The 115,343-nt window shown below is 55.7% G+C and carries 103 protein-coding genes, 1 tRNA gene and 2 pseudogenes (2 of these 106 running past the window's edge); 60 read left to right on the top strand and 46 right to left on the bottom strand.

The window, feature by feature from the left end; translation table 11 throughout:
* Nucleotides 1-1,979, top strand: partial view of a hypothetical protein gene (locus ACL2XJ_RS19745; RefSeq protein ID WP_413724221.1) — the 3' portion only. It extends 1,825 nt beyond the left edge of the window; the window shows 1,979 of its 3,804 coding nt (coding positions 1,826-3,804); its start codon lies beyond the left edge, outside the window; it ends in the stop codon at nt 1,977-1,979.
* A 112-nt stretch (nt 1,980-2,091) separates the two neighbouring features.
* Nucleotides 2,092-2,667, top strand: coding sequence for a hypothetical protein (locus ACL2XJ_RS19740; RefSeq protein WP_413724220.1), 576 nt, complete (start codon nt 2,092-2,094; stop codon nt 2,665-2,667).
* Nucleotides 2,668-2,857: 190 nt separating this feature from the next.
* On the opposite strand, the gene nirB is transcribed toward ACL2XJ_RS19740, so the two are convergent.
* Nucleotides 2,858-5,788, bottom strand: a complete 2,931-nt coding sequence (gene nirB / locus ACL2XJ_RS19735) for a nitrite reductase large subunit NirB (protein ID WP_413724219.1) — start codon at nt 5,786-5,788, stop codon at nt 2,858-2,860.
* A 229-nt stretch (nt 5,789-6,017) separates the two neighbouring features.
* Complete coding sequence (locus ACL2XJ_RS19730) at nt 6,018-7,301, bottom strand: nitrate- and nitrite sensing domain-containing protein (protein ID WP_413724218.1); 1,284 nt, start codon at nt 7,299-7,301, stop codon at nt 6,018-6,020.
* A 262-nt stretch (nt 7,302-7,563) separates the two neighbouring features.
* On the opposite strand from ACL2XJ_RS19730, the gene ACL2XJ_RS19725 reads away from it, so the two are divergent.
* From ACL2XJ_RS19725 to ACL2XJ_RS19645, 17 genes are all read left to right on the top strand, one after another.
* Nucleotides 7,564-8,946, top strand: a complete 1,383-nt coding sequence (locus ACL2XJ_RS19725) for a D-arabinono-1,4-lactone oxidase (RefSeq protein ID WP_413726928.1) — start codon at nt 7,564-7,566, stop codon at nt 8,944-8,946.
* A 60-nt stretch (nt 8,947-9,006) separates the two neighbouring features.
* A complete protein-coding gene (locus ACL2XJ_RS19720; protein ID WP_413724217.1) occupies nt 9,007-9,840 on the top strand; it encodes a glycosyltransferase family 8 protein in 834 nt (277 codons plus the stop codon).
* A 311-nt stretch (nt 9,841-10,151) separates the two neighbouring features.
* Nucleotides 10,152-10,883 carry a GntR family transcriptional regulator gene (locus tag ACL2XJ_RS19715; RefSeq protein WP_132921937.1) on the top strand — a complete coding sequence of 244 codons (732 nt, stop codon included), beginning with the start codon at nt 10,152-10,154 and terminating at the stop codon, nt 10,881-10,883.
* Complete coding sequence (locus ACL2XJ_RS19710) at nt 10,880-11,647, top strand: ABC transporter ATP-binding protein (protein WP_203521737.1); 768 nt, start codon at nt 10,880-10,882, stop codon at nt 11,645-11,647. The genes ACL2XJ_RS19715 and ACL2XJ_RS19710 overlap by 4 nt, the downstream gene beginning before the upstream one ends.
* A 1-nt stretch (nt 11,648) precedes the next feature.
* Nucleotides 11,649-12,422, top strand: coding sequence for an ABC transporter permease (locus ACL2XJ_RS19705; protein WP_413724216.1), 774 nt, complete (start codon nt 11,649-11,651; stop codon nt 12,420-12,422).
* Nucleotides 12,423-12,427: 5 nt separating this feature from the next.
* Nucleotides 12,428-13,408: an ABC transporter substrate-binding protein gene (locus ACL2XJ_RS19700; protein WP_413724215.1), complete on the top strand. Its 981-nt coding sequence runs from the start codon at nt 12,428-12,430 to the stop codon at nt 13,406-13,408.
* A gap of 9 nt (nt 13,409-13,417) precedes the next feature.
* Nucleotides 13,418-14,434 carry a quinone oxidoreductase family protein gene (locus tag ACL2XJ_RS19695; protein ID WP_132921941.1) on the top strand — a complete coding sequence of 339 codons (1,017 nt, stop codon included), beginning with the start codon at nt 13,418-13,420 and terminating at the stop codon, nt 14,432-14,434.
* 325 nt (nt 14,435-14,759) lie between these two features.
* Nucleotides 14,760-15,176 carry a PaaI family thioesterase gene (locus ACL2XJ_RS19690; RefSeq protein WP_132921943.1) on the top strand — a complete coding sequence of 139 codons (417 nt, stop codon included), beginning with the start codon at nt 14,760-14,762 and terminating at the stop codon, nt 15,174-15,176.
* A gap of 9 nt (nt 15,177-15,185) precedes the next feature.
* A complete protein-coding gene (locus ACL2XJ_RS19685; RefSeq protein ID WP_132921944.1) occupies nt 15,186-15,974 on the top strand; it encodes a VOC family protein in 789 nt (262 codons plus the stop codon).
* Entirely contained in the window at nt 15,971-17,497 is a 1,527-nt protein-coding gene (locus ACL2XJ_RS19680) for a class I adenylate-forming enzyme family protein (protein ID WP_132921945.1), read from the top strand. Before ACL2XJ_RS19685 ends, ACL2XJ_RS19680 begins: the two co-directional genes overlap by 4 nt.
* Before the next feature lie 11 nt (nt 17,498-17,508).
* Nucleotides 17,509-19,131 carry a gamma-glutamyltransferase family protein gene (locus tag ACL2XJ_RS19675; RefSeq protein WP_413724214.1) on the top strand — a complete coding sequence of 541 codons (1,623 nt, stop codon included), beginning with the start codon at nt 17,509-17,511 and terminating at the stop codon, nt 19,129-19,131.
* Nucleotides 19,132-19,294: 163 nt separating this feature from the next.
* Complete coding sequence (locus ACL2XJ_RS19670; RefSeq protein ID WP_413724213.1) at nt 19,295-19,783, top strand: RrF2 family transcriptional regulator; 489 nt, start codon at nt 19,295-19,297, stop codon at nt 19,781-19,783.
* A 279-nt stretch (nt 19,784-20,062) separates the two neighbouring features.
* On the top strand, nt 20,063-21,250 hold the full coding sequence (locus ACL2XJ_RS19665; protein ID WP_413724212.1) for an efflux RND transporter periplasmic adaptor subunit: 1,188 nt from the start codon (nt 20,063-20,065) through the stop codon (nt 21,248-21,250).
* Nucleotides 21,251-21,271: 21 nt separating this feature from the next.
* Nucleotides 21,272-24,424: an efflux RND transporter permease subunit gene (locus ACL2XJ_RS19660; RefSeq protein ID WP_132921949.1), complete on the top strand. Its 3,153-nt coding sequence runs from the start codon at nt 21,272-21,274 to the stop codon at nt 24,422-24,424.
* Between the two features lie 163 nt (nt 24,425-24,587).
* On the top strand, nt 24,588-25,313 hold the full coding sequence (gene folM / locus ACL2XJ_RS19655) for a dihydromonapterin reductase (protein WP_413724211.1): 726 nt from the start codon (nt 24,588-24,590) through the stop codon (nt 25,311-25,313).
* A complete protein-coding gene (locus ACL2XJ_RS19650) occupies nt 25,264-26,433 on the top strand; it encodes a glycosyltransferase family 9 protein (RefSeq protein ID WP_413724210.1) in 1,170 nt (389 codons plus the stop codon). The genes folM and ACL2XJ_RS19650 overlap by 50 nt, the downstream gene beginning before the upstream one ends.
* A gap of 27 nt (nt 26,434-26,460) precedes the next feature.
* Nucleotides 26,461-27,081, top strand: coding sequence for a TetR/AcrR family transcriptional regulator (locus ACL2XJ_RS19645; RefSeq protein ID WP_413724209.1), 621 nt, complete (start codon nt 26,461-26,463; stop codon nt 27,079-27,081).
* A 254-nt stretch (nt 27,082-27,335) separates the two neighbouring features.
* Here ACL2XJ_RS19645 and ACL2XJ_RS19640 read toward each other — a convergent pair whose 3' ends face one another.
* The 3 genes from ACL2XJ_RS19640 to ACL2XJ_RS19630 form a co-directional block, all read right to left on the bottom strand.
* Nucleotides 27,336-27,935: a hypothetical protein gene (locus tag ACL2XJ_RS19640; RefSeq protein WP_203521751.1), complete on the bottom strand. Its 600-nt coding sequence runs from the start codon at nt 27,933-27,935 to the stop codon at nt 27,336-27,338.
* Nucleotides 27,936-28,045: 110 nt separating this feature from the next.
* Nucleotides 28,046-29,608 (bottom strand): hydantoinase/oxoprolinase N-terminal domain-containing protein, encoded by a 1,563-nt coding sequence (locus ACL2XJ_RS19635; RefSeq protein ID WP_413724208.1) that lies wholly within the window; start codon nt 29,606-29,608, stop codon nt 28,046-28,048.
* Nucleotides 29,592-30,704 (bottom strand): DUF917 domain-containing protein, encoded by a 1,113-nt coding sequence (locus tag ACL2XJ_RS19630; RefSeq protein ID WP_413724207.1) that lies wholly within the window; start codon nt 30,702-30,704, stop codon nt 29,592-29,594. Before ACL2XJ_RS19630 ends, ACL2XJ_RS19635 begins: the two co-directional genes overlap by 17 nt.
* Before the next feature lie 391 nt (nt 30,705-31,095).
* Here ACL2XJ_RS19630 and ACL2XJ_RS19625 point away from each other — a divergent pair, with 391 nt between their 5' ends.
* Nucleotides 31,096-31,830, top strand: coding sequence for a helix-turn-helix transcriptional regulator (locus ACL2XJ_RS19625; protein WP_413724206.1), 735 nt, complete (start codon nt 31,096-31,098; stop codon nt 31,828-31,830).
* Nucleotides 31,831-31,861: 31 nt separating this feature from the next.
* Here the strand turns inward: ACL2XJ_RS19625 and sodC are convergent, their stop codons facing one another.
* Nucleotides 31,862-32,386: a superoxide dismutase[Cu-Zn] gene (gene sodC / locus ACL2XJ_RS19620; RefSeq protein WP_413724205.1), complete on the bottom strand. Its 525-nt coding sequence runs from the start codon at nt 32,384-32,386 to the stop codon at nt 31,862-31,864.
* Nucleotides 32,387-32,558: 172 nt separating this feature from the next.
* Between sodC and ACL2XJ_RS19615 the strand changes: the two genes are divergently transcribed.
* Nucleotides 32,559-34,196 carry an ABC transporter substrate-binding protein gene (locus tag ACL2XJ_RS19615; RefSeq protein WP_413724204.1) on the top strand — a complete coding sequence of 546 codons (1,638 nt, stop codon included), beginning with the start codon at nt 32,559-32,561 and terminating at the stop codon, nt 34,194-34,196.
* A gap of 12 nt (nt 34,197-34,208) precedes the next feature.
* Here ACL2XJ_RS19615 and ACL2XJ_RS19610 read toward each other — a convergent pair whose 3' ends face one another.
* Nucleotides 34,209-34,361 (bottom strand): DUF3309 family protein, encoded by a 153-nt coding sequence (locus ACL2XJ_RS19610; protein ID WP_203523086.1) that lies wholly within the window; start codon nt 34,359-34,361, stop codon nt 34,209-34,211.
* A gap of 274 nt (nt 34,362-34,635) precedes the next feature.
* Nucleotides 34,636-36,771, bottom strand: a complete 2,136-nt coding sequence (pta, locus tag ACL2XJ_RS19605) for a phosphate acetyltransferase (protein ID WP_413724203.1) — start codon at nt 36,769-36,771, stop codon at nt 34,636-34,638.
* Nucleotides 36,772-37,027: 256 nt separating this feature from the next.
* Between pta and ACL2XJ_RS19600 the strand changes: the two genes are divergently transcribed.
* The 4 genes from ACL2XJ_RS19600 to ACL2XJ_RS19585 all read left to right on the top strand — a co-directional run bounded on the left by ACL2XJ_RS19600 (nt 37,028) and on the right by ACL2XJ_RS19585 (nt 40,561).
* Nucleotides 37,028-37,336 carry a PTS sugar transporter subunit IIB gene (locus ACL2XJ_RS19600; RefSeq protein ID WP_132921961.1) on the top strand — a complete coding sequence of 103 codons (309 nt, stop codon included), beginning with the start codon at nt 37,028-37,030 and terminating at the stop codon, nt 37,334-37,336.
* Between the two features lie 9 nt (nt 37,337-37,345).
* Nucleotides 37,346-38,659, top strand: a complete 1,314-nt coding sequence (locus ACL2XJ_RS19595) for a PTS sugar transporter subunit IIC (RefSeq protein ID WP_132921962.1) — start codon at nt 37,346-37,348, stop codon at nt 38,657-38,659.
* Nucleotides 38,660-38,679: 20 nt separating this feature from the next.
* Nucleotides 38,680-39,024 carry a PTS lactose/cellobiose transporter subunit IIA gene (locus ACL2XJ_RS19590; protein WP_132927768.1) on the top strand — a complete coding sequence of 115 codons (345 nt, stop codon included), beginning with the start codon at nt 38,680-38,682 and terminating at the stop codon, nt 39,022-39,024.
* 100 nt (nt 39,025-39,124) lie between these two features.
* On the top strand, nt 39,125-40,561 hold the full coding sequence (locus ACL2XJ_RS19585; protein WP_132921963.1) for a glycoside hydrolase family 1 protein: 1,437 nt from the start codon (nt 39,125-39,127) through the stop codon (nt 40,559-40,561).
* A 20-nt stretch (nt 40,562-40,581) separates the two neighbouring features.
* Here the strand turns inward: ACL2XJ_RS19585 and ACL2XJ_RS19580 are convergent, their stop codons facing one another.
* The 13 genes from ACL2XJ_RS19580 to ACL2XJ_RS19520 all read right to left on the bottom strand — a co-directional run bounded on the left by ACL2XJ_RS19580 (nt 40,582) and on the right by ACL2XJ_RS19520 (nt 53,738).
* On the bottom strand, nt 40,582-41,634 hold the full coding sequence (locus ACL2XJ_RS19580; RefSeq protein ID WP_132921964.1) for a LacI family DNA-binding transcriptional regulator: 1,053 nt from the start codon (nt 41,632-41,634) through the stop codon (nt 40,582-40,584).
* 204 nt (nt 41,635-41,838) lie between these two features.
* Complete coding sequence (locus ACL2XJ_RS19575) at nt 41,839-42,381, bottom strand: glutathione peroxidase (RefSeq protein WP_132921965.1); 543 nt, start codon at nt 42,379-42,381, stop codon at nt 41,839-41,841.
* A gap of 123 nt (nt 42,382-42,504) precedes the next feature.
* Nucleotides 42,505-44,373 carry a low affinity potassium transporter Kup gene (kup, locus tag ACL2XJ_RS19570; protein ID WP_413724202.1) on the bottom strand — a complete coding sequence of 623 codons (1,869 nt, stop codon included), beginning with the start codon at nt 44,371-44,373 and terminating at the stop codon, nt 42,505-42,507.
* A gap of 128 nt (nt 44,374-44,501) precedes the next feature.
* Entirely contained in the window at nt 44,502-45,308 is an 807-nt protein-coding gene (gene ppk2, locus ACL2XJ_RS19565; protein WP_132921967.1) for a polyphosphate kinase 2, read from the bottom strand.
* Nucleotides 45,309-45,434: 126 nt separating this feature from the next.
* The gene (locus tag ACL2XJ_RS19560) at nt 45,435-46,058 is read right to left on the bottom strand and encodes an RBBP9/YdeN family alpha/beta hydrolase (protein ID WP_413724201.1); all 624 of its coding nucleotides are present in this window, start codon (nt 46,056-46,058) and stop codon (nt 45,435-45,437) included.
* Complete coding sequence (gene citG, locus ACL2XJ_RS19555; protein WP_132927769.1) at nt 46,055-46,870, bottom strand: triphosphoribosyl-dephospho-CoA synthase CitG; 816 nt, start codon at nt 46,868-46,870, stop codon at nt 46,055-46,057. The genes ACL2XJ_RS19560 and citG overlap by 4 nt, the downstream gene beginning before the upstream one ends.
* 79 nt (nt 46,871-46,949) lie before the next feature.
* Nucleotides 46,950-47,495, bottom strand: a complete 546-nt coding sequence (citX, locus tag ACL2XJ_RS19550) for a citrate lyase holo-[acyl-carrier protein] synthase (protein WP_132921969.1) — start codon at nt 47,493-47,495, stop codon at nt 46,950-46,952.
* Nucleotides 47,496-49,022, bottom strand: a complete 1,527-nt coding sequence (citF, locus tag ACL2XJ_RS19545; protein WP_203521763.1) for a citrate lyase subunit alpha — start codon at nt 49,020-49,022, stop codon at nt 47,496-47,498.
* Nucleotides 49,023-49,053: 31 nt separating this feature from the next.
* On the bottom strand, nt 49,054-49,929 hold the full coding sequence (citE, locus tag ACL2XJ_RS19540; protein ID WP_132927770.1) for a citrate (pro-3S)-lyase subunit beta: 876 nt from the start codon (nt 49,927-49,929) through the stop codon (nt 49,054-49,056).
* A complete protein-coding gene (gene citD / locus ACL2XJ_RS19535) occupies nt 49,926-50,219 on the bottom strand; it encodes a citrate lyase acyl carrier protein (protein WP_132921971.1) in 294 nt (97 codons plus the stop codon). The genes citE and citD overlap by 4 nt, the downstream gene beginning before the upstream one ends.
* Nucleotides 50,220-50,247: 28 nt before the next feature.
* Complete coding sequence (citC, locus tag ACL2XJ_RS19530; RefSeq protein WP_413724200.1) at nt 50,248-51,327, bottom strand: [citrate (pro-3S)-lyase] ligase; 1,080 nt, start codon at nt 51,325-51,327, stop codon at nt 50,248-50,250.
* A 58-nt stretch (nt 51,328-51,385) separates the two neighbouring features.
* The gene (locus ACL2XJ_RS19525; RefSeq protein WP_413724199.1) at nt 51,386-52,261 is read right to left on the bottom strand and encodes a fumarylacetoacetate hydrolase family protein; all 876 of its coding nucleotides are present in this window, start codon (nt 52,259-52,261) and stop codon (nt 51,386-51,388) included.
* Between the two features lie 106 nt (nt 52,262-52,367).
* On the bottom strand, nt 52,368-53,738 hold the full coding sequence (locus ACL2XJ_RS19520; protein WP_413724198.1) for a 2-hydroxycarboxylate transporter family protein: 1,371 nt from the start codon (nt 53,736-53,738) through the stop codon (nt 52,368-52,370).
* Nucleotides 53,739-54,202: 464 nt separating this feature from the next.
* Between ACL2XJ_RS19520 and ACL2XJ_RS19515 the strand changes: the two genes are divergently transcribed.
* The 7 genes from ACL2XJ_RS19515 to ACL2XJ_RS19485 all read left to right on the top strand — a co-directional run bounded on the left by ACL2XJ_RS19515 (nt 54,203) and on the right by ACL2XJ_RS19485 (nt 62,492).
* A complete protein-coding gene (locus tag ACL2XJ_RS19515; protein ID WP_413724197.1) occupies nt 54,203-55,849 on the top strand; it encodes an ATP-binding protein in 1,647 nt (548 codons plus the stop codon).
* Nucleotides 55,836-56,534, top strand: a complete 699-nt coding sequence (locus ACL2XJ_RS19510) for a response regulator (protein ID WP_132921975.1) — start codon at nt 55,836-55,838, stop codon at nt 56,532-56,534. Before ACL2XJ_RS19515 ends, ACL2XJ_RS19510 begins: the two co-directional genes overlap by 14 nt.
* 637 nt (nt 56,535-57,171) lie before the next feature.
* Nucleotides 57,172-58,392 (top strand): arginine deiminase, encoded by a 1,221-nt coding sequence (arcA, locus tag ACL2XJ_RS19505; RefSeq protein WP_413724196.1) that lies wholly within the window; start codon nt 57,172-57,174, stop codon nt 58,390-58,392.
* 25 nt (nt 58,393-58,417) lie between these two features.
* Entirely contained in the window at nt 58,418-59,326 is a 909-nt protein-coding gene (gene arcC, locus ACL2XJ_RS19500; protein ID WP_413726927.1) for a carbamate kinase, read from the top strand.
* 51 nt (nt 59,327-59,377) lie between these two features.
* Nucleotides 59,378-60,400 (top strand): ornithine carbamoyltransferase, encoded by a 1,023-nt coding sequence (argF, locus tag ACL2XJ_RS19495; protein WP_132921978.1) that lies wholly within the window; start codon nt 59,378-59,380, stop codon nt 60,398-60,400.
* Nucleotides 60,393-61,877, top strand: a complete 1,485-nt coding sequence (locus ACL2XJ_RS19490) for a basic amino acid/polyamine antiporter (protein WP_132921979.1) — start codon at nt 60,393-60,395, stop codon at nt 61,875-61,877. The genes argF and ACL2XJ_RS19490 overlap by 8 nt, the downstream gene beginning before the upstream one ends.
* A gap of 120 nt (nt 61,878-61,997) precedes the next feature.
* Nucleotides 61,998-62,492, top strand: a complete 495-nt coding sequence (locus ACL2XJ_RS19485; protein WP_413724195.1) for an arginine repressor — start codon at nt 61,998-62,000, stop codon at nt 62,490-62,492.
* A gap of 147 nt (nt 62,493-62,639) precedes the next feature.
* Here ACL2XJ_RS19485 and ACL2XJ_RS19480 read toward each other — a convergent pair whose 3' ends face one another.
* Together ACL2XJ_RS19480 and maeB are read right to left on the bottom strand one after the other, a co-directional pair.
* On the bottom strand, nt 62,640-64,091 hold the full coding sequence (locus tag ACL2XJ_RS19480) for an amidohydrolase family protein (RefSeq protein ID WP_413724194.1): 1,452 nt from the start codon (nt 64,089-64,091) through the stop codon (nt 62,640-62,642).
* 603 nt (nt 64,092-64,694) lie between these two features.
* Nucleotides 64,695-66,974, bottom strand: coding sequence for an NADP-dependent oxaloacetate-decarboxylating malate dehydrogenase (gene maeB / locus ACL2XJ_RS19475; protein WP_132921980.1), 2,280 nt, complete (start codon nt 66,972-66,974; stop codon nt 64,695-64,697).
* Nucleotides 66,975-67,209: 235 nt separating this feature from the next.
* Between maeB and ACL2XJ_RS19470 the strand changes: the two genes are divergently transcribed.
* Nucleotides 67,210-68,019 (top strand): substrate-binding domain-containing protein, encoded by an 810-nt coding sequence (locus ACL2XJ_RS19470; protein ID WP_413724193.1) that lies wholly within the window; start codon nt 67,210-67,212, stop codon nt 68,017-68,019.
* Here ACL2XJ_RS19470 and ACL2XJ_RS19465 read toward each other — a convergent pair.
* The 5 genes from ACL2XJ_RS19465 to ACL2XJ_RS19445 all read right to left on the bottom strand — a co-directional run bounded on the left by ACL2XJ_RS19465 (nt 67,958) and on the right by ACL2XJ_RS19445 (nt 72,767).
* Nucleotides 67,958-68,719 (bottom strand): ABC transporter ATP-binding protein, encoded by a 762-nt coding sequence (locus ACL2XJ_RS19465; protein ID WP_413724192.1) that lies wholly within the window; start codon nt 68,717-68,719, stop codon nt 67,958-67,960. The two genes, ACL2XJ_RS19470 and ACL2XJ_RS19465, sit on opposite strands and share 62 nt — an antisense overlap.
* Nucleotides 68,716-69,723: a FecCD family ABC transporter permease gene (locus ACL2XJ_RS19460; protein ID WP_132921983.1), complete on the bottom strand. Its 1,008-nt coding sequence runs from the start codon at nt 69,721-69,723 to the stop codon at nt 68,716-68,718. The genes ACL2XJ_RS19465 and ACL2XJ_RS19460 overlap by 4 nt, the downstream gene beginning before the upstream one ends.
* Nucleotides 69,710-70,798 carry an ABC transporter substrate-binding protein gene (locus ACL2XJ_RS19455; RefSeq protein ID WP_413724191.1) on the bottom strand — a complete coding sequence of 363 codons (1,089 nt, stop codon included), beginning with the start codon at nt 70,796-70,798 and terminating at the stop codon, nt 69,710-69,712. Before ACL2XJ_RS19455 ends, ACL2XJ_RS19460 begins: the two co-directional genes overlap by 14 nt.
* A gap of 165 nt (nt 70,799-70,963) precedes the next feature.
* Nucleotides 70,964-72,235 (bottom strand): beta-ketoacyl-ACP synthase II, encoded by a 1,272-nt coding sequence (gene fabF / locus ACL2XJ_RS19450; RefSeq protein WP_132921985.1) that lies wholly within the window; start codon nt 72,233-72,235, stop codon nt 70,964-70,966.
* Nucleotides 72,228-72,767: a winged helix-turn-helix transcriptional regulator gene (locus tag ACL2XJ_RS19445; RefSeq protein ID WP_413724190.1), complete on the bottom strand. Its 540-nt coding sequence runs from the start codon at nt 72,765-72,767 to the stop codon at nt 72,228-72,230. The genes fabF and ACL2XJ_RS19445 overlap by 8 nt, the downstream gene beginning before the upstream one ends.
* A 383-nt stretch (nt 72,768-73,150) precedes the next feature.
* On the opposite strand from ACL2XJ_RS19445, the gene ACL2XJ_RS19440 reads away from it, so the two are divergent.
* The 3 genes from ACL2XJ_RS19440 to ACL2XJ_RS19430 all read left to right on the top strand — a co-directional run bounded on the left by ACL2XJ_RS19440 (nt 73,151) and on the right by ACL2XJ_RS19430 (nt 76,132).
* Nucleotides 73,151-73,969, top strand: coding sequence for a winged helix-turn-helix domain-containing protein (locus ACL2XJ_RS19440; RefSeq protein ID WP_413724189.1), 819 nt, complete (start codon nt 73,151-73,153; stop codon nt 73,967-73,969).
* Nucleotides 73,966-74,433, top strand: a complete 468-nt coding sequence (locus tag ACL2XJ_RS19435) for a FidL-like protein (RefSeq protein ID WP_413724188.1) — start codon at nt 73,966-73,968, stop codon at nt 74,431-74,433. The genes ACL2XJ_RS19440 and ACL2XJ_RS19435 overlap by 4 nt, the downstream gene beginning before the upstream one ends.
* Before the next feature lie 127 nt (nt 74,434-74,560).
* Complete coding sequence (locus tag ACL2XJ_RS19430) at nt 74,561-76,132, top strand: diguanylate cyclase (RefSeq protein WP_413724187.1); 1,572 nt, start codon at nt 74,561-74,563, stop codon at nt 76,130-76,132.
* Between the two features lie 47 nt (nt 76,133-76,179).
* Here the strand turns inward: ACL2XJ_RS19430 and ACL2XJ_RS19425 are convergent, their stop codons facing one another.
* The 3 genes from ACL2XJ_RS19425 to ACL2XJ_RS19415 form a co-directional block, all read right to left on the bottom strand.
* Complete coding sequence (locus tag ACL2XJ_RS19425; RefSeq protein ID WP_413724186.1) at nt 76,180-76,941, bottom strand: molybdopterin-dependent oxidoreductase; 762 nt, start codon at nt 76,939-76,941, stop codon at nt 76,180-76,182.
* A complete protein-coding gene (locus ACL2XJ_RS19420) occupies nt 76,928-77,539 on the bottom strand; it encodes a cytochrome b/b6 domain-containing protein (protein ID WP_413726926.1) in 612 nt (203 codons plus the stop codon). The genes ACL2XJ_RS19425 and ACL2XJ_RS19420 overlap by 14 nt, the downstream gene beginning before the upstream one ends.
* A gap of 105 nt (nt 77,540-77,644) precedes the next feature.
* A complete protein-coding gene (locus tag ACL2XJ_RS19415) occupies nt 77,645-78,271 on the bottom strand; it encodes a hypothetical protein (RefSeq protein WP_413724185.1) in 627 nt (208 codons plus the stop codon).
* A 202-nt stretch (nt 78,272-78,473) separates the two neighbouring features.
* On the opposite strand from ACL2XJ_RS19415, the gene ACL2XJ_RS19410 reads away from it, so the two are divergent.
* Together ACL2XJ_RS19410 and ACL2XJ_RS19405 are read left to right on the top strand one after the other, a co-directional pair.
* Nucleotides 78,474-79,142: a heavy metal response regulator transcription factor gene (locus tag ACL2XJ_RS19410; protein ID WP_132921992.1), complete on the top strand. Its 669-nt coding sequence runs from the start codon at nt 78,474-78,476 to the stop codon at nt 79,140-79,142.
* Nucleotides 79,142-80,569 (top strand): heavy metal sensor histidine kinase, encoded by a 1,428-nt coding sequence (locus ACL2XJ_RS19405; RefSeq protein ID WP_413724184.1) that lies wholly within the window; start codon nt 79,142-79,144, stop codon nt 80,567-80,569. The genes ACL2XJ_RS19410 and ACL2XJ_RS19405 overlap by 1 nt, the downstream gene beginning before the upstream one ends.
* A gap of 136 nt (nt 80,570-80,705) precedes the next feature.
* Here the strand turns inward: ACL2XJ_RS19405 and ACL2XJ_RS19400 are convergent, their stop codons facing one another.
* The 13 genes from ACL2XJ_RS19400 to ACL2XJ_RS19340 all read right to left on the bottom strand — a co-directional run bounded on the left by ACL2XJ_RS19400 (nt 80,706) and on the right by ACL2XJ_RS19340 (nt 95,300).
* Complete coding sequence (locus tag ACL2XJ_RS19400) at nt 80,706-81,839, bottom strand: glutathione-independent formaldehyde dehydrogenase (protein WP_203521783.1); 1,134 nt, start codon at nt 81,837-81,839, stop codon at nt 80,706-80,708.
* A 230-nt stretch (nt 81,840-82,069) separates the two neighbouring features.
* Nucleotides 82,070-83,800 carry an ABC transporter ATP-binding protein gene (locus ACL2XJ_RS19395; protein WP_413724183.1) on the bottom strand — a complete coding sequence of 577 codons (1,731 nt, stop codon included), beginning with the start codon at nt 83,798-83,800 and terminating at the stop codon, nt 82,070-82,072.
* A 9-nt stretch (nt 83,801-83,809) separates the two neighbouring features.
* Nucleotides 83,810-84,757, bottom strand: coding sequence for an acetamidase/formamidase family protein (locus ACL2XJ_RS19390; RefSeq protein WP_413724182.1), 948 nt, complete (start codon nt 84,755-84,757; stop codon nt 83,810-83,812).
* A 177-nt stretch (nt 84,758-84,934) separates the two neighbouring features.
* On the bottom strand, nt 84,935-86,542 hold the full coding sequence (locus ACL2XJ_RS19385; RefSeq protein WP_413724181.1) for an ABC transporter substrate-binding protein: 1,608 nt from the start codon (nt 86,540-86,542) through the stop codon (nt 84,935-84,937).
* Between the two features lie 13 nt (nt 86,543-86,555).
* On the bottom strand, nt 86,556-87,482 hold the full coding sequence (locus tag ACL2XJ_RS19380) for an ABC transporter permease (RefSeq protein WP_203523092.1): 927 nt from the start codon (nt 87,480-87,482) through the stop codon (nt 86,556-86,558).
* A 2-nt stretch (nt 87,483-87,484) separates the two neighbouring features.
* Entirely contained in the window at nt 87,485-88,333 is an 849-nt protein-coding gene (locus ACL2XJ_RS19375; RefSeq protein ID WP_413724180.1) for an ABC transporter permease, read from the bottom strand.
* Nucleotides 88,330-88,923 (bottom strand): ANTAR domain-containing response regulator, encoded by a 594-nt coding sequence (locus ACL2XJ_RS19370; RefSeq protein WP_132921998.1) that lies wholly within the window; start codon nt 88,921-88,923, stop codon nt 88,330-88,332. The genes ACL2XJ_RS19375 and ACL2XJ_RS19370 overlap by 4 nt, the downstream gene beginning before the upstream one ends.
* Nucleotides 88,920-90,059 (bottom strand): transporter substrate-binding protein, encoded by a 1,140-nt coding sequence (locus ACL2XJ_RS19365; protein ID WP_413724179.1) that lies wholly within the window; start codon nt 90,057-90,059, stop codon nt 88,920-88,922. The genes ACL2XJ_RS19370 and ACL2XJ_RS19365 overlap by 4 nt, the downstream gene beginning before the upstream one ends.
* Nucleotides 90,060-90,299: 240 nt before the next feature.
* On the bottom strand, nt 90,300-91,283 hold the full coding sequence (locus ACL2XJ_RS19360) for an MDR family oxidoreductase (protein WP_132922000.1): 984 nt from the start codon (nt 91,281-91,283) through the stop codon (nt 90,300-90,302).
* Nucleotides 91,284-91,333: 50 nt separating this feature from the next.
* On the bottom strand, nt 91,334-91,957 hold the full coding sequence (locus tag ACL2XJ_RS19355) for a TetR/AcrR family transcriptional regulator (RefSeq protein ID WP_413724178.1): 624 nt from the start codon (nt 91,955-91,957) through the stop codon (nt 91,334-91,336).
* Nucleotides 91,958-92,099: 142 nt separating this feature from the next.
* The gene (locus ACL2XJ_RS19350; protein WP_413724177.1) at nt 92,100-93,710 is read right to left on the bottom strand and encodes a DHA2 family efflux MFS transporter permease subunit; all 1,611 of its coding nucleotides are present in this window, start codon (nt 93,708-93,710) and stop codon (nt 92,100-92,102) included.
* On the bottom strand, nt 93,697-94,833 hold the full coding sequence (locus tag ACL2XJ_RS19345) for an HlyD family secretion protein (protein ID WP_413724176.1): 1,137 nt from the start codon (nt 94,831-94,833) through the stop codon (nt 93,697-93,699). The genes ACL2XJ_RS19350 and ACL2XJ_RS19345 overlap by 14 nt, the downstream gene beginning before the upstream one ends.
* Nucleotides 94,830-95,300 (bottom strand): MarR family winged helix-turn-helix transcriptional regulator, encoded by a 471-nt coding sequence (locus ACL2XJ_RS19340; RefSeq protein WP_413724175.1) that lies wholly within the window; start codon nt 95,298-95,300, stop codon nt 94,830-94,832. Before ACL2XJ_RS19340 ends, ACL2XJ_RS19345 begins: the two co-directional genes overlap by 4 nt.
* A gap of 354 nt (nt 95,301-95,654) precedes the next feature.
* On the opposite strand from ACL2XJ_RS19340, the gene ACL2XJ_RS19335 reads away from it, so the two are divergent.
* The 5 genes and pseudogenes from ACL2XJ_RS19335 to ACL2XJ_RS19315 all read left to right on the top strand — a co-directional run.
* Nucleotides 95,655-96,410 carry a hypothetical protein gene (locus tag ACL2XJ_RS19335; RefSeq protein ID WP_413724174.1) on the top strand — a complete coding sequence of 252 codons (756 nt, stop codon included), beginning with the start codon at nt 95,655-95,657 and terminating at the stop codon, nt 96,408-96,410.
* 245 nt (nt 96,411-96,655) lie between these two features.
* Nucleotides 96,656-97,996, top strand: a complete 1,341-nt coding sequence (locus ACL2XJ_RS19330) for an anaerobic C4-dicarboxylate transporter (RefSeq protein WP_132922006.1) — start codon at nt 96,656-96,658, stop codon at nt 97,994-97,996.
* Nucleotides 97,997-98,180: 184 nt separating this feature from the next.
* A tRNA-Asn gene (locus ACL2XJ_RS19325) sits at nt 98,181-98,256 on the top strand.
* A 161-nt stretch (nt 98,257-98,417) separates the two neighbouring features.
* Nucleotides 98,418-99,677 (top strand): tyrosine-type recombinase/integrase, encoded by a 1,260-nt coding sequence (locus ACL2XJ_RS19320; protein WP_413724173.1) that lies wholly within the window; start codon nt 98,418-98,420, stop codon nt 99,675-99,677.
* A 310-nt stretch (nt 99,678-99,987) separates the two neighbouring features.
* A pseudogene (locus tag ACL2XJ_RS19315) lies at nt 99,988-100,225 on the top strand (Arm DNA-binding domain-containing protein); the annotation flags it as partial.
* A gap of 259 nt (nt 100,226-100,484) precedes the next feature.
* On the opposite strand, the gene ACL2XJ_RS19310 reads toward ACL2XJ_RS19315, so the two are convergent.
* Nucleotides 100,485-101,843, bottom strand: coding sequence for an MFS transporter (locus tag ACL2XJ_RS19310; protein ID WP_413724172.1), 1,359 nt, complete (start codon nt 101,841-101,843; stop codon nt 100,485-100,487).
* Between the two features lie 102 nt (nt 101,844-101,945).
* On the opposite strand from ACL2XJ_RS19310, the gene ACL2XJ_RS19305 reads away from it, so the two are divergent.
* The 9 genes and pseudogenes from ACL2XJ_RS19305 (at nt 101,946) to ACL2XJ_RS19265 (ending at nt 109,424) form a co-directional block, all read left to right on the top strand.
* Entirely contained in the window at nt 101,946-102,818 is an 873-nt protein-coding gene (locus ACL2XJ_RS19305; RefSeq protein ID WP_413724171.1) for a LysR family transcriptional regulator, read from the top strand.
* Nucleotides 102,819-103,008: 190 nt separating this feature from the next.
* Nucleotides 103,009-103,249, top strand: a pseudogene (locus tag ACL2XJ_RS19300) (integrase core domain-containing protein); the annotation flags it as partial.
* Nucleotides 103,250-103,552: 303 nt separating this feature from the next.
* A complete protein-coding gene (locus tag ACL2XJ_RS19295) occupies nt 103,553-104,446 on the top strand; it encodes an AfsA-related hotdog domain-containing protein (RefSeq protein ID WP_413724170.1) in 894 nt (297 codons plus the stop codon).
* On the top strand, nt 104,439-104,678 hold the full coding sequence (locus ACL2XJ_RS19290) for an acyl carrier protein (protein WP_142879735.1): 240 nt from the start codon (nt 104,439-104,441) through the stop codon (nt 104,676-104,678). The genes ACL2XJ_RS19295 and ACL2XJ_RS19290 overlap by 8 nt, the downstream gene beginning before the upstream one ends.
* Before the next feature lie 2 nt (nt 104,679-104,680).
* Nucleotides 104,681-105,904, top strand: a complete 1,224-nt coding sequence (locus ACL2XJ_RS19285) for a beta-ketoacyl-[acyl-carrier-protein] synthase family protein (protein WP_185964004.1) — start codon at nt 104,681-104,683, stop codon at nt 105,902-105,904.
* A 5-nt stretch (nt 105,905-105,909) separates the two neighbouring features.
* Nucleotides 105,910-106,605, top strand: a complete 696-nt coding sequence (locus ACL2XJ_RS19280) for an HAD family hydrolase (protein ID WP_413724169.1) — start codon at nt 105,910-105,912, stop codon at nt 106,603-106,605.
* A gap of 13 nt (nt 106,606-106,618) precedes the next feature.
* Entirely contained in the window at nt 106,619-107,779 is a 1,161-nt protein-coding gene (locus tag ACL2XJ_RS19275; RefSeq protein ID WP_413724168.1) for an MFS transporter, read from the top strand.
* Nucleotides 107,766-108,485 carry a transketolase gene (locus tag ACL2XJ_RS19270; RefSeq protein WP_142879739.1) on the top strand — a complete coding sequence of 240 codons (720 nt, stop codon included), beginning with the start codon at nt 107,766-107,768 and terminating at the stop codon, nt 108,483-108,485. The genes ACL2XJ_RS19275 and ACL2XJ_RS19270 overlap by 14 nt, the downstream gene beginning before the upstream one ends.
* 9 nt (nt 108,486-108,494) lie before the next feature.
* Nucleotides 108,495-109,424 (top strand): transketolase family protein, encoded by a 930-nt coding sequence (locus ACL2XJ_RS19265; RefSeq protein WP_413724167.1) that lies wholly within the window; start codon nt 108,495-108,497, stop codon nt 109,422-109,424.
* 27 nt (nt 109,425-109,451) lie between these two features.
* Here the strand turns inward: ACL2XJ_RS19265 and ACL2XJ_RS19260 are convergent, their stop codons facing one another.
* On the bottom strand, nt 109,452-110,072 hold the full coding sequence (locus ACL2XJ_RS19260) for a helix-turn-helix transcriptional regulator (RefSeq protein ID WP_142879741.1): 621 nt from the start codon (nt 110,070-110,072) through the stop codon (nt 109,452-109,454).
* 455 nt (nt 110,073-110,527) lie between these two features.
* On the opposite strand from ACL2XJ_RS19260, the gene ACL2XJ_RS19255 reads away from it, so the two are divergent.
* From ACL2XJ_RS19255 to ACL2XJ_RS19220, 8 genes are all read left to right on the top strand, one after another.
* Nucleotides 110,528-111,454 carry a hypothetical protein gene (locus tag ACL2XJ_RS19255; protein WP_413724166.1) on the top strand — a complete coding sequence of 309 codons (927 nt, stop codon included), beginning with the start codon at nt 110,528-110,530 and terminating at the stop codon, nt 111,452-111,454.
* Between the two features lie 145 nt (nt 111,455-111,599).
* A complete protein-coding gene (locus ACL2XJ_RS19250; RefSeq protein WP_413724165.1) occupies nt 111,600-111,794 on the top strand; it encodes an AlpA family transcriptional regulator in 195 nt (64 codons plus the stop codon).
* A gap of 64 nt (nt 111,795-111,858) precedes the next feature.
* Nucleotides 111,859-112,446 (top strand): DUF2857 domain-containing protein, encoded by a 588-nt coding sequence (locus ACL2XJ_RS19245; protein ID WP_142879789.1) that lies wholly within the window; start codon nt 111,859-111,861, stop codon nt 112,444-112,446.
* Nucleotides 112,436-112,645: a TraR/DksA family transcriptional regulator gene (locus ACL2XJ_RS19240; protein WP_047740676.1), complete on the top strand. Its 210-nt coding sequence runs from the start codon at nt 112,436-112,438 to the stop codon at nt 112,643-112,645. Before ACL2XJ_RS19245 ends, ACL2XJ_RS19240 begins: the two co-directional genes overlap by 11 nt.
* Before the next feature lie 395 nt (nt 112,646-113,040).
* Nucleotides 113,041-113,262, top strand: coding sequence for a hypothetical protein (locus tag ACL2XJ_RS19235; protein WP_142879790.1), 222 nt, complete (start codon nt 113,041-113,043; stop codon nt 113,260-113,262).
* Nucleotides 113,263-113,334: 72 nt separating this feature from the next.
* Nucleotides 113,335-113,979, top strand: coding sequence for a lytic transglycosylase domain-containing protein (locus ACL2XJ_RS19230; protein ID WP_413724164.1), 645 nt, complete (start codon nt 113,335-113,337; stop codon nt 113,977-113,979).
* Nucleotides 113,976-114,254 (top strand): TrbC/VirB2 family protein, encoded by a 279-nt coding sequence (locus ACL2XJ_RS19225; RefSeq protein ID WP_073554396.1) that lies wholly within the window; start codon nt 113,976-113,978, stop codon nt 114,252-114,254. Before ACL2XJ_RS19230 ends, ACL2XJ_RS19225 begins: the two co-directional genes overlap by 4 nt.
* Nucleotides 114,255-114,265: 11 nt before the next feature.
* A protein-coding gene (locus ACL2XJ_RS19220; RefSeq protein ID WP_413724163.1) for a VirB3 family type IV secretion system protein crosses the window boundary here: on the top strand, nt 114,266-115,343 show its start. 1,670 nt of this gene lie beyond the right edge of the window; only the first 1,078 of its 2,748 coding nucleotides appear in the window; the start codon lies at nt 114,266-114,268; its stop codon lies off the right edge, out of view.

Below are 115,343 nucleotides of genomic sequence, written 5' to 3'. Positions count from 1 at the left end.
CTGAGAGCCACGTGCCGTTAGCCAAACCTGGGGAAAAGGCGCCTGAGAGCCACGTGCCGTTAGCCGGCCGCAAACAAACTGTTGCCGGCGCGAGGGAACAATCGCCGCTTAACAGCCCTGCGCGTGGTGAGGCGGTGATCGCTCCCCTGCCCGTCGCACGCGCGGCGGCAGGCCATGCCCAAGAAGCCGTCCGATTTACGGGGGCCGGCGCCGGTTTGAGCGCCCGTGCGTGGCCTGACGCGCCGGCGCGCTCGATAGAAAATATCATTGACCAATGCAAAATCAAGCTCGCCGCCAACGAAGAAGGGGTACTAAAGCCGTACGTTGATTCTGACTATTATGGACAGGCGCCTATTTATGAATTGGTGACCAAAGACGCCGCCTTTTCGCAACCGGTTTACCGGCATTATATCGAGATATACGGCGAAAAGGCCGCCGTCAAACTGACGAGCACCAAGGCGCATGGTATCAAGTATGCCATGATCGACGAAAGCAAACCGGACATTCAGTATGCCCTGTCGTTCAATGACGATGGCTGGCGATTGCAAACGCCTACCGCGGAAGAAATCGATCCGTCCTTGTTGGATGCTATCAGATCCGACATGATTGACCCTCATTGCACGGAACACATGTTATCCGCTCCGGATGAGCGGGGCTTACAGTGGACTAAAGACCAAAAAAGTTATTTGCGCATCAAGGAGAGGTTTGTAGGCGTTTCACCGTCGAAAGACTATATCAATTGTTACGAAATCAGATCCCAGGATCGCCTGCATGTATTGTCCTTGCACTATAAGGATGGGCTCTTTAGACAGCTAAGCGTTCAACCTCAAGAGCTGGTAAAATATGGCCAGCAAAACACGTTTCTTAAACAGAAGATTAAGATAAAAAAATTACTTGATAAGGCCAAACAGGATATAGCGAACAATCGGATATTGAAAAGCGCTCACCATATAAATAAAGCTTTCCAGGAACACAGGCAATACGAAGCGGGTTCGATACGCCAGTTAAAGCAGCTCGCCATTGATTTTATAAAGAAATGCGTGTTCAGGGATGAAAAGGTTAATCTTGCAACAGCAGAAATAACAACTATCCAAGAGGCATGGGTAAAAAATATCAGGCTGCCGTTGAAAACCAATTCTAAAGTTGATGTGGATGATATTGATGAATTGTTTGTGGAAACCCCTATATTTTGTAAAAAAATCATCAATTATCTTCACCCATCGGAATCAAAAAATATTTTTAAAAAATTCGCGTCTGCCTTGGATGAATTATCCACCACACCCATGCCGCATTATGGTGAGAATACAAAAACTTTACATTATAATCTCGTCCTGCAGGGGACAAGAACCGCGACAAAAATCGCCATCTCGGGCAATGAATTTTTTATTTCTTTGGTCACAAATGTATTGAACGGCATCAAACAGACCCCGCTGGGACAAAAAATATTACTGGCTTTGCGAGAAAAAGCCTTCACCATTCATCCCCCGACCATGAGCGCCATAGAGCGTGTCAAGGACGGTATATTTTACGCCAAAAACAGTGCTGGCGGCGCCATCGCGTTTGATCCTGGAAACTTTATCATCGGCGACGGCACAACACTCAAGGCGGAGCCCTGGCGTAATCGAGATCCCGCCATTGCTCTTTACCATGAATTATTGCATATTTATTATGATAACTATCCTGCCAAGTTTAAACCGGTGGCTGACGAAACAGTCAAAATTATTCGAGGTGGCCCTAAAGAACTTGAAGAGGCCATGATCACTGGAGTCAGTTTTAATGATGCGAAAACCAATAAATTATATAATTTTATCGATGATAATTACATAAAGGAAAACGGCCAAGAGCTTATTTCCGAAAATCAATTCAGAAAAGAGTTTGCCCGAATGAAAGGACAAGACCTATATTTTATAAGGCCTTACTACGTTAAGCCGGATAAACTGACGCCAAAACAAATCATGTTCCGTTTAGCCTACAACTGAAAATGATAGACCACAGTTATTATGATAAAATAGGACAATCAGTGCATGGGTGAGCGTCCCTCTGTTTCGTGCCCTCATTTATACCCATTAAAGATTTAGGAGAAAATTAATTATGCGTCTAGCGGAATATTTCACCTGTTGTCCCCAGCAAGATTTTTCAGATGGTAATGCCCGGATAAGAAACTGGGACTGGGTTCCCAATTATGACGGAAACTGGGAAGGTTGGGCCAAAGAAGCTTGGTTTGAAGAAAAAAGAAACCGACAAGAAGCTTTGAAGAGAATACACAATTGTTATGACAATCGGCATGAAGAGCTGGATTTATCTCATCTCGGCCTGAGCTGCCTGCCGATATTACCTTTATTTGTGAAAATTCTTAATGCCAGCCACAATAAGTTAACCGGATTGCCTCTTCCCTACCCCGATCAGATGCTTAAAATCGATCTGAGCTATAATAAAATTGAAAAATTACCCCGGAAGTTACTCATTCAGGTGCAGGAATTAAATTTGATCGGGAATCCTCTTAGCATAAAGTTTAAGAAATCATTGCATTTCGATTTTATGGACAACGTGAATTTTGAGGATAACACTACGGTACCCCATTACCCTTCCCATTCAATTTCTACGGCAAATAAAGGTTGGGCAAGCTTGCAGGTAAGTCAATTATGTTCAAGAATGGCTAAAAAATAACCAAACAGGCGACTCATCCTGCACTCAGCCAAACTTTCAGCGTCGATCCCGCCACGCCGTCATAGTATCCCGTGAGGCAACGCGGTGGCGGGGTTCGCTAACAAAAGGTGGCGTGGGCGCGAGCCGGCAAGCGATCTTTCCCCCGAATTATTCAGGACATCAAAGCGGGCCGGATGTACAGCCCGCCGCCTTAGCAGGCAATCTCCCCGTCCGGGATGTCCGCCGCGGCCAGGGGCTGGCTTCCCACCCAGATTCGGCCCTGTTCCACTTTCACCGGCCAGGCGTTTACCCGCAGGCCGCTATCGTCGGGGCTGACGCCGTCACGCAGGCGAAAGCGTTTTTTATACAGCGGAGAGATGACTACCGGTTCCCCGGCGATATCGCCGATAATGCCCCGGGACAAGACGTTAGCGCCGCTCCCCGGCTCGAGGTTGTCGAGGGCGTAGACCTGCTGCGGATTGCGCGGCAGGTAAAACAGGGCAATCTGCCGCTGGGCTACCCGTACGGCAATGCCGGCGTTAGCTGGGATATCCGCCAGTTCGCCCACCTGCTGCCATTGATCGCCGCCGGCCACAGACGTTGCCGGTATGACCGGCGCGGTATCCGCAGCGGGCTTCTCTTCAATGCGGGCCGGGCGGATTTGTCCCCGTTCGGGCACCATGACCACCGCTTCGTCGGGGCTATCGCTGTTAAGGAACGCGCGGAACAGCGGCAAACGATCCTGACTTTCCAGAGTGGTACGCCATTCGCACTGATAGCTGTCCGCTACCTGCTGCATTTCGCGGTCCAGTTCGTCCACCAGCTGCAGGCTGTCCTGCAGGATAACCTCTTTAAGGTAATCCACCCCGCCCTCCAGGTTGTCCAGCCAGGTGCTGGTGCGTTGCAGCCGGCCGGCGGTCCGGATATAAAACATCAATACCCGGTCGATGATGCGTATCAGTTGGTCGGCGTCCAGGTCGCTGGCGAACAGATCCCCATGGCGGGGTTTCATGCCGCCGTTGCCGCAGACGTACAGATTCCAGCCTTTATCGGTGGCGATAACGCCGATATCCTTGCCCTGCGCTTCGGCGCATTCGCGGGTACAGCCGGAGACGCCCATTTTGAATTTGTGCGGCGAGCGCAGTCCCTTGTAGCGGTTCTCCAGACGGATCGCCAGTGCGGTGGAATCCTGCACGCCGAACCGGCACCAGGTGGATCCGACGCAGGATTTTACCGTGCGCAGGGATTTTCCGTAGGCATGGCCGGTTTCGAAGCCGGCATCCACCAGTTCACGCCAGATGGCGGGAAGCTGTTCCTGGCGGGCGCCGAACATGGCCACCCGTTCCGCGCCGGTGATTTTAAGGTAGAGGTGATAGCGCTGCGCCACCTGGCCGATGGCGATAAGGCCCTGGGGGGTGATTTCTCCCGCCGGTATGCGGGGAACCACCGAATAGGTGCCGTCTTTTTGGATGTTGGCGAAGAAACGATCGTTGGTGTCCTGCAGCGGCAAATGGTCGGGCTGCAACAGGTAGTCGTTCCAGCAGGACGCCAGGATTGATCCCGCCAGCGGCTTGCAGATTTCACAGCCGATGCCCCGGCCATAACGGCTGATAAGCTCATCGAAGGTTCGGATGTTATTGACCTGCACCAGGTGGTAGAGCTCCTGCCGCGAATAAGCGAAGTGTTCGCAGACGTCTTTTTTTACTTCCACCCCCAGCTGTGTAAGCTGGTATTCCATGATCTGTTTCACCAGTGGGACGCAGCCGCCGCAGCCGGTGCCGGCTTTGGTGCGGGCCTTGACGGCGTTGAGATCAATGCAGCCGTCTTTAACGGCTGCGCAGATATCGCCTTTGCTGACGTTATGGCAGGAACAAACCTGCGCCTGGTCGGGCAAAGCCGCCACGCCGAGGGCCTTGGCGGCCTGGCCGTCGCCGGCGGGCAGGATCAGGCTTTCAGGATGGGGCGGCAGCGCCATGTCATTGAGCGCCATTTGCAGCAAAGTGTTGTAGTCACTGCTGTCCCCCACCAGCACCGCCCCCAGCAAATGCTTGCCGTCGGCGGAAACCACGATCTTTTTGTAGATTTCATTGGGACCGTCGGTCCATTGGTAGGATTGGCTGCCGGGCGTAACGGCCAGGGAATCCCCCACCGAGGCCACTTCCACCCCCAGCAGCTTTAGCTTGGTGCTCATATCCGCGCCCCGGAAAACCGCGTCCTGCTGTGCCAGCGCCGCGGCGGCGGTGCGCGCCATCTGGTAGCCCGGCGCCACCAGGCCGAAGTTCCGCCCCTGCCAGACCGCGCATTCGCCGATGGCGAAGATATCCGGATCGGAGGTGCAGGTCTGGTCGTTGATAACAATGCCGCCGCGCGGACCGATTTGCAGGCCGCACTCCCTGGCCAACTGATCCCGTGGGCGAATGCCGGCGGAAAACAGCACCAGGTCGGTATCCAACGTGTCGCCGCCGGCAAAGCAGAGCCGCAGCCGGCCGTGGTTGCCCACCGTGATTTCCCGCGTGTCCTTGCCGGTATGCACCAGGACCCCCAGCGCTTCGATTTTCCGCCGCAGCATGCCCGCGCCGCCGTCATCCAGCTGCACCGCCATCAGCCTGGGCGCAAATTCAACCACATGGGTCTCAAGCCCCAGTTGCCGCAGGGCATTGGCGGCCTCCAGCCCCAGCAGGCCGCCGCCAATCACCACCCCGATTTGCGAACGGCGCGCCCGGACGGCAATGGCGTCCAGATCGTCCAAAGTACGGTAAACCAGGCAACCTTCACGCTCGCTGCCGGTGATGGGCGGTACAAAAGCATAGGATCCGGTAGCGATAACCAGCTTGTCGTAGGGGATTTCCCTGCCCTGTGCATCCACGACGCAGCGGCGCCCCCGATGGATGCGGGTGATTTCCTGCGCGCTGCGCAGTTCGATGCCGTTGTCGACAAAAAATCCCGGTTCCACCAGGGACAGGGACTCCGCGCTGCGCCCGGCAAAATACTCCGACAGATGAACCCGATCGTAGGCCGGGTAGCGCTCTTCGCCGAAGACCACAATCCTGTAGCGCTTGTGCAGGTCTTGCTCCACCAGCCGTTCCAGGAAATGATGACCCACCATGCCGTGGCCAATAACGATTAATACCGGTTTACTCATGACATCAGTCCTTGCAGCCCTCAGCCGCCCCTGAAAACGAAAAAGGCGTCCACAGCTATACGACTAATCGCATAACCATGGACGCCTTTGCCCTTTTGCGTCCCGCGAACCCTCATTGGCCCGCGGAACTGAATGTGTGTTTTGCCGGTTTGCCGCCTGCCGTCCGGTGACATTTCCCCGGAAGGAAATCCCCCGTTATCAGCCCCGGGCGTTTAACTTCTCCGCCCCCTTAGGGATGATTCGCCAGAACATCGGCGATGGTCAGCATCGCGGCGGCAATGTCGATGAGTTTCTTGTTCTGGCTCATCGCCAACCTGCGCAAGGCAGTATAGGCCTCTTCCTCGCTCAATCCCCTGTGCTGCATCAATAAACCCTTCGCCCGTTCAATTTGCTTGCGCTCCCCGAGGGTAACGCGCAGGGCGGACAGCTCCTGGTCCAGGGACTGCAAACGCCGATCCTGCTGCTGGATCAGACCCAGCAGCGAACGCCCCAGCTGCGGGCGCAGGCCGTCGCCGCCGAGCCAGCCCTCGGCCAGGCTGCCGCCCTCGCTGCCGGCGACAAACACCGCATAGTCCGGCGCCGGTTCCCCCCGGCGGCTCATCAGGGTCTCAATATCCGCCTGCTGGTCATCGCATGCCTGCTCGGCGGCGTCAATACTTCCCTGGCACCGCGCCATCAGCGTCCGCGCCAATCCGTCCTCTATTTGCTTCATGCCGTCCAGGCGCCGGCTCGCCAGGGTATACCAGCTCAGGCCCTCTTCCTGCGGCGCTGATCCCGCCTCGGTGCGGGTGCAGGCTATCCGCCGCAGACGTTCAAATCCGCTGTCCGCCTTCTGGTTCAACCAGCGCTGTGCGCTCTCTTCATCGGCGAAATCGACGAATCTTTCGAAACACTGCTCCTGGCTGTGGATAAGACCCACCAGCTGTTGCCGGACGCCATCGTCAAAATGTCCCGCGGTGAAGGCGGCGGCGCCCGCCGCCCGCTCCTGCCCGGCAAACTCCTTGCCCCGCATAAAGCTGAGCATGGCAATCAGCGCGCGCGCCACGGCCGGTTCGGCGGCGGTATCCGTCACCTCCGACACCAGCGCCAGCAAATGGCGGATAATATCGTTATAAAAAGCCGTCATCGCCGGCTGCGGCAGGGCGCGATCGCGAATTTGCCGGCGCAGCGCCGGCAGCATGGCGAGGGCGTAAACCACGCTTGCCACCCCGCTGAACAGGCGTGACGACTGCGGCAGGGCCGCCGTGGTTTTTTCCAGCCGGGCCAGGGAATCCAGCACCGGCGTCTGGGCGATATCCGCCTCCTCCACCCGCCGGGCGAGCTCATCGGCAAAAGCGGGGCCCGTGGAGCAAAGATAGAGGTTGGATGCCCCGCGTTCGCACTGCAGCGTATGGATAAGCTGGCTTACCCTGCCCACCAGTTCACCGTTTTTCAGCAGATGGCGCAGGTTATTGACTTCGCACCGGCGCGAAGCGAGAAGAAAATGAATGGCTGTGGAGGAGTCTGCACGCATGGGGTTTCCGTCCGGCTAAGCACCTGTGGAACAGCGCGGTTTAATGATATGTTTTTGCTGTTCTTTTCAAACACGCACCGAGAAGCATAGCCCTGATGTTACTACAGTTATCGCTATTCTTGCTATCGGTACAGAAATTCCTCCGGGTTAGCATCGGTTTTACCTGCAAAGCCGCCACATGGTCTACGCTACTATTGAACGGCATAAGAAATAATGACCGATGCGCGGATTACCCTTTGGATTCACTCACGGAGCAGGTGTGATGGCACAAGAAGCGGAACTTTATCCTCGAAGACATCCCCAGGCGGCGGACAGCGATCCGCAGGTATGGAACTGGGCCCGGAACTATCCGGTGGGCGCCCGGACGGCGGTACAGCGTCCGGAAAATGAAGCGCAGCTGCAAAAGATCGTCGCCGCCTGCCCGGGGAAAATCAAGGTCATGGGCAGCCGGCTTTCTCCCGGCGAACTGCTGCGTATCCAGGGACCGGGGGATACGCTTATCGATCCTTCGGCCCTGTCCGGATTAATGGCTTCCACGGCACAGACCGCGACCTTCGGCGCCGCCACGCCGCTGCACGAGGTTTACCGGACGCTGACGGAAATGGATCGGATGCTGCCCTGCTCGCCGGGGGTGATTGCGCTGCAAACCCTGGCCGGAGCCATCGCCACCGGCACCCACGGCCAAGGATTGGAACAAAGCTCGCTGGCGGACGAAGTCGTGCGGGTTCGCCTGATTCGCGGCGACGGCGAAATCATTGAGTTCACCGCCGATGATCCCCGCTTCGGCGCCGTTCAGCTGGCCCTCGGCGCTCTGGGAGTTATCACCGAAATTACCCTGCGCACCTGTGCGGCGCGTCTCTATACCTGCCAGAAAAGCGCCAGCAGCGCTGAGCATCTGCACAGCAAACTGTACGAATGGAATGAGCAATTTCCTTTCAATAAAGCCTGGTGGTTTCCCGCTGAAAATCAGGTGCATGTCTGGTGCGCCCGTAACGCCACCGCCGATGAAGAAGCGCGCTACCGGCTCAACAAACGGCAGCCGGTGATTCGCCCCAGCCGCGACAGCAGCCTGAATGCCACGGTGGACCGTACCCTGCGCCATATGCAGGATGACACCAAAATAAAAGAGAAAGAAGGCAAACCCTACCAAACCGTCACCCGCTTCAAGGATTTTTCCGACGTCACCGGCGATATCTATCAGCTTTTTTGCCGGGGCATCGCCACGCCGCAGATCAATATCGAAATCGGTATTCCCCTGCATCGTGCCGGCCGGGTCATCAATAAGATAAAGCAATGGCATAAAGACACCAACCCCCATATGCATTACCCCATTATCCTCAGATGTACCGGCCCTTCCGCCGCCTGGCTGAGTCCGGCCTATGGCGAAGCCACCTGTTTTTTCGGCTTTGTGGTGTATTATGCCGAAGACGGTTCGCTATCGCCGGACGGCGCGCGCTTTATTAACGAAGCGGAAAAACTGCTGGCGCAGGAAGGAGGACGACCCCACTGGGGGAAATATTACGATAAAGATCTCTATCACTGGCGGGAGCTATATCCGCAATGGGACCATTTTCGCCGGGTAAAATCCGCCCTGGATCCCGAGGGGAAATTCGCCAATGCTTTTATCGCCGAACTTTTTCATTAACGATTTAGCTATAAGTCCACTTTCCTATTAAACAGCCGCCCTCTGACGGGAGGAAAAAATATGCCCGCTTGGATAACACTATACACTCAGCCGTCCTATCTGCCGGGCGTCAGAACCCTGCGTAAATCCCTGGAAAATACCCGTACCCGTTATCCCCTGGTGGTGATGATAACGGAAAATATCGATGAACACAGCCGCCGGTTATTAACGGATGAAGGCTGTCTGGTGCGTCAGGTGAAGCCCGTCGCCCCCCGTGCCGGGGTGCCGGGAAATTACGCCAATGCCCGGTTTTCAGAAGTCTGGACAAAATTGGCGGCCTGGCGGATAACGGAATTCGGGCGGCTGGCCTTTGTGGATGCGGATATGCTGGCGATGAAAAACATCGACGAAGTCTTTGATTTTCCGCTGCCTGACGGACATATCGCCGCCTGCCACGCCTGCCGCTGCAACCCGCATCGCATCGCCACCTATCCCCGGGACTGGGTACCGGCCAACTGTTATTACAGCTACCTGCCGGAACACAACGGCGCGCCGCTGCCACGGCGATTTAGTCCCTATTTCAATTCCGGATTCATGCTGCTGACGCCGAACGACTCCACCGCCACCGAGCTGGAAAACAAGGTTGACGCCATTCGCAATCTCGCCGCTTATCAATTTCCCGAGCAGGATCTGTTAAATGAGTATTTTACCGGCCGCTGGCTGCCGTTGCCTTATATTTATAATGCGTTAAAAACGCTTTCCGTACAGCATGCTTCCCTATGGAATATATTCGAGGTAAAAAATCTTCATTATATTTTATCCAAACCCTGGCAGGATAATAACGGCAAGGACGACAACAACCCCTATAATGAATTGCACCAGCTATGGTGGAAAACCTATCGCCAAATCGGCTAACGCTAAAATCGCCAGCGCTGTCGTTATGCCGGAGATATGGGGAGCCTCCGTTCAGACTCCCTCTAAAAGCCATCAGATCATAAATTCTCTTTGCTTAAAAAGTTAATTCCGTGAGCAGCTCACTGCGGCGAATAATAACCTTTATTATAGCAAGGTTAATTCTCTGAGCTGCTCAGTAAAGTCTTTTTACAGCTAAGCAAATACATATTTGTTATTGGCGCTGGTGATAATTTACCTTTTAGACTCCCTCAATGTTAAGCACCTCAGAGATATTCTGTGAGCTGCTCACAAAATAATGAAGAGATGGTCAGATGTCAGTAGATTTCAAGACGCCCGCTGCTTCGGCAGGAAAAGAGCTGTCCTTAGGGGATAGCGCTTATCAGCATATTCGCCACGATATTCTGCGCTGCCGGTTATTACCGGGTTCGCTGATTACCGAGGCGGGATTAATGGAAATGTACCTGATTGGTAAAAGCAGCTGTCGGGTGGCGCTGGCGCGCTTGTGTCATGAGCATCTGGTGGAATCCCGCCCGCGTAAAGGCTATCGCATCGCCCCCATTACCGTGCAGGACGTGGAGGAGATCTTTACTCTGCGGGCCCAGCTCGAACCCCTGGCCGCCCGGCTGGCGGTAGGCCGGGTGGATATCAGCCTGCTCAAGGAGCTGGAAGCCGCCTGTCGCGTTGAGCTAAAGGCGCCGCTGCCTGAGCAGATCACGGTCTTTATGAACGCCAACAAGCGGTTTCATTTGGCCATCGTCGAAGCCTCCGGCAACAACCATCTTATCCGTACGCTGTCCAGCCTGATGGACGAAATGTCCCGGCTGGTGGCGCTGGGTTTCAACGTGCAAAAGGTCAAGCCGGAGATCAAACACGATCATAACGCCATGATTGCGGCGTTCGAAGAAGGGGATGCCCGGCGGGTGGAGCTGATTGCCCGGCGCCATATCGAAACCTTCCAGGCCATGACGCTGGAAAAAGTCTACGCCACCCTGAGCAAAGAGGGTGCGCTGCTGCCCATCCTCGACAGGAGCCTGTTCCAATGAGCGTCTCGTTACGGGAACCACAGGAAGCCGGGGCGGAGGTTATTCGCGTCGAGGGCATCGGTAAAAGCTTCGGACCCCTGCGGGTATTGGAAAATATCTCCTTCCAGGTGCGTCCGGGAGAAATCATCGCCCTGCTGGGGGCCTCAGGCTGCGGCAAAAGCACGCTGCTGAACATCCTCTCCGGCCTGTTGCCGCCGGACGAGGGCCAGCTCCTTATCCAGGACCGGCCCGCGGCGCAGTTCAACCGCTGGCAGACCGTCGGCTATCTGTTTCAGGAGGACCGCTTATTGCCCTGGCGCACGGTGGGCAAAAATATCCATTTCGGGCTGGAAAACGGCAACTACGATCGCAACGAGCGGCAAAAAAGGGTCGAGGAGGTGCTGCGCCTGGTTAACCTGCAAGACTTTGAACATTCCTGGCCGCACCAGCTGTCAGGGGGTATGCGCAGCCGGGTGGCGCTGGCGCGCAGCCTGGTGGCGGAACCGGAGATTTTGTTGATGGACGAGCCCTTTTCCAAACTCGATCCGCAAACCCGCAGCGTCATGCATAACGAACTGCTGCGGATCCAGCGGCTGACCGGCATGACCGTGGTTATGGTGACCCACGATGTGGAAGAGGCGGTGGTGCTGGCCGACCGGGTGGTGATCCTGCGGCCCAATCCCGGCCATATTCATCATATCCATCGCATCGCCCTGCCCCACCCCCGCGTGCCCACCAGTCCCGAGGTGGCCGAACAGGCTCGGTTGCTAAGGCTTGAGGTATAGGATGAAATCGAATTCCCCTCTATTCACCCTGGTGGTCCAGCGGCTGGTGCTGATTGCCATTTTCGCCGCCGTCTGGTGGCTGGCCTCCCGGCGCATGCCGTCATTCGTCTTGCCCGGCCCGGACAAGACCTGGCAGGCGCTGGTGGCGCTGTGGCAAGGACACCGGCTGTTCCACGATATCGGCATCACCTTTTCCCGGGTCCTGACCGGTTTTTTACTGGCCACCCTGGTGGGCACCCTGCTGGGACTTGCCCTAGGGGCCAATCGCGCCCTGGCGCAGTTTTTCGAGCCGCTGCTGGCGGTATTCAATACCGTCTCTTCGGCGATTTGGGCCATCTTTGCCATCATCTGGTTCGGCATCTCCGACGCCACCACGATTTTCGTGGTGTTCATGACCGCCATGCCGCTTATCCTCACCAATGTCTGGCAAGGTGCGCAAACCGTGGATGCCCACTACGTGGAGCTGGCGCGCAGTTTTCGCATGGGCCGCCTGCAAACCCTGTGGAAGATTTATCTGCCCACCATCATGCCCTATTTCTTTTCCGGCGCCCGGCTGGCCTTCGGCTTCGGCTGGAGGGTCTCGCTGGTGGCGGAAACCCTGGGGTCCTCCGACGGCATCGGCTATCGCCTGCGCCAGGCCGGGGACCTGGTGCAAACCGATCAGGTATTTGCCTGGACCCTGCTGCTGGTGGCGTTGATGCTGCTGCTGGAAGGGGGCCTGCTAAAACCCCTTGAACGTTACCTTTTCCGCTGGAAACAGCGCACACGGGATTGATTATCATGAAGAAAGTATTATTGGCCGCCGCCCTCGCCGCCGGTTTGCTGTTGGCGGCAGGTTCCCAGGCCGCGGATAAAATACGCATCGGTTACTGGACCAGCGGCGTCAGCCTGGGTTACGGCGCGGTGCTGGAAAGCCAGAATTTCCTGGCCAAACGTGGCATCGACGCCGAGTTCGTACATTTCCCCGACGTCAACGCGCCAATTAAAGCCTTGGCCTCCGGCTCCATCGACCTGGCCTTCGGCGCGCCCCTGGCGGGCGTGTTCAGCACCGCCGCCGAAGGGGTGCCCATCAAGATTTTCGCCGCCACCCAGCCGGCGGACGTACAGTTTGTCGTACCGGCCGGCTCCCCCATCACCAGCCTCAAGCAGCTGGCGGGTAAAAAAGTCGGCATGTCGCCGGCGGGCTCGTCGGTGGCGGTTATCGCCGCCACGATACTGCAGGAAAACTACGGCATCAAACCGGACGGTTTTTCCCTGATCGGCGGCAATGAGTCCCGCCTGGCCCAGTTCCTGGCGCAAAAGCAGATCGATGCCGCCGCCCTGCGCTCGTTAACCATCGATCAGCTCGACGAGCTTAAGGTGACCCCCATCGGCAGCTTCGCCGACGAATGGAAAAAACTCACCCACACCGACGCGGTGCCCTACATCGGCGTCGGCGCGGTGCGCGGCGACTATCTGCACAAACATCCCGACGCCGTGGCCCGGGTGATTGCCGCCCTTAGAGATACGTTGGCCTGGGGCCACGCCAATCCCGACGCGGCGGCGGCCATTTTGCAAAAACAGGCCAACCTGCCGGAAAAAGACGCCCGTGTTTATATGGGCCGCTGGGACAGCATGAATCGTCTCACCTTTGAACCGGCCGATATCGACACACTGAAACGACAGCACAGCGTATTTCTGCAAAGCGGCGCCATCAAAGGCGAGTTAAAAGACGACCTGTTCGATAATCGTCCCTACCTGGCCGCCAAATCCATCAAATAGGAGTGAGTTGTGAGCGATACCATGAAAGCCCTAGTCCTGACCCAGCACGGCGATCTCGACGAGCTGCGGGTGATTGATGATAAACCCCGCCCATCGGCCGCCGCCGGTCACGTGGTGGTGCGGGTGGGAGCATCTTCCTTCAACTACCACGACGTTTTCACCGTGCGCGGCATGCCGGGCATCAAGGTGCCCCTGCCGGTGGTTATCGGCCTCGATTTGGCCGGTACCGTCACCGAGGTGGCGCCGGATGTAAGCGACTGGAAAATCGGCGATCGCGTGTTGGTGAATCCGCTGAAGCCCGGCGTGGGCCTTATGGGTGAAATGACCGACGGCGGCATGGCGGAATATGCGGCGGTGGACGCCAAGCAGCTTATCCGCTTGCCGGCGGGAGTAGACTTTCCCCAGGCCGCGGCCCTGCCGGTGGCTTACGGTACCGCCCATCGCATGCTGGTCACCCATAACACCGTGAAGAAGGGCGATCGGGTACTGATACTCGGCGCCAGCGGCGGCGTGGGCACCGCCAGCGTCATCCTGGCCAAACATCTGGGCGCCGAAGTGATCGCCTGCGCCGGCAGCGAAGAAAAGGCCCAGGCATTGAAAGCGCTGGGGGCGGATCATGTGGTGAATTACCGCGAAACGGATTTCTCCAAATGGGCCATCGAACATTACGGCAAACCGCAGCGCCGCAGCTATGAAGGCGGCGTAGACGTGGTGATCAACTTCACCGGCGGCGAAACCTGGCGCCCCTCGCTAAAATGCCTGAAGCGGGGCGGCCTGCTGCTGGTGTGCGGCGCCACCGCCGGCTACGACCCGAAAGAAGACCTGCGCTATATATGGAGTTTTGAACTCACCGTCAAGGGCTCAAACAGCTTTTACCAAGAAGACCTTTCCGCCCTGCTGGACATGATTGCCGACGGCTCCATCGACCCGCTGATCGACCGGGTATTGCCGCTGGAACAGGCGGCGGAAGGGCTGCGGCTGATCCGCGACCGCGAAGTGCTGGGCAAGGTCATAGTGACGCCGTAACAAATCACCGGATCCACGGACTCCCGTGGCGCGGAAGGCCCGCTATCACCGGACGTGACAGCGAGCCTGTTAAAGGGAGACCGTGCCGATGGGGTCGAAGCGGGCGTGGTTTTCCCGCCCGCCGGAGCGCCCCATGGCGCGGTAGGCCCGCTAACACCGGACGTGACAGCGAGCCTGTTAAAGGGAGACCGTGCCGATGGGGTCGAAGCGGGCGTGGTTTTCCCGCCCGCCGGAGCGCCCCATGGCGCGGTAGGCCCGCTATCACCGGACGTGACAACGCACCCGCGCACCGCCTTCAAATTTCAACATTCTTGAGGAGTAAGATATGGCAGAGATTCAGATTCCCGACGCCGCCGACGTACAGGCCCGGCTGTTAAAAGGCCCCTACCACCAATGGTTGGGCCTCGAAGTCCTGTCTGTGGGTAAAGGGGAAATCAAGATCCAGGCCCGCTTTCGCGACGAGTGGATAGTGAACGTAGCCGGCGGTTACATCCACGGCGGCATTCTCGCCGCGCTGGTGGATCTCACCGCCGACTGGTCACTGGTGGCCTATACCGGCAAAGGCGTACCCACCCTGGATTTACGGGTGGACTACCATCGCCCGGCACGGGGAAATTTAACCGCCGTCGGCCAGGTCATCAAAATAGGCAAACAATTCTCCAGCGCCGAAGCCCGGATTTACGACAGCGAAGGCGCGCTGGTGGCCAGCGGACGGGGACTCTACTCCACCGCCACCGCCTGAGGAAATCACATGAACCTCTCCCTTGATCACCTGGTGATAAACAGCCACTTCGCCGTTGAAAAGACGGCGGACATCTTCCGCGGACTGGGGTTCACCCTCACGCCCCGCGGCGTCCACTCCCTGGGTTCGCTAAATTACCTGATAATGTTCCCCGGACATTATCTGGAACTGGTGGGCCTGCCGACCCAGGGAGACAAAATTCGCCGTGAACTACTGGAAAGCCCGCCCGGAATCGACGGATTGGTGTTCGCAAGCCCCGACGCCGCACACACCGCCCGGCAGCTGAGCCAGGCGGAGTTTTCCTTGCAGCCGGTGCAATCCTTCTCCCGCGAGGTAGTGAGCAAAGACGCGCGAGGAGTGGCCCGCTTCACCACCGTTCGCCTCGCCGCCGGGGAATTCCCCGCCGGACGGGTCTATTTCTGTCAACACCATACCCCGGAGTGGGTCTGGCGCCCCGAATGGCTATCGCACCAAAACGGGGTCAGCGCCATCGACGAACTGACCCTGGTGGCCGACGAGCCGGAACAGCAAAAACAGCATTTCCGCCGTCTGGGCGATACAGATGAACGATTCCGGCTGACTATCATGCATCGCGACGAATTCGCCCGCCGCTGCGGCGGATTAATCCAGCCGCCCGCCGGGCGGGACAGCCTGTTCGCCGCCATAAGAATGCGCGGCGGCGACGGCGAGCGCATCGCCCGTGATGCGGCGGCCATGGGCATGCCCGTGCGCCGGGAGGGAGAACGGCTGCAGGTAGCCCTGCCCGATTTAATGACCTTACTCGAGTTCTTGCCATGACAGAGCTAATCCTGCCCAAGACCACCAATCTGGGCGCATTGATCGATCCCGCCCTGGACGGCGGCCAACTGGCTTTTATCGCTCCGCTGGACGGCGGCGGCGATGAACGGCTGACCTTCGGCGCACTGGACGCACGGGCGGACGGCATTGGCCGCGCCCTGCTGGCCCGCGGGTTTTCCCCCGGCGATCGCATCGCCATACTCGGCCGCAACTCCATTGATTATGTCGCCAGCCTGCTGGGCATTTTGCGCGCCGGGCTGGTGGCGGTACCCGTCAACTTCAAATTCCCGGTAGAAACCCAGGAGAATATTTTACGCGACAGCGGCGCGCGTCTGCTAATGGGGGACCCGGATCACCTGGCCGCCACCGGCTACGCCATTCCTCGCGTGGTATTCCGCTCTTCACAGGCTGACGGTCTGAAGGCGTTTGAAGACCCCGGCGCGCTGCCCCTCTTTAACCCCAAACCGGAAGATCTGGCGCTGCTGCTCTATACCTCCGGCTCCACCGGCATGCCCAAAGGGGTGCGGCTGACCCATGCCAGCCATCTGTGGGTGGTGCGCAGCCGGCTGGCCAACCGGGAACTCACCGGCGAGCGGGTGCTGATTGCCGCGCCGTTGTACCATATGAACGCCCTGGCGCTGGTGCTGCTGACCCTGGCCAGCCATGTGACCACCGTGCTGCTGCCCCAGTTCAGCGCCGCGGCCTATATCGATGCCATTACCCGCTATCGCTGTACCTGGCTGACCGCGGTACCGCCGATGATCGCCATGATGCTACGGGAAAAAGCCCTGCTGCAGCACAGCGACCTGTCCAGCGTCCGGGTGGTGCGCATGGGATCGGCCCCGGTGAACGCCACCCTTTACGCGCAAATCGGGCAACTGCTGCCCTCGGCCCGCATCATCAATGCCTTCGGCACCACCGAGGGCGGTCCGGTGGTGTTCGGTCCCCATCCCCAGGGTATCCCCACTCCACTGCAATCCTCAGGCTATCCCCATCCAGAGGTTCAGGTCCGCCTGCGGGACGGCGAGGGCAATCTGACGGATAACACCGGCGTACTGGAAATGAAAAGCCCCGGCCTGATGCAGGGATATCACCAGCGTCCCGATATCAAACCGCCGTTTACCGATGACGGTTTTTATATTACCGGCGATGTTTTCAGCCGTGACGAAAACGGGTTTTATACCTTTGTCGGCCGCGTGGACGATATGTTCGTCAGCGGCGGGGAAAACATCTACCCCGGCGAAGTGGAGCAAATCATCGAGCGGCACCCGTCGGTACAGCAGGCCTGCGTGGTGCCGGTGCCGGACGACATCAAAGGAACCAAACCCACGGCCTGGGTGATTTTGCGGCCGGGACATAGCGCGACGACGGAGGAACTGAAACAGTTCACCTTGCGCCACGGCGCCGCCTACCTCCACCCGCGGCATATCTGGCTGGTGGACAGCTTTCCCCTCGCCGGGTCCAATAAAGTGGATCGCCGGGCATTGCAACGGGAAGCCGAGCGGCGCATTAACCAACAATAACGGAGCATCCCATGAGTTTTGATTGGCATAACCCCTATCTCACCACCCGTGCGCCGTTATTCGCCCGCAACGTGGTGGCGACCTCCCATCCCATTGCCGCCCAGGCCGGCAATCGCGCCCTGCTGGAGGGCGGTAACGCCGTGGACGCCGCCATTGCCGCCGCCGCCACCTTAACAGTGGTGGAACCCATCTCCAACGGATTGGGCAGCGATGCCTTCGCGCTGGTGTGGGACGGGACGCAGTTGCACGGGCTGAACGCCTCCGGGCCCGCCCCCGCCGCCTGGAACCTGGACTATTTCCGCCAACGCTACGGCGAAGACGACCACGGGCTGGCGCGGCGGCCGGAACGGGGCTGGGACGCGGTGACGGTGCCGGGGGCCGTGGCGGGCTGGGAGGCATTGCACCGGCGCTTCGGCCGTCTCTCCTTTGGACAGCTGATGCAAACCGCTATCGAAGTGGCGGAGCGCGGCGTCACCATCGCGCCGATAGTCGCCCGCAAATGGCAGGCGGCGGTGCCGATACTGGCGGCGCAGCCCGGTTATGCGCAAACCTTTATGCCCGCCGGACGGGCGCCGTCCATCGGAGAAAAATTTGTCTTTCCCGGCGCCGCCCGCAGCCTGCGGCTGCTGGCGGACCAGGGCGGCCGCGCTTTTTATGAAGGAGAAATCGCCGAAAACATCGTCGCCTGGGCCAAGGGCACCGGCGGCGGCATGACCCTGGAAGATCTGGCGGCTTACCGTCCCGAGTGGGTCACCCCCATCAGCCGGACCTATCGCGGCTACGAAGTGCATGAAATCCCCCCCAACGGCCAGGGCATCGCCGCCTTGATAGCCCTTGGGATTCTGGAGCGGTTCGATCTGTCGTCACTGGCGCTGGACGGCGCCCAGGTTCAGCACCTGCAAATCGAGGCCATGAAGCTGGCCTTTGCCGATGTTTACCGCTACGTGGCGGATCCGGCCGCCATGGAAATCACTCCCGCCGACATGCTGGCGGATGCGTATCTGGACCAACGCGCGGCCATGATAGATCCGCGCAAGGCCGCCCTGCCCCAGCCGGGCAGGCCCGCCGCCGGCGGAACGGTCTATCTCAGCACCGCCGACGAGAGCGGCATGATGGTGTCGTTTATCCAATCTAACTATATGGGCTTCGGATCCGGGGTGGTGGTGCCGGAGTACGGCGTCAGCCTGCAAAACCGCGGCGCGGGATTTTCCAGCGATCCGCGTTCGGCGAACGTGGTGGCGCCGGGCAAGCGGCCTTTCCATACCATCATCCCGGCGTTCCTCACCAAGGGCGGCCGGGCGCAGATGAGTTTCGGCGTGATGGGGGGCGATATGCAGCCGCAGAGCCATGTACAGACGCTGGTGCGGATGCTGGATTTTCATCAGCAGCCCCAAGCGGCCTGCGATGCGCCCCGCTGGAAAGTCAACCGTGATTTCACCCTGGATCTGGAATCCACCTTTGATCCGGCGGTGATGGCGCAATTGCAGCAGCAGGGGCACCGGCTCCATACCGTCGACGATCCCTATATGGATTTCGGTTCCGGCCAGTTTATCTGGCGGCTGTCAACCGACAGCGATCATGGCTACGTGGCCGCCAGCGACACCCGCCGGGACGGGCAGGCGGTGGGATTCTGATCGAGGGCCGTAGCCGAGCGGCCGGTTCGGGCCGGCACGCTTCCCGGCTGCGACCTTCTCCCGCAGTATCATAAACCGGGACTGGATTCTCCGTCGCAGATATGTAACTATTAAAAATGGATTTCAATAAAGCTAATTCTCCGGACTGCGCGAGAATGAATACATGATTGATCTACGCTTTCCCACGGCTCTGCAAATGGTGTTGAGCGTCGCCGACGCTCAGCAGAACGGAACCAGGGCCACCAGCGCCATTCTTGCCACCGGTTTACAGGCGAACCCGAGTTTTGTCCGCAAACTGATGGTGCCGCTGACCCGGGACGGAATCATAATGTCCACCCACGGCCGCCAGGGTTCCATCCATCTCGGCCGGCCGGCGGACCAAATCTCCCTGCAGGATATTTATCTGTCCGTCATGGACGACAAGCCGCTGTGGGGCAAGCGTCCCGACGTACCGCAGTGTTGCCTGGTGTCGGCCAATACCGGCTGGTTTTTCGACACACTGGCCGGCGAAGCCGAGCAGGCCTGCCTTGAGGTACTGGCACGGCGTACCGTCGCCGATGCCCTGCGGGAACTGCACGAAAAGGATCGCCGCCTTTCGGCGCAGGACGGCGGCGGCGCGCCGGCATCGGCGAATCTTCCCCCGGCGGATTAATCCCCCCCTCACCGATGGGCAGATACCGCCCTTTCGGGCAAAACGATTTCATCACTTTACTATAACGTACTGGACATAATAGATCCGAAGCTGCCCGCCATGCCCGGAGCGGCTCGTTATAGACCCTCTTTTTAGCGCCTTAAAAAGCAACAATAACACTTGCATTTTATTAACTGCCTTCCTACAATTTGCGCTTTAAGTGTATTTATAATAGTTGCAATTAAATCATCGAGGATGCCGTTGGATTCAGCGCATCTTCTTAACATCAGGGCTTCCTCCATGACAGACATTAACGTTTTTCGCTACCCCTTGGAACATGCCAGGTACAGCCTGGTTTTACCCGCTGTGCTGCTGGCGCTGCAACTGGCCGGCTGTGACGCCGGCAGCGCGGTGCAGACCGCCCCGCCGCCGCCCTCCGTCAGCGTCGCCCCGGTTTTGCTCAAGCAAATAGAGCCGCTGGATACCTTTAACGGCCGCGTCGAAGCGGTGCAAAGCGTACAGCTGCGGCCCAGGGTATCCGGCTATATCGACCGGGTGAATTTCAAGGAAGGGCAGGAAGTCCATAAGGGCGATGTGCTCTTCACCATCGACGACCGCACCTACCGCGCCGCCCTGCAACAGGCCAAGGCGGAACTTGCCGGCGCCGTTACCCAGGCGAAGCTGGCCCGCAGCGAATCGGGACGCACGGAAAAACTGCTGAGCACCAGCGCCGTCTCGGCGGAACAGGGCGAACAACGCCGCTCCGCCGCCGAACAGGCCCAGGCCAATGTGCTGTCGGCCCAGGCCGCGGTGGATACCGCCCAGCTGAATATGGATTTCACCCGCGTTACCGCCCCCATCGACGGCCGCGCAGGCAGCGCGCAGATTACCGCCGGCAACCTGGTCACCGCCGGCGACAGCGCCAGCGTGCTCACGACCCTGGTCTCCCTGGATACGGTATATGTCTATTTTGATGTGGATGAAAGCACCTTCCTGCGCTATCAAGGGCTGGCCCGGGGCAACGGCGGCAATCGCCCGCAGGAAGTGCACATCGCCCTGGTGGGTGAAGAGGGCTATCCCCACACCGGCAAAATCGATTTTCTCGATAATCAGCTAGCCCCCAGCACCGGCACCATTCGCATGCGCGCATTGCTGGACAACCGCGATCGGCGCTTTACCCCCGGCCTGTTCGCCCGCGTGCAATTGCCCGCAAGTCAACGTTTCAATGCCATGCTGATTGACGACAAAGCCGTGGTAACCGACCAGGACCGCAAGTTCGTGTACGTGCTGGACAGCACGGGCAAAGCGCAACGGCGCGATATCACCCCCGGCCGCGAATTTGACGGCATGCTGGTGGTACAGGAAGGCCTGGCGCCCGGCGATAGGGTGGTCATCGACGGCGTGCAAAAAATATTCATGCCCGGCATGCCGGTTAACGCCAAAAACGTGCCGATGACCTCGGCTCCAGCCGCCACCGTGCTTAACTAGGCCGTCAAGGAACCCGCTGCCATGGACTTTTCCCGGTTTTTCATCGATCGGCCGATTTTTGCCGCCGTTTTATCGATCATTATTTTTGTCACCGGCATTATTGCCATCCCGCTGTTGCCCATCAGCGAATATCCTGAGGTGGTGCCTCCCAGCGTGCAGGTGCGGGCGCAATATCCGGGCGCCAATCCCAAGGAAATCGCCGAAACGGTGGCGACGCCGCTGGAAGAAGCGATCAACGGCGTGGAAAACATGATGTACATGAAATCCGTCGCCGGTTCGGACGGCGTCCTGGTGACCACCGTGACCTTCCGCCCCGGTACGGACCCGGATCAGGCCCAGGTGCAGGTGCAAAACCGGGTGGCGCAGGCTCAGGCCCGGCTGCCCGACGATGTGGTACGCCAGGGCGTCACCACCCAGAAACAATCCCCCACCATGACCCTGGTGGTACATCTGACCTCCCCGTCGGGCAAATATGATTCATTATATTTGCGCAATTACGCCACCCTCAACGTCAAGGACGAACTGGCCCGCCTGCCCGGCGTCGGTCAAATCCAGGTGTTCGGCGCCGGCGAGTACGCCATGCGCGTGTGGCTCGATCCGCAAAAAGTAGCGTCGCGCGGACTGACCGCCTCGGACGTGGTGGCCGCTATCCGCGAACAGAATGTGCAGGTTTCCGCCGGTCAGCTGGGGGCTGAGCCCATGCCCACCACCAGCGACTTCTTATTATCCATCAATGCCCGGGGCCGGCTGGAAAACGAGGAAGAGTTCGGCAATATCATTCTCAAAAGCGGCGATGACGGCGAAGTGGTACGGCTGCGGGATGTGGCCCGCATTGAAATGGGCGCCGGCAGCTATGCCTTGCGTTCCCAGTTAAACAACCAGGAAGCGGTGGGCATCGGCATCTTTCAGTCCCCCGGCGCCAACGCCATCGACCTGTCCAACGCGGTACGGGCAAAAATGGCCGAACTGGCCACCCGCTTTCCCGAGGGCATGACCTGGAAAGCCCCTTACGACCCGACCATTTTCGTGCGCGACTCCATTCACGCCGTGATCCAGACCCTGTTTGAGGCGGTGATACTGGTGGTATTGGTGGTCATCCTGTTCCTGCAGACCTGGCGCGCGTCGATTATCCCGCTGCTGGCGGTGCCCATATCCGTCATCGGCACCTTTTCCATCCTCTATTTGCTGGGTTTTTCCCTTAATACGCTCAGCCTGTTCGGCTTGGTGCTGGCCATCGGCATCGTGGTGGACGACGCCATCGTGGTGGTGGAGAACGTCGAGCGCAATATCTCCGAGGGACGCAGCCCGGTGGAAGCCGCCCACCAGGCCATGCGCGAGGTGTCCGGCCCTATTGTCGCCATCGCGCTGGTGCTGTGCGCGGTGTTTGTCCCCATGGCGTTTCTGTCCGGCGTGACCGGCCAGTTCTACAAGCAGTTCGCGGTGACCATCGCCATTTCCACGGTGATTTCGGCCATCAATTCCCTGACGCTGTCGCCGGCCCTGGCGGCCCTGCTGCTGAAGTCCCACGACGCGCCGAAAGACGTGCCGACGCGCCTGATAGACCATTTGCTCGGCTGGCTGTTCCGGCCCTTTAACCGCTTTTTCGCTTCCGGCTCCCATCGCTATCAGCGCGCCGTCGCCCGCACCCTCAACCGGCGCGGGGCGGTATTCGCGGTCTATATCCTGTTGCTGGTGGGCGCGGGGGTGATGTTTAAAGCGGTGCCGGGCGGATTTATCCCTACCCAGGATAAACTCTACCTCATCGCCGGCGTGAAAATGCCTGAAGGATCGTCCCTGGCCCGTACCGATGCGGTCATTCGCAAAATCAGCGCCATGGGCATGAATACCGAAGGCGTCAGCGACGCGGTATCGTTTCCGGGTCTTAATGCTCTGCAATTCACCAATACACCCAATACCGGCACGGTATTTTTCGCCCTGAAACCCCTGAGCGAACGCCATCGCACCGCCCTTGAGATCAACGCCGAGATCAACGCCAAAATCAGCCAGATTCAGGAAGGCTTTGCGTTTTCCATCATGCCGCCACCCATTCTGGGCCTGGGCCAGGGCTCCGGATATTCACTGTATATCCAGGACCGCGCCGGCCTGGGCTACGGCGCGCTGCAAAACGCGGTTAACGCCATGTCCGGCACCATTGCCCAGACGCCGGGGATGCAATTCCCCATCAGCGCCTATCAGGCCAATGTGCCGCAGCTGGACGCCCGCGTCGACCGGGATAAGGCCAAGGCACAGGGAGTGCCGCTCACCGAACTGTTCGCTACGCTGCAAACCTATCTGGGTTCCACCTATATCAATGACTTTAACCGATTCGGGCGCACCTGGCAGGTGTTCGCCCAGGCGGACGCCCCCTTCCGCCAGAGTACCGGCGATATCGCCAATCTGCGCACCCGCAACAATAAAGGGGAAATGGTGCCCATCGGCAGCATGGTGACCCTGGGCACCACTTACGGACCGGATCCGGTGATCCGCTATAACGGTTACCCGGCGGCGGACCTTATCGGCGACGCCAATCCGCGTATTCTCTCCTCCGCCCAGGCAATGGAAAAAGTAAGCGCGATAGCAAGCCATGTGCTGCCCTTCGGCATGAACATCGAATGGACCGATTTGAGCTACCAGCAGTCCACCCAGGGCAATACGGCGCTTATCGTCTTCCCGGTGGCGGTGTTGCTGGCGTTCCTGGTGCTGGCGGCCCTTTATGAGAGCTGGACGCTGCCGCTGGCGGTGATCCTGATTGTGCCCATGACCATGCTCTCCGCGCTGTTCGGCGTCTGGCTCACCGGCGGCGACAATAATGTCTTTGTCCAGGTGGGGCTGGTGGTATTGATGGGTCTGGCCTGTAAAAACGCCATTTTGATTGTGGAGTTCGCCCGCGAACTGGAAATGCAGGGCCGAAGCATTGTCGAGGCGGCACTGGAAGCCTGCCGCCTGCGGCTGCGGCCGATTGTCATGACCTCCATCGCCTTTATTGCCGGTACCGTGCCGCTGATTCTGGGCCATGGCGCCGGCGCGGAAGTGCGCGGCGTCACCGGCATTACGGTATTCGCCGGCATGCTGGGGGTCACCCTGTTCGGTTTGTTCCTGACCCCGGTGTTTTATGTCGCATTGCGCACCCTGGTCAGCCGTAAAAGCAGGGTGAGGGAAAGCCTGACCGCCTGAGTTATAGACCTGGATTAAAGAGTAGTGGAGCGCGGGAAATTTTTGTCGATATAATGTCGGAATTCCATGACACCATACCCACGGTAATTCGGGTTGCAGGACAGGCGAAGCACCTGCAACCTGAAGTATGGCGGGTATAAGCCAATGAATTCAGGAGACGTGGTTGACAAAGATAATCCCACCCGCGCCGGTACTGATTACCGGCGGTGCGCGCCGTATCGGTTTGGCGTTGGCGGAATCCCTGCTGCGACAGGGAATCCCGGTCATCGTCAGTTACCGCCAGTACTACCCGGCACTCGATACGCTGGCATCCCTGGGCGCCCACTGTATACAGGCTGATTTTTCAGATAACCGCGGTATTTACGCCTTCGCGGAACAGGTCAAGGCCTATAGCGGCAAGCTGCGGGCGATTATCCATAATGCCAGCGCGTGGGTGGCGGAAAGCGTGGAAACGCCGCCGGAAGACACCATGGCCGCGATGCTGCAAATTCACGTTTATACCCCCTATCTGCTGAACCTGGCCCTCGAACCCTGCCTGCGGGACCAGGGGCATGCGGCGGCGGATATCATTCATATCACCGACTTCGCCGTTGAAAAAGGCAGTAAAAAACATATCGCCTATGCGGCCAGCAAGGCCGCCCTGGACAATATGACCCGGTCCTTTGCGCGCAAATTGGCCCCCGATGTCAAAGTCAATGCCATCGCCCCGGCCCTGATTCTGTTTAATGAGCAGGACGATGAGGAATATCGCCGGCATGTGCTGAATAAAACCCTGATGAAGATTGAACCGGGAGAAATGGAAATTGTGGATCTGGTGAATTATCTGTTTAAAAGCCGTTATGTCACCGGCCAGACCCTCGGCCTGGACGGCGGCAGATGTTTACGCTGAAGCTGTTACCCATGGGGTTAAACCCAGGGAGGGTACTGCCACGGACATCATAAGCGGCGATGACGCGCTGTTTCATCCCGGCAGCCTGTTAACCGGCGACGGGCACGTGGTGGCCTCTTACGATATCGAGCAGCAGCGGGAGATCGGCTGCTATCGCAGCTTATATTCCCAGGCCGGCTTTTTTAATGCCGCGGCCGGGGCGTTTACTCTTGATTATGCGCGCCAGTCCGCCGTGCATATCGTCAACGGCATGGGGGTGGCCCTCGGTGATTCCATTATCGGCCTCACCGCCGTCGAGGCGCTGCGCTTTTTCAATCCCGCCCTGCATGCGGTGCTTTACCGGCCTGGCCGGGCGCCGGTCTATGTGGAGTCGCTCTATCACATGGCGGCCGGCATCATCGGGGAGATGCGCTGGCTGCCCCGGACGCTGACGGACGTGTGCGGTCCGGAGCCCCGTATCGATCTGGGCAATCATCTTTTCCGGCCGGCCTTTGCCGCCATGCCGATGATTGACTTTTTTCTCCGCTCATTGGGGGTTGATCCCGCCGCCGTGCCGACGGGCCTCAAGGCTAACCGCTGGCTGCAGCGCCTCTGCCTGCCGCCGCCGCCCGCCCCCTGGCGGGAAAATGAGTATGTCTTGTTTTGCCCCGGCGCCAGTACCCCGCTGCGCAGTATCCCGGTGATGATGCATAAATCCTTGGTGGAGCACCTATGGCGGCGCTTCGCCTGCCCGGTGCTGGGCTTCGGTCCGCTGGACTCTGCCCATTATATTGATATAGCCGAATATGCAACCGATACCCCACAGTTCCTGTCCTGGATAAAGCATGCCCGCTTCGTCCTCTCGTCGGATTCGGCGGCGGTGCATGCGGCGGCGGGGTTTGACGTGCCGTCGACGGCTATATTTACCTCTATCCCGCCGGAACTGCGGGTCAGGGATTATACCTTATGCCGGCCGATAGCCCTTGATGTGCCGACGGTGCGCAACATGCACGCCAGCGCGCGCGCGCAGGATATCGCCCTGCTGGAGCAGGCGTATCAAAATCTGGACGTGGAGTCTATCGCCCCTGTGGGCATAAACCCCTCAGCTTATCGAGCGGCCGGCGACGATACCCTTAACTAGGAAACGATCGTTTCCTATTATACTGCCATGCCTACATCGCCTATATCACCAAAGTCCCCGCGCAGCGCGGGCCGGCCGCGGGAATTCGACATTGACGCAGCCATAGATGCGGTAGTGCCGTTGTTCCGCGAACGCGGTTTCAGCTCAGCCTCCATCACCGATATCAGTGCGGCGATGCAGCTGTCGGCCGGCAGCATTTATAAAGCTTTCGGCGACAAGCGCGAGCTTTTTCTCCGTGCTTTTCACCGCTATACCAGCACGCGCCATGCGCAGCTGCAAAAGCGCCTGGAAACCGAGACCACGGGATTCGACAAGCTAAGAGCCATGCTTATCTTCTACGCCGAGACCTCACACGGCGAAGAAGGCCGGCGCAGCTGTCTGGTTGCGGCCAGCGCCATCGAGCTCGCTACCTTTGATTCAGCGATGGCTGACCTGGTGACAAGCGCCTTGCATCGCGTGGAGTCAACACTGCGCGGCCTGATCCGGCTCGGCCAGTCCGATGGCTCCATTCCCGCGGGAATCGATACGGAGGCCACCGCGTGTCTGTTGCTGAGCATGCTGCAGGGGTTTCGTGTGATCGGCAAGGCCGGGCGCGCCCGGCCTGAAATGCTGGCGGCGGCCGAACAGGCCATGCGCCTGCTCAGTTAAAAATTTAGCCAATTTGGAATTGATCATTTCCAAATACCGGCAGCATGAAATCTTATTTATCACTTTCTCCAGGAGCATTTATGACAGAGCCGCAATCCAACACGGTTTCTCCCTCAATGGTTCGAATGATGGCTTTTTTTGACGAGGAGTGACTAGCTGCGCGGGCAGAGCTTTATGCGTCATTACGCGCCGCCGATTGCCGGCATAAACGATGGCGCGCCAAGGTGTGATGGAACGCCTTTGCCCGTGCCTGTTCAGTAGACCGCGCTGTGCCCGGCCTCAGTCCGGGCCGTGACGCGCTTACCCCCTCCCCAATCTTGGCGCGGCCAGATTACCCCTTGCGCCAGAATTTGTGCAAAAGCGGCGTTATGGGCAATTTTATCGGCATCCAGCAGCAGATTCCGGCCGACATACAAATCCTCCGGCAAGGCAGTGATGTTAGTCCCCTGGATATTGAGGTAATCACCGACAAAAAGGTTTTTTGGCAAGGTAGCAATGGGCGTGTTTTCCAGATCCAAACCGCCTTCGACGCTCAGGTTATCCGGTAATTCGCTTATTTGGGAATTTTCCAGAAATACATTGCCGCCCACCTGTAAATCCTCGGGCAATGTTTTGATGGGCGAGTTTTTCAAGTCCAGATCTTCAATGACCCGCAGCTCGCTGGGTAAACTTTCCAGCTGGGAATATCTTATGATAATTGAATTTATGACGACAAGCTTTGGGGGTATATGGGTAATACCGCTGGAGGTTAAATTCAGGGTGCCGTAAATCACCGTACTGCCGTCACACTTTCGGCTGAACTCGAGATTGCTTTTGAACAGGAATTGGTAAAAGCAGGAACCGGAATTACACATGCTACTTCTCCCGCACACTACATGCGCATCATTACAGGTTAAGGTTCTTCCATGTTAAGAAGCGAAGATATCCGGGTATAGAGTAACGAATACCCCCCGACTCCGTCGTTTCAGAACTTCAGGCTCCCCACCGCTTTAGCGCGTATGCGCAAGGCATTGCCGGGCATATAGGCCAGGGGCAAGGTATCAAGATCGATGATTTCGACGGTGCCCGGGATCGCTCCCGCCGTGATGGCCGCTGCCCGCGCCTTGAGGGCGGCATCCGCCAGCCAGCTCTCCCGATCGCGATGTTTCAGGGACACAATGGTATCGATGCTGCCGCTGACCTGGGCGAGGGCCACCCCGGCGGCATTGGCCACATCGGCATTCACCGGCCTGATAACCTTCGAGGCGCCCCGCAATCGGGTGGGCAGCAACCCGGCCCCGCCCCCCACCAGAATCACCGGTATGGGATCGTCTTGGGTTTTCAGCCGGTCTATCGCATCCTCCACCATGCCGACATAGCGCGCATAAGCCCGCTCCACCAGTTCGGCGGATAAATGCCGGATCCGCCGGCTATCTCCCAGATGCATCAGACCCTTCGCCACCGAAATATCGGTGACGGTTATGGTGTCGCCGCCGAAAATCAAGGCGCGCCGTGTTAATTCATATCCCACGCTTTCAGGGCCGATACGGATGCTGTTGCCGGCGCCCACCGTGACAATGGAACCGCCCCCCAGCCCGATGGAAATAATGTCCGGCATGCGAAAGTTGGTTCGCACTCCGCCTATTTCCGCGGCATGGCTCGATTCCCGCGGGAACCCTTTCGACAATATGCCGATATCGGTGGTGGTACCGCCGACATCCACCACCAGGGCATCACGCACGTCCGCCAGGTACGATGCCCCGCGGATGCTGTTGGTGGGACCGGAGGCGACGGTATGTATGGGGAAGGCCCGCGCCTGCCGCAGCGTCATCAGGGTGCCGTCGTTCTGCCCGAAATAAATCTCCGCGTGGATGTCGTGCCGGCGCAGCGCCATATCGAAACCCTCGGTGATATCGCGGACGGCGCCATGCAGCGCGGCATTTAAAATACAGGCGTTTTCACGCTCCAGTAAACCGATGGATCCGATTTCTCCTGACAGGGAAACAGCAATCTCCGGCCCCAGCTCTTCCCGCGCCAGCACCGCCACCCGCCGTTCCTGGACGTCCGACACCGGCGCAAAGACGCCGCAGACGGAAATCGAATCCACCTGCCCTTTCACTTCCCGCAGGTATCTGCGAATCAGCGCTTCGTCAAGGCGCGCCAGCGAGTCGCCGTTATATTCGTAACCTCCGCCCACGATAAACAGCCGGTCTGACAACAGGCGGCGCAAATCGTCGGGAATATCGCTTAACGGCGGGATGGCAAGGGTAGCCGGCGCCCCCAGCCGGAAATGAGCCAGCGGGTTCAGGCCCTTGCGTTCAACAATGGCGTTGGTGCAGTGGGTCGTACCGAGCATGGCCCGCCTGATGGCGGACTTATCGATATCGGCCTCGCCGAGCAAGGCGGTTATGGCATCGTCGATTCCCGACATGATATCCGCCGTGGTGGGCCGCTTGGTACGGGCGACAACGATGCCATGCCGGTTAAGCAAGGCGGCATCGGTGTTGGTTCCGCCGACGTCGATTCCGATTCTATATGTCATGGTCATGGTCATGTTCCCCGTTTCCGGCGGCCAAGGTTTCAACCGCGATAAAATCAGTGTCGTAATTGAAATAGCGGGGGCCTGCCACTTCGATGCCGCGCGGCGTGCGCCATCTTTCGTTGGCCGGGACGCCCAATGCCGCCACCCGCACGCCGTAGCGTAATCGTTCGCTCAGGATCGGCAGGCCGGTATCCTCATCCAACAGGATAATCAGGTCGGGGGTCATGCAAACCGGAGCGGCCCCGCATCGGGCCAGTAGATATTCGTTTTGAAAATAAACCTCGAACTGCCTGCCCTTTTGGTCATCCACGCCGGCGAACGCCGCCACCCCCAGGGTAAAGCCTCCTTCACTGCGCTGATCCACGTTGACGGCCTTACCGCGGAACAAGACATAGCCCCCCAGCGCCTTCGTCAGCATGGATACCATGCCGGATTTATCGCGGCGTGCCTGCTCCACCATCCGGCCGAGGTTCTGCATAAAGCTCAGGGATCCCGTAATGCCCGATCTCGCCGCCTGCGCCGGGGAAACGGGATAAGCGGCAAAAATGGCCGCGCCTCCCATCTTCACCGAAACCGCACGGGCAAACTTCTCCGCCACATGATTGTCGTCGGCTTCCACCACGCAGGAATCGTATTTTTCGTTGACCACGACAAAAGGCGACGCCCCCACGCCCTCGAGATGTAATGTCGTCATCTGGAACTCGGGGAAGGCCCGTCCCATGGCGTCCAGATCCACCACCGGCAGGCCCAGGCGCGAAGCGGTGGCCAGCGGCAGCAGGGAGTTGATTCCGCCGGCCTCGATGGGATAGATAGCGGCGATTTTCCTGCCCAGCCGCCTTCCCATCAGCCGGCAGGCGGCGACGGATTCATTACCGTTCGGCACTTTTTCCATCATGATCGTGGGCGACCCTATCATGCCGGTGGACAGCAGCAAATCATCCGGCGACAGCTCCCCGACGGAAACCAATGCCAGCGGGCCGTGTTCCTCTATGGCCTTGAGCGCCATGATTTTGCCGATGTATGGATCGCCTCCGCCGCCGCTCGCCATAAGCGAGGCGCCGATACTGATATGTTCAATCGCGTGTTTATCCAATAGGCGCATAACAGATCCCGACTGGTAATAGGGTTGATCTTAAAATAGCCGGCCGCGGGTATTGCCCAGGGGCGCCATGAATAATCAAGACGTGCTCGGAACGAAAAAAAATAATAAAAAATGATATTATTCTTTCGTTAAAATAACATTCTGATAAAAGAAGACAAATTAAAGCATAAAAATTTGTGGTACCGCCAGTTTTTTGTTAAAAAAAAGGAAACGCACGCTGATGAAATACGCAAAAGGCATTATCGTCAACTATAATAAAATAAACATCATTCATTTGATATTTAATTATTTTTTAAATATTTTATTGACCGTTTACGTCTGTTTTTTCACCGATTGGCTGCTGGCAAGGTCAATTGATATTTCAGATAATAATATATTGGATGATAGATAAATGGATCGCAATATCAGTCAAGCCTTTGAAGCCTTTCAAAAGTATTCCATCGATATATCGCAGCAGCTTCTTCTTTTATGGGAGACATCGCGGGAACCCTGGGGCGTTAAAAATATCGATTCGCAGTATGTTTATGCAAATAAAGCTTATTATGAGCTGCTCAATATTAATCGTGCATCAATGAGTATTGAAGGATATTATGATGATGAACTACCGTGCTCCATTGCGAAATTTGCCTGGTTTTTCAAAGAGCACGATCGTAATACCCTGGCGGTACAAGACCGGCTGTGTTCGCTGGAAATTCATTGCTATGGTCCTGAGCAAATATTAAAGCCTTATTATTTTGATAAATTTCCTTTGTTTGACAATTCCACGGCTCAATGTGTCGGCACAATATTTCATGCCCGGCAATTTGAAAACTTCTCTCTGCTAAAGCATCTCAACGGCGAGCAGCCGGGATTCTTTCGCTTCTACCCGCCGGAAAATCTGTTTACTGAAAGAGAACTGGACGTGATTTTTTTCGCCCTGCAATCCATGCCCAGTAAAAATATCGCCAAACGACTCAACCGTTCGCACCGGACCATAGAGAATAAATTACAACAGATTTATCAAAAAGCCGATGTGCATAACCTCAGCCAATTCCAGGCATTTTGCAAAGAGAAAGGTTTTGACCGCTTTATCCCGCAGAAATTCTTCAGCCCCGGCAGCCGGATGCTTACCGACGATGACGGGTGACGCCGCCGGTAACAACCGGCGGCGGATTGATTTACCGGATCACCGCGCAGGCGATACGTTCGCCTGCGCCGCCGATGGGCTGGCTTTCGTAATCATCGGGTTTGCCGTGGATAATCAAGGAAGAACCGTCCTGATCCAGCAAGGCGGGACGTCCGTTGCCGGGACTCACCGCCACCAGAGTGGAATAGAGTTCCACGGTCAGCTTGCCGTCGGCGCCGACAAACACATTGGGCAAATCCCCCGCGTCGTTGGCGTTGCCGTTCAGGATGCCGTGCACCACGGGCATCTCGCTGTGCACATGGGAACCGGCGTCGTTGAATTTATCCTTGGCGCTGCACGATCCCTTTTCATGGAAATGCACGCCGTGCCAGCCGGGAGATATGCCCGTCGCCTCGATACGCAAGATCACCCCTTTTGGCGCCTCGGTAACGGTTATCTTACCCAGACTTTTCCCGTCCCTTCCCATCAGGCTACCGGTATGCACCACCGGGTTGGGCTGGGCCCATAACGGTCCGGCAAACAACACCGATAGCATAAATATGATAATACGCCCCATAGATTTCCTCCTATAGCGTCGAAAACGGCAGATGGTTTTTTACAAAAGCGCCGGCGGCGCATGAGTCAATCATAGCCGACACAGGGGATTTACACCCGGTTGACAAGCAGGTGGGTAGACTGGGTAACAACATCAAAAACGTCTATTCTACCTTCATCGAGGAGAGCTTCTTATGACTGCGTGTTCTTTGTTTTCCGGCGGGCAATATGTCTTGTCCCTTTGCATCGGCCTGGCGCTGCTGCCCGCAGCCCCCGCCTTCGCCGCCGCTGTGCCGCCTGGGGCCGAATTGGCCGCCCGCCAGGAAATCGTGCGGCAAAATATCGCCGAACCGGCGTCACTGGACCCGCACAAGGCGGAAAGCGACAACGAATTCGCCATTATCAACGATTTTTTCGAACGGCTGGTGGCGGTTAACGATGACGGCACCGTCGAGCCCCGGCTGGCGGCGAGCTGGGAGCAAAAACAGCCTACCCTGTGGATATTCCATTTGCGGCCCCATCTCACCTGGTCCAACGGCGACGCCCTCACCGCCCGTGATGTGGTATCGAGCTGGCGGCGCCTGGTCTCACCTGATACCGCCTCCCCCTATGCCAGCTATCTCGCCAATATGCAGGTAGCGAATGCGGCGGATATCGTCGCGGGCAAAAAACCGCCTGAAGCCCTGGGCATCAAGGCATTGGACGACCTTACGCTTGAGATCCGGCTGGACCAGCCGCTGTCTTATTTTATGGACATGCTGGCCCATCAGGCATTGGCGCCGGTGAACAGCGAACTTATTCGCCGGTGGGGCGATACCTGGACCCAGCCGGGGAAATTTGCCGGCAGCGGACCTTTTACCCTGCAGGAATGGGTGGTGAATGAAAAGGTCGTGGGCGTTCGCAACGGCCGCTATTGGGATAACGAACATACGATAATCGACAAGGTGACCTTCTTGTCCCTCGTGTCGGAAAATTCCGCGCTGAACCGCTATAGAAGCGATGAAATCGATATTGTTAAAACCGTACCGGAAATCCAGTTTGCCGCGCTGAAAAAAAAATTGGGCGATGAGGTGCGCATTTCGCCGCAATTCGGCACCTATTTTTATGATATCAACACCGGCAAACCGCCCTTTGACGACGTACGGGTTCGTCTGGCCCTGAATCTCGGACTCGACAGGGAGATTATCGCCGCTGACATCATGGGGCAAGGGCAAACGCCGGCCTATATGTTCAGCGCGCCCGACATCGGCGGTTTTAAACCGGCGCCGCCGGCCTATGCCCATTGGCCCCGGGAGCGGCGCATCGCCGAAGGAAAGAAACTCTTGGCGCAGGCCGGCTTCGGCGAGACGCGGCCGCTTAAATTCACTCTACTGTATAATACCTCCGAGACCCACCGGCGGCTCGCCATCGCGGCAAGCTCCATGTGGAAGAAAAATCTTGGCGTCGAGGCGACGTTAAGCAATCAGGAGTGGAAAACCCTGTTCAGCAGCGTGCGCAGCGGTAATTTTGAAGTGTCGAGGACAGGTTGGTACGCCGACTACAGCAATCCTGCGACGTTTCTGAATAATTTCCGATCTCAGGATAGCGGCAATTATGCCAAATACAGCAACGCGGATTTCGATCGCGCCTTGACAAAGGCGGCCGACGCAAGCTCTGTTTCAAAAGCAATGGAGTATTATCAGGAAGCTGAAGATATTTTAGCAAAAGACGCACCCGGCATCCCCATTTTTTACCATGTGGCTGCCAGGCTGGTGAAACCCTATATCGGTGGATATTATGAAACCCGATTGGGGTATATTTCCACTAAAGATCTCTATGTATTACATCATTAAGCTTGTTTCGGGTCAGATCCTTCCCATCAGAACCAAAACAATCAGAATAACCACAACAACGCCAAGAATACCGCTGGGAAAATAACCCCAACTACGGCTATGCGGCCAGCTGGGCAGCGCGCCGATGAGGAGTAAAATTAATACGATAAGTACAATTGTTCCGATGCCCATGTGTGTAGCTCCTGTAAATTTTTGAACTGTTCCCGTGATATCGTACTAAATAATGTTCACGATATAACCGGATGAGCACATATTCAGTCTGACCCTAAAAGTATAGCCAGGAAATAATATTTCACAGAATATTTTCATATGCGGGATTTGTTTACTAAAGGAGGTGAAGGCATATCAATGCAATGATCATTATTGCCATTAATTTGCGTCCCGATGCCGGGGGTTGTTGCCCGGCATCGGGATGAAACGCCGCCTCTTTTGGCGGCGATTATTGCGTGGCCTGGATGGCGGTAAGGGCTATGGTATAAACAATATCGTCCACCAGGGCGCCGCGGGACAGGTCATTGACCGGTTTGCGCAGGCCTTGCAGCATCGGACCGATGGAAACCAGGTCGGCGGAACGCTGTACCGCCTTGTAGGTGGTATTGCCGGTATTCAGATCCGGAAAAATAAAGACCGTGGCCCGGCCGGCCACCGGCGAGTCCGGCGCCTTGGTGCGCGCCACGTCGGCCATAATGGCGGCATCGTATTGCAGCGGGCCGTCAATCACCAGATCCGGGCGTTTGCGCCGCGCCAGCGCGGTGGCTTCCCGCACTTTATCCACATCGCTGCCGGTGCCCGAGGTGCCGGTGGAGTAGGACATCATCGCTACCCGCGGCTCGATGCCGAAGGCGGCGGCCGAGTCGGCGGACTGAATGGCGATTTCCGAAAGCTGTTCGGCATCCGGATCGGGATTGATGGCGCAGTCGCCGTATACCAGCACCTGCTCCGGCAACAGCATGAAAAATACCGATGAAACCAGCGAGCTGCCCGGGGCCGGTTTAATCAGCTGCAACGCCGGACGAAGGGTATTGGCGGTGGTATGCACCGCGCCGGAAACCAATCCGTCCACATCCCCTGCCTCCAGCATCAGGGTACCGAGCATCACGTTGTCTTCCAATTGCTCCCGCGCCACCACTTCGGTCATGCCTTTGCTTTTACGCAGCTCCACCAGCCGCGCCAGGTAGCGCTCGCGCAGCGGCGCCGGATCCTGTAGCGCCACATTGTCACCCAAAACCACGCCCTGGGCCGCGGCCACCCGGCGAATGTCGTCGGGATTGCCCAGCAGGACACAATGAGCAATGCCCCGGTCGGCACAGAGGGCGGCGGCCCGGATGGTGCGCGGTTCATCCCCCTCCGGCAACACGATGCGCTTGCCGGCCCGCCGCGCCCGTTCGGTCAGGGCATAACGGAATGCCGGCGGCGAGAGGCGGCGGGAATGCTCCGAGGCAGCGCTCAGTGAATCAATCCACCCGCTATCGATGTAGCCGGCCATGTAATCCTGCACTTTCTCCACCCGTAAACGATCGTCCGCCGGCACTTCCAGATTAAAGCTTTGCAAACTCAGGGACGTCTGCCAGGTATTGGTATTGACCATCATCACCGGCAAACCGGTCTGGAACGCCCGCTCGCACAGCGTGGCAATGGCCGGGGGAATGGGATAGCCGCCGGTAAGCAGGACCGCGCCGATGGCCACCCCGTTCATGGCGGCCAGGCAGGCCGCCACCAGCACCTCGGGGCGGTCCGCGCAGGTGACCAGCAGCGCGCCGGCGCGAAAGTGCTGCGCCATATTGGCCAAACCGCGGGCGCAGAAAGTCACGGACTGCACCCGGCGCGTCTCTAGATCGCCGGCATTCACGATGTGGGCATGAAGATGCCCGGCCATATCCACGGCGCGGGTGGCTATCAGATCATAGTTCCAGGGGATACAGGCCAAGACCTTTAGCGGGCTGTCGGCAAACAGGGGGCGGGTATCCGCGGCGGCGGCGTCATGCTGATTGGCGGCGTCGAACAGTTCGGACAGGTCTGGGCGCGTACGGCCCTGTTCATCCACCGGGGCGTGCCATTTATTGATGATAACCCCGGCGATATTCTTGTTTTGGCAGCCGCCGAACCCGGCGCAGGCCAACTCCAGCCGCGCCTTCAGCTGCGCCGGTGAATCGGCCCCCAGGGTGGTGACAAAAACCATGTCAGCGTTCAACGCCCGGGCGATGTCGTAGTTCAGACCATTGGCGAACTGATGGCGACGGGTCAGCATCAGCCCCTCAATCAGGACCACTTCGGCGTCCTGCCGGGTTTCATGATAGCGGGCGACAATCTCCTCCATCAGCACATCGCGGCGATTGGTGCTTAACAGGGTTTCCACATAGTCCATCGCCAGCGGCTGCGCGGCGGGGATCCCTGAATTGGCCCGAATGATGGCGGTGGTCTGGTCAGGCAAACTCGCGCCGTCGCGCTGCTGGGCGATGGGCTTATATACGCTCAGGCGCACGCCCTTGCGCTCGATGGCCCGGATCACGCCGAGACTGACGCTGGTCAGCCCCACATGGGTACCGGTTGGAATTAGCATAATGGTTCGAGACACGGTTGACCTCTCGGCAAATAGTCAGATCTATGTTGGATGATGAATTGGCTTGGCCGTATCATGAACACCTTTCATCCTGAATTCTTTAACCCAGCTTACAGACTTGATTTCCATTAATCAGAAATCCGCTAAAAAGTTATCCTGAAACAAGAATTGACCTCCATCACAAAACTGCAACCGGTTTCTGAAACCGGTTGCAGAGATTCTTTTTCTCGCGTCATACTGCTGCCAGACCAATAATCACAAGGCTCGTCTTATGAAAAAAATACTCTTATGCTGTGCCGCCGGGATGTCCACCAGCATGGTGGTGAGGAAAATGCAAAAAGCCGCCGAAATAAAAGGAATAGAGGTGGAAATCAATGCGGTGGGTCTGGAAGAGTTCGCCGCGGAGTTCCCCCATTACGATTGTTGCCTGCTGGGACCGCAAATCAAATATAAATTGAAAGATTTTAAAATAATCGCCGATGAGCAGCATAAACCCATAGCCGTCATTAACAGCATGGATTACGGCATGATGAACGGCGAAAAAATATTAAACGATACTCTGGCGCTGCTTAATGCCTAGGAGATGAATATGTCCGGAATTAGCGAATCGGTATTCGGCGTCATTGAAAATACCATTAGTCCGATAGCAGGGAGATTATCCAGTCAACGGCATGTCATGGCCATCCGGGACGGATTTATTTCCGCAATGCCGTTTCTGATTGTCGGTTCCTTTATGCTGGTATTTGCCCATCCGCCCTTCTCCCCCACCAGCACTTGGTCCTTCGCCCAATGGTGGCTGCGGATGGCGCAGCAGTATGAAAACGTTATTCTGATGCCCTATAACATGACCATGGGTATTATGTCGGTGTTTATCGCCGCGGCGATATCTTATAATCTGGCCACCAGCTATAAAATGAACGGTTTTATGGCCGCCCTGCTGTCATTAATGTCATTCCTGGTAGTGGCGGCTCCGCAAACCGCGGATAAAATGCTGCCGGTATCATCGCTTGGGGGGACGGGGATTTTCACCGCGATATTGGTGGGAATCTATACCACCGAGCTGATACATTTTCTGGAAGTACGGCATATCGGTATCCATCTGCCGGAACAGGTACCGCCGAAAATAAAACAGTCCTTTGATTTGTTGATTCCGGTACTGGCGATATTCTTTACCCTTTACCCGTTAAGCCTGCTGATCCAATGGCAATTCGGCATGCTGCTGCCCCAGGCCATTATGGCGCTGTTCCAGCCGATTGTTTCCGCTGCCGATACCCTGCCGGCCATTTTGCTCTCCGTATTGATCTGCCATCTGCTGTGGTTCGCCGGCATTCACGGCGCGGTCATCGTCGGCGGCGTGTTGCAGGCTTTCTGGCTGACCAATCTGGGCATCAACCAGCAGGAACTCACCGCCGGACAACCCTTAACCCATATTTTTATCGAACCGTTCTGGCTGTTTTTCATCGTGATTGGCGGATCCGGTTCCACCATGGGGCTGGTGGGGCTGTATTTACGCAGCCGATCCGCCCATTTGCGCTCCATCGGCAAGCTCAGCATGGTGCCCTGTATTTTCAACATTAACGAACCGGTGATTTTCGGCTCTCCGGTGGTGATGAATCCCACCCTCTTCATTCCATTTATTACCGCGCCGCTGGTTAACGGTACTCTGGCCTATATCGCCACCCGTACCGATATGGTGGGCCGGGTGATTTCCGTGGTGCCCTGGACCACGCCTGCCCCCATCGGCGCCGCCTGGTCCACCGGCTGGGATATCCGCGCCGCGTTCCTGGTGGTTGTCCTGGTGGCCGTATCCACGCTGATTTATTACCCCTTCTTCAAAATCTACGAACGGCAACTGCTGGCGCAGGAAGATCCGTTGCCGCAGACCCAGGCCCAGGAGGCATAACCATGAGCGAGACAGTGGCGATGGATATGGAAAGTACGGTCATGGCTTTGATTATCTTTGCCGGCGAGGCGCGTTCCGAATCGATGGAGGCGCTGCGCGCCGCCCGCAACCGGGAGTGGCTGAAGGCCGATGCCCTATTGGCCGCCGCCTCCGATGCCGCCCGCCAGGCGCACCGTATCCAGACGCAATTAATAGGCGCCGACGAGGGCGTGGGTAAAATTCCGGTGAACCTTATCATGGTACATGCCCAGGATCATCTGATGAACGCCATGCTGTGCCGGGAATTGGTTGAAGAAATCATCGTCCTGTATCGCGAAATCGACACCCTAAAGCATCCGGGCGAAGCCTGCGGGCAAAAGCCATGATCTCGGGGCGCTCCGTTTAAGCGGAATTGAGTAAGCGGTTTTAAATAAACGGGTTTAATCAGCCCGGGGCTCACTGTATCGAAAATCAGAGGGAATTATTATGCATTACCAAACACCGGCGCCGTTTCCACAGGGATTTCTTTGGGGCGCCTCCACGTCTGCCTATCAGGTGGAAGGCGGCTGGAACGAAGAAGGCAAAGGCCCGTCGGTCATCGACCGGGCCTCGTTTCCACCGGAACTTAGCGACTTCACCGTCACCAGCGATCACTATCATCATTTTGCCGGCGATATCGCCCTGTTTGCTGAGATGGGTCTCAAAACCTACCGGTTTTCCATCGCCTGGAGCCGCCTGTTTCCCACCGGCGAAGGCGAATTGAATTTCCAGGGCGTGGCATTCTACCGCCGCCTGATTGATGAGATCCGCCGCCACGGCATTGAACCGCTGGTGACGCTGTACCATTTCGATTTACCCTGGGCGTTGCAACAGCAAGGCGGCTGGTCGAACCCACGCACCGTCGACGCCTTTGAGCGGTTCGCCCGTACCGCCTTTGAACTCTACGGCGGCCAGGTCAAGTATTGGCTGACCATCAATGAACAGAATATGATGATCCTAAAAGGCGATGTCATCGGCACGCTGCCGCCGGGCACCGCCAATCCGCAAAAAACCCTCTATCAGCAAAACCACCATATGATGCTGGCGCAGGCCAGGGCAATGATTGCCTGCCATGAGATGCTGCCCGAGGCCAAAATCGGCCCGGCGCCGAACATTTCCTGCGTCTACCCCGCCAGTTCCCGGCCGGAAGATGTGATTGCCGCCAATAATTTCTCGTCTATTCGCAACTGGCTCTATCTGGATTTGGCCTGTTTCGGGCGGTATAACGCGGTGGCCTGGAGTTTTATGCGGGAAAAGGGCTACCTGCCGCAGATAACCGAAGAGGAAATGGCGCTATTGCAGCGGGGCCGTCCCGACTTTATCGCGTTTAATTATTATGCCTCCACCACGGTTGCCGACGGACAAGACCGCGGCGCCGTCGGGCAGGAGCGCCGTGAAGTGGAGGATCAGCAACTGCCCGGCATCGATAAATCGGTGTATATAGGCGCCGATAATCCCAACCTGGAACACAATGAATTCGGCTGGTATATCGACCCGGTGGGTTTCCGGGTGACCTGCCGGGAAATATACGAGCGCTACCGGCTGCCGTTAATCATTACCGAAAACGGCCTGGGCGCGTTTGACCGGCTGGCGCAGGATAATAAAATTCATGACGATTACCGTATTCGCTACCTCAGCGCCCATATCCGGCAGCTGCAGCTGGCGATTACCGACGGCGTCGAGCTGTTTGGCTACTGCCCCTGGTCAGCCATTGACCTGGTCAGTACCCATCAAGGCATCAGCAAACGCTACGGATTTATTTATGTCAATCGGGATGAGCACGACCTGAAGGATTTGGCCCGCTATCCGAAAAAGAGTTTTTACTGGTATCAGCGCGTCATTAATACCAACGGGGAGCGTCTGGATACCGATATTGAATATTAGCTATTAGCAATGCGCCGGAGCTAAAGGTGTCCCACCGGCGTTTTTTTCGGGCGCGAGGTGGCGGCGAAGGGGCCGGGCACCACCGAATCGCGAATCACCAGCTCGCCGCTGAAGGGTTTTAGCGGCGACACCGGCTTGCCGTCCAGCACGTGAACCACCTGATCGAGCGCGCTTTTGATCATCTCCGCCACCGGCACATGGACGGTGGTCAGGGGAGGATTGAAATAGGATGCCACGGGAATGTCATCGAAACTCACCAGGGAGATGTCGCCGGGAATGGTTTTGCCATGTTCCCGCAGCGCCTTGGCGGCGCCGATGGCCATATCGTCGTTAGAGCACACCAGCGCGCTGAAACCCGCCGGGCGCCGCAGGAGTTCGGCGCAGGCTTCATAACCGCTGCCGAGGGACCAGTGTCCCGGCGCCATCAGCGCCTCATTCAATGAAATGCCCTTTTCCCTCAGCGCCTGCCGATACCCCTGTTCACGGGCGCCGGCGGTGGGAGATCCCTGCGCGCCGCTGATAAAGGCAATGTCACGATGCCCCTGCTCTATGAGATAGCCCACCGCCTGGCGGGCATCGGCCTGATGGGTGGCGAACACGCAGTGCTGCCGCGCCAGCGGCAGGTTGCGGTTGATGACGATAAAAGGAATCTCGTGCTGGCGAATAATCGCCATCAGCTCTTTCTCCCCCAGAAAACGCGGGTAGATAATCACCGCATCGCAGCGGCGATCCAGCAAAAACTGTATGGATTCCAGCTCGCTTTCCGCGCTGTATTTACCGTCCACCAGGATCAGCTGCCGGCCATAGTTTTCGGTCATCTTGGCGGTTTGATATAACAGCTCGCTAAAATAGGGGCCGTTGAATATGGAGTTGGTGACAATCAGGCCGATGCTTTGGGAATTTTGCGTGGCCAGGCTGCGCGCCACCAGATTGGGACGGTAGCCGGACTCTTCGATGGCATTGAACACCCGCTGGCGGGTGCTCTCCTTGACATAGTTATTACCCGCCAGGACACGGGATACCGTGGACTTGGAAACGCCCGCTTTTCTTGCAACATCCTGCATGGTAATCATCTATGAAGCCTTGTTCAACGGACGCACGGGGGAAACATCCTGCTGATTTTAGCATACCGGACTTCGCGCTATAAAGCTTTCCGCGGCCGGCGAATGCCTTTGAACCAAGCGCCCGTCAGCCGGCTATTTCCACTGCCGCCAAACAAGCTGCGCCGGACGCCCGGCAGCTGAATAGATCCGCCGGACGCCGGCGGGCTGCAGGCGTTACGCCAGAGCTTTATCAATGGCCGACAGCAACCGTGGATCGTCGGCGGTCACATCCGGCGCAAAACGCGCCACCACCTCGCCCTGCCGGTTAATCAGGAATTTTTCAAAATTCCATAATACATCCTGGCGATTGACCGGATCGACGCCGTAGCCTTTCAGCCGTTCGCGGAACGGCCCCTCCCCTATGGCGTCCGGCTGCGCCGCCGTTAATTTCCCGTACAGCGGATGCCGGTCCTCCCCTAGCACCGAAATTTTCGAAAACAGCGGGAAATGCACATCGTAGGTCAGCGTGCAAAAATCCTTGATCTCCGCATCGCTGCCGGGTTCCTGGCCCTTGAAGTTATTGGCGGGAAAACCCAGCACTTCCAGCCCCTGGGAATGCCGGTCCTGATAAAGCTTTTCCAATGCTTCGTATTGCGGGGTCAGGCCGCATTTGGAGGCGACGTTAACCACCAGCAGCGCTTTGCCGCGATAGTCCGCCAGGCTGGCGGCGGTGCCGTCGATTTTTTTAACGGGAATGTCGTAAACGGAATCTGTCATGAATTATCCTCTTGAATACGCTGATGAATCACGCTCCGCCAGACGCGGCCGGGGCAACGGATACTTGATGACAATAACACGCCGGACGGCGCCTTGCATGCCGCCCGTGGAGAAAGTCAGCCGCTAGATTTCCACCTGCGTGCCCAGTTCGATAACCCGGTTGGGAGGAATTTCATATTCATCCGCCACCCGCAGGGCATTGCGGCTCAACGTGATAAACAGCTTGCCCCGCAGGAACCGGAGCCAGGACCGCTTGGTCAGGATCAACGCTTCGTGCGACATGAAAAACGAGGTTTCCATGATCTGGCAGGGTAAGCCTTCCAGGCCGCAGCGGTGGAATATTTCCAGCATATTCGGCGCTTCAAGCCAGCCGTAGCGGGCTACTACCCGCCAGAACGTGGGGGATAGCTGCTCAATGACCACGCGGCGGACGTTATGGACGTAGGGAGCATGCTCCGTGCGCACCGTCAGCAGGATCACCCGCTCATGCAGCATCTTGTTATGTTTGAGGTTATGCAGCAGGGCAATGGGGATGACATTGGTGATATGGGACATAAATACCGCCGTACCCTGGACGCGCACCGGCGGATTTTTCTCCAGGGAGGCTATCATCGCCTCCAGGGAGTTGCCGTGGGAGTGCAGCTTGCGCGCCAGACTGAAACGTTCGGTATTCCAGGTGGTCATGACGATAAACATCACCAGCCCCAGCAGCAGCGGCAACCAGCCGCCGGAGAACAGTTTAAGGGCATTGGAGGCGAACATCGGCACGTCTATGACCAGCAGCGCCGCCAATATCAGCCCTACCAGGACCCGGTTCCAGCGCCAGGTATTTACCGCCACCCAGGTCACCAGCAGGCTGGTTAACAGCATGGTGCCGGTGACGGCGATACCGTAAGCCGCCGCCAGGTTGCTGGAGTGTTTGGCAAAGGCAATGACCAGCACCACGGCCACATACAACATCCAGTTGATGGTGGGGACGTAAATTTGCCCGGATTCCTCAGCCGAGGTATGGATTATGCGCATCGGCGGCAGATATCCCAGGCGCACCGCCTGGCGGGTCAGGGAAAAGACGCCGGAAATAACCGCCTGGGAAGCGATAATCGTCGCCAGGGCCGACAGGATCAGCAATGGGATCAACGCCCAGCCGGGGGCCAATAAAAAGAAGGGATTGATGATGGACGACGGGTCTTGCAACAGCAACGCGCCCTGGCCGAAATAGTTAAGCACCAGCGACGGCAGCACCACCACGAACCAGGCCAGCTGGATGGGGCGTTTGCCGAAATGCCCCATATCGGCATACAGCGCTTCCACGCCGGTAATGGCCAGCACCACCGCTCCGAGGGCAAAGAAGGACAATTTTTTGTATTCAACGAAAAAATGCAGCGCCCATGCCGGGTTTATCGCTTGCAGGACCGCCGGGTACACCATAATACTGCGTACGCCCAGCAGCGCCAGGGTCAGGAACCATGCCAGCATCACCGGCGCGAAAAACTTGCCGACGCGGCTGGTGCCGTGCTTTTGGATCATGAACAGCAGGGTAATGACGGCAATGGAGGCCGGGACGATATAGCCGGAATAGGACGGTGCGACAATCACCAGCCCCTCAATGGCGGAGATTACCGAAATGGCCGGAGTAATTACCACATCGCCATAAAAAAAGCCGCTGCCTATCAGCCCCAGCACCATAATCAGCGTCGCCGTGCGCGCCGGGGTATTGCGGCCGGCCAGGGACATCAGCGTCATGATGCCGCCCTCGCCGGCATGATCGGCCCGCATGACATAAATCAGGTATTTCAGCGAAACAATCAGGATCAGCAGCCAGAAAATCAGGGAAAGGAAGCCGAATACCTGGTCCGGACGAACATCGAAACCATAGTTGCCGGAAAAGCATTCTCGCAGGGTATAGAGGGGACTGGTGCCGATATCGCCGTACACCACGCCGATAGCCGCCAGTGTTGCCACAGACAACGGCTGTTTATGTTCTGTGCTCATAGATTCAACTGCAGGATCCGAATGGAAGGCGGTAAGCGTCCGTTACCCGTGACGCCTCGCGCAAAAGCGCTCAGTATGCACCTGAGCGTCAGATTTCCTAAGAAAATCTTGGTGATTCATGAAGAGATCTACGGCGCCAGGCGGCCGTTTTCAATGCAGACGGTATCAAAGGCGAAGACCACTTCGGGATCCGGCAGGGCCAGTTTTTTGTCCTTTCCCTTATAATTCAGCCGTCCCAGCAGGTCGCGCAGAATGTTGATCCTTGCTTCGTGCTTGTCGTCGGTATGCACGATGACCCACGGCGTATTGGGGGTGTGGGAGCGAATCAGCATTTCATTGCGTGCATTGCTGTACTGCTTCCACTGTTTGGTGGCCTGCTCGTCGATGGGGCTGATTTTCCATTGCTTAAGAGGATCGGTCAGCCGGGCTTCCAAACGCTCTTTTTGCTCGTGCTTGCTGATATCAAGGTAATATTTAATGATTTTAATGCCTGAATCCACCAGCAGCTGTTCAAAATCCGTCACCGTATTCATGAACAGTTCGTACTCTTTATCGCTGCAAAAACCCATCACCCTCTCAACGCCGGCGCGGTTGTACCAGCTGCGGTTAAACAGCACCATCTCCTGCGCCGCCGGCAATTCCGCCACGTAACGCTGAAAGTACCATTCGGCGCGATCCCGCTCTGACGGCTTGCCCAGGGCGACAATGCGAAATTCCCGCGGGCTCAGATGCTGGGAAATGGTCTTGATGATACCATCCTTGCCCGCCGCGTCGCGCCCTTCAAAAATCACCAGGATCTGATCGTTGGAGGCAATAATTTCCCGCTGCAGCTTGACCAGCTCGATTTGCAGTAAATGCAGGGTCTGATCGTACTCTTTGCCCGAGTAGGGATGTTCCGAATCATGATCCGGCTGATGATCGTTGCTTTTACTCATTATTTTTCTCCGTTACTTGCGCTGCGCATAACCCAAACTGCATTGATTATGGCATACCCGCGGCGAACCCTAAGATTAATTGATACCGGTATGGCCGATTTGCGCAAGGCGGATTGTAAGCAGATTTTAAAACAGCCCGCGGGCAGGGCCGGGATTCAGTTCGCGGGCGAACTGGCCGATGCGCTGCAAACCGTGGGGCCAGGCGCCGAAACCCGATTGTGCGTTGATATGCCCCCCCTCGCCGACATCCACCAGCTCACTGCCCCAGGCCTGTGCCCAGTAGCGGGCGCGGCTGAACGCCAGCAGCGGGTCGTTATGGCTGGCGAATAGCAGGCTTGGCACCGGTAACGGGGTGGCAAGGATACGCTCTTCAAGCTCGAAACGCACCGGTTCGGCAGGCGCCACCAGCACTACGCCGGCCACCACGCTGGGGAATTGGCTGGCGAAATACCATGATGACAGCGCGCCAAAGCTATGGCCTATCAACAGTAAGTGCGAGCGCTGCTCCCCCAGCTCGCGCCGGATCGCCGCCACCCAGCCGTCCAGATCCGGATCCTGCCAGTTGCGCTGCGTGATGCGCAGCCAGTGCGGATGCCGTTGCCGCCAGCAGCTTTGCCAATGTTCCGGCCCGCTATCCTGAATGCCCGGCACCAGCAGAACGGTCAGCGCGCCGAAGGGGTCGTCGGAACATGGCGACGAGACCCCGTCGAGGGAAATTCCACCGAGGCGCGCCGATCCATGTCCGTTCATAGGGGCAGGTGCGCCAGGACATAAGCCACCGCCAGCAAATCAGCGCTGCCGCCGGGGCTGAGATAAAGCGCTGTCAGCGCGGCATCCATTTGCCGTAGCTCGGCGATATCCCAGCCGCAAAGCAATAAGCGCCGGGCGTAGCGCTGCACAAAATGCAGGCCCGGCAGGCCGCCGCGCGAGACCAGGTTGGTATCGGGATTATAAGCCATGAGCAGTAGCAGACAGTGCAGCATAATCATGGGCTCGCCGGCGCCGTCGGCCTTGAGGCGATCCCAGTCGGGTAAAACATACCGGCGCACGGTGGCGAATCCGCTCGCCGCTTCCCCGCGCGCACCGGTCATGCCGTAGCGCTGAAACAGCTGCTCCCCCGCCGTAGCCGCCCGCCGGCGATCCGCCAGCTCTGTCATCACCATACGGGCGCATATTGCCGCCACTTCGTCACACAATCCCCCGCGGGTTAACGGCTGTAAGCGCCCTTTCAGCCGTCCGGCGGCGGTGCATAATAACCCGAGGGAGAAAACCCCGCCTTTGTGGGTATTGACGCCGCCGGTAGCGGCAAACATCCCCTGCTCGCAGGCCAGCCCCAGCGGACGTATGCGGGCCAGCACCTCCCCGGCCGGAAGCGCGGCATAACGATAGCCAAGGGCGGTAAAGCGGCTGAACCAGGGGACTATGGCCGCGATGCTGCGCAGGAACAGCGGTAAATCCATATCCCGGTGCGCACCGTTATTGCAGTTATCCACCAGTCCCGGTTTGGGCGTCAAATACACCTCCTCCCGCAGCGCGGCGGCGGCCAACCGCGCCACCGCCATAAGTTCGGCATCGGCAACGGGATAATGGAGCGGAATGGGCGGATTACCGCTTATCGGGCCGGCGTCGCTTCGCAGCGCTTCAGCTTTCATCGCGGACAAAATACGCCTCCAGCAGATCCTTTATTCTCGCCGTCAACTGAGGCAACGGATGCCGGCGGGACCGCCCGCAGGCATGGGCGGGTTGGTCGCAGACAAGACAGCGGCGTCCGGCCTGACTAAGAAAATTGCGGCCGATAATACCGTCGTGGACCGAAATAACATCCATATCCCAGAGACGGCCGAGGGGATGCTCCTGCTCCAGCGCCACCGTGGCGGCTTTTATTTCCCCGGCCCCATGCCCCACCGCCCAAAACGCCTCCGGTCCGGTGGGCAGCCAAAAGGCCTGTCGCGCCGCCACCGGCCAGCCGCGGCCGGTCAACATCCCCTCGCAAACGTTGATGGCTTCCGCCATCAATTGCCGATAAGGGGCCGAATCCTTCACCGGCCCCGGCGTTACCAGCGTCAGCGAAATCAGCGGCCGGCCATAACGGCCGATCCACTCCCGTTGCCGCGCCGCGCGGCGCTCCTTCGCCGCCAGCAGTTGATCCAGCGTAACGTCCGCGGCGATATCTCCGGTCAGAGTCACCTAGTCATCCTCTTTTACCTGGCGTACCACATCAATCACGCTGCCATCGCGGTAGCGCACCACACCGACAATCCGCGAAGTAAACTCGATGGGCCTGGGTTCACCGGTCAGCGCCACCGCCCGCTGATAGAGCTGTTCGATATCCAGCACTTCGAGACCGGCTTCTTCCAGCCGCCGGCGCACCTCCGGCCGCGCCGGATTGACGGCGATGCCTTGATCGGTCACCAGAACGTCGACGCTTTCACCAGGCGTTACCCGCGTCGTCACCTGGCGGACCACGGTAGGGATACGGCTGCGCGTCAGGGGCGCCACCACAATGGTCAGATTGGCCGCGGCAGCCACATCGCAATGACCACCCGAAGCGCCGCGCATCACGCCGTCGGAACCGGTAATAACGTTAACGTTGAAATTCACGTCGATTTCCAGCGCGCTGAGAATGACGATATCCAATTGATCGCAGCAGGCCGCCTTGGCGGCGGGGTTGGCATAGACATTGGTGGAAATTTCGATATGGCGCGGGTTATGTTGCAGCGACTCCGCCGACTGACTGTCAAAGGACTGGGTATCGAGCAGGATATCGATCAGGCCTTTCTCATGCAGATCGACAATGCTGCCGGTGATACCCCCCAGCGCAAAGCGGGCCTTGATATGGCGCCGCTCCATCTTTTCCGCCATAAAACGGGTACAGGCGGTGCTTGACGCCCCCGAGCCGGTTTGCAGGGAGAACCCGTCGACAAAATAGCCGGAATGCTCAATGACCTCGGCGGCGCTGCGGGCGATCATCAGCTCCCGTGGATTACTGGTGACCCGCGCCGCGCCCACGCTGATTTTAGCCGGGTCCCCCACCTGATCCACCTTGACGATATAGTCAACCTGATCCTGAACCAGACTGGCGGGCAGATTGGGAAAAGGCAGCAAGGCTTCGGTGAGCAATACTACCTTGCGGGCAAAACGCGCATCCACCATGGCATAGCCCAGGGAACCGCAGCAGGATTGACCGTGGCTGCCGTTGGCATTACCGAACTCATCGCTGCACGGCACGCCGAGAAACGCCACGTCGATCTTGAGCTCGCCATCCTGCAGCAGTTTTACCCTTCCGCCATGGGAATGGATTTGTACCGGTTCTTCCATCAGGCCATGGGAAATAGCGTCCGCCAGCTTGCCGCGCATGCCCGACGTATAGATGCGGCTAATCACGCCCGCCCGGATGGGTTCTATCAAGGCATCATTGCAGGTCATCAGCGAACTGGACGCCAGCGTCAGGTTTTTAAACCCTAAGCGGGCAAGGGTTTCCACCACCCGATTAATGACCATATCCCCTTCCCGAAAGGCATGATGGAACGAGATGGTCATACCGTCACGCAGTCCGCTGCGTTCAATGGCCTGTTCCAGGCTGTCGCAAAGCTTGCGCTGGTGTTTGGCCAGATTATCCGCCAGCCAGGGCGTGGTACTGCACGCATGGCTGAACTGCGCCAGTTGCCCGAGATGCCGATATTGCGTCTGTAGATTGTCTAAAAAATCACTCATTAGGTATTCCTGTATTTATTCGCCTAAACCGCTACCGGCGCACGCCGGAAGCCCTGGCACGGTCCAGTACCACCTGGGCATGGTTGATAATCGGGCCGTCAATCATTTTCCCGTTCAACGATATAACCCCCAGGCCTTTACGCTCTCCGTCCTCGGCGGCGGCAATCACCCGCCGGGCGTAGTCCACCGCTTCCTGGGTCGGCGCATAGGCGTTATGCAGCAGTTCAATCTGGCGCGGGTTAATCAATGATTTACCGTTGAAACCCATTTTGCGTACCAGCTCCACTTCCCGCAGGAAACCGGCCTCGTCGTTGATATCGGCATAGACCACATCGAAAGCGTCGATGCCGGCGGCGCGGGCCGCGTGCAGCACCGCGCAGCGGGCGTAGAAAAGTTCGGTGCCGTCGCCCCGTTCGGTTTGCATATCCATGACATAATCAAAGGCCGCCAGGGCAATGCCGATAAGCCGTGGAGAACAGCGGGCTATGGCCACCGCGTTAATCACGCCGATGGCCGATTCAATGGCCGCCATGGTTCGGGTGGAACCCACTTCCCGGCCGCAGGCCCGCTCGATGCGTTCAATATGGGTTTCCAGCTCATGTATATCCTCCGGGCTGTCGGTTTTCGGCAACCGCACCACATCCGCCCCGGCCCGCACCACCGCCTCCAGATCCTTCAGGCCGAACGGCGTATTGAGCGGGTTGATGCGCACCACGGTTTCAATGTCCCGGTACATGGGGTGCTGCAGCGCATGGAACACCAAGATCCGGGCGCTGTCTTTTTCCCGCAGCGAAACGGCATCTTCCAAATCGAACATGATCGAATCGGGACGGTAGATAAACGCGGTGGACAACATGGCGGCATTGGCGCCGGGAATAAACAACATACTGCGGCGAAGCTTTTTCATGACATGCTGTCCCATACAATATCTTCCGCGCCGGCGGCCCGTAATACCGCGGTCTGAATGCGGGCGCGGATTACGCAATCCAGCGCCCCTTTATCGTCGATAATGATCAACCCTTCCGTAACGCCCATGGCAGCCAGCGTTTGATCAATGACCTGGCGGATTTGTATGCCGAACTGTTTTATCACCTCGCTGTTCACGACAATGTTCAACTCGCCGTCGGCCGGGGCGATTTTCACCAGCAGATCGCTGGATTCAAACGTACCGGCCAAGGATTCTTTAACTATCTTCATAATGACTGTCCTGACAAAAAAAATTCGGTTACGCACATTCCGACCGGTGATGTGACGTTAAAAAGGCAAACGTACAGGGCGGCACGATTTCCCGGATGTGCGACATCTGCCGATCCTTTAGCAAGGCCCGCACTTCCGAGGCTGAAATCGCCCAGCCGGAGGATTGGCATTTGCGGGGAATCTCCACCACCGACACCGGCGGTGAAACTGAACGCCCGGGCTCTTCCAACCACACCCGCATATCGCGATTGTATTGTTCAGTCACCGGGCAATAGGGCTCGGTGCCGACAAAACGATGGGTAATACCGAGGGCCGGCGCGATATAACGGCGAAAAATCAGCAGATCGATGGCGCTGTAGGTCTGGCCTATAAGCTGCGTATCCCGTAAAAAATAGCCGGGGAACGTCGCCCGCGAAATGAGATAATCCGAGCCGGGATGCACCGTGACATGGCTGAGATGCGCCACGCCTTGACGCACCATTTCAAGACGCTCGGCATAGGAAAAGAGCGACACATCTTCCCGCACCACGAAGATATGCACCCAGTCGCAAACAGCGGCGGCCTGCTCCGCCAGGTAGGCGTGCCCCAGGGTGAAGGGATTGGCGTTCATGACGATCCCGCCGATTCGGGCGCCGGGATGGCGCTGCAGGGCCAGCGCGCGGCTATAGCGCGTAATGCCCACCGGCGTGTTTTCCATCAGAACCGCCACCTGGTCCCATTGCGCCAGGGGATAAAAGCCGCAGCCCTTGAACAGGGCGATATTGGACGGACGGGTATAAAGAAACAGGTGAAAATGCCCTTGCCGTATCGCCAGATTTTCCACCTCTCCCACCAGACGGGCGCTCAAGTTATCCCCGCGGTAATCCGCCGCCACCGCGACGCATTTGATGGTATTGCCGGCAATGCCGGCGCACCCCGCCAACTGCCGGCCATCATGGGCCACCACGAAACAATCGATATCCTCATCCATGCCCAGACCGCTGGTGTCCAGCAGGGCGCGCACCTCGTCCAACCCGCCGCGTTCCGGCAGGGCGCGCCCTTCGTTCAGGCCGTTAGCGGTGCATCGGACCGGCAGCACGGCAAATTCCAACGCGTCCAAATCATACATAGCGCTTACCCTATGGCTCGAATCCCGGGCCTCGGCGATGAGCCCGGCGGTTTTTAAACTACGCGGCGGCATGAGACGACCCGGGCATGGAATAATCAACCGCATCCACAATCAGATTTCTCAAATGGCCGATTTTTTCGATTTCCACTTCGATGCAATCGCCGCTTTTCATGAACAGCGGCGGGGTACGCTTCTTGCCGACGCCCCCCGGCGAACCGGTGATAATCACGTCGCCGGCGTGCAGCCGGGTGAAGGTACTGATGTATTCAATCAGCGCGGCAATACCGTGAATCATGCTGCCGGTATTGTCGTTTTGTACCAGACGGCCGTTTAACCAGGTACGGATGTTCAGGTCATGGGGATTGGGGACTTCATCGGCAGTGGTGAGATAAGGGCCGAACGCGCCGGTTTGCCGCCAATTCTTGCCCGCCGTGAACCAATTATGTTGCCAGTCCCGCGCCGAACCATCCATATAGCAGCTATACCCGGCGACATGTGACAACGCCTGCGAAGCGGGAATACCCTCCCCCTCCCGGCCGATAATCACCGCCAGTTCGCCTTCGTAATCAAATTCCGCCGAAAGACCAGGTTTGACAATCGGCATACCGTGACCGGTTTGGGAATCGGCGAAGCGAATAAAAAGCGTCGGCGCCGGGTTCACCTCATTGAACTCTTTACGCTTTTCGGCATAGTTCATGCCGACGCATAAGATTTTGCCCGGATTTTCAATTACCGGCAGGAATGTTACCTGGTCAACCGCTATATCCGGCGGCTGATGGCACAGATCCTGCGCCTCGGATAAGGCATTGCCGGCCAGCAGGGTTTTAAGATCCGGATAGCGCGGGCCAAGACGGCGGCCTAAGTCAATCAGGCCGTCTGCGGCCACGATGCCGTAGCTCTTGCCGCGCTGATAAACATAACTTGCGAGTTTCATACATTTTCCTGAATTAACATTCTTCTCAACCCGATGGCCCGGCCGGTATTAGCCGGTAAATCACCCTCGTCCGGCATGCGCAGCCGGGTCGCAGCGTGGCCGGATATCAAAGTAAGAAGTTGCCCAAGACCAGCAAGGCGACCGAGACGTTTATCGCCCCGCCGATGCGGGTCGCGATTTGGGCAAACGGCATAAGCTCCATCCGGTTGCCGGCGGTGAGGATAGCCACGTCGCCGGTGCCGCCCTGGCCGCTTTGGCAACAGGACACGATGGCCACGTCGATGGGATGCATACCGATTTTTTTACCCACCAGATAGCCGGTACCCACCAGGGTGCAGACGGTGCTGACGATCACCAGCAAATTGGAGAGGGTGAATGCATTCACCAGTTCCTGCCAGGGGGTAATGGCGACGCCGACGGCAAACAGAATCGGGTAGGTCACCGAGGTCTGGAAAAATTTATACACCACCTGGGAGCCTTCCAGCATACGGGGAGAAACGCCGTGGGCCAGTTTGATCAATACCGCGATAAACAGCATGCCCACCGGGGCCGGCAGGCCGATCAATTTATACCCCAGCATGCCCAGCATATAGAGCAGCACCGCCAGCAGCGCCCCGGCGGCAATCGCGGTCACATCGGTTTTACCGCTAAACGTGCCGGTAAGGGCGGCGGCCGGCTGGTCCTGGCCCGACTGATTGGCCGGCATCAGCTTGCCTTCGCCGGTCAAATGGGGATAGCGTTTACCCAGCCGGTTCAGGCAGCCGGCAATGATAATGGCGGTTAATCCGCCGAGCATCACCACCGGCAATATCCGTCCCAGCACCACGCCCTGTTCCATATGCAGCAATGCGGCGTAACCGATGGAGAGCGGTATTGCGCCCTCACCCACGCCGCCGGCCATAATCGGCAAAATAAGAAAGAAGAAGATCTGAAACGGCGGCAGGCCAAGGGCCAGTCCAACGGCCATACCCACCAGCATGCCGGCCGCCTCGCCGCACAGCATCGGGAAAAAGATGCGCAAAAAACCTTGAATCAGGGTGCGCCGGTCCATGCTCATGATGCTGCCGACGATAATGCAGCAGATATAGAGATATAGAATGTTCGTCGATTTATAAAAACTGGTGGTGGCCGTCACCACCACCTCGGGTAACAAACCGTAATGCACCATTGCTGAAGGAATAAATGTGGCGCAAATAGCCGCCGCGCCCATTTTACCCACCACCGGCAGGCGCTTGCCGATTTCACCACAGGCGAAGCCAAAAAACGCCAGGGTCGCTACCATCACCACGATATCGTTGGGTAATTTCCCGCTCAGGCAATCAATACCGATGAGTATGCCGGCCAATAAAAATAGCGGCAGTGGAATAATACCGATTTTCCAGCTATCAAGGATATGCCACCATTTTTCCTTGACAGAAATTTCTTTCACCGTTGCCGGTTCAGCTGTAGCAATATAACTGTCTTCTGTCGTGCTCATAATCAGCCCCCTTATACCCGCCATACGCCAAGCTGCAGATGCGTTGGTTTTCCTGTAGCTCGAATTATTTAGGGTAAGTAAAATAAGTGCTGGAATACTAAAAAACGGCTGACGTTATTTATGTGATTGAATTCAAATTTAAACCGCTATTTTAAAGGTCTTAAAGATTTTAATGGATTTTATTATTTCATGATCATGGCAGCGGCGCAATTTATCTTAATAAGATTTTTATGGGTTATATGATTTCAATGGTTTTTATGGTTTTAATGGTTTTTATTCCTCAAAAAAATAGCTTGTTAATGAAAGGTGGGAGATATGTAGACTGAGTTTTTAACACTCGGCCGACATTTAGCGGTAATATCCCCCAACGGTTGTGGTTGAGATCACACTTTAGATTTAGCGCCCTTACACCTGATTTTAATCATGATAAGATTACCGCGTTTGCCTAATGGCTATGATTTATTATGTGTATAAAAGTTTCTTTCCATATTAAGTTATTTATCAGCCTGATCCTTTTCTTTTCATTATTGCTATTGCTGATAGGCATATATTATTACTACGACTTGGATAAGCAGCTTTATGCTGAACTCGGCGCTCGCGCTCAGGTCCAATCGCGGGAAATCGCCATGATCCCCACGCTCATTGATGCGGTTGAAATCAAGGATACCGACGCCATTGCCGCCCTGGTGGGTAAATTGGCAAACCGCAGCGATGCCAGTTATATCGTTATCGGCGATGAGCACGGTATGCATTTATATCATTCGGGTTATCCCGGCAGCATTGGCAAATCGATGATCGGTGGAGACAATACCGAGGTATTGCAAGGTAAAGACAGCATTTCCGTGCGGCGCGGCGGTTTAGGTATTTCATTGCGCAGTAAGGCGCCCATATTCGATGGGCAACATCATATTATTGGCATTGTGTCTATCGGCTATTTGAAAACTCGTATCGATATGCTCAGCACCGGGAAATTAATTAATATTCTCGTGATGGCGTTAATGCTGCTGGTGGCATTATTTGTGTTTTCCTGGTGGTTTGCCAATACGATGAAGAAACAGATGTTTTCACTGGAGCCAAGAGAAATAGGCCTATTGGTCCGCCAGCAAAAAGCGCTGTTGGAATCCATTTTTGAAGGCGTGATTGCCATCGATAAAGAATACCGCGTTGCCGAGATCAATCAAGCGGCCAAATCGATACTCTCCCTGCATGCGTCCTCAAGAGAACTGCGCGGCCAACGCCTGTCATCGGTGATTAAACCCATCCCTTTCCTGCAGGAAAAAACCATGCTGGCCAGCGATACCCATGACGAAATCTGCCTTTTCAATCAGGTTACGGTCATCGCCAGCCGCGTGCGGATTTTGCTGGAGGACAAGTTGCAGGGCTGGGTGATCAGTTTTCGCGATCAGCATGAAATAAACAGTCTCAATGTTCAATTAAGCCAGGTGAAGCGCTATGCGGATAATTTACGTATTTTGCGTCATGAGCAGTTGAACTGGACCGCCGCCCTCGCCGGGTTATTGCATATGAAACGCTATGATGAAGCAATACGGTATATTGAAGCGCAATCGGAAAGCGCCCAGGAAATACTTGATTTCGTCTCGGCGCGTTTTTGCTCGCCGGCATTGTGCGGCTTATTGCTGGGCAAGTATGCCGGGGCGCGTGAAAAAAACGTGGAGTTATTATTTGATCCGGCCTGCGGCCTGGCGCAGCTGCCATCCGGCCTGCGCGAAACCGAGCTGATGTCGATTATCGGCAACCTGCTGGATAACGCCGTTGAGGCAACCCTGTTGCGCAAGGGGGAGCGCTATCCCATAGAGGCCTATATTGTCGGTAGCGCCCGTGATGTGGTGATCGAAATAGCCGATCAGGGCATCGGTATCCCCCAGGGGATGCGGGAAAGGATTTTCGACGTGGGCATCACCACCAAACCCAGCGGCGATCATGGGCTTGGCCTGCACCTGGTGGCAAATTATGTGAATCATTGCGGCGGAACCATTGAGGTGTCCGCCAATCAACCTTACGGTACGGTTTTTTCCATTTTTATTCCGATGGAAAGTCGTGCAATGTTACCCGACCTCATTAATCCGGATGAATCTGATGATACAGCCTGAAATTTTTGACGTGCTGGTGGTGGAAGATGAAAACCAACTGGCGCAAATGCACGCTGATTTTATCGACGGCCATGCACAGCTTCGTCTGGTGGGCGTTGCGCGCACCTTGAAGGACGCGCGGGAACAGCTCCGTCAAAAGCGGCCCCGGCTGATCCTGCTGGATAATTACCTGCCGGACGGTGAGGGGATCTCATTAATCGACAGCGAACTTATGCGCGGACTGGAATGTTCGGTGATTTTCATTACCGCCGCCAGCGATATGAATACCTGTAGCCAGGCTATCCGCTGCGGTGCGTTCGACTATATTCTTAAACCCATCTCCTGGAAGCGGCTGAGCCATTCGCTGGAACGGTTTATCCAGTTTGCCCGGACTCAGCGGGCCTTCAAAGTGGTAGACCAGCAAAACGTCGATATCCTTTATCAGCTGCAATCCAAAACATTCAGCCAGGATACCGGCAGCAAGGGTATCGAAGAAAATACCCTCAATCTGATCCGGCAAATTTTTATCGCCGGGCAAGACAGCCTGCATTCCGTTGACGATATCGTCAGCCAGACCGGGCTGAGCAAAACCACCGCCCGCCGCTATCTGGAATACTGCGTGGAAATTGATTTCCTCAGCGTTGAAATGCGCTACGGCAAAATCGGCCATCCGCGCCGGCTATACCGACGCCACATCCCTTCATAGCCACCCTTTGCCGGCCCGTGATTAATTATTCCGGTTATTGCCGGAGCGTTACGATCCTGGCTGGATTTTTATGCACCCAAAACGCCAAAACAGCAACTACAGTTACCTTTAGGTTCGCCTAATGTCTTGTTAATGTATGGATATTAATTTAACTGCGCTTAGGTTCACAATTCATCATCACGGTGAAAATCTCCCCATTCAGCATAGTTTTCCAGCCTGACGTTCCCCCCGGTAAAATATAAAAACCACCGCGACGCATAAAATGTTAATGTTCCTGCGTGAAAAACAAATAAATGCATAACATTCAATGTATTATAAAAAATAAGCCATGACTGTCATGGATATCAAATCCGCCGATGAAGGAACTCCAGTCAATAAAACCACATAAAAATTCAGTTCATGAATAATACCAAATACCTAAATAATGATTGTCATCAACTAACTAACACAGCACGGCAAATAATAAATTAAGCGTGATCCGGATCACTTTCGAATTAAGCCGCCTGGTTAATATGGCCGCCATCGCAATGAAGTAGGCGGTACTTAATTATTTCCCCTTTCAAATATTGATTATTTGAGAGCGGGATACCCTACGCTCTTTTTGCCCCTGTTAATTCTGTGAGAGGCGGTACTAACCATGCAAAGTCATTATGTGGGTTCTGAAATAGGACGACTCCGTCGTGTTCTGCTGCACCGACCAAATTTAAGCCTGAAACATTTAACCCCATCCAACTGCCAGGAATTATTATTTGACGATGTTCTGTCTGTTGAGCGCGCGGGAAAAGAGCATGATATTTTTTCCGACATCCTGCGAAAGGAAGACGTGGAGGTATTATTATTAACCGATATGCTGGCTCAGACGCTGGCTATCGACGAAGCCAAGGAGTGGCTATTGACCACTCAGGTGTCGGATTTCCGCCTGGGACCGTCGTTTGCCCTGGAAATACAGCATTGGCTGCGTACCCTGCCCGACCGGGAACTGGCGCGGATTCTTACCGGCGGATTGAGCTACCAGGAGGTGCCCACCGGCTTTACCAATATGGTGGTCAATAGCCATAGCCCGACTGATTTTATTATCAAGCCATTACCGAATCATTTATTTACTCGAGACACATCCTGCTGGATATATAACGGCGTCTCAATCAACCCTATGGCTAAAGAGGCCAGGAGACGGGAAAGTAATAATTTGCGTGCCATTTATCGCTGGCATCCTTTATTTGCCCGGCAATCCTTTTATAGATATTTCGATGACGAAAGGATTAATTATGATAATGCCACTCTTGAAGGCGGTGATGTATTGGTCATTGGCCGGGGAGCGGTATTAATCGGTTTATCCGAACGCACCACGCCACAGGGCGTCGAACTGCTGGCCCGTTCCTTATTTAAACATCATCAGGCCGACCGGGTTATGGCGCTGCAATTACCCAAACACCGCTCATGTATGCACCTGGATACGGTTATGACTCACCTGGATATGAATAAATTCTCGGTTTATCCCGAAGTCATCAAGGCCGAACAGGGCTATTGGAACCTTATCCCCGACGGCCGGGGCGGATTGAAGATGACCGAAGAGCCGCTATTTTTACGGGCCTTGGAACAGGTGCTGCAGGTGGACCCTATCGAGCTTATCACCACCGGCGGCGATGCGTTCGAAGCGGAGCGCGAGCAGTGGAACGATGCCAACAACGTATTGACGGTGCGGCCCGGCGTGGTCATCGGTTATGAACGCAACACCTATACCAACGAGAAATATGACAAAGCCGGCATTACCGTGCTGACCATTCCCGGCGACGAGCTGGGCCGCGGCCGGGGCGGAGCCCGCTGCATGAGCTGTCCGCTGCAGCGTGACGGACTTTGATCGCCTAAGGACAAAACAGATGAAGATGACTAAACCGACCCTGGTGGTGGCGCTGGGGGGCAATGCCTTGTTGAGACGCGGCGAGCCGCTGGAAGCACAAACTCAGCGACGCAACGTGGCCGCCGCCGCCGAAACCCTCGCCGCCCTGACCGGGGAGTGGCAGGTGATCCTGGTTCACGGCAACGGTCCCCAGGTGGGACTGCTGGCGCTGCAAAACAGCGCCTTTACCGAGGTGACGCCCTACCCCTTGGACATACTGGGCGCCGAGTCCCAGGGCATGATCGGCTACATGCTGCTGCAAGCGCTGAAAAACGCCCTGCCGGATATGCCCATCAGCGCCCTGCTGACCCAGGTGGAGGTAGACCCGCAAGATGCCGCCTTCCTCAATCCCAGCAAGTTCATCGGCCCGGTTTATACCGCTTCGCAGGCCGGCGCGCTGCAGGCCGCGCGCGGCTGGGCCATGAAAGCGGACGGCAATGCCCAGCGCCGCGTGGTGCCCTCGCCCCGGCCGGTACAGATTATCGAGCGCGAGGCGATTCACGCCCTGACGGCCAAGGGGCATCTGGTGATATGCAGCGGCGGCGGCATTCCGGTGGTACGCAGCGCTGAAGGCATGCGGGGCATCGAAGCGGTGATTGATAAAGATCTGTCGGCGGCGCTGCTGGCGCGCCAGATCAACGCCGACGCGCTGCTGATCCTCACCGACGCCGACGCCGTTTACCGCGACTGGGGCACGCCACGCCAGACCGCGCTGCGCCACAGCACGCCCCTGGAGCTGTCGGCCATGCATTTTGCCGCGGGCTCCATGGGGCCGAAGATCCAGGCGGTTTGCGAGTTTGTCACCGCTACCGGCGGCACGGCCGGCATCGGCGCCATGGAACAGGGCGTCGCCATTATGCGCGGCGAAACCGGCACGCTGATTACCTTGCATTAATCCCCACCGGCGGCCGCTGCGCCGCCTGATATTTATTTAAGGAAGAAAAATATGTGCGTCAATTTATATCATCGGCATTTTCTCAAACTGCTGGACTACAGCCCGGAGGAGATCCGGTATCTGCTCGCCCTGGCGGCGAACCTTAAAAAAGCCAAATACGCCGGCGACGAACCACGGCATCTCCAGGGCAAAAACATTGCGCTGATTTTCGAAAAAACCTCCACCCGTACCCGCTGCGCCTTTGAAGTGGCGGCCTTCGATCAGGGCGCGCAGGTCACCTATCTCGGGCCCACCGGTTCGCAAATCGGCATCAAGGAATCGATGAAAGACACCGCACGGGTCCTGGGAAAGATGTATGACGCCATAGAGTACCGCGGCTACGGACAGCAGATTGTGGAAGAGCTGGCGCGCTACGCCGGCGTACCGGTGTGGAACGGGCTGACGGATGAGTTCCATCCGACGCAAATCCTGGCGGACCTGATGACCATGCAGGAGCACGCCGGCGGCAAGGCGCTGAACCAGATCAAATTCGCCTATTTGGGCGATGCCCGCAACAACATGGGCAATTCCCTGATGGTGGGCGCGGCGAAGATGGGCATGGATATCCGCCTGGTATCGCCAAAAAGCTTCCAGCCGCGGGAAGCGCTGGTGGCGCAGTGCCGCGCCGTCGCCAAGGATACCGGTGCGGCCATCACGCTGACCGAACATATCGACGAGGGCGTGGCCGGGGTGGATTTTCTCTATACCGACGTTTGGGTTTCCATGGGCGAACCCAAAAACACCTGGGCCGAACGGGTGGCGTTGATGACGCCTTATCAGGTGAATATGGCGGTTGTCGCCGCTACCGGCAATCCGCAGGTGAAATTTATGCACTGCCTGCCGGCCTTCCATGACGAGCAGACGGTTATCGGCCGCGAAATTGAGCAGACCTACGGGCTCAAAGGGCTGGAAGTTTCCGATGAAGTGTTTGAATCCCGCCATTCCATTGTGTTCGATGAGGCGGAAAATCGCATGCACACCATCAAGGCGGTGATGGTGGCCACCTTGGGCGTCCCGGGAGGTTTATATGTCTGAACATACTTCTGATAACAAACACGGCCTGAGCGCATCTGAAAATATATCTGAGAAAAAGCTCGGCCTGAGCGCGCTGGTGGCGCTGGTTATCGGCTCCATGATCGGCGGCGGGGTATTCAGCCTGCCGCAGAATATGGCCTACTCCGCCTCCACCGGCGCCCTGCTTATCGGCTGGGGCGTTACGGCGGTGGGCATGATTTGCCTGGCGCTTATTTTTCAATTACTGAACCGCCGCCGGCCCGATCTGGAGGGCGGTATATACAGCTATGCCCGCGCCGGTTTCGGCGATTTCATCGGATTTCAGGCCGCGTGGGGATACTGGTTTTCCGCCTGGCTCGGCAATGTCTCCTATGCGGTATTGATGTTCAGCGCGCTAAGCTTCTTTTTCCCGGTGTTCGGGCTTGGCAATAACTGGCAATCCATCCTGGGCGCCTCGGCTATGTTGTGGCTGGTGCATACCCTGGTGCTGAAAGGCGTACAGGAAGCCGCGCTGATCAATACTATCCTGACGGTGGTGAAAGTCCTGGTGCTGATGGTCTTTATCTGCGCAGCGGTAGTGGCCTTCCGCCTCGATGTGTTCAGCAGCGATTTCTGGGGTCGGCTTATCCAGGTGGACAATCAGCACCCGGCGCTGTTCGAACAGGTGAAAAGCACCATGCTGGTGACCACCTGGGTATTTATCGGCATCGAAGGGGCCACCGTGGTGTCCACCCGCGCGGCGCGGCGTAACGATATCGGCAAGGCAACGGTATTGGGGCTATTGGGTTGCCTGGCCATTTATCTGCTGGTGAGCCTGCTGTCGATGGGGGTGCTGGAACAGGCCGCGCTGGGACAACTGAAAAATCCGTCCATGGCCGGCGTGCTGGAGCATATTGTCGGCGCCTGGGGGGCGAAGTTTGTCGCCGCGGGGGTCATTTTGTCGGTGGCTGGCGCCCTGCTGGCCTGGACGCTGTTTGCCGCTGAACTGCCCTACGTCGCCGCCAAAGACGGTATGTTCCCGCGGTTCTTCGGCAAAACCGGCGTCCATAACTCGCCGGAAACGGCATTGTGGGTCACCAACGCACTGATCCAGCTGTTTTTGCTGCTGACCCTGTTTTACAGCGCCGGCTATCAGGCCCTGTTTTCCATCGCCACCGCCGCCATCCTGCCGCCTTATGTATTCAGCGCCGCTTATGGACTGAAGCTGGCCTGGCGGGGAGAGAGCTACCAGGACGGGGAACCCCGCGGCGGCGATATCATCCTGGCCTTGATCGGTACGCTTTACGGCATCTGGCTGTGTTATGCCGCCGGTGGCCAAATGATGCTTTCCTCGCTGCTGTTCGTACCGGGCATCGCGGTGTATGCCTGGCATAAAAGCAGCCTTGGCGCGCCGCTGCTGTTTAAACCGTTTGAAATTGTCATTGCGGTGCTGCTGGTGCTGTTGGCGATCCTCACCCTGGTCATGATTGCCCAGGGGCAAATCCAGCTGGTTTCCTGACGCGCCGAACCGTGACGTAAATGTTAAGCCGGTAGGCAAATCGGTTCGCTGATTTGCTTACCCAGCAGATTGATTAAACAATGGATTTCTCATTCAACCTCCAGTGCAGGCTGGCTATCCATGATAAAAAAATCCACCGATTCAGTTGCGAAAGAACAGCGAAAACTTGACCTCTGCCATCAATTGATCAGCAGTAATAACTACGCGTCCCAAGATGAAATCCGCCGTGAGATGATCCGGGCCGGCTACACCCGTATCGGGCAATCCAGCGTATCGCGTTTACTGAAAAGCCTGGGGGTAACCAAGGTACGCAACGCCAAGGGCATCAAGGTGTATACCCTCGATCAGCGCCACCAGGCCAGGCCGGCCATCGAGAACCCTTTGTCTTCCATGGTGCTGGGCGTGGAGCATAACACCCATTTCGTGTTGATTTTGACCATTGCCGGTTATGCCCGCGCCATCGCCAAGGTGCTGGATTTGCAGAATCTGCCGGGGATCCTGGGCATCGTGGCCGCCAATTCATCGGTGTGGGTCAGCCCCCGGCGGGATTATTCGGTGCTGCATCTCTATAAGCATATTTCCCGCCTGCTGGGGCATGGGGATTTCCGCGAATAAATATACCCGCCATACTTCAAGTTGCCGGTGCGTTGGTAATACTCGGCTCATCCATGAGCCTCGCCCCTTCAGGGCCGCTGCCAGCGGCGTTCAAATCTGCTTCCGGCAGATTTGTCGCTGCGACGCCGGCGGGTGAACCCTGCATTGTTATTTCGGCAACGTATCTTTATAGATATGGCCGTTCTTCATAATGACGACAAAGTTTTTGCCGGGGTCCTCGATAAGCTTGATATTATCCAGAGGATTGCCGTCCACCAGCAGCAGGTCCGCCAGCGAGCCTTGCTCCACCGTGCCGAGCCGGCCGGGATAGGGGTTGATATTTCCCGATAATGCCATGAGTTCGCCGTTGTCGCCGGTGGCCATCTTCAATACCCCCGCCGGGGTATACCAGCGTACCAATTTAGCCAGTATCGCCCCTTGGCGGCCGGCCACCCGCGGGTCGAACAGCGAATCGGTGCCGAAAGCCGTCTTGATATGGTATTTGATGGCCAGCATATAGGCGTTGTCAGTGCCGGCAAAGACCTGCTGGGCCTTTTGCCGGGACAGGGCGGTTGGCAGCGGTGAGGCGTCCTCGTCATCGAGCAGCGGCTGGGTGCTCAGCCAGATGCCTTTATCCGCCAGCATTTTGGCGGTGGCGTCGTCCATCAACTGACCGTGCTCGATGCATTTGGCGCCGGCTTCCACCGCCTGGCGAATGGCCGCCGGCGTATAGGCGTGTACCGTCACATAGGTGCCCCAGCCGCTGGCGGCTTCCACCGCCGCGCGGATTTCCGGCACGGAGAATTGTACCGATTCAAGGGGATTATACTGCGAGGCCACGCCCCCGCCGCCCATCAGCTTGATCTGGCTGGCGCCCTGCCGCAGTTGCTCCCTGGCCCGCAGGCGCACTTCGTCCGCGCTGTCGGCAATGGCGGCGATGCCTTCACGCTCTGAAAAACTCAGCGGGCCGCCCGGCTGGCGCGGCAATTCAAACGCGAACCGAAAGTCGCCATGGCCGGACGTTTGTGAAATAAAGGCTCCGGACGGGTAGATGCGCGGGCCGTCAATCATCCCTTCATCAATGGCGCGCTTGAGGCCGAATACCGGGCCGCCGAGATCGCGCACCGTGGTAAACCCGCGCATCAAGGTATCGCTCGCCTCCCGCGCCGCCCGCAGCTGCAGGTAGTCCGGATTGGCGGTCATCAGCATCATCTGCGGCGTCGCCGCCATGAACGCATGCCAGTGCGCATCGATAAGGCCCGGCATCAGCACGCGTCCGTCGCCGGCAATAATCCGGGCATTGTCGGCGCCGTCCGCGTCAATGGGGTCGGTGGAGATGCGCGTGATGACGCCATCCTTCACCAGCACGTTTGAAGGGTCGGAAAGGTCGGCATTCTTACCGTCAAAGATGCGGACATTCTGAAATAAGGTCACCTCGTGATTGACCGGCGGCGGCGTGGCTTCCCCGGGCATGATGAAATCGCCTTCATCCGCCAAGGCGATATATGAAAAGAAACAGAGTATCCCCAGCAGGATTAACCAAGGGCCTTTTATTCTATTGCCGCAATATGCCGAAACGGCGGACAACCCGCTAGAGTGGCTATTTCTATTTAAGCTCATGGTTGATCCTTAAGGATATCTATATCGGGACGGTGGGCCGGCTGGGAAATAAATACGCTATTGTCTGAAGAATTATGTCACATTGTTTTATATGCGGCTTTAGCCATATTCCATATTTGCGATCTGGTACGCAATATATGAAAGAGCAAGATGCCGTCACGTCTCAACGTTAATAAACTTTTAAAAACAATGCGTAAGAATATATTATAATATAAGCAATGCTGCGCTTTTATTCACAAACCAATACCATAATAGTTTAGTCATTTTTAATAATTTAATTTCAATATATAGTAATATGGCTTGGCTATTCGGCCTGGATTCGATAATCAAGGACCATGCTATTGCGACCCATTTATTTATATTAGCGTTTGTCTATGTTTTGGAAATAACGATGCCAGTCATAGCAGGGTTTAAAGCGGCGCTAAAACCGGCGTCGGCGGTGGGGTCATTGGGATTGTCATTAAAGTGCGCTGCAGTGATGGCTTATCACTACAGCATTTGAGATAGGACAAACTCATCGGAGCGCCTTTACCCGCGAGCCCCGCGCGGGCACCGGACGGTCCGGGCAGGTAACGCGCCCGAACCGCCGGTGGCGACGCCGGTTTACAGCAGCTCGGTCTGGGCTTCCACCACCGCCAGCGCCACCATATTCACGATGCGCCGCACCGAAGCCACCGGCGTAAGGATATGCACCGGTTTTGCCACGCCCATCAGGACCGGCCCCACCGTCACGCCTTCCGAGGAGGAGACGCGCAGCAGATTGTAGCTGATGCGCGCGGCTTCCATATTCGGCATGATGAGGAGATTCGCCGAGCCTTTCAGCGGACTGTCGGGCATCAGCTCATGGCGAATGCTTTCCACCAGCGCCGCGTCGCCGTGCATTTCCCCGTCTATTTCCAGCTCCGGCGCTCTCTCCCGCACCAGCTCAAGGGTTTTACGCATCTTGCATGCCGCGGGGGCATTGGAGCTGCCGAAGCTGGAATGGGATAACAGCGCGACCTTGGGTTCAATACCGAAACGCCTCACCGTTTCCGCCGCCATCAGGGTGATTTCCGCCAGCTGCTCCGGCGTCGGATCGTCATTCACATAGGTATCGGTGAGGAAGGTATTGCCGCTGGGCAGCAGCAAGGCGTTCATCGCCGCGGCGACGTGGACGCCCTCGCGGAAGCCGAACACCGATTCCACCACGTTGTAATGTTCATGATAGCTGCCGACGGTACCGCAAATCATGGCATCCGCTTCGCCGCGTTTCACCATGATGGCGGCGATAAGGGACGGGTTGCCGATTAACGCGCGCTGCGCCTGTTCAGGAGAAACGCCCCGCCGTTTCATGATCTGGTAATATTCGCCCCAGTACTCTTTGAAGCGCGGATCGGACTCGTTATTGACCACGGTGAAATCTTTACCGGCGGTAATATGCAGCCCCAGTTTTTTCAGCCGCATCTCGATAACGCTCGGACGGCCGATAAGAATAGGTGTGGCCAGTCCCAGGGTGACCAGTTCCTGCGTGGCATGCAGGACGCGTTCGTCTTCGCCCTCGGCCATCACGACCCGTTTCGGCTGTTTGCGCGCCTGGGAGAAGATAGGCCGCATAAACAGGTTGGTTTTGTAGACAAACTCCGTGAGTTTCTCCACATAGGCATCGAAATCTTCAATGGGCCGGGTGGCTACGCCGGAATCCATCGCCGCCCTCGCTACCGCCGGGGCGATTTTTATAATCAGCCGGGGATCGAAGGGCGTAGGAATAAGGTATTCCGGGCCGAAGGTCAAATCCTGATCGGCATAGGCCGAGGCCACCACGTCGCTTTGTTCGGCCATCGCCAGGTCGGCAATGGCGTGCACGCAGGCGAGCTTCATCTCTTCGTTAATGGTGGTGGCGCCCACATCCAGCGCGCCGCGGAAGATAAACGGGAAGCACAGGACGTTATTGACCTGGTTGGGATAGTCGGAGCGGCCGGTACAGATAATGGCATCAGGCCGCACCGCTTTGGCCAGCGGCGGCAATATTTCCGGTTCCGGATTGGCCAGCGCCAGGATCAGGGGTTTGGTGCCCATGGTTTTCACCATGTCCTGGGTCAACACGCCGGGACCGGAACAGCCGAGGAAAATATCGGCGCCGTGAATGGCGTCCGCCAGGGTGCGCATGCCGTTGTCTTCGATGGCATAGGCGGCTTTGGTTTCCGCCATGTCCGTTTCCCGGCCCTTATAGATCACGCCGCGGGAATCGCAGACGATGATATTGTGCAGCTTCAGGCCCAGCGCCACCAGCAGGTTGAGACAGGCAATGGAGGCGGCGCCGGCGCCGGAAACCACCAGGCGCACGTCGCTGATGGATTTTTCCACCACCCGTAAACCGTTCATCACCGCGGCGGTACAGATAATGGCCGTACCGTGCTGATCGTCGTGGAATACCGGGATTTTCATGCGTTCACGAAGTTTCTTCTCAATGTAGAAACATTCGGGCGCTTTGATATCTTCAAGGTTGATACCGCCGAAGGTGGGCTCCAGCGCGGCAATGATATCGATGAGTTTATCGGGTTCTGATTCATCCACCTCGATATCGAACACATCAATGCCGGAAAATTTTTTAAACAAGACGCCTTTGCCTTCCATCACCGGTTTGCCGGCCAGCGCGCCGATGTTGCCAAGCCCCAGCACCGCGGTGCCGTTGGAAATCACCGCTACCAGGTTGCCCCGGGCGGTGTATTTATAAGAGGCAAGAGGATCGGCGGCGATTTCAAGGCAAGGGGCGGCAACGCCCGGTGAATAGGCCAGCGCCAGATCGCGTTGGGTAGCCAACGGTTTAGTCGGGGTAATCCGTATTTTCCCTGGTTGTGGGAATTGATGAAAATCTAAAGCACTCTGTTTGAGTTGTTCATCCATTGTAGGATTCCTTGTGGCTTATCAGAACTTGTACAGGAATGTAACGATGTTGCGCCCGAACAGTATAAACTGTGCTTAAAGTCAAACTTTGAAGCAAGGCATAGTCTGAATAAGAATGTGTCCGGCTATAAGAAATTACCCGTTTCCAATAGCGGATCGTCACCGGAAGCCTTTCTTGCATGCGCGGATTTGATACTATTTTGTTAACCCTCGAGGAACGTTACCGGAGCGCGTCTTGACCTGTTTAACCGTTTTGGCCGCCGGCAGTCTGCGCACGGCGCTAACGCCTTTACTGGCGGAATATACCCGTTTAACCGGGCAGCGGGTACAGGCGGAATACGGCCCCGCCGGCCTGCTGCGCCAGCGCATCGAGGCGGGAGCGCCCTGCGATCTCTTCGCTTCCGCCAATACCGCCCATCCGCAGCGGCTGCTGGCGGCGGGCCGGATATTGCGGGTGCAGCCCTTTATCGCCAACCGGCTGTGTCTGACGGTGCGCAATACGCCGGCGACACTGGGGGCGGACTGGCTGGCGCTGCTGGGCAATCCCATTCTGATTATCGGCATGTCCACCCCCGGCTGCGATCCGTCGGGAGATTATGCCTGGCAACTGTTCGATAATATCGCCCCGCTGCTGCCGCCCTGCGCCGGGGTGCTTAAAGCGCGGGCCAAGCAACTGGTGGGCGGCGCCGATTCTCCCCCGCTGCCGGCCGGCGCCATTGCCGCCGGCTGGCTGATTCATCAAGGCAAAGCGGATATCTTTATCGGTTACGCCCACTACGCCCGGCTGCTTGGGCAAGATCCGTTGCTGCGGGTGGTGGAGATCCCGGCGCAATTCAACGTGCGGGCGCTTTATTCCCTGGGGGTGGGCACCGCCGCCGCCGAACCGCTGGCGGCATATATCCTTTCTCCGGCGGGACAAAAGCAGCTGCTGGCCGCGGGTTTTATGCCTGTTATCCCAGAGTTGAATCCCGAGGTTAACGCCGCTACCGCTTGGGCACATCAAACAACGGCGCCAGAAGGGAATAATCCCGGCCCTGGTGGGTAACGTTGATCTGTTTTACCGCCACGCCGTAGGCTTGCTGCAGATTCTCCTCGCCGAGCACCTCGCCGGTGGCGCCGAACAGCCATTGCCTTTGCGGCAGCAGCAGCAGGGTGTTATCCGCCGCCAGGGCGGCATGGGACGGGTCATGGGTGGTGAACAGAACGCTTATCCCCTGCTCCCTGGCGAGGCGGCGAATCAGTTGCAGCACCGCCTGCTGATTGAAAAGATCCAGGGCCGAAGCGGGTTCATCCAGCACCAGCAGGCGGCCTTGGGTCGCCAGCGCCCGGGCCATCAGCACCAGTTGCCGCTGGCCGCCGGAAAGGGAGTGAAACGGCCGATCGGCCAGGGGAGCGATGTGGAGGGCTTCCAGCGCCTCACGGACGATGCTATCGTCCCGCCGGTCCGGCATTCTCAACAACCCTACCTGGGCCGCCCGCCCCATCAGCACGATATCAAATACCCGGTAGGCGAAGGCCGAGGTGAACTCCTGCGGCACAAAGCCGATGCCGCCGGTGCAATGCACCGTTCCGCCCAGGGCCGGCAGCGTGCCGATAAGGGTCTGTAACAAAGAGGTTTTCCCCCGGCCGTTCGCCCCCAACACCGCGCAAACCTCACCGGCGGCGCAGGCGAAATCAAGCGGATCACACAGCGCCTCGCCGTGGCCGTACAGCAGTTGCCGGGTAGCAAGGGTAATCTCCGTCATTGATGCCTCCGGCGATTATCCCTTACCAGCAGGCAGGCAAACAGCGGCGCGCCGATAAGGGCGGTGATGATGCCCAGGGGGATTTCAGCCTGGCTCAGGGTTCGCGCCGCATCGTCCACCAGGATCATAAAGCCGGCCCCCAGCCAGAAAGCGGTAGGCAACAAACGGCGATGATCCGCCCCCGCCAGCAGGCGGGCCAGATGGGGAATCACCAGGCCGATCCAGCCGATGCTGCCGCTCACCGATACCTGCGCCGCCACCAGCACCGCGCACAGCAATAGCACCCCGCGGCGCAGATTGGCAACAGACATGCCCAAAGAAGCGGCGTCCCTGTCCCCCAGGGACAGAATATTCACCCGCCAGCGCAGGCGGTGCAGCAGTAAACCCGCCGGCAGCACCGGTACCGCCAGCATCAGCACCTTATGCCAATCGGCGGTGGCGAAGCTCCCCAGCAGCCAGAACACGATGCTGGGCAGTTTTTCTTCCGTGTCGGCCAGGTATTGCAGCAGACTGACCAATGCCGAAAAAAAACCGCTCAGGATAATCCCCGCCAGAATCAGCATCAGCAGATTATCCCGCCCCAGGGTGGCGGCAATCACATATACCGATCCCAGCGCCAATAAACCGAATACAAACGCCGACCCCAGCAACGCCAGCGGCGTCAGTCCGAACAGGATGGCCAGCGTCCCGCCGAACGCGGCGCCGGCGCTGACGCCGATAATATGCGGATCCACCAGCGGATTATGGAAAATGCCCTGCAGGGCGGCCCCGCAGAGCGCCAGCGCCCCGCCCGCCAGGCAGGCGGTCAGGATACGCGGCATGCGCACCATCCAGATGATCTGGCCGGCCACCTGATGGTGATGAAACGGCGACGCCAGTTCACTTAGAACCTGCAGCGGAGAAAGCGCGTATTGCCCCATGCCCAGGGAGAGAAAGGCGATGACGAGCGTGAGGGCCGCCAGTACCGGTTGTACCCCCGCGCCATGGCCGTTAGCGGGCGGCATCGTCCACCTGGCGCGGCGACCAGCGGATGCGGTAAAAGCGCTGATAATAGTCGTCGGCCCGGCGGTTCATATCCACATCGGCGAACCGTTGCGGATAGAGCTGCTTGGCCATCCACAGCTCACCGATGGCCAACGCTTCCGGCATGGGATAGCCCCAGGCCTTGGCATATTCCGGCATCAGGAATACCCGGTGCTGTTTCACGGCGTCTACAGATTGCCAGGCCGGATCGCGGTTGATTTGCCGTACCACTTCCGGATAGCGATCCTGCACAAAAATCACCTGGGGGTTCCAGGCCAATACCTGTTCCATGGAAACCTGTTTGAAACCCTTTACCGTAGCCGCCGCCACGTTTAGCGCGCCGGCATGCTGCATCATCAGGCCGGTGTATTTTCCCGAGCCATAGGTGGTGAGATCCGGATTCGCCATATACACCCGCACCCGCTTATCGGCGGGCACATCCTTGAGCCGGCCGGCTACTTCCTCGCGGGCGCGGAAGGCATAGTCAATCATCGCCTCCCCCTGCGGCTGCCGGTTAACCACCGCAGCCACCAGACGGATGCCCTCTTTCAGGCCCTCGTTATAGGCCTGCTCTTCGTCCGCCATGGCGGGATTCAGCTTGTCCTGTTCGCCGGGACGATCCTTGCGCAGCGAGACGGCCACCACCGGGATGCCGGCGGATTCAATCTGCTTGATCATTTCCGGCGGCGCATAGTTGGCGACGAAGACCACCTGCGGATGTTCCGCCAGCAGACTTTCGATATTCACCTGCGTCAAATCCCCCGGCATAGGCAAAGAGGCCAGCCTTGGAGCAAAACGCACGAAGTCCGGGCCCAGCTGTTTTTTCCAGCTGGACAATATTCCCACCACATCATCGGCGGCGTGCAACTGCACCAGCAGATTCAGGGTTTGATGCTGTAGCACCACCACTCGCGTCACCCGATCGGGCAGGGTCACCTGGCGTCCGAGCTGATCGGTAAGGACACGATCCGCCACGGCGCTGAAACTGGCGGCAAGAAACGAAAAACATAACAGGATGTGCAGACAGAATGGTCGGGCGAAACGGGGCGTGTTCATAAGATGGGGGTGGCTGTTTAAACGATATATGCCTGAATATATAACGATAAGGCGGGGGGTACAACAGCCATCCCCCCCGCCCCTGATTTACATCAATGCGGATTACGCTTGGTTGCGGGCGGTATTATCGCCGCCAAGCCAGGAGCGCCCTGGGAAAAGCTGATATCACGACCATTTTTTCAGCAGGATGCTGGCGTTGACGCCGCCAAAACCGAAGCCATTGGATAAGGCGTAGGTCATTTCATAAGGCTCCGCCTCTTTGCGCACCAGATGCAAACCTTCGGTGGCCGGGTCCGGATTCTCCAGGTTAAGGGTGGCCGGAACGATTTGATCGCGCAAGGCCAGAACGGTAAAAATGGCCTCAAGGCCGCCGGCGGCGCCGAGCAAATGGCCGGTTGCCGATTTGGTGGCGGTGACGGCCAGTGCCGAACCCAAACCGAACAGGTGTTTTATGGCGTTGATTTCGCCCAAATCCCCCACCGGGGTCGAGGTGGCATGGGCATTTAAATGCCTCACCTGCTGGGGCGAGACGCCGGCCTGCTTGAGGGCGATTTTCATTGCCCGGTAAGCGCCGTCGCCGTCTTCCGCGCCGGAGGTCATATGATAGGCGTCCGCGGTGGTGCCATAACCCACTATTTCCGCCAGAGGCGTGGCGCCACGGGCCAGGGCATGGTCAAGGGCTTCCACCACCAGCAGACCCGCCCCTTCGCCCATGACAAAACCGTCGCGATCCCGGTCAAAAGGACGGGAAGCGGCGGCCGGAGCGTCGTTAAAGTGAGTGGAAACCGCCCTGGCGGCGGCGAATCCACCCAGGCTTACGGTATCGATGGCCGCTTCGGCCCCGCCGCACAGGGCGATATCCGCCTCATCGTTGGCAATCAGGCGAACCGCGTCGCCGATAGCCTGCACACCGGCCGCGCAGGCGGTGACCGGCGCGCCGATAGGTCCGCGGAAATGGTGCTTGATGGAAACATGTCCGGCGGCCAGATTGGCCAGAAACGACGGAACGGTAAAGGGAGAGAGCCGCCCTGGCCCGCGGTTATCCGAGGTGCGCACCGCATTGGCGATGGCGGGGAATCCGCCGATACCGGTGGCGATAATGGTGGCGGTACGCTCCTGACGTTCATCGGTATCGGCCGTCCAGCCGGCCTGACGGAGAGCTTCATCCGCCGCCGCCATGGCGAAGAGGATAAACCGGTCCATTTTTTTCTGATCTTTCGGCGGAACGTACCGATCCGGATACAAACCCGCTTCGGGATCCTGTTCCGACGTCGGCACCTGGCCGCCTATTTTCACCGGCAGCAGCGCGACCATTTCTTCCGGCAAAGGCCCGATCCCCGATTGCCCGGCCAGCAACCTCGACCAGATGGTTTCTACGCCACAGCCTAACGGCGATACGGCACCCATGCCGGTGATCACTACTCGACGCTTATTCATTGCCTGTCCTGTTATAGGGTTGTTGATGTTGGTAAGGAGCGGAAATTTCCCGATGCGCGTCACGCTGCGGCTTGTTGCCCGTTCCGGCGCAACGCGCGGTGGTGATAATATTGACATTATGATAGGTGAGCCGCTCGCCGCTCTGCCTGTCAATCACTTGCGGCGTGACCGCTTTGCCGCTGTGGCGGTGCACCGGCACGATAGCGATCCGATCGTCGTCTAACAAGCGGTTACCCCAGTCCAGCAGTGAAATCAGCACCGGAAACAGCGCCAATCCGCGTTCGGTCAGAAGATATTCATGGCGGACCGGCCGCGTCTGGTAGGGTTGCTTAAACATAATATCGTTTCGCACCAGCGTATTGAGCCGCCGGGTCAGCATGGTGGGGGATATCCCCAGGCTATGCTGGAATTCATCGAATCTGGTCAAACCGCGAAAGGCATCCCGCACGATCAACATGCTCCACCACTCGCCTATCCGTTCCAGGGATTGTGCTATGGGACAAGCCATATGGTCAAAATGGGTTCTTTGCATACTTTCCTGATGGTTATCAGCGGGTTTAACACGCAATCCTCAGTAACTATAATCATTGTAGTCACTTGAGGAATGCTATCCTAGCGTACATGTGTACGCTGAACAAGTCCGATCAGTAGCGCTTTTTGTAATGGCGTACGGTTTTTGTTGATTTTCGGCGCGACATAACTCTTTCTCTCCGCGACGCCGTTTATAATCGTCGATAAATAAACCGACGCGTTTTATCCATCGCCTTGGATCGCTACTTAATTAACAGATTTTATTACTGATGACTTTCGGCGCCGCCTCTCAATATACCCTAGCAACGTAAAGTATGACGGGTATATAGTCTTCAAATCAGGTCTATGTATTGTTCGGCTTAGCGGTCCATTATGGAGCCTGTTATGAAGTATTTAATTAATCATTCAGTTTTATTTGACACCGCGGGATATCAATTAGGCTTATTAAATAATAATGCATCTGTAATTAAATTATCCAATACCGCCGGCCGGGTATTGGAAGCGTTAATAACCGCCCACGGCGAAGGGAATACGGTAACCCGTGAATGGTTATTTGACAGCGTCTGGGTAAAATACGGAATGCAGCCCTCAAACGGCAATTTGAATCAGCAAATCAGCCTGCTGAGAAAAGCGCTCATATCCCTGCATTTGGATGCGACGGCCATAGTGACCTTACCCAAACGCGGGCTGAAGCTTAACGATCGCTTGCTGATAACCCAGCAGGAAGACCCACCTCAGCCGCCCGCCGCGTCTTTGCTCCAACCTCAGGATAGAGAAGACGGGCAGCCGGACGACGCTTTCACCGCCGAAAAATCCTCGTCAACTAAAGAAATCTTTATCAACGGCGTCTTGGGTATCGCCTTTGCCGCCACCCTGTTGATGGCCTATGTCTATTTCAACCGGCAGGATAGGCAACCGCTGTTTTTACTGGATAAGGTGGATTCTTGCGATATCTATACCCTCCGGCCGGTGCCGGCCCGGGATAAAGAGTCCATGCTCGAACAGTTGCGGCAGGTGATGAGGGGCAATATCGAGAAATGCACAGCGCATCATTTCATCCTGTTTTCCCATAACATTGTGACTAATACCACAATAAGAAGCGGCATTAATCAGCGTAATTTCATGGCTAAATGTGAGCGGGATGCCCAGGGAAATATAGCAAGCTGCCTTAATTTTTACTTTTATAACTGGGACGCACAATGAAAAGAATTCTGGCGGCTTGTTGTCTGGTCACAATTTTTTCCGGCCTGTTTTATCTGTATCATTATCGTCATCCTTTCGCGGGGTTTCAATGTTCAGGCATGATGGTGTTCAGGGCCAATACCCCGCAAGGCCGCTTTAGCTACACGGCCGAAGCTAAAATGTTTTTTACCAATCGCCGCGAAGGGTTTTACGTCCTGAACGGCACTTTTGCTCATAACGGGCAAACCTTTAATTTACATCGCACAAAATTTTTCTCTTATCGGCGAAAAAATAATCAGGATTTGTATGAAATCATCATCACAAGAGAAATAATATCCAATATGGACAATACGCCTAAATCGGCGACAGATCCGGTGCTGATACCGGTGGGGGAATCGGTTTTGCCCCGCTTTCGGCGTTTGGATAAACGTTCAATACTCGTCAGTTTGATATATTCACCCTTCTTTATATGTGCCAAGGAGTGACCTGCGCTATTAAATCCCGCTGAATCTTTGACTAAGTGTGACAATGCATAAATACTCTTAATGAACATGTCAAATTATGTCATTAGCGGCAGCCCTTCTGCCTGACCCGAGATGCTGTGGATACCCCATGAGAAAAACAAGACCCTTCGGCTCCCCCCGGCAAAGAGTCCGTAACAGCGCAGTCTACGGTCACCAGCGATTTACCCTGTTGTTCCAGCTCGGCGCTTCCGCCGTGTTGCTTATCCTGGCGCTTATCGTATTGAACAGCTTGCATTTATGGCGCACCTATCATCAGGCGCTGGCGCGTTCCCAGACCAATACCGCCAATCTCACCCAGGCGCTGACCCAGCATGCCAGCGATACCTTTGTCCAGGCCGAGGCAACCCTGGAAGAACTGGCTGAAATGATCCATCAACAGGGCATGGACCCGGACAAATGGCCCGTTCTGCATCGGCTTTTCAAGGAAAAAACCCAAGGTTTGCAGCAAATAGACGCCATTTCCCTCTATGACGCCCGGGGCCGTATGCTGGTGACGGCGGCGGATAACTTACCGTCGGTGAATGATTTTTCCGACCGGGATTATTTTAGATATCACCGCGATCATCCGGATTTGACCATACATATCGGCCAGGTAATCCGCAGCCGCATGACCCAAGAGCTGATATTACCCCTCTCCCGCCGCCTTGATAATTCCGATGGCAGCTTCGCCGGCGTGCTGCTTGAAAGCGTGATGATCAGCCATTTCCGGAATTTCTATACCAAATTCGTTATCAGCGACGACTCCACGTTAATGATGCTGCTCAATAACGGCACCGTGCTATACCGCCATCCTTACAATGAAAAAGCCATCGGCACCACCATCGCCGATTCGCCGCTGTATAAAGATAATATCCGTCAAAATCAATCCGGCACCGTCAACAGCGCCCTGGCGAACGACCCTCAGTCCATGGTTTACAGCTATGAGCATCTCAAACAGTTCCCGGTCATTATCACCAGCGGGGTATCCATGGATCAGGCGTTGGCCGACTGGCGGCATGATGCCATCAGCCATGCCGTCATGACGCTGATTTTTGTCCTGATGATTTCCCTTGTCTGCCTGCTGCTAATGCGGCAGGTACGGGCCAGAATGCGGATTGAACTGGAGTTGATCCATGCGCAGCAGGAGCTGCGTAAATTAAACCGGTCCCTGGAAAAGCTGGCGCGCTCCGACGGGCTGACCGGCCTGTATAACCGGCGCCACTTCGATTTGGTATTCAAAAATGAATTCAACCGTGCTATAGAACTTCGCCGGCCGCTGGGGCTGATTTTGCTGGATATCGATTTTTTCAAGCAATATAACGATATTTACGGCCATGTGGCCGGGGACGAGTGCCTGCGGCTCATTGGCAATACCCTGCGCGCGCTGCCCCTGCGCCAGCGCGATCTGGCGGCCCGCTACGGCGGCGAGGAATTTATCGTCCTGCTGCCGGAAACCGACAAAACCGGCGCCCTGGCGGTGGCCAGACGGATTCAGGACAAGATAGGACAACTTGAAATCCAGCATCGGGGCAGCCCGGTGGGCAGTATCAGCGCAAGCATCGGCATTTATGTCGGATTGCCCATCAGCGAGGTAGATACGCCGTCCAAACTGGTGGTCAGGGTGGATGCGGCGCTGTATGAGGCCAAGCGGCTGGGCAGAAACCGGATTTGCGAAGCCTGACGGGCCGGGCGGCGCGGCATCCCGCCCGGCGCCGGCGATATTGTCTGTCATATCCCGCTAAACCAGTTATACCCCTGATCCTCCCAGTAGCCGCCGGGATTGGTATTGCTGACGGAAATCGCCACGATATGCTTGGCATTTTTGAAACCCAGTTTGGTGGGCACGCGTAATCGCAGCGGATAACCAAACTCATCCGGCAGCTCTTTGCCGACAAAATCCAGCGCCAGCGTGGTTTGGGGATGTAGCGCGGTGGCCATGTCGATGCTGGAGTAATAACGATCGGCACAGCGGAAGCCGACAAAACCGGCCCGCATATCCGCCCCCACATGCTGTAAAAAGGTGCGCAGCGGCACACCGCTCCATTGACCGATAGCGCTCCAGCCTTCAATGCAAATCAGGCGGGTAATCTGGCTTTGCTGCGGCAATGCCCGCAATTTTTGCATGGTCCAGGGACGCTTATCCGTCACCAGGCCGGAGACGTCCAATTGCCAGGTGGCGATATCCACCTCCGGCACGTTATCTTCGGGATAAAAAGCATTAAAGCGAAAAGGCGTGGTTATCTGGTCGGGGCGATAGGTTTGCGCCGGCCGCCGGTCGCTGAACAGCCAGGCCTGCACCCGGTCATTCCAGCGCGACATGGCCCATAGCACCTTATCCACATCATCGCCGTCCTGCATATTGCAGCCGGTAAGCATCGTCAGCGCCCCCAGGGTCAGGCCGGAGCGCAGCAGCAAACGGCGCTGCAATCGGTACAGCTCTTTCTTTTGGGCCGGCTCCAATATCAGCCCGCTCTTTTTAGGGTTGTTCATTGCGTGTTTTCCGTGGTTTACGGCGCAGGTAACCGGTAATCATCGGCAAAAAAGTGCTGGGCACCATCAGCACCATGGCCAGATGGACCACCACAAAAACGCCGATGGCGCTCATGGCGAAAAAATGGACATAGCGCGCCCGGTCGAAGCCGCCGAACACCGCCACCAGCCAACTCAGCTGCACCGGTTTCCAAATGGACAGTCCCGACAGCACCAGCACCAGGCCGCACAGCAGGACAAACAGATAAAATGCTTTTTGCACGGCATTATATTCGCCGGGCCGGTGGATAAGCCGAAACATGAGGGCCGCCCGCAGATCCCGCCACAGAGAGGCAGGCGTCACCGGCAGGAAATCCCGGCGGAAATGGCCGCTGGCCAAGCCCCATGACAGGTAGAGCAGTCCGTTGGCCGCCAGGGCCCACATCACCGCCAGATGCCAGGCAATGGAGCCGCCGAGCCAGCCTCCCAGGGTCAGCGCGGCGGGAAAGGTAAAGGGAAATATCGGCGAGGCGTTATAAATACCCCATCCGCTCATAAACATGCCGCACATAATCAGCACGTTCAGCCAATGGGTAATACGCACCGGCAACCGGTGCATAGGGATTTTCACCGCTGTGGGAACACTTTTCACAGGCACTCTCCTTAAGCCCGGCACAACCGGCCGGAGACCGGCGCAAAGCACCGCCGCCCGGCCGTTTCACTGTTACATCGGCGGTATGGTGCCGTTGACGCCGGCAACGATACGAGCCGCCACCACTGGCGTGGCGCTGCCCGGCGCCGGCCACAAAATAACGTGCGCGCCCTGGACCAGCTGCGAACGATTACCAGGTGACAACGTCACAACAGGCACATCATCCGGCACAATAACCTTTTTCTCGCCGTTCTGGTATTTTACCGTCATGGTGTGGCCGTTGGCATTCACCAGGGTGCCGACGGTGCCGTTGGTCATGGTGCCGGTTTTACCGTCGGCCCCCTGCCATGGCCGGAAGCCTTCACCGGATCCCCGCAGCGACGGGTCGAACACATGCACTTCCAGCGCTTTCAGCGTACCGTCCGGCTGCGGCGCCGCGGCGGTGCCGATAAAGCTGTTGGGTTTGATATCGCTTATCTTACCTTGCGATACCGCCGATACGGTGGTTTTGTCATTCAGGGTGGCTGTGTGCTCCTGACCCCGGCGATCGGTTATCTGCAGTTGATCGCCGCTGATTTGCGTGATGGTGCCGCGAATCGCCATCATGGGCTTGGCCGGCGCATCCGCCGCCTGTACCGCTACGCCGCCTAAGGTCAATGCTCCCGCCAGTAGTCCTGTCAATAATCTGAGTTTGGCCATGTGATTCTCCTTTGAATATTCGGTCCGGCCGATGCCGCGCCGGTCATCTGTGCATCCGGTACCTCTCGCCCCGGAGGCCTGTTTCCCTGTCAGCTTGGCAAACCAACCCGGTCCGCCGGATGACCGTTCGATGACAATATTGTCATCAACCGGCGTCAAACAAACTGTTAAACTGGGAATGTGGCCGGGAGGACATATCTGGATGCGTATACTGATAGTAGAAGATGATCTCAGTACTGGTGAATATTTGCGAAAAGGCCTCGGGGAAGCCGGCTATAGCGTCGATCTGGCCCGCACCGGTCCGGACGGCCTGTTTCTGGCCCTGGAGAACATTTACGATGTCATCATACTGGATGTGATGCTGCCGGGATTGGACGGCTGGCAGCTTATGGACATAATCCGTAAAAAAAGCGATGTTCCGGTGCTGTTTCTTACCGCCCGGGATCAGGTGCAGGATCGGATTCACGGCCTGGAGCTCGGGGCGGACGATTATCTGATCAAGCCCTTTTCGTTCACCGAATTGGTGCTGCGCATCCGCACCCTGCTGCGCCGCGGCGTCATTCGCGAGGAGAACGATTTTCATCTGGCGGACTTGCATATCGATATGCTGCGGCGCAAAGTCACCCGTCTGGATACCGCGATTATCCTGACCAACAAAGAGTTCGCCCTGTTGTCGCTGCTGGTGCGGCGCCAGGGGGAAGTGCTGTCGCGGACCCTTATCGCCTCCCAGGTCTGGGACATGAATTTTGACAGCGATACCAATGTGGTGGATGTGGCGGTCAAGCGCCTGCGCGCCAAAATGGATCGCCCTTTCGAGGTTAAACTTATCCATACCGTGCGCGGTATCGGTTATGTCTGCGAAGTACGTTGATGATGATGCCGCGTTTCCCTTCTCTCTCCCTTACCGCCCGTTCGGCCCTGCTGTTCGCCGTGCTGGCCGCCCTGGTGATAAGCAGCGTGGGATTGTATCTGTACGGCGATATGGCCCGTTCCATGCGCCATCAGGCCGCCGCGCAAACCGCCAACCGGGTGGCCTATTTCCGCAGCCTGCTGGGCAATGCATTTCCCATTTCGCTACTCAGCGATAACCCGCATTTATTTGAGAATATGCTCGGCAACGAACGGGATATTCTGATATTCCAGCGTCCGGGCCAGACGCCGCTTATCAATGTCAATCCGGGGCGTTACCGGTTGCCGACGGTGGCGCCGGTGGCGGACGGCGTTCCGGTGTCCCTCGGTGCGGTGCATGCCGCCAGCACGCCGGAAGGCGTTCCCATCCGCTTTGTGACGGCCTGGGTCAGTCTGGCCGGCCATGATCCCATCCAAATCACCGCCGGTCACATTATGCTAAATGAGACGCGCATGCTGGCGCAGTACCGCGATCGCATCATCGCGGCGGTGATAGGGGCGTTTTTACTCATAGCCCTGCTGGGCTACGGCGTGATGCGCCACGGACTGAAGCCGTTGCGGCGCATGGCGGCGCAGGCTGAAGGCATCCATCCCGCCACCCTCACTACCCGCCTGTCCGAACAGGGCGCGCCGGCGGAGCTGCACCAGGTGATCCGGTCGTTTAACGCCATGCTGGACCGGCTGGCGGACGGCTACCAGCGGCTGAGCCGCTTCTCCGCTGATTTGGCCCATGAAATCCGCACGCCGGTGAACGCCCTGATGGGCCATTGCCAGGTAGCCCTGTACCAGCGCCGTTCGGCGCAGGAATACGAAAGCGTACTGGTCCGAAACAGCGAAGAGCTGGAGCGCATTTCGCGCATGGTGGAAAATATCCTGTTCCTGGCGCGGGCCGGCGAAGCCCAGTCCGCCATTTCGCCGGTGCCGCTGCCGCTGGAAGTCGAGCTGCAGCGGATTGCCGATTATTTTGAAGGACTGGCGGAAGAACGGGGCCTGGCGCTGCGTTGCCGGGGGGAAGGCATGGTCCAGGCGGATGCCATGCTGCTGCGCCGGGCCTTAAGCAATCTGGTGGACAATGCCATACGTTATGCCGACGCCGACAGCGACATTATCCTCAGCGGCCGTCGCGATGGCGACGGCTGGCTGATTGAAGTCATCAATCATGGTCCGCCCATTCCGCCGGATCATATGGACAAGCTGTTCGACCGGTTTTACCGCGCCGACGACGCGCGCACCAGCAGCGGTAACGCCAGCGGCCTGGGATTGTCCATTGTGCAGGCCATCATGAAACTGCACCGGGGCAGCGCCGGCGTCAGCTGCACGCCGGCGGGCGAGATTTGCTTCCATCTCTATTTCCCGGACAATATAAACGATGCCCAGGCGGCGGCCTGAATCCGCCCCGGATCGACCCCCTGATAACCGTTGAATTGACGTTATGATGTCACGTTGACGGCGTGTTTACGATCAGGCAGCCTGTCCCGATTGGGCGCTTTGTTAACGAACTCACGGCCGGAGGCCGGCTTTCCTGTCAAGGCTTGAGAATCACCTTGGTCCAGCCGGGATCCCGGTTATCAAAGTGTTCGTAGGCCTCGGGGGCTTGCGCCAGGTGCAGGCGGTGCGAGATTATCTGCGACGGCTTGGCCCGGCCTTGATGGATAAGTTTCGCCAGCTGCCGGTTATAGGCCTTCACGTTGGCCTGCCCGGTGCGGATCTGCTGCCCCTTGAACCAGAAGCTGCCGAAATCAAACGGCATCTTGCCCGCTTTGGCAAGCTCGGTCTTCGCCCCCGGATCCTGCGGCACGAAGACCCCCACCACACCGATGCCGCCGGTGGCGCGGGTGGATGCCACCAGGCTGTTCATGGTGTCGGAATTATCTTCATGGCCGTGTTTATCGCAGCATTGATAACCGACGCATTCACAGCCGCAATCGGTGCCGCGTCCGTCGGTCAGATTAAGGATCTTCTCCACCGCCGCCTCTCCCACCGCCTTCACCGGGGTCGCGCCCATTTTTTCGGCCAGTGCCAGCCGGCTGTCATGGGTATCCACCACAAACACCTGGGATGCCCCTTTTATCATCGCCGAGTGGGCCGCCATCAGCCCAACCGGACCGGCGCCGTATATCGCCACGCTGTCACCGGGCCGCAGGCCCGCCAGTTCGGTGGCGTGCCAGCCGGTGGGGAAAATATCCGACAGCATGACATAGTCATCCTCTTTTTCCACCGCGTCCGGCGGCAGTATCAGACAGTTGAAATCGGCGAACGGTACCCGCAAAAGTTCCGCCTGGCCCCCTTCATAAGGCCCCATTTCGGCAAAACCGTAAGCGGCGCCCGCTGTGCCGGGATTGGCCGTCAGGCAAAAGCCGGTCAGCCCGCGCTCGCAGTTTTCACAAAAACCGCAACCGATGTTAAACGGCAGGCAGACATAGTCGCCAGCCTTAACCCGCTCCACCCCCGCGCCCACCTCAATGACCTGGCCGAGATTTTCATGGCCGAAAATGCGGCCGCGTTCAAAGCTGGTACGCCCTTCATACATATGCAGATCCGAGCCGCAAATATTCGTGGTGGTGATACGAATCAGCGCATCGGTAGGCTTGGTGATTCGGGCATCCGGCATGTCCTTAATGGCGACATCGCGGGGACCGTTATAAACGACTGCTTTCATTATTTCCTCCGGCAGGTGATTTTATTGCAGTGATGAGGCGGTCATTCCTCTTCTTATAACGGATAGCTCAAATCATCCTGAGCCGCGAATAAAGATAAGTTTTTTTACACTATGGCGGCGCGGGTCGATGAAAGAAAAAGCGAAAAAACAGGCGCAGCGGCGCTTTCGATATGAAAACGCAGCGAGTTGAAATACAATAAATTAATAATACTAATGATTAATGCAGCCGGCTAGCAGGCGGCCAGATGACCGTTGCCGTAATCCTGGAACCGCTGCGGCGGAATCTGATAGCCGAAGGGTTTAATGGGGTCCGGCCGCTCCATTTCAGCAAGCAGCGGGCGGAAATCCCGTTTGTGGTTGACGTCCAGCGAGGGCACCGCGCTCAGCAAGCGCCGGGTATAGGGATGGCGGGGATGATGCAATACCGAATCCCGCGGACCGATTTCCACGATTTGGCCGCAATACATCACCGCCACCCGGTGACAAATGCGTTCAACCACCGCCATATCATGGGAAATAAAGACATAGCTCAGTTGGAACTCACCCCGCAGCCATTCCAGCAAATCAAGCACCTGGGCCTGCACGGAAACATCCAGCGCCGAGACCGATTCATCAGCGATGATCACCTTGGGATTGAGGGCCAGGGCGCGGGCAATGCAGATGCGCTGGCGCTGGCCGCCGGAAAACTGGTGAGGATAGCGGGCCAGGGCATCGGCGGACAGCCCCACCTGCTCCAGCAGCGCCGCCACCCGTTGCACCCGGAGGGCATGCGCCAGACCGTCATGGATCAGCAGCGGTTCCCCCACCAAATCAAAAATGGTCTTGCGCGGGTTGAGCGCCGCGTACGGGTCCTGGAACACCATCTGTATATCCCGCCGCACCGCCCGCAGGTCCTCGCCCCGCAGTCCGTTCAGCTCCCGCCCCTCCAGGGTGGCGCTGCCGCGAAAGGGGATCATGTTCAGCAGCGCCTTGCCGGTGGTGGATTTGCCGCAGCCGCTTTCGCCGACGATACCGAGGGTTTCTCCCGCAAAGAGATCAAAACTGATATTTTCCACCGCGTAAACCTGCCGCTTTTGCCCGAACCCCTGACCGCGCACCGGAAAGCGCACGGTCAGGTCCCGCACGGATAACAGCGGTCTCTCTTGCGCCACCGGCGCCAGCGGCGGCGCGCTGCCCAGCACCGGCACCGCCGCCAGCAGTTTGCGGGTGTAGGCGGCCTGGGGCGCGCTAAATAGCGTTTGGGCGGAAAGCTGCTCTTCCACCCGTCCCTGATTCATCACCACCACTTGGTCCGCCATTTCCGCCACGACGCCCATATCATGGGTGATGAGCAGCAGGCTGGTGGAAAAATCCTGCTGCAGCTCGCGCATCAACTGCAGAATCTGCGCCTGGATGGTGACATCCAGCGCCGTAGTGGGCTCGTCGGCAATGAGGATTTCCGGCTGGCACAGCATCGCCATGGCAATCATCACCCGCTGGCGCATGCCCCCGGACAGCTCATGGGGATACTGCCGCAGCCGCTTTTCCACCTGGGGCAATTTCACCGCGTCCAGCATGGCCAGTATCCGCCGGCGCACATCCCCACGCCCGAGATGCTCATGGCGCCGCAGGGTTTCTTCCAACTGCTGCGCCACGGTCATCAGCGGGTTCAGTGAGGTCATAGGCTCCTGGAAGATCATGCCGATGCGCTTGCCGCGCAGCTGTTGCATCCGGCGTTCGCCCAGGCTCAGCAAATCATCGTTGCCAAACAGGATGGCGCCGCCGGGAACAGACGCGTCCTCCGGCAAAAGTCCCATGATAGCCAGCGACGTCAGTGACTTTCCACTGCCCGACTCGCCGGCGATACAGAGCGTTTTACCGGGCAGCAGGGAAAAACTCACATCATCCACTACCCGCCGGCTGCCGAATTCAATAGACAATCGCTCCACGGACAGCACCGGCCGGTCATTGGCTGCTAACATCGTCCGCCCTCACTGTAATACCGTTTTCGGGAAATAGAACGAAACCACCCAGTTCGGCGCATCCACTATCTCGCTGATGCGCAAATCGCCGCACACCGAACAGAGCATATAGGCGTCTTCGGCCCGCATCCCGTGCTCGCGGCACAACCAGTCAATGGTATAACGCAGCGCGTCCCGGGCGGCGGTCATCAAATCGCCGCCGACGCCGGTAAACACCTCGTAGCCGCCACCGTCCAGATGCCGGGTAACCGGACCGGGGGTACTGAACCGCGGCGCCGGCAGCGGCGTGTTTTTTATAAGATCAAGAGTCAACACCACGTCCATGGCGCTCTCAATGGCGGTGCCGCACACCTCGCCGTCACCCTGGGCGGCATGGGTATCGCCGATGGAAAATAGCGCCCCGGCCGTTTCCACCGGCAGGTAGAGGATACAGCCGGCGGTGAGATCGCGGATATCCAGATTGCCCCCGACCCGGCGCGGCGGCACCACCGAATGCAGGCCCGGCGCGCCGGGCGCCACGCCAATGGTGCCGGCGAAGGGTTTTAACGGCACCTTGCCGTACTCGCCGAAGGCGCAGGGCGCCATAGAGTGCCGGTCGTACTGCCACAGGGCCAGCGCCGGCGCGGTGAACTCCTCCGCCAGCAGGCCGAAGCCGGGGATGACGGCGGTCCAGCCAAAGCCGCCGGGCCTGAACTCATCCAGGGTGATTTTCAAGACATCCCCCGGCTGCGCTCCTTCCACATACACCGGACCGTTCACCGGATTGATTTTATCAAACGGCAGGCTGCCCACCGCCGCCGCCGTGGAACCGGGGGAAAAGTGGCCGTTGCCGGAATCCAGGCAGTGGAATTCCAGCGTCGTGCCCGGCGCCACTCTGGCCGCCGGGGCCAGGCTATTGTCCCAGCCGAAATGATGCTGGGCATGATGGATTGTTTTTACCAGGCAATTCTGACACATGCTCATCTCCTTAGACCCTAGATAATCCTTGTTACCAGAAGGCGGCAAGCCCGCGCATCCCCTGGAGCCCAGCTAGCTAAGCGACCGGGGTAAGCGAGCGCAGCCAACGCCGGCAACTCGAACTATGACGGGTATAGCCCGCCGGCCTTAGCTCTCATGCCAGGCCGGTGGCGGCGGTTATTTGATCCAGATGGCGTCGTAGTTCACCGGCACGTGTACCGGATCCACATACAGCGCGTCCGCCCCGCCCATACGCGCCGAATGCACCGTATAGCGTTTTTCATTGAAAATAGGCGCCCAGGGCGCGTCGGCCATGGCTTCGATAAAGATCTTGCGCCACAGGGCAATGCGCTGTTCCTGCTGATCGGGCTGGGTTAGGCTGTCGGCCTTGGCGGCTTCGGCATCCAGGGTTTTATTGCAATAGCGCGACCAGTTCCAGCCGCCGTCCACCGCCCCCATACAGCCGAGGATCGGTCCCCAGAAGTCGGACGGGTCCGGGAAATCGGCAATCCAGGCCATACCGCCGGACCACACCATCGGCGCCTGATCCGCCGAACCGCCGGCGGCAATCACGTTGGCCTGGGCCAGGGATTTAATCGCCACGCGGATACCCACCTTGGCCAGATCCTGCTGGATGGATTGGGCGATACGCGGCTGCGGATCGGTATTCATCACGTAAAGCTCGGTATCGAACCCTTTGGAAAAACCGGCCTGATCCAGCAATTGTTTCGCTTTGGCGACGTCAAAGGCATAGCCTTTATAGTCTTTGTCATATCCCGGCATGGCGGGAGGCAGCGGCTGGTTGGCCGGCGCCGCGCGGCCGTTGATGATCCTGACGATGCGATCCTTGTTGATGGCCATATTCACCGCCTGCCGGACCTTCACATTATCAAACGGCGGCAGGGTGGTCTTCATGGTGACATAGCCGGTTTGCAACTGATCGCCGGTCACCAGCATGCCTTTGTATTTCGGGTCCTGCTTGAACTGCAGGAACTGGGCCGGCGGCACGCCGTCGCCGGCAATATCCACCTCGCCCTTTTCCAGTCTCAGCAGCGCCACCGACGGATCCTGCCCCACTTCGAAACGGATGCTGTTCAGATGGGGGATACCGGCCCGGTAGTAATGGGGATTCTTTTTGAACACCAGCTCCTGGCCAAGCTTCCACTCGCTCAGCTCAAAGGCGCCGGTGCCCACCGGATGCTTGCCGAAATCCGCTCCCCACTGATCCACGGCTTCTTTCGGCACGATGGAGGCGAAGTTCAGCGCCATCACCTGCAGGAACGTGGCGTTGGGCTCTTTTAGGGTTATCTTGACCGTATTGGGATTCACTACCTCAATACCGCTCAAATGGTCGGCTTTGCCGGCGGCCATCTCGTCATAACCGGCGATGGCGCTGAAAAAGCCGGCGCCCGGGCTTTGGGTTTTCGGATTCACCGTCCGCTCCAGGGAGTACTTCACATCGTCGGCGTTTAGCGTGCGGCCGTTATGGAAGGTCACGTCCTTGCGCAGGGTAAAGGTATAGACCTTGCCGTCGTCGGAGATGCTGTAATCCTGCGCCAGATCCTTTTGCAGATCCGTGGTGCCGGGCTTGTAATCCATCAGGCGGCTGAACAGGCTTTTGATCATCGACCAGTTCTGCCAGTCATAGCCGATGGCCGGATCCAGGGTGGCGATATCGCTTTGGTAGGTCACCACCGCATCGCCGCCGTCCTTCGGTTCATCCGCCTGGCCGGCGCCCGCATACAGCACTCCCGCCAGGGCCAGCATAAGTAAACTTTTTCTCATTTCCTTGCTCCTGTTACCGTTGTTTTTTCACGTCGATGCGAGGATCGACCCATGGCAAAATCAGATCCGCCAGCAAATTGCCCAACACAATCGCCACCGCCGATACGGTGGTAACGCCCACAATGACCGGAATATCCACCTGCTGAATGGCCTGCCAGGCCAGCTGGCCGATACCGGGCCAGCCGAACACCGACTCCACCACCACCAGCCCGCCGAGAAAGATGCCGATATCAATGCCGATCATCGGGATCAGCGGCAATATGGCGTTCGGCAGCACATGGCGGCACACCACCCGCGCCCGGCTCAGACCCTTGGCCCGGGCGGTGCGGATAAAATCCTGATGCAGCACATCAATCATCGATGAGCGCAGCATGCGCGAGTACCAGCCGCTGCCCAGAATACCCAGGGTCAGCGCCGGCAGGGCGATATGGCTGAAACCGCCGTACCCCCCCATGGGAAACCAGTTGAGCACGGCGGCAAAAAGATAAAGAAACAGCATGGCGGCGATAAACTGCGGCGCCGAGACGCCGATAAACGACAGCGCCATTAATATTTTGTCCGCCAGGCCATCCCGCCGCAGCGCCGCCAGGGTACCGAGGGTAATGCCTATCACCAGTTCACAGCCGATACCCGCCGCCATCAGCTGCAGCGACGGGCCGATGCGGGAGGAGATCAGTTCGCTGACCTGGCTGCGCTGTATAAACGAGCGGCCCAGATTGCCGTGCAGCAAATCGAACAGGTAATGCAGGTACTGGCGGTAAAAAGGCAAATCCAAACCCAGCTGATGGCGGATGCTGGCCACCACTTCCGGCGTAGCGCTGCGCCCGGCGATTTGCCGGGCGGGATCGGCGGGCAGCATAAACAGCAGCAGATAGCTGATAAGCGTCACCCCCAATAAAATCAGCAGGGCATGGCCGAGTCGGCGGCTCAGGAACAGCAGCATCATGAACGTCCTTTCAAAGTAGGATCCAGAGCGTCGCGCATGGCGTCGCCGAGCAGATTGAATGAGAGGGAGAGCAGCACAATGGCCGCCCCCGGGAAAAACACCAGCCAAGGGGCGGAAGTGAAATAGGTCTGGCTTTCGAAAATGATATTGCCCCAGCTGGCGGTGGGGGGCTGTACGCCGACGCCGAGGAACGACAGGGTGGCCTCAAGCAATACGGTGGTGGAGATACCCAGGGTCGACCAGACCAGAATGGTGGGCACCAGATGCGGCAGCAGGTGCACGGCGAGGATCCGCAGCGGCCCGGCCCCCAGGGTTTTTTCCACCGCCACGAAATCCCGCGCGCCGAGAGTGCTGGTTTCGGCATAAATCACCCGGGCGATTTGCACCCAGTTCACCATGGCTATCACCATGGCCACGATCCAGACGCTGGGCTGGAAAATCGCCGCCAGGGTAATGGCCAGCAATAAGGCCGGAAACGCCATCATCAGGTCGGTAAACCGCATCAGCAGCCCGCCGAGCCTGCCTTGGAGATAGCCGGCGCACAGCCCCACCAGCGTGCCGATAACCACCGCCAGGCCGTTGGCCGCCACCCCCACCAGTAATGATGTGCGGGCACCGTAAATCAGGCGGGACAGCAGGTCGCGGCCGAGCAAATCCGTACCCAGCCAGAAATGGCTGCCCGGACTCAGGGGCGCACCTTCCACGCTTAGCCCTTCGGTAAACTGTTCATTGGGATCGAATGGCGCGCACCAGGGCGCCAGCAGCGCCGCCAGCACCACCACGGCGATATATCCCACCGACAGCCAGACCGCCGGCCGCCGCCAGAAACCGCGGGGCGTACTCATCCCCGTTCTCCGCGCCGCTTGAGGGCCGCTTGTCCCAGCCGCTGGCGACAGATATCCTCAATACGCCGGTTGGTGCGCATGGATTCCCCCCGCAGCCAGGCGTAGGCCTGCCGTTCGTCCAGATCCCGCTCCACCATCAGCGCGGCCAGGGTTTGAGCCAGTTCAGCGTTGAAATCCAGCCGACGATGGGCCAGAGACAGGTTCCGGCTATCCTCGTTCAACTGCTGGCGCAGACCCACCGCCATCATCAACGTGGTATAAATCGCCCGCTGGTTGATGGGCTTTGGCAGCAGCGCGGTGGCCCCCAGATCAATGGCCCGCTGGATTTGCGACAGCGCTTCGTGGGAGGTCAGGGCCACGATGGGCAGACCCGCCTGATTCAGACTTGCCAGCAGCCGCGGACTGGCAAAATGCTCCAGCTCCACCAGCGCCGCGCACAGCGGCTCTTCCGGCGGCGGGCCGTCCAGCGCCGCCGTCAGCCAGCGCACGCCCATGCGCGGCAGGCTTTTTTCCAACGCCGCCAGGGTTCGGGCTTCGCAATCCACCAACAACAGCGGGCGGGCTTCAAATTCCGGTGATGTCAGGTTCATTTCACTATCCTCATGGGTCTGCCCGCGCCCTTCAGGCGCTCGGAAATAGGCTGTCGCAGATCGGTCAAGGTCAGGTAGGGATCCGGCGCCAGACAGTGCTCCTCGCTGTGGATCAGTTCCAGCACTCCGTGCCGTAACTCAGTGATATGACAAGGCAGATAGGTATGATTGTTGCGGCGTGAAATTTTCATCGGCCCCATGAAGGTGACGTTGTCACTATCATACAGCGCCTCGCAAATCCCTTGCGGATCAAGGCTGTCGGTCCGTTGCAGCGCCCGGGCAAACAGCAGCACCGCCAAATAGGCGCCGGTATAATAATGGGAATAATGGCCCGGGCCGTGGCGCCGCCGCTGGCGCGCGCAGAATAACGGGTCCGCCGTTTCGAAGAACGGCCCGCATGAAAACAGCCGCAAGGCTCTGATTTCCCCGAGCTGGCTCAACTCCGCCTCGGTCAGGTTGCAGCTGAGCACCGGCAGGGAGAGATGCCGCCGGGCGCAGATATCGTCCAGACGGCGCAAAAAGGCGTAGGAGGATTCCCCCACCAGGTTATTCAGTACAAATGACGGCGCGCCGGCCAGCAGCGAATGCACCACCTCGTCCACCCCGGTATGCCCGAGATGAAGGAATTTTTCGCCGGTAATCTCGCCGTTAACCGCCGTCACCACTTCACGGGCGATACGATTGCTCTCCCAGCCCCACACGTAATTGGAACCGATTAAAAACGCCCGGGTGCCGAAATTTTCCAGGGCCAGCCGCAGCAACGGCACCAACGTCTGATTGGGGCAGCCGCCGAGATAAATCACCTGCTCGCTGCTTTCAAAGCCTTCATAGGGGGAGCCGTACCATAACAGCGCGTTATGCTGTTCCAGGTCCGGGATAATCTCTTTGCGGCTGGCGGAGGTAATGGTGCCGAAAATATGCCGCACCCCTGCCCCAATCAGCTGCGCCACCCCGGCGCTGTAGTCCGCCAGCCGCGCCTGGGGATTGATATGCCGCGCCCGCAGCAGGAAATCGTACCCGGCGTCCTGGTTGATTTCCGCCAGGGCATCCTGCGTTCCCGCCAGGGCGCCGGCCGCCATGTGGCGGTAGGTACCGTCGGTGGATAACAATATCCCGATATCAATACTCCGGCGCATTTCCCTTTCTCCAAAAAAAAACCCGATCGCCCCTTACGGGAAGATCAGGCTTCGTTACCTGTAAATTATGTCATCAAGGCTTATCGGCGACGGCCGGGCTTGGCTAGCCTATGTCATGAAATAATCATGCCAATCTTGCAAGCCGCGTTCCCCGCCGCTAAAGCGCCGGCGCCGGCGGCCGGATTGCACCATCATGGCGCATTGGCGCAAAAACAGTGCATTGGCGGCGAACCGGCGGGATCAGCGATTCACGTCCACCACCACCCGGCCGCGGACTTTACCCGCCATCAGATCGTTTGCGGTTTCGATAACCTGCCCCAGCGGGATCTCCCGGCTGATGCTCTGCAGCAGCGCTTCATCCGCCAACGAGGCCAAACGCTGCCAGGCGGCAACACGGTCCGCCCTGGGACGCATCACGCTGTCCACCCCCGCCAAGGTTACGCCGCGCAGGATAAACGGCGCCACCGAGGCCGGCAAATCCATGCCCTGCGCCAGACCGCAGGCGGCCACGGTGCCCTGGTATTGCAAACCGGCGCAAACATTGGCCAGGGTATGGCTGCCGACGCTGTCAATGGCCGCCGCCCATTGTTCTTTACCCAAGGGACGCCCCGGCGCGGAAAGCACCGTCCGATTGATAACCTCCGCCGCGCCCAACTGCTGCAGATGCGCCGTTTCTTCCGGCCGGCCGGTGGACGCCACCACCCGGTAACCCAGCCGTGACAAAAATGCGATGGCGAAATGCCCCACGCCGCCATTGGCGCCGGTGACCAGCACCTTACCGCTGTCCGGGGTGACGCCGTTTTTTTCCAGCGCCATGATCGCCAGCATCGCGGTATAACCCGCCGTGCCCACCGCCATGGTCTGCCAGGGAGTCAATCCCGCCGGCAGCGGAATCAGCCAGTCGCCGTTAAGCCGCGCTTTCTGCGCCAGACCGCCCCACTGTTTCTCTCCCACGCCCCAGCCGTTAAGCAATACTTCATCGCCGACCTTGAACGCGGGATGGCTGCTTTCCTCCACCCTGCCCGCCAAATCCACTCCCGGCACCATGGGAAACGAACGCACCACCGGGCCTTTGCCGGTAATGGCCAGGCCGTCTTTATAGTTAAGCGTGGAATAGCTCACGCTGACCAGGACGTCCCCCGCCGGCAGCTGTGTCTTTGCCAGCGATGCCAGACGGGCACGATAGCCCTGCTCGTCTTTCTCAATCAAAATTCCGTTAAACATACTGATTCCTCATGAAGTAGATCGAATGTCCATGCCCGCCGGATTTGGGATTATCCAGGCAGACCGGCAAAAAAACCTTGGGCAAAACGCTCCAGCGGCTGCGGGCTTTTCGCCAGCCGGGCGCGCATTACCGCCCCTTCCCAGCCGATCCAGAAAAATTCCGCCAGTCCCTCGCAGTCCGCCGACGGCGCCAGTTGGCCGCTATCCCGCGCCAGGCGCAGGCAACCGGCTATCCTTTGTTGCCAATCCAGGAGAATATCGCTCAGCTGCCGGCGATAATCCTCAGGCAGGACGTTGATTTCCTGGCCGAGATTACCCACCAGGCAACCCCGTTTGAAATCATATTTGGCCATTCCCGTGGCGGCGTCCTGCACAAAGGCCCGGATGCGTTCCAGCGGGGCAAGGGCCTCATCCAGCAGACAGCGATCCAGCTTGCGGGCAAAATAGCGCCCGTAATAGTCGATGATCTCCCTGCCGAAAGTTTCCTTACTGTCGAAATAGTAATAAAACGACCCCTTGGGCACGCCCACCTGTTTCAAGATGCCGTCGATACCCGACGCGCTAAAGCCCTGCTCGGTGAGGATGGCAGTTCCGCTGCGAATCAACGCAGCCCGGGTATCGGGATTATCCCGCGGGATTTTCGGCGGGCGGCCACGCCGTTTTATTGGGGTCATGGTGTTCATGCCGTTAATATAGACCGATCGTCTATATAATTCAAGAACCCTATCGGATTAAGCGGTTGCCAAACCGCTTCAGACTGCTGACAAACATACCCGGAGTCCATAAGGCAGGACAGACTGCCGGCAAGCTCAAGCCCTAGGGCTTGGGGGCTCCGGCGGCGGCAATGGATTTGGCGGCAACGGTGCTGCGGGGTTTACCGCGCATAAACCAGGCCGGAATGATGGCCAGAAAGAAGAAGATCGCCACGACAAAAAAGCCGTCCTGATAGGCGAAGAGCTGCGCTTTCGGAACCAGCATGCTTTCCAGGTACGCCATTGAACTGGGGTCAACCCCCTGCGGCAAACGGCTGCCGAACGGATTGCCCCAATGGCCCACGATAATTGCCAGCCGGTTGATGGATTCTGCGGCGGCGGCATTGGACGCGGTCATGGCCTGCGCCAGGGCATCGCCGTGAAAGCTGGAGCGCCGGTCGATAACCACCGACAGCAGATTCACCCCGAACGCTCCGCCCAATTGCCGGACAAAGTTCAGGCTGCCGGACCCCTGCGCCAGCTTATCCGCCGGCAGGGCCCGCAGCCCGCCGGCATTCAGGGCCGGCATGATAACCCCCAACCCGACGCGGCCCAGCACCACCCAGCCGGCCATCGTCCAGAACGGCGTATCCACGTCCGCGCCGCCGGATAACCAGCACGACAGCGCGAAAATCGCCAAGCCCGCTATCACCGGAATATGGGGCGGCAGCCGATCGCTCAGCATGCCGGCAATGGGAAACAGCACCCCCAGCATCAGCCCGGACGGCATCAATAACAATCCGGAACGGGTGGGGGTATAACCCTGTATGCTTTGCACGAACAGCGGCACGATATAGGTTGAACCGTAAATCCCGGCCCCCAGCGCAAACGCCACCACGCAGCCGGCGGAAAAACGCATATTGGTGAATACCCTGAGGCTGAGCAACGGCTGGGGCGCCACCAATTCCCAAATGATAAAGCCGGCGGCGCTGACTACCGCGGCCACAAACATCCCGATGATAAAAAATGAATCCCACCCTTCCCGCTGGCCGTTGGACAAGCCGGTCAACAAGGTGGTCAAGGCGCACACCAGCAGCAAAAATCCTATCCCGTCAAACCTGCGACGGGGAGCGGAGGCGTTACGGTCAATATCCGGCAGGATAAACATCGAGGCCGCCATGCCGGCGACGCAGAACGGCACCACCACCAGGAACACAAAACGCCAGTCGTACTGATCCACCATAATGCCGCCCACCGTCGGCCCCAGCGCCGGCGCCAGCACCACGCCGACTCCATAAATCCCCATCGCCTTGCCCCGCTGGGCAGGAGGGAAGACTTGCGACAGGACCACCATGGCCATCGGCTGGATAATCCCCGACGCGCTGCCTTGCAGAATGCGGGCCAGGATCACCTCCGCGCCGCTGTTGCTGACAAACCCCAGCAGGCTGCCGGCAATAAACAGCGACAATGCGCCGACAAAAGCGCGGCGATAGCCGAACCGGTCCAGCGCCCAGGCGGTAATCAGCATGGTGGCGGTCATAGAGGCCAGAAACGCCGTGGAGAGCCACTGCACCTGATCCTGCCCCAGGCCGAAGGCGCCGGCGATATCGCGCATGGCGATATTAACAATGGTGGCGGTGGCGGTAGTGGCGATGGTTCCCAGCATTACCGTGCCCGTCGCCAGCCAGCGATAAGAGGGACCGAATCGCGCAATCTGCGCTTCAATGGGCGACATCGATCGCCACCTCAACCATCAAACCGGGTTTGATGCGCCCGTCCACGTTATCCAGGGCGATACGCACCGGCACCCGCTGCGTGATTTTGGTAAAGTTGCCGGACGGGTTCGGACTGGGCAGCAAGGCAAACTGATTGGTGGCGGTATTGCCGACCCGAATCACATGACCGTGGCTCACCAGGCCGGGATACGCATCCACCGTCACATCCACCCCTTGCCCCACCGCGATATGCTCCAGGTCGGTCTCCTTGACATTGGCTTCCACCCAGACATTTTTCGGGTCATGCACCATCATGACCCACTGCCCGGTCTGTACATAATCCCCCTGGTCCGCCAGGGTACGATCCACTACCCCGTCCACCGGCGAGCGAAGCTGGCGATCGCTGATTTCCTGCTTCAGCTGATCCGCCTGGGCCTGCAGCGCCACCAGTTGCTTGCGCTGCATATCGATTTGCCGATCCAGCACCTGCAACTGTCCGCGCTGCGCCAAGGCATTCGATACCGCCGCCCGCTGGGCAAGCAGCTGCGCCTCGTCCTGCCGCTGCTGATCCTGCCGCTGCAACAGCGTCGTGTGGCTCTCATCCCACGTTTCTTGCGCAACCGAGCCGCCTTTCACCAGGCTATCGTTGCGCTTGAAATTGGCCTGGGCCAGGGTCAGCTGATGCCCGGCGTCGGATAACGTCGTTTCCGCCACCGTCAGCTGGGCCTTGGCTTGATCCAATTCCGCCTGGGTGGTCTGATCGGTGGTTTGCCGCTGTGCCTGGGTATACAGAATTTGCGCATTGGCGGAAGCCAGATTGCCCTCCACCTCCGCCAAACGCAGACGGGCGTCGCGATCGTCTATTTGCGCCAGGACCTGGCCTTTTTTAATCCGATCGCCGTCTATGACCGGACGGGCCACCAGCCAACCGTCCACCCGGCTGGCCAGAGTAACCACCTCGCCCCTGACCTGGGCGTCGTTTTCCGTGACATGGCCGAACCGCCAGCTTAGCCAGTGGATAAACCACACCAGCAGCAGGATAAAAACAACCAGCCCCGCCAGCAGCATCATTTTCTTTCGCCGGCTGAACTGATTAAAGTTGTTCAGGGACAATGCGCGATTCGTTTTGGCTTCAGCGCTCATGACGGCTCCTTATCAACCAGCGCCAGACTGGCCAGGACCTGCTCCAGCATCCCGCTCATCACGTCCAGTTCCTCATCCTTAACTCCCGACAGAACCTGATTGCGTACCTGAAGGGCCGTTCCCTCCACCTGTATGACTCGTTCAAGCCCGCGGGGCGTCAGATGAATTTCCTTGGCTCGGCGATCAAGTCCTTCGCGGCGTTCAATAAAACCAAGACGCTGCAAATTATCCAACAGCCGGACCACCGAGGAGGCATCAAGGTAAATCGCTTCCGCCAAATCTTTCTGCAGAATCGGTTTTTCCATCCGGGCAAGGTACAAAAGAGGCACCCAGGTTGCCTCTGTCAGCCCATAAGGCTGCAATTTACGATCGATCACCCGCCGCCATTGACGTGCGGTTTGGGAGACAAGACTGGCAAAACGGCGTTGCGGCGACTGCGGAGATAATGAATGCGACGACGAAGACATAAAGAGAAGAGTTCCAACCAAATAGTTGACATACCATTAATAAACTACCTAACATTACCCTTGTCAATACCCCACTCCGTCTCCTTTAGGCAATAACTCTTTGGCGCGTTGCCCCCGGTAGGCCGCAGCGGGCGAAACCCGGACGTCAGGCCGGTGTCCAAAAAAGTATCCACAAAGCCTTCCCAGAGCCATCGTACGCTTCGCTTATTATCTTGAGAAATCGCGCCATGCAATAATATTTTGCTGCAGATGAATAACGCCGCTTGGTTGACAGCCTGGCTATTTGTGCAATATAAGATGCTGAAATTTCATTTTTTCAGGGAATGATTTATGTATGTACGGAAAGGTTTTTCAATGGATTTTCCCATAAAAAAATGTAATAACGAAATTATTAAACTACCTTTGGATTTACATAAAAAAGTACAGGTTTTGTGCCGGGAGCTGGATTGTATAAACAGAATAACGGTTCAATATCCGTCTAATACCGAGCCGTCCGCCATCAAACTGGAGCAATACTGCCACGCCCTTGGCCTGCATAACATCACGGAATCGATGCTGAAAAAAGTAGAACCCTGGGTAAAACATCCTGGTTATATTGTATTCCTGGAAGGCTACCATAAGACATTACAGGAATTGAAAATAAAATTTTTGCTTAAAAGCATCATCGAAAATCCTCTGGACTGGGAAGATTACGGTCTGTGTTGTGAAATCTATGACGGTCTTATGAGCTTTTATCACTCGGCTCGCTGTACCCTGAGTCAGTGTGATTTGACATATCAAAATATCAGCCTGAAAAACATCCAACGATTCCTGGCGGTATTCAAATATAATTTCGCCTATAGCCTGGCTTATAACGCCGTTCGTGCTCCGGAAGATATTAACAATTTTCATTATTATTCCGCCATGAAGGAATTAACCGATCAAGGTTTGGATAAAGATCTTTCTCATAAAATCGTCAACCAGAGAAATGCCTTGAGAATAGCCCAGGAATCCTATCTGGAAAGCGAGACCACGGGAATGGACAACGATCTGCTGGTTATTCATCTCAAGAGAGAAGATGCAATTTATCGCGAAATGACCTGCGGCCATTCAGCTGATATTGGTCGCTGATAATAGGGCTCACTTATAACGCCTGGTTTACATAATACTTCATACGTATTTTCCAAAATTTTTATTTGCATTTCCCGTTTTTTTCTGATTTCGCCTCCAAAATTTCCCGAACGAATGTGACGCAACTCTCGCAATGATAAAATTCTTACGAAATGAAGGGTTTCTTAGATTTCACGCAATATTTGTCCCTTTTATCAGGACGATATTAGCGCTTTAAGTCATGTCAATTTATTTCAGAGGAACCTATGGATTTTTTCATTCAACTGGTGGTAATCCTGGTCTGCCTGTTATATGGCGCGAGGAAGGGCGGCATTGCGCTGGGTTTGCTGGGTGGCATAGGCCTTGTCATCCTGGTGTTTGTATTCCATCTCGAACCGGGGAAACCCCCGGTAGACGTCATGCTGGTGATTATCGCCGTGGTGGCGGCCTCCGCAACCTTGCAAGCATCCGGCGGCTTAGACGTCATGCTGCAAATTGCCGAACGGATGCTCCGGCGCAACCCAAAATATGTCTCTATTGTCGCGCCGTTCGTCACCTGCATATTGACCATCCTCTGCGGTACCGGCCATGTGGTGTATACCATTTTGCCGATTATCTATGATGTGGCCATCAAAAATAACATCCGGCCGGAACGGCCCATGGCCGCCAGCTCCATCGGCGCGCAAATGGGCATTATCGCCAGTCCGGTGTCCGTGGCGGTGGTCTCGCTGGTGGCCATGCTGGGCAATGTCACCTTTAACGGCAAGCATCTGGATTTCCTCGACCTGCTGGCCATCACCATTCCCTCCACCCTGTGCGGTATCCTGGCCATCGGCATTTTCAGCTGGTTTCGCGGCAAGGATCTGGACGACGATGAAGAGTTTCAAAAATTCATTTCGGTCCCGGAAAATCACAAGTATGTCTATGGCGATACCGCCACGCTGCTGGATCGTAAACTGCCACGCCGCAACTGGATTGCCATGTGGATTTTCCTGGCCACCATCGCCGTGGTGGCGATATTGGGGGCGGTAACGATATTGCGGCCGGTATTCCATGGCCAGCCGCTATCCATGGTGCTGGTGATCCAGATGTGCATGCTGTTCTCCGGCGCACTGATAGTGATAATCACCAAAACCAATCCGGCGGAAATTTCCAAGAATGAGGTATTCCGTTCCGGCATGATTGCCATCGTGGCGGTATACGGCATCGCCTGGATGGCGGAAACCATCTTCGGCGCGCACCTCAAGGAAATCGAAGCCAGCCTCGGCGCCATCATCAAGGTCCATCCCTGGGCCTATGCCCTGGCGCTGCTGGTGGTGTCCAAGTTCGTCAATTCCCAGGCGGCGGCCCTGGCGGCCATCGTACCGGTGGCGCTGGCCATCGGCGTCGACCCGGCCTATATCGTGGCCTCGGCCCCGGCCTGCTACGGTTATTACATATTGCCCACCTACCCCAGCGATCTGGCGGCTATCCAGTTCGACCGCTCCGGCACCACGCACATCGGGCGTTTTGTTATCAACCACAGTTTTATCATGGTCGGCCTGATCGGCGTCGGAGTTTCCAGCGTTCTGGGCTGGGTGCTGGCATGGGCTTACGGGTTCTTGTAAACAGCGTTTCTAAAGGCGATTTGGCGGTAGCCGGACCTCAAAAACCGGCGCCGCTGAACCGGACCGGGTTAAAATGTCAATATTGTCCGTCAGATGCGCAATCTATGAGCAAACAGTGATTTTTCGCCCCTCCCCCCTTTGACATGAACCCGCTCCCCCGCTATCATGCCAACCACTTTGCAATTCCTCTGTAGTTCAGTCGGTAGAACGGCGGACTGTTAATCCGTATGTCACTGGTTCGAGTCCAGTCAGAGGAGCCAAATTCTTGTTTTCATGCCGCTTTGCGAATCCCTATGTAATTCAGATTCAATAAGTTAGCGTGAAAAGTCTTCCCGATGCATTTTCAGTTTACCCTCCGCATCGGGAGAATTTGGTGGTCAGATTTGGGGTCAAGTTGGTTCGATGACGGAGTGACCCCCAAATGTCTCTTAACGACTCAAAAATCCGCAACTTAAAACCATCCGCTAAACCCTTCAAAGTTTCCGACTCTCATGGTCTATACCTTTTAGTCAATCCTGGCGGTTCACGTCTTTGGTATCTCAAATATCGCATCAATAGAAAAGAATCCCGCCTCGGCTTAGGTGCCTATCCTGATGTTTCTCTGGCTGATGCTCGTCAGCAGCGTGACGGTATTCGTAAATTGCTGGTGCAGAATATCAACCCAGCACAACAGCGCTCCACTGAAAGAGCCACTGTCTTACAGGGAGAGACCTTCAAGGCTGTCGCATTGAGCTGGCATAAAAGCAACAGATCCTGGTCAGAGAACCATGCCGCCCGTCTGCTTGCCAGTATGAACAATCATATCTTCCCGATAATTGGACACCTGCCAGTCACAGAACTGAAAACCCGCCATTTCATCGACCTGCTGAAAGGAATTGAGAAAAAAGGTCTGCTGGAAGTGGCAGCACGCACTCGGCAGCAAATGTGCAACATCATGCGTCATGCCGTGCATCAGGAGTTGATAGAGCATAATCCGGCGGCCAATCTGGACGGTATCATCGCCCCACCCGTTAAACGCCACTATCCTGCCCTTCCGTTGGAACAACTACCAGAATTGTTAACCCGTATTAAGTACTACAAGCAAGGACGAGAATTAACCCGCCTGGCAGTATCACTCACATTGCACCTGTTTATCCGTTCCAGCGAACTTCGCTTTGCCCGTTGGTCTGAGATCGATTTCAGAAACAAAATCTGGACGATTCCTGCTACTCGCGAGTCCATACTTGGAGTCCGCTACTCAGGGCGTGGCGCGAAAATGCGCACTCCACATATAGTTCCCCTCTCCCGTCAGTCCATTAGTATTCTGAAACAGATACGGGACATATCCGGGCATCAGGTGCTGATATTCCCCGGGGACCATAATCCGTATAAACCAATGTGCGAAAATACAGTCAACAAGGCGCTACGTCTTATGGGCTATAACACGAAAGATGAAATCTGCGGTCACGGATTCCGTGCAATGGCCTGTAGTGCGCTGATGGAATCTGGACTGTGGGCGCAGGATGCGGTTGAACGACAAATGAGCCATCAAGAACGCAACAGCGTTCGAGCGGCTTACATCCACAAAGCAGAATATCTCGATGCCCGAAAAGCTATGATGCAGTGGTGGTCGGATTATCTGGATGCATGCAGGGAAACATACATTGCACCCTATGTCTGGGCCAGACTGGAGAAAGCTTAAAGTTATCTGATCAGTAATGACTTTAATTTATTAGTATAAAAGCAGAACCGGCCTGAAATCGGTCTGCTTTTTCAATTTTTATCAGGTAGTTGTATTTTCGCTCTATCTGTAGGTGATTCCGAGTCCGGCACTACTATTCTTATTTTATTCCTGCCCATGAATTACTATATTATTGTAATTCAATAGGTTGGGATAAAAAGTCTTTCTGATACGTTTTGATTTATCCCTTCCTATCCGGAGAATTTGGGGTCAGATTACGGGTCATTCAGCTCGACAACTGTAGTGACCAGGAACGTTAACTTACAGTAAAATCCGCTCTGCAAAAACCTCGTACTAAATCCAACAAACTCACCGATGCGCAAGGTCTTTACTTGCTGATATCTACCAGCTGTTCACATCTGTGGTATTACCGCTATAGCTTTAAAGGCGAGAAATCCCGTCTGTTCCTCGACACTTATCCGCTGGTAACGCTCGCAGAAGCGCGTGAAAAACGTGACGCAGCACGCAAGCTACTGGCATCCGGCATCTTCCCCTCTCCCCCCGAAAAGCAAAAAAAGAAAAAGGGTTAACGCTGTTGACAAAAACAGAACCTTTTAGCATATCGCCAGGAAATATACTGGAATTTATTAATGGCTTATGCGAGCTTTGGGAGTAAAGCTGCACTAAGCATTCCCTGTCCGTGTTCATATATATAAATTGTCATTTAAACGGCGAAAGGATTTATTTCTCGCCATGCTGTGCAGATTTCCTAAAGAATTACTTGAATGTGAACAACCTTTATTAAAATAATAATCAGACAAATACAGGTTAATTAATCTCAGAATGCATCACGGCATTCATCAGTACCAGCAGCAGATGGACCAGCGCTGACAAGCCCATCAGTACGGTGACGGGGTGTTGTGTGCATGAGAATATCAGTCCGGCCAGCGCAATGCCCACAAGGGAGCCTGTCTGCCGGAAAGTGGTATGTATGGCGGAGGCGGTACCCGCTGTGTCCTGCGTTCTGCCTGCCAGTACGGCTGCGGTCATTGGTGGTACGGCAAACGCCACACCACCTGCGAGCAGGGCCATTGAGAGAAAGGCCAGCAGGGTTATCTGCCCCTGTAACGACATCATGCCTGCATAACCCACACAGCCCGAGAAAAGACCGGCGACCATCTGTTTTTTTATTCCCCAGCGCCGCATCAACCGCCCTGCGGACAGATTGCCGACAAAGAGAAAAAATGCCAGCGGCAGGAGTGCCATACCGGACTGAAAAGGCGTGTAATGCCAGTACTGTTGGATAATAAGGCTGAGTGCATACAGGCTGCCAAAATAACAGACGTTGATAAAAAAGCCGCTGAGGTTGGCAAGATTGAATGCCGGACTGCGAAAAAACACTAACGGCAGCATGGGCGACGCGCTCCTACGCTCCACCATGACAAAACATCCCGCGCACAACAGTGATGCCAGCGTCATTAACGGCAGTGCACTCTGGCCCCATTCCTGTTCCGGGAGCTGTATCAGCACCCAGCTCAGACACCCCAGAGTGGCCATCGCCAGAATCTGACCGGTGAAATCCAGCGCCCGTAAACGGGATGGCAAGACAGCGGGTAACAGCCTGTAACCGGAACAGATACCGTACAGCCCCACAGGCAGATTGATGAGAAAGATGCTGCGCCAGCCGAAATCCTCCACCAGAATGCCACCAAGTACCGGGCCTGCCGCCGCCGCAACTGACACCAGACCGCCAAACATGCCGATGGCCTGTTGTCGTGCGTGGCGGTCAGGCCAGCCCGCTGATAAAAGAGAGAATGAGGCTGGAATAAACAATGCTGCGCCAGCGCCCTGGAGAATGCGGAAGGAAATTAACTGCCACATCGCCGCGCTCATACCGCACCCGAGTGAAGCGCAGGTAAACAGGACAAGCCCAGATAACCAGATGCGGCGGGAACCATAGCGGTCAGCCAGCGTGCCTCCCGACAACATCAGGCCACAAAGCGACAGGTTATACGCATCCACCGCCCAGGTTATGGCAGAAACCGGGGCATGGAATTCAGAACGGATGCTGATGGTGGCGATATTAATCACATTCACATCCAGTATTGCCATGAACATCCCGACACAGAGCGTGACCAGGACAATGAACTGATGTCGTTCATGCGGGACGGTGACCGGACCTTTCATTCTTTTTTCCTGTTGGCGAACCCATGTATGAAGTGTAAAAAAGAAAGGAGTACCTGAAAACGCAGCGGAAACAGGCACCCCCGCTGCAAAAATACCGGGGGCATGATGAACTGGGATAATATCCGTTACCTGCTGGCGGTCGTCCGGACGGGAAGTTTACGGGCTGCTGCTGTCAGCCTGAATGTTGACCAGGCCACGGTGGCACGCCACCTGCGTCATATGGAAGAGGAACTCAATACTACGTTATTCAACCGGTATCCGGAAGGCTACCGTCTGACGGAATACGGGGAACGACTGTTGCCGGATATTGAGCAGATGGAAGCCACGGCGGCAACAATTGAACGTAAAAGCGCAGGAATGAACACATCCCTGGCAGGAAAAGTACATATTGCCTCAACCGATTCGCTGGGCAGATGTTTTATCCTGCCCGCACTTTCAGCCCTGAGGCAACGACACCCCGACATTAGGGTAACGCTTTCCACCTCTCCCGAGATAGTGGATATCCGGCGGGGGGCGGCCGACATGGCGGTACGCAGCGCCCGTCCGTCAGATGGCAGTTTAATCATCCGCCGTCTGGCAACTTTCCATACAGGTTTATATGCCTCTCAGGAATATGTTGCCCGACGAGGTCTGCCTACGCCCGGCAGTGCGTTTTCAGGTCATGACCTAGTGATGTTTCCCGAGACGTCTGTTCCGCAGTACTGGCAGTGGCTGTGCGGAGAGCCGCTGACAAACGGACATATTGTACTGGAGGCAACGTCTCAGTGGCTGTTTATTGAAGCGCTGCGCCAGGGGCTTGGCGTGGGGATGATGGCCGGAGAAATAGTGCAGCGATGCTGTCCTGAACTGGTAAACGTTATGCCTGCACACAGCGAGCCAGTCGATATCTGGCTCGTCGCCAGTCCGGATGTCTGGTCAGCGGAGCGCATTCAGGCAGTCATCGCAGCAATCAGTAATTCATTTCAGGATTTATAAAGTGCTGCATTGTTCATTCATCGTTTCGTTAATCTGCCATCCACAACACACTGGCGGCCGGTAAAAAAAGAAGTTTCACCTGATAAAAGGAAAGCGCAACTGCTGCCACCTATTCGGCAGACCCCATCCGGTTCGGCGATAACCGGTTTACACGGCAGTACGTCCTAATGACAGGAATTGAGTCGGGAACACAGCGGTACGCAGTCCTGAAAGCAATGGTATGGCTGAGAGCTTCGTGAAAACGATGAAGCACGACTATCAGTATTATGTCGAAACATGACGGGTTAACGGCAGTGAAAAACCTAGCGAAGGCGTTCGAACACTATAACGAATGACATCTGCACAGTGCGCTGGGATACCGCTCGCCACGTGCATATCTGCGGCGTCGGAGCAGCAATGGGGCAAGTGATAAAAGGTGTATGGAAATATAGGGGCAAATCCATTCGTCAGTCAGAGGAATTTTTCATAAATAGAGTTTCTTCTGCATTAGAGGGAACTCTAGCTTACTACTCCTAAAGAAAAAAAGATCATGTGCTTATGTAAGAGGCATCACTAGTTTAAAACTACTGACGAAAATAAGAAACAGGAAGCAGTAATGTGACTTGATGCACACATTCACATATCCCAGTTGTATGTGATTTATGATCCTATGTAAGGCCCCTGTCAGAATTGACAGTTTCCTTTAATTTCCAAAAGCGTTTACTAAGATCAGAAATTAGAGGGTACTGTGAAAAATGAAAGATGCCAAATTATACACTCATAAGAAAAATGAAAACGATATATTCATAAATAATATATCGAAAATTTCCGACAATCATTTTCAATGTGATTTCAGGCTAATTACCGATCATCATTTTTACAGTGACTTTCTCGCTTGTAAAAACAGGATAAACCCGATTTTTTTATTAGAATGCGCAAGGCAGGTTGAAACATATTTGTCACATACTAAATATGGTATAACACTGGACAGTAAGTTTCTGTTAGATAGTTGGTCAATGAAATATTATCCGACAAGGACTGGGGATACAGAAAGGCTGAAAGCTGACATTTACTCAAAGTACTCGGCTGTTAATCGAGAAAATAAGAATAAATTCAACATTATTTTCAAAATAAACATGACAGTCATCTGTATAGTTATAATAAACGTAAGATACATAAGCAGTGATTGTTATAAGCTCATACGCAAAATTCCTGACGCCATAAGCACGTTTGGAGTCATAGCACCGCTTTCTCCTGCCAGTGTTTGTTACACATCTCATGGAAATGTCATTCTGGCAGATTTAAATGATAACGGGCCGTATGTTAAGGCAATAATTCATATAAATGTAAACAATAAATCAATTAATGATCATGAGCAGGATCATATCACTGGTATGAATCTTACGGAGGCAGCCAAACAAATATGTTATAGTTATCTGTCGCTTTATATGAATGAACAAAGTGATAAATTTATTCCTGTAAACTTAAAAGGATATTTTTTTAGCTTTGTTGAAACACATATCCCAGCACTCGTTGTAATAAAAAAAGTAGAATTACAGAATGACATTTATTCCTTTCAAGTCGATGTAATTCAGGCTAAAAAAACGCTGGCAACCATTAGTCTAAAACTGAGAGGTTCATATGAATAAATTAAAAGATTTACTCACAAATGTATTTGGTGTTTCTGAAAGTGATGTTCAGGACAACAGATCTCTTGAGAATATGGGGCTTGACTCTATATGCATAGTAGAATTTCAGATTGAAATTGAAAGGTCTTTTAATATTGAAGAAGGCCGACTGGCTTTGGTTAATAGCGATACATTGCAAACCATCATGGAAAGGGTCAAAGGACTACAGCATGTAGAATTAAAAGGCGTATGAATATGAAAAACAAAGTCGTGGTTACAGGCATAGGAATCATCTCCTCAGCCGGTAACACACCAGAAGAGTGTCGTTTAACCCTACTTGAAGGGAAAGGGATGACAAAACCTGATCCCCGACTGAGTAATCTTGAAGTCTCGTGGTCATGCCGGATTCAGGATTTCGTACCTGAACAGCATATGAGTAAATCATTGATCTGGCGATGCGATCCCTTTATTCAATATGCCATATACGCGGCCAAGAGTGCTCTCGGAGATGCAGGTTTAGACCTGTCTCGCAGAGGTGTGAAAACAGGTATCGTGCTGGGTAACTCTCTCGCAGGCATAACTTCACTGGAAATACTGAATAAAAGAGCCGTTCTGGAAGGAGTTGGAACAATTGGATCTCTCTATCTCTTGTCAACAATGGGAAGTATGGCAACAGGCAATATGGCTATTGAACTTGGCATCCACGGTCCTACATATCTGACTGGTACGGCATGCTCATCCGGTGCCGATGCGATAGGAACCGCCAAACGTCTTATCCAAAGCGGGGAATGCGATATTGTTCTTGCCGGTGGCAGTGAGGCTCCAATCACACCACTTGTTGTTTCCTCTTTCACAAAGATTGGTGCACTTTCAAAAAATAGCGACCTTTTACACGCGTCACGACCATTTGACAAAGAAAGGGACGGTTTTGTTATCTCCGAAGGCGCAGCGGTTATGGTATTAGAAAATGAAAAAAGTGCGTTGGAGCGCGGAGCCAGAATTTATGCAACGCTATCTGGATATGGTTCAGAAAATGATGCACATCATATCACATCGCCTGCACCGGATGGTTCTGGATTATCTCAATCAATTTATGGGGCGCTTGAAGATGCCTCGCTATCTCCGACTGATATTCAGTGTATTAATTCACACGGTACATCAACACCTCTTAATGATGCTCTCGAAGGCAGTATTTTGTTCCGCATATTCGGTAATCATCCCTGGGTAACATCAACAAAGGGCGTTACCGGACACAGCCTTGCCGCAACAGGAGCAATGGAAGCTGTTTTTTCTGTATTAAAAATTATACACGATGAAATTCCTCCTGTTGCTGGTTTAAAAAATATTGATGATAAAATAAAAATCAATATTGCAACAGAAATCATCCAGGGGACTGGTATTAAAAATGTGCTCAGTACATCCTTAGGATTTGGTGGGCAAAATGCTGCTCTGATATTTTCTCAATACAAAAAAGGGTAATAAAAATGAACCTCAAAAAAATAAAATTATTTGCGATCGACAGTGATGGTGTTGTTCTTAATGACACATATAGTCCGGCAATTAAAATTTTTGTTGAATCTCTTGGCGTAAACTACTCGCCATTGATCGAACGAAGTGTCTGGGGGTCTCCACAAGTGACCGCAGGCCATAATCTCTCATTAGCCTGTAAACTTCCTTATTCAGGTGAAAAAGTTATTAATGATTTTTTCAAAACCAGAGATAACTACCTCAGAGACCATCCGGTTGAAGTTTTCCCAGATATCGAATCAACGCTGGCATTGTTACATAGTACAGGGGCACGTATGACCTGCTATGGAGGAAGAAATAAAGAATATAGCTTCGACAAGTTTTTAAAACCTTTTGAAAATTATTTCGATAAAGAGATGCCATATATTGATATCAATGCCTTTCGTCCGGGGATGTATGAAATTGTAAAAGAAAAATTTAACCTGAATTTTGATGAAGTTGTGTTTATTGATGACATCAATCGTGTTGCAGAAGTGTGTAAGGTCCTCGGGTCCGGGTTTATAGGTGTGCCTGCGTCCATGCCACATAATTTCCAGCGGGAAGAGATGATAAATACTGGTGTCAAATATATGGTGAACAGATTTACGGAAATTACAGAAAATCTTATACATGAAGTTGACGAGAGCCTATTCTCTGCGGCTTTGTGGAAATAAACTAAGGTGCAGCATGGAAAAGTTCAGCAATATAATCCTGATTTGTCTTATACCTATAATATGCGGTTTTACCGCAGCAAATATGTACTACGTTCAGCCACTGGCTCCCGTGATCAGCAGTGAACTAATGGTTTCTTATGAAAAAGCATCCATGCTGTATTCATTTTCTCTAGTCGGTAATGCTCTATCCTTAATTTTTATAATTCCTTTAGGGGATTTCTATAGCAAGCGAAAGTTAATCACACTATTGTATTTAGTTTCCACAATATCGTTATTGCTGTTTTTTTTAACTGAGAGTTATTACGCATTGTCTACTACGGCATTTCTAGTCGGAGTGGGAACATCCGCTATTCCATTAATTACCGCCGGACTAAGCAGACAAAAAAATGGAACTAAATATATAGGCCGAATAATGGCCGGTGTATTAACAGGTATTCTTTTTTCCCGTTTTCTGTCGAGTATGCTTAGTGAACTTTGGGGATGGAAGTCGATATATGCTATAGCTGCAATACTGATGTTTCTATCCTGTATATTATTGTTCATCTCTTATCCGACATCCGATGATAAGAATAATCGAGATAAAAATTCATACATCCGTATTTTATATCTGAACATCAATGGAATTAGGCAGGATGCTATAATTAGGCATTATTGTTTTAACGCATTTGCCATTATGTTTCTGTTCTCCGCATTCTGGAGCAATGTTTCTATGTTTCTGACCACGACTTTTCATTTCAGTCAGTCACAGGTAGGGCTTTTTTCTTTGACAGGTGTTACCGGGGCTTCATCAGCCCTTTTCTCATCATGGATTCTGCGAATTATAAATTACAAAAACAATCCTCTGTACTTTTTAATTGTCATAAGTCTACTGGTGATGGGAATTTACGGAAATCATTTTATTATTACCCTCACAGGTGCACTACTAATTGATGCATTTATTCAGCTAATACACGTCAATAATCAGCGTGGACTTTTTCTTTCCTGCAAGGGAAATGAAGCACGAGCCGCAAGTTGCTATATGACAAGTTTTGTTACTGGTGGCGCAGTTGGTGGATTTATATCCTCTTATCTCTATTCGATATCCGGCTGGAGTGTGGTACTGATTAGCTGCGCAATCATTACATTAATTCCAATGTTTATGAAACTGCGAGAAAACGTTAATGAACAATATTGAGACAGCACAAAGTAAAAGAGAGCTTCTGAATCATTATTTGTCACTGATGACAGGTGATGAAAAACACGCACTTTCGTCTATTTCCACACTTGATGTCATCGAGGTATTATATGATAAAGTCCTGAATTGTTCCCCCGTAAAAGTACGAGATGAATATCGAGATCGTTTCTTTTTGTCAAAAGGGCATGGTCCCATGGCATTCTACGCAGTGCTAGCATTAAAGGATTTTATTAAACCTGAGCTTCTGGAAACCTATGGTGAATATGACAGTAAATTAGGATACCACCCGGACCGAACAAAGCTGGACTGTGTGGAAATATCCAGTGGTTCATTAGGGCATGGTTTACCTCTGGCTATTGGCTCCGCTCTTGCGCTACGCGCCAAAGGAATTACGGGACCAAAGCACTGGGTTCTTATGGGTGATGCAGAGCTTGATGAAGGTTCGAATTTTGAAGCTATTCCTTTTGCAGGCAGACACGGGCTATCAGAGTTGAATGTCGTGGTCATAGACAATGACTCATCAACTCTTGGTTGGCCAGGAGGAATATCACACCGGTTTTCAATTGAGGGCTGGGAGGTCAGCCGCGTTAATGGCAGAGATCAAGAAGAACTGTACCGGGTGTTTTCCAGAGAGCATCCTCATAAACCTCACGCCATTATCGCAGCTGTAGAAACCAAATCAGGTAAACCTCGCAGACAAATTTAGGAGAATAAAATGAAGAAAGTTTTAACCTGGGATCAAAGATTTGCTGAAATAAACGCAATGAGACAACGATTTGCAGTCGTCATGTCAGACTTGATTCGGGAAAAAGATAATGTCGCACTGGTACTTGCAGATATTACCGCAGAAAGATTCAGTGATGTTTTAAGAGATTTTCCTGACAGGGTTATCAATACCGGGATCAGGGAACAACTAATGATCGATATGGCTGGAGGTCTGGCATTATCTGGTATGCGTCCGTTTGCGCATACCTTTGCCAGTTTCCTAATTGAACGCCCCTTTGAGCAAATTAAAATTTCACTGAATCATCAGAATGTCGGTGCTGTGCTGGTCAGTGCCGGTGCCTCTTATGATTTGTCCGTTGATGGACGGACGCATCAATCACCGGCTGATGTTGCACTGCTTAATACACTAGCAGATTGGAAAATAATCGTTCCTGGAAATGCAGAAGAAGCTGAGTACGCACTTAGAATCGCCGCAAATGATACCGGCCTTTACTACATTCGGTTATCAACGGAAACCAATAAACAAACATACTGGTCAGGTGGAAATAGTTTTACGGTACTGAGGACTGGTCATCAGGGCACCGTAATCGCAGTCGGTCCAGTCGCTGACAGAGTATTAGAGGCTACAGAGGATCTTGATATAACAGTACTGTACGCGCCAGTTATCTCTCCTTTCGACAGCGTAACATTACGGAACACTCTTTCAGTTCCGGATATCGCAATTGTTGAACCATATCTGGAAGGCACCACGGCCCATACAATTTCTGAGGCATTGTCCGATGTATCTCATAGAATATTATCCATTGGTGTAAAACGACAGGAATTAAGGCAATTTGGCACACCGGCAGAACACATCCAGGCGCATGGACTTGATACACATGGATTAAGAGAACGTCTTTCAAGATTCTACCGTTACTAATATATGATCTGACAAGGAATTACCTTGTCAGATTAGACCTTCGGATGTTGCTTTAAATATTGCATAACGTACAGATGTCACATCCAACTTACTGAGAACATTATTGATATGAAATCTCACAGTCCTCTCACTCACACCAAGAATCATGGCTATCTCTGTGTAAGTTTTCCCAATTTTCAATAAATTCATAACTTCCTTTTCCCGCCCTGTAAATGCATATATAGTCTTTTGTTCATAGTGGTCCTCAAAAAGACTTAAGACATCAAACAAAATCTTATGCTTTTCACTGGAATATAATTTAACAAAAGCATCATTATCGTCATTAAAATACACAGTAAAAATCACTATTTCGTATTTTATTTTTATGACAAAAGTTACTCCACAGTAAATTCCATACTTTTCAGATAAAATTCTTATATCTTCGTTATCAGTATTTACAGTAGACCATTTAAATGGAGTGATTTTATTTTTAGCCTTTAACACAATATTGCTTCGAATATGTAATTTTCTTTTGATGAAATCTTGTTCCCAACGATGTGGCAGGCTTGACACAATTGAAACTTCATCGAGAGGATTGATCGTAATGATTGAGTATTTTTTTATGTGTATTTCATTAAGATACTCTTCTACAAATCTTTTCATCATCATGGCACCTCATATGTTAGCTTTCATTCCCTGAATGATGAATAATCATTTCTATCAAATTGTACATACAATACGATATTGCATTTTATCATATCTAACAAACCGCTTTTTTGATCAATCACAAATGATAACTGAAATGGAAGCATTATTTAAAGTAACTTATCCACCTGATATTACTATAAAAATAAACTAAATAACATTTACCTACTAACAAAACCAAAAAACCATTCGCGCCATCCTCTTTTGTAAATCTCCATTTTAAGGAGAAAAGACCTATTTAATAACTGAAAAGCACGATCACTTAACAGTATGAGAACGGCCTGTATATTATCAACCGAAATTCACTATCACTACCGTCCTACTCTCTATCAGATCATTGCCAGATAAATACCTGCGCTGACGGCATGAAAATTATTGCTCTTTAATTGTTCTGATAATATACATAAAGAGGTGATATCATGCCAAAAACCGCTCTAAGATTAACCATCGATAATAAAATGCCCGCTTGGGTTACTATCCCAGAAGCCGTCGAGATCGCAACAGAATCAGCAAAGAAAAAGATTACTCCCAGCGATATTTATCGTCATGCCTTAAGTGGAAACATTATTCTTTCCATTTATTTTCAGTCACCTGTCATACTTAAAAAAATACAAATCAGAAATGGAAAGTTAAAATTCAGACAACTGGAAGGAGAATTGATTGACAAACTATGCCTTCTTGATAACAGAGGGTTTACTTACGGGAAAAACTTGATTCTAAGCACAGAGGATAAATATATCCATCCCATGCAACAGATTATTGATACGACACTAATGGGTTATGAATATGTTTTGCTACAGAGAATGCTGGCACATGAACTTCATTTTCCCCTACCGATTATTGGAGCGAAAGCTGCCAACTATGGCATAACTGTCAATTTTCTAGGAGAGGCATATCAAATTTTCGAGAAGATGACCTGGTTAAAACGTGCGAAAAAACAAATTGCGAGATTACCTCAAGATATCTCGCATAATCTTATTGCTCAGATATCTGAAAACACTATCAGAAAATATGAGCAAAAAGGGTATTTCCCTCTTCATAACTTACCACCAGATGCTCGTTTTGTCATACGTCAGGAGGAAGTTGAGAAACTAATTAATTTATATATAAAGAACAAAGAATTTCCTAACTCATCAACACGTATGACTACCCCCTTATCCCGCCTGTTCTGGCTGGCCTGCAAACATAATGATGCTATCAGCCCACAGCTGAAACATCCATATAAACTTCTCTCTATCTTTGAAATATGGGCATCAGATGACGGTATCACAGAATCTTTGAGCGCCGAAACTTTGAAAAATGCTCTGGAGCGTGGTGCTCCTCCCTCAGCATTCTTATCCCGCTAAACACATCCTTACATGATAAAACCCAAAACCCTTAATAAGGGTGTCATGAGCCTTATTAAGGGGTTACCTGCTTTCCAACGGATGAATACTATGTTTTTTATAAACTCCAGATGCTATCAGGTTATGTCAGTTACAGGAGAAAAATATGACTTCTCATCATTTATTACGACTCAAACAGGTTGAAGAAAAAACTGGTCTGAAACGCTCTCAGATATATCTGTACATGAAAAATGGCTCGTTTCCTCATTCAATTAAGATCGGCCCATCCAGTGTGGCATGGCTGGAATCGGAAATTGATGAGTGGATCAATCTTAAATTAGCAGATCGCGAAGCCAGTTGATGATATTTTCACGGATTTTCCCACTCAATTTTTTTACCTAAATACAGCGTGAGGAGATGACCGAATGATCCCATCAATTAATTACGCCATCATGGCCGATGCATTGCATGCACTGAAAGAAGGTAATATTCGCCACTGTGAAGCGCTGGGATTTACTCTCGACGAAATAAATGCTCTCGATCAGTTATCCCTTGAAGAACTGTTTACTGTCAGCCGGGCGGCGACACCCTTCGTTTCGATTACTGTTCGTCATGATATTCTGCACCATTTACTGGCACAGGCGCGCCAGGAATACAGGCGACAACAGCAGATTAAACGCGCTATCCGGCTCGGTGGTTCTATTGCGTTGCTCAACCACTATTTTGGCCTGACGTCCAATGACGTCTGCCTTCGCCGACGGTTACTGGGTGTCAGCGTGCCGTATGGACGTACACCTGAGCCAGATGAAGAGACAGATGCTGAAATCTGGCGTCAATGGCAAAAATTCCGGGTAGAAAACCTTGAGTCGCCTGATGCGCTGATGGCAATGATACAGGTGACGGATGCCCTTCTGCCGAAGGCCAGAGGGTTGTCACTCACCACGGTCTGGAAGCGTATCGCGTTGTGCGAACAGGAAGTCGTCGCTAACAGGAGGACGACATATGCCGGATGAGATCGACCGCGATCAGGAATTTAATGAGCAGCGACTGGAGGAGATGATTGAACAGAATCGTTTTAAACCTGGGTCAGAACCGTCATTACTCCACTGTCGTGTATGCGGTAAACCCATTCCTGAAAAGCGACGACAGACATTGCCGGGCGTAACCACGTGTACGGAATGTCAGGAAAAACTTGAGCGCCGTAAACGTTAATCATGGCAACAATGACGTGCGAAGATATTATTTCTCTGCACGTCCTTATCATTCTCATTAAATTTAAATGAGTCTCTATTTTCTTTTTTATACTTTTATCCTTCTCATAGCATCTTAAATTTTCCATTTATTAATCTCTCTTCTTTTTATTTTGAGTTTTTCGTTTATATCCTGTGCTAAATATCCGATCCTGAAATTGCCATTACAGCATGGTTGCCCAGATGGACGTTAATTCGTCCGGGCCGGGTATTGCTCTTTAACAAAATGGATCGGGCTGTCACGTAACCACAATTCAGGGTGCCGCTGAATGTTCTCGCTGCCCCGTTAAAACCGGAATGCAGAACCGGGATGTGATCGGTTTATTTTATTCACTGCTTTTGATTAAAGGAAATTACATGAGAAAACCCGTTTATCACGTCTATGTTACCCAGGAAAGCCAGCCCGATGCCCGGGGCGAAAAAAACACGTACTGGACAAAGGTTGGCGTGGCCTTCGCGCATAACGGCAAACCCGGCCTGAATATCGTACTGATTCCCGGTATCGCGGTTTCCGGCAGGCTGGTGCTGCTCGAACCGAGAGAAGAAAGCGACATTTCACAGGATTCCGCTGCCGCTTAATCCATTTTCTCTTCTTCTCCCCCGGCGGCGTACTTTTCTATAAGCCGCCGGTCTCTCTGTTACGAGGCCAGCATGCTTTCCACCACTGCCTTTCTGGCACTGGCGGTGCAGTGCGCCGCCAGTATTCACCCGTCCACGTCACTTGATGTCGCACGGGTCGAATCCGGTTTCCACCCTTACGCCATTGCTGAAATTCTCCCAGACAGCCGGGGCGTGATTTCACATTTCCCCACGAGCCTGCCGGAGGCGATCCGCCTCACCAGACAGTTGGCGACACAGGAGCGACGCTATTCGGTCGGCCTGATGCAAATCACCAGCACCAATTTCCACCATTACGGCGTCACGGCCAGCGACCTGCTTAACCCTTGTACCAATCTGTCGGTATTTGAGCGCATTCTCGCCGACTGCTACCGGCGCGGCGGCACCCTGAAACGGGCGCTCAGTTGTTACTACTCCGGCAACTTTGAAGCCGGACAGCGACCGGAATCCACCTTTAACCAGACCAGCTACGTACAGCGCATTGGCTATGTCGTCCCGTCCACCCGGGAAGACTGGCAGCGAGTCCCTGACCCGAGCACACAACCGTCTGTCCGTTATCCCGCCGTTGTGCTGCGCGGCGAGCCTGTTGGTGCCACTGCGCCGGTCCTGACTTCCCTGCATTATCCCGGTTCCGTCATGCGCGGCGCTATCCCTGTTATCCCTGATGAGGAGAAATGATCATGCGTAAACGCCGTTACTCCGCTGTTGCTTCCGTGCTGCTGTCTGCCCCGGCGCTGGCGGCAGACAGCGGATTTAACAAGGCCAATGAGACACTGAGCAATACTTCGACTGGCCTGCTGGGACTGGCCGCCGTCACCATCACACTGGCGACCATGTGGGTGGGCTACAAGGTGCTGTTCGACGGCAAGAGCCTGCACGACATGCGTAACGTCATCATCGGCGCGATCCTGATTGTCGGCGCATCCGGCTTCGGTGCCTACTGGGCATCATAAGAGAGGTAACGATGGCTACGCTGAATAAAGCACTGACGCGTCCTGCCGCCATTATGGGGATTCCTCTGGTGCCGTTCGTTCTCGTCAGCGGGGCCATCGTCCTGCTGGCGGTCTATGTCAGCTATTACCTGGCAGTTCTGCTCATTCCTGCCTGGGCGGAAATGAAAAATAAAACCCGAAAGGACATTCATTATTTCAGTCTGCTCTGGCTGGCGTTTAAAACCCGTGGACGACTTTTCACCAATACCCATTTTGGCGCGAATGCCCTTCTGGCAAACCAGTACGATAACGTTGATGTCTCGGAGTTTATTCAGAAAATGAAATTAAACGAGCGTATTACGCTGGATAAATATATTCCGTACTCCTCCCATATTCACCCTTACGTCATCAGAAATCGTCACCGTGATTTGGTTGCCACCTGGGAGCTGGGCGGCACGGTCTTTGAATGTGAAGATGAACATCATCTGACCCTGATGGCTACGCACCTGAATAACGTTATTCGTTCTTATGAGGGGCTGCCGGTAACATTCTATATTCACCGGCTCCGTGAAAAATACCATGATGCTTTTGAAGCCTGTTCGGGTATTCCCTTTTCCGATGACGTGACCCGGCGGTATTACCAGCCGGTAAAAGAAAAACCGTTCTGGCGGCACCGGCTGTTTTTCACCGTCTGCTACGCGCCGTTCTCTCAGATTGATAAGAAAGCCATGAAAGCGCAGTCGCACGGTAAACGCCAGGCAGCACTGGATGACGCGCTCAACATCATGCTGGAATACCGCGAAGCACTGGAATCTTCATTATCCCGCTATATGGCAACGCCGCTGGGTATATATGAAGAAAACGGGCGGGTATATTCCTCGCAACTGGCGTTCTTCCATCGTCTGCTTACCGGTCGCTGGCAGAAGGTGGCCGTGACGCGTTCACCATTTTATGTAACGCTCAGTACGCCAGACGTCTTTTTCACTACCGACACCGGTGAATGCCAGACCGTCAGCGGTTCCCGCTTCTTCCGCAGCCTGGAGATTAAGGATTATTCCCCGGAAACCCATACCGGTATGCTGGACGCACTGTTGTACGCCGAAAGCGAGT

The sequence above is a fragment of the Sodalis sp. RH16 genome, assembly GCF_047324245.1.
Classification (GTDB): Bacteria; Pseudomonadota; Gammaproteobacteria; order Enterobacterales; family Enterobacteriaceae; genus Acerihabitans; species Acerihabitans ligni.
The sequence above is the reverse complement of the archived record's forward strand: the minus strand, read 5'-3'. Positions and strand labels throughout refer to the sequence as shown.

What these genes read in the sequence shown, in the direction of transcription:
- ACL2XJ_RS19740 (WP_413724220.1), top strand. Translation starts at nt 2,092, where the DNA reads ATGCGTCTAGCGGAATATTTCACCTGTTGTCCCCAGCAAGATTTTTCA.
- nirB (WP_413724219.1), bottom strand. Translation starts at nt 5,788, where the DNA reads ATGAGTAAACCGGTATTAATCGTTATTGGCCACGGCATGGTGGGTCAT.
- ACL2XJ_RS19730 (WP_413724218.1), bottom strand. Translation starts at nt 7,301, where the DNA reads ATGCGTGCAGACTCCTCCACAGCCATTCATTTTCTTCTCGCTTCGCGC.
- ACL2XJ_RS19725 (WP_413726928.1), top strand. Translation starts at nt 7,564, where the DNA reads ATGGCACAAGAAGCGGAACTTTATCCTCGAAGACATCCCCAGGCGGCG.
- ACL2XJ_RS19720 (WP_413724217.1), top strand. Translation starts at nt 9,007, where the DNA reads ATGCCCGCTTGGATAACACTATACACTCAGCCGTCCTATCTGCCGGGC.
- ACL2XJ_RS19715 (WP_132921937.1), top strand. Translation starts at nt 10,152, where the DNA reads ATGTCAGTAGATTTCAAGACGCCCGCTGCTTCGGCAGGAAAAGAGCTG.
- ACL2XJ_RS19710 (WP_203521737.1), top strand. Translation starts at nt 10,880, where the DNA reads ATGAGCGTCTCGTTACGGGAACCACAGGAAGCCGGGGCGGAGGTTATT.
- ACL2XJ_RS19705 (WP_413724216.1), top strand. Translation starts at nt 11,649, where the DNA reads ATGAAATCGAATTCCCCTCTATTCACCCTGGTGGTCCAGCGGCTGGTG.
- ACL2XJ_RS19700 (WP_413724215.1), top strand. Translation starts at nt 12,428, where the DNA reads ATGAAGAAAGTATTATTGGCCGCCGCCCTCGCCGCCGGTTTGCTGTTG.
- ACL2XJ_RS19690 (WP_132921943.1), top strand. Translation starts at nt 14,760, where the DNA reads ATGGCAGAGATTCAGATTCCCGACGCCGCCGACGTACAGGCCCGGCTG.
- ACL2XJ_RS19685 (WP_132921944.1), top strand. Translation starts at nt 15,186, where the DNA reads ATGAACCTCTCCCTTGATCACCTGGTGATAAACAGCCACTTCGCCGTT.
- ACL2XJ_RS19680 (WP_132921945.1), top strand. Translation starts at nt 15,971, where the DNA reads ATGACAGAGCTAATCCTGCCCAAGACCACCAATCTGGGCGCATTGATC.
- ACL2XJ_RS19675 (WP_413724214.1), top strand. Translation starts at nt 17,509, where the DNA reads ATGAGTTTTGATTGGCATAACCCCTATCTCACCACCCGTGCGCCGTTA.
- ACL2XJ_RS19670 (WP_413724213.1), top strand. Translation starts at nt 19,295, where the DNA reads ATGATTGATCTACGCTTTCCCACGGCTCTGCAAATGGTGTTGAGCGTC.
- ACL2XJ_RS19665 (WP_413724212.1), top strand. Translation starts at nt 20,063, where the DNA reads ATGACAGACATTAACGTTTTTCGCTACCCCTTGGAACATGCCAGGTAC.
- ACL2XJ_RS19660 (WP_132921949.1), top strand. Translation starts at nt 21,272, where the DNA reads ATGGACTTTTCCCGGTTTTTCATCGATCGGCCGATTTTTGCCGCCGTT.
- ACL2XJ_RS19650 (WP_413724210.1), top strand. Translation starts at nt 25,264, where the DNA reads ATGTCACCGGCCAGACCCTCGGCCTGGACGGCGGCAGATGTTTACGCT.
- ACL2XJ_RS19645 (WP_413724209.1), top strand. Translation starts at nt 26,461, where the DNA reads ATGCCTACATCGCCTATATCACCAAAGTCCCCGCGCAGCGCGGGCCGG.
- ACL2XJ_RS19640 (WP_203521751.1), bottom strand. Translation starts at nt 27,935, where the DNA reads ATGTGTAATTCCGGTTCCTGCTTTTACCAATTCCTGTTCAAAAGCAAT.
- ACL2XJ_RS19635 (WP_413724208.1), bottom strand. Translation starts at nt 29,608, where the DNA reads ATGACCATGACATATAGAATCGGAATCGACGTCGGCGGAACCAACACC.
- ACL2XJ_RS19630 (WP_413724207.1), bottom strand. Translation starts at nt 30,704, where the DNA reads ATGCGCCTATTGGATAAACACGCGATTGAACATATCAGTATCGGCGCC.
- ACL2XJ_RS19625 (WP_413724206.1), top strand. Translation starts at nt 31,096, where the DNA reads ATGGATCGCAATATCAGTCAAGCCTTTGAAGCCTTTCAAAAGTATTCC.
- sodC (WP_413724205.1), bottom strand. Translation starts at nt 32,386, where the DNA reads ATGGGGCGTATTATCATATTTATGCTATCGGTGTTGTTTGCCGGACCG.
- ACL2XJ_RS19615 (WP_413724204.1), top strand. Translation starts at nt 32,559, where the DNA reads ATGACTGCGTGTTCTTTGTTTTCCGGCGGGCAATATGTCTTGTCCCTT.
- ACL2XJ_RS19600 (WP_132921961.1), top strand. Translation starts at nt 37,028, where the DNA reads ATGAAAAAAATACTCTTATGCTGTGCCGCCGGGATGTCCACCAGCATG.
- ACL2XJ_RS19595 (WP_132921962.1), top strand. Translation starts at nt 37,346, where the DNA reads ATGTCCGGAATTAGCGAATCGGTATTCGGCGTCATTGAAAATACCATT.
- ACL2XJ_RS19590 (WP_132927768.1), top strand. Translation starts at nt 38,680, where the DNA reads ATGGATATGGAAAGTACGGTCATGGCTTTGATTATCTTTGCCGGCGAG.
- ACL2XJ_RS19585 (WP_132921963.1), top strand. Translation starts at nt 39,125, where the DNA reads ATGCATTACCAAACACCGGCGCCGTTTCCACAGGGATTTCTTTGGGGC.
- ACL2XJ_RS19580 (WP_132921964.1), bottom strand. Translation starts at nt 41,634, where the DNA reads ATGATTACCATGCAGGATGTTGCAAGAAAAGCGGGCGTTTCCAAGTCC.
- ACL2XJ_RS19575 (WP_132921965.1), bottom strand. Translation starts at nt 42,381, where the DNA reads ATGACAGATTCCGTTTACGACATTCCCGTTAAAAAAATCGACGGCACC.
- kup (WP_413724202.1), bottom strand. Translation starts at nt 44,373, where the DNA reads ATGAGCACAGAACATAAACAGCCGTTGTCTGTGGCAACACTGGCGGCT.
- ppk2 (WP_132921967.1), bottom strand. Translation starts at nt 45,308, where the DNA reads ATGAGTAAAAGCAACGATCATCAGCCGGATCATGATTCGGAACATCCC.
- ACL2XJ_RS19560 (WP_413724201.1), bottom strand. Translation starts at nt 46,058, where the DNA reads ATGAACGGACATGGATCGGCGCGCCTCGGTGGAATTTCCCTCGACGGG.
- citG (WP_132927769.1), bottom strand. Translation starts at nt 46,870, where the DNA reads ATGGCGGTGGCGCGGTTGGCCGCCGCCGCGCTGCGGGAGGAGGTGTAT.
- citF (WP_203521763.1), bottom strand. Translation starts at nt 49,022, where the DNA reads ATGAGTGATTTTTTAGACAATCTACAGACGCAATATCGGCATCTCGGG.
- citE (WP_132927770.1), bottom strand. Translation starts at nt 49,929, where the DNA reads ATGAAAAAGCTTCGCCGCAGTATGTTGTTTATTCCCGGCGCCAATGCC.
- citD (WP_132921971.1), bottom strand. Translation starts at nt 50,219, where the DNA reads ATGAAGATAGTTAAAGAATCCTTGGCCGGTACGTTTGAATCCAGCGAT.
- citC (WP_413724200.1), bottom strand. Translation starts at nt 51,327, where the DNA reads ATGTATGATTTGGACGCGTTGGAATTTGCCGTGCTGCCGGTCCGATGC.
- ACL2XJ_RS19525 (WP_413724199.1), bottom strand. Translation starts at nt 52,261, where the DNA reads ATGAAACTCGCAAGTTATGTTTATCAGCGCGGCAAGAGCTACGGCATC.
- ACL2XJ_RS19520 (WP_413724198.1), bottom strand. Translation starts at nt 53,738, where the DNA reads ATGAGCACGACAGAAGACAGTTATATTGCTACAGCTGAACCGGCAACG.
- ACL2XJ_RS19515 (WP_413724197.1), top strand. Translation starts at nt 54,203, where the DNA reads ATGTGTATAAAAGTTTCTTTCCATATTAAGTTATTTATCAGCCTGATC.
- ACL2XJ_RS19510 (WP_132921975.1), top strand. Translation starts at nt 55,836, where the DNA reads ATGATACAGCCTGAAATTTTTGACGTGCTGGTGGTGGAAGATGAAAAC.
- arcA (WP_413724196.1), top strand. Translation starts at nt 57,172, where the DNA reads ATGCAAAGTCATTATGTGGGTTCTGAAATAGGACGACTCCGTCGTGTT.
- arcC (WP_413726927.1), top strand. Translation starts at nt 58,418, where the DNA reads ATGACTAAACCGACCCTGGTGGTGGCGCTGGGGGGCAATGCCTTGTTG.
- argF (WP_132921978.1), top strand. Translation starts at nt 59,378, where the DNA reads ATGTGCGTCAATTTATATCATCGGCATTTTCTCAAACTGCTGGACTAC.
- ACL2XJ_RS19490 (WP_132921979.1), top strand. Translation starts at nt 60,393, where the DNA reads ATGTCTGAACATACTTCTGATAACAAACACGGCCTGAGCGCATCTGAA.
- ACL2XJ_RS19485 (WP_413724195.1), top strand. Translation starts at nt 61,998, where the DNA reads ATGATAAAAAAATCCACCGATTCAGTTGCGAAAGAACAGCGAAAACTT.
- ACL2XJ_RS19480 (WP_413724194.1), bottom strand. Translation starts at nt 64,091, where the DNA reads ATGAGCTTAAATAGAAATAGCCACTCTAGCGGGTTGTCCGCCGTTTCG.
- maeB (WP_132921980.1), bottom strand. Translation starts at nt 66,974, where the DNA reads ATGGATGAACAACTCAAACAGAGTGCTTTAGATTTTCATCAATTCCCA.
- ACL2XJ_RS19465 (WP_413724192.1), bottom strand. Translation starts at nt 68,719, where the DNA reads ATGACGGAGATTACCCTTGCTACCCGGCAACTGCTGTACGGCCACGGC.
- ACL2XJ_RS19460 (WP_132921983.1), bottom strand. Translation starts at nt 69,723, where the DNA reads ATGCCGCCCGCTAACGGCCATGGCGCGGGGGTACAACCGGTACTGGCG.
- ACL2XJ_RS19455 (WP_413724191.1), bottom strand. Translation starts at nt 70,798, where the DNA reads ATGAACACGCCCCGTTTCGCCCGACCATTCTGTCTGCACATCCTGTTA.
- fabF (WP_132921985.1), bottom strand. Translation starts at nt 72,235, where the DNA reads ATGAATAAGCGTCGAGTAGTGATCACCGGCATGGGTGCCGTATCGCCG.
- ACL2XJ_RS19445 (WP_413724190.1), bottom strand. Translation starts at nt 72,767, where the DNA reads ATGCAAAGAACCCATTTTGACCATATGGCTTGTCCCATAGCACAATCC.
- ACL2XJ_RS19440 (WP_413724189.1), top strand. Translation starts at nt 73,151, where the DNA reads ATGAAGTATTTAATTAATCATTCAGTTTTATTTGACACCGCGGGATAT.
- ACL2XJ_RS19435 (WP_413724188.1), top strand. Translation starts at nt 73,966, where the DNA reads ATGAAAAGAATTCTGGCGGCTTGTTGTCTGGTCACAATTTTTTCCGGC.
- ACL2XJ_RS19430 (WP_413724187.1), top strand. Translation starts at nt 74,561, where the DNA reads ATGAGAAAAACAAGACCCTTCGGCTCCCCCCGGCAAAGAGTCCGTAAC.
- ACL2XJ_RS19425 (WP_413724186.1), bottom strand. Translation starts at nt 76,941, where the DNA reads ATGAACAACCCTAAAAAGAGCGGGCTGATATTGGAGCCGGCCCAAAAG.
- ACL2XJ_RS19420 (WP_413726926.1), bottom strand. Translation starts at nt 77,539, where the DNA reads ATGCACCGGTTGCCGGTGCGTATTACCCATTGGCTGAACGTGCTGATT.
- ACL2XJ_RS19415 (WP_413724185.1), bottom strand. Translation starts at nt 78,271, where the DNA reads ATGGCCAAACTCAGATTATTGACAGGACTACTGGCGGGAGCATTGACC.
- ACL2XJ_RS19410 (WP_132921992.1), top strand. Translation starts at nt 78,474, where the DNA reads ATGCGTATACTGATAGTAGAAGATGATCTCAGTACTGGTGAATATTTG.
- ACL2XJ_RS19405 (WP_413724184.1), top strand. Translation starts at nt 79,142, where the DNA reads ATGATGATGCCGCGTTTCCCTTCTCTCTCCCTTACCGCCCGTTCGGCC.
- ACL2XJ_RS19400 (WP_203521783.1), bottom strand. Translation starts at nt 81,839, where the DNA reads ATGAAAGCAGTCGTTTATAACGGTCCCCGCGATGTCGCCATTAAGGAC.
- ACL2XJ_RS19395 (WP_413724183.1), bottom strand. Translation starts at nt 83,800, where the DNA reads ATGTTAGCAGCCAATGACCGGCCGGTGCTGTCCGTGGAGCGATTGTCT.
- ACL2XJ_RS19390 (WP_413724182.1), bottom strand. Translation starts at nt 84,757, where the DNA reads ATGTGTCAGAATTGCCTGGTAAAAACAATCCATCATGCCCAGCATCAT.
- ACL2XJ_RS19385 (WP_413724181.1), bottom strand. Translation starts at nt 86,542, where the DNA reads ATGAGAAAAAGTTTACTTATGCTGGCCCTGGCGGGAGTGCTGTATGCG.
- ACL2XJ_RS19375 (WP_413724180.1), bottom strand. Translation starts at nt 88,333, where the DNA reads ATGAGTACGCCCCGCGGTTTCTGGCGGCGGCCGGCGGTCTGGCTGTCG.
- ACL2XJ_RS19370 (WP_132921998.1), bottom strand. Translation starts at nt 88,923, where the DNA reads ATGAACCTGACATCACCGGAATTTGAAGCCCGCCCGCTGTTGTTGGTG.
- ACL2XJ_RS19365 (WP_413724179.1), bottom strand. Translation starts at nt 90,059, where the DNA reads ATGCGCCGGAGTATTGATATCGGGATATTGTTATCCACCGACGGTACC.
- ACL2XJ_RS19360 (WP_132922000.1), bottom strand. Translation starts at nt 91,283, where the DNA reads ATGTTTAACGGAATTTTGATTGAGAAAGACGAGCAGGGCTATCGTGCC.
- ACL2XJ_RS19355 (WP_413724178.1), bottom strand. Translation starts at nt 91,957, where the DNA reads ATGACCCCAATAAAACGGCGTGGCCGCCCGCCGAAAATCCCGCGGGAT.
- ACL2XJ_RS19350 (WP_413724177.1), bottom strand. Translation starts at nt 93,710, where the DNA reads ATGTCGCCCATTGAAGCGCAGATTGCGCGATTCGGTCCCTCTTATCGC.
- ACL2XJ_RS19345 (WP_413724176.1), bottom strand. Translation starts at nt 94,833, where the DNA reads ATGAGCGCTGAAGCCAAAACGAATCGCGCATTGTCCCTGAACAACTTT.
- ACL2XJ_RS19340 (WP_413724175.1), bottom strand. Translation starts at nt 95,300, where the DNA reads ATGTCTTCGTCGTCGCATTCATTATCTCCGCAGTCGCCGCAACGCCGT.
- ACL2XJ_RS19335 (WP_413724174.1), top strand. Translation starts at nt 95,655, where the DNA reads ATGGATTTTCCCATAAAAAAATGTAATAACGAAATTATTAAACTACCT.
- ACL2XJ_RS19330 (WP_132922006.1), top strand. Translation starts at nt 96,656, where the DNA reads ATGGATTTTTTCATTCAACTGGTGGTAATCCTGGTCTGCCTGTTATAT.
- ACL2XJ_RS19320 (WP_413724173.1), top strand. Translation starts at nt 98,418, where the DNA reads ATGTCTCTTAACGACTCAAAAATCCGCAACTTAAAACCATCCGCTAAA.
- ACL2XJ_RS19310 (WP_413724172.1), bottom strand. Translation starts at nt 101,843, where the DNA reads ATGAAAGGTCCGGTCACCGTCCCGCATGAACGACATCAGTTCATTGTC.
- ACL2XJ_RS19305 (WP_413724171.1), top strand. Translation starts at nt 101,946, where the DNA reads ATGATGAACTGGGATAATATCCGTTACCTGCTGGCGGTCGTCCGGACG.
- ACL2XJ_RS19295 (WP_413724170.1), top strand. Translation starts at nt 103,553, where the DNA reads ATGAAAGATGCCAAATTATACACTCATAAGAAAAATGAAAACGATATA.
- ACL2XJ_RS19290 (WP_142879735.1), top strand. Translation starts at nt 104,439, where the DNA reads ATGAATAAATTAAAAGATTTACTCACAAATGTATTTGGTGTTTCTGAA.
- ACL2XJ_RS19285 (WP_185964004.1), top strand. Translation starts at nt 104,681, where the DNA reads ATGAAAAACAAAGTCGTGGTTACAGGCATAGGAATCATCTCCTCAGCC.
- ACL2XJ_RS19280 (WP_413724169.1), top strand. Translation starts at nt 105,910, where the DNA reads ATGAACCTCAAAAAAATAAAATTATTTGCGATCGACAGTGATGGTGTT.
- ACL2XJ_RS19275 (WP_413724168.1), top strand. Translation starts at nt 106,619, where the DNA reads ATGGAAAAGTTCAGCAATATAATCCTGATTTGTCTTATACCTATAATA.
- ACL2XJ_RS19270 (WP_142879739.1), top strand. Translation starts at nt 107,766, where the DNA reads ATGAACAATATTGAGACAGCACAAAGTAAAAGAGAGCTTCTGAATCAT.
- ACL2XJ_RS19265 (WP_413724167.1), top strand. Translation starts at nt 108,495, where the DNA reads ATGAAGAAAGTTTTAACCTGGGATCAAAGATTTGCTGAAATAAACGCA.
- ACL2XJ_RS19260 (WP_142879741.1), bottom strand. Translation starts at nt 110,072, where the DNA reads ATGATGATGAAAAGATTTGTAGAAGAGTATCTTAATGAAATACACATA.
- ACL2XJ_RS19255 (WP_413724166.1), top strand. Translation starts at nt 110,528, where the DNA reads ATGCCAAAAACCGCTCTAAGATTAACCATCGATAATAAAATGCCCGCT.
- ACL2XJ_RS19250 (WP_413724165.1), top strand. Translation starts at nt 111,600, where the DNA reads ATGACTTCTCATCATTTATTACGACTCAAACAGGTTGAAGAAAAAACT.
- ACL2XJ_RS19245 (WP_142879789.1), top strand. Translation starts at nt 111,859, where the DNA reads ATGATCCCATCAATTAATTACGCCATCATGGCCGATGCATTGCATGCA.
- ACL2XJ_RS19240 (WP_047740676.1), top strand. Translation starts at nt 112,436, where the DNA reads ATGCCGGATGAGATCGACCGCGATCAGGAATTTAATGAGCAGCGACTG.
- ACL2XJ_RS19235 (WP_142879790.1), top strand. Translation starts at nt 113,041, where the DNA reads ATGAGAAAACCCGTTTATCACGTCTATGTTACCCAGGAAAGCCAGCCC.
- ACL2XJ_RS19230 (WP_413724164.1), top strand. Translation starts at nt 113,335, where the DNA reads ATGCTTTCCACCACTGCCTTTCTGGCACTGGCGGTGCAGTGCGCCGCC.
- ACL2XJ_RS19225 (WP_073554396.1), top strand. Translation starts at nt 113,976, where the DNA reads ATGATCATGCGTAAACGCCGTTACTCCGCTGTTGCTTCCGTGCTGCTG.